Raw genomic sequence first — 115343 nt, 5'->3', positions numbered from 1 at the left:
CCACGTCCGCGCGCTTCTCGGCCCGCGCCGAATACACACTGGCGCCTTCAATGCCGATAAACACAAATACCGTGACCAGCATCATATTGCGCACCTGGTCCACCACACTGCCCAATTGCGGCTTTTCCAGGCCCCAGATGTCAGCCGTGAAGATATCGGCCTTGAACGCCACGGCGGCGATCACCACGAACATCAGCAGCGGCACCAGCTTGGCCACGGTGGTGATCTGGTTGATGAACGCGGCTTCCTTGATCCCGCGCATCACCAGGAAATGCACGGCCCACAGCAGCAACGATGCGCAGCCGATGGCCACCGGCGTATTGCCTTGGCCGAACACCGGGAAAAAATAGCCGAGGGTGCTGAACAGCAACACGAAATAACCGACATTGCCCATCCACGCGCTGATCCAGTAACCCCAGGCCGACGAAAAACCCATGTAGTCGCCGAAACCCGCCTTGGCGTAGGCGTACACCCCGGAATCCAGTTCCGGCTTGCGATTGGCCAAGGTCTGGAAGACAAACGCCAGGGTCAGCATGCCCACGGCGGTGATCGCCCAACCGATCAACACCGCGCCCACCTCCGCGCGCGCGGCCATGTTCTGCGGCAACGAGAAGATCCCCCCGCCAATCATCGAGCCCACCACCAAGGCAATCAGGGCGCCAAGCCGAAGTTTCTGGGCCGGTTGAGACATGCAGACTCCTGAATAAAATTTGAGCGGACAACCATGCACTCAACTAATTAACTCAGCGAGTGTAGCGTTTATTAAAGACAGCGATAAAACCGCCACGCTCATAACTCAGCGGCATGACAGTTTGCATAGTTTAGGCTTATTTAGATTTTAAATACGCCGAATACTTTGTCGCTTCCAAGCTCTTTATTGTCGCCATTGCGAAAAGTTTGCACATTCAGGAAAACGGGCTAGTTTCAAACGTCCATACGCAGCACTAAATGATTGACCAAACCGCAGAGATCGCTCTGGAAAGCGCCTTTGCGCGGAAAACTATTGCCCACGACTTTCCAGTCTAAGTCATTAATTCACAATGGAATGTGCCAATGAAGTGATCTGAGTCAGCTGTTTGATTAGCGCACGGAATTATTCTGTGGTCTCTCTTCTCCTGCATTGGAGTTATGCGATGTCTGAATCTCCCGGAAAACTTCGATTGGGTGCACTGGTTGCACTTGTCGTCGGCTCAATGATTGGCGGCGGGATCTTCTCTCTGCCGCAAAACATGGCCGCCAGTGCCGATGTTGGCGCGGTATTGATCGGTTGGGTAATTACCGCCGTGGGCATGCTGACCCTGGCCTTCGTCTTCCAGACCCTGGCCAATCGCAAACCTGATCTGGACGGCGGCGTCTACGCCTACGCCAAGGCCGGCTTCGGTGACTACATGGGCTTTTCGTCGGCCTGGGGTTACTGGATCAGCGCCTGGCTGGGCAACGTCGGTTACTTCGTCCTCCTGTTCAGCACCCTCGGTTACTTCTTCCCGATCTTTGGCGAAGGCAATACGCCTGCGGCGGTGATTGGCGCGTCGGTCTTGCTGTGGGCCGTGCACTTTCTGGTGCTGCGCGGGATAAAGGAAGCGGCGTTCATCAACCTGGTGACCACCGTCGCCAAGGTGGTGCCGCTGGTGCTGTTCGTGTTGATCGCCGTGTTCGCCTTCAAGCTGGACATTTTCACCGCTGACATCTGGGGCGTGAAGAACCCGGACCTGGGCAGCGTGATGAACCAGGTGCGCAACATGATGCTGGTCACCGTGTGGGTGTTCATCGGTATCGAAGGCGCGAGCATCTTCTCGGCACGCGCCGAAAAACGCAGCGACGTCGGCAAGGCCACCGTGATCGGTTTTATCACCGTGCTGCTGTTCCTGATGCTGGTGAACGTGCTGTCCCTGGGCATCATGACCCAACCGGAGCTGGCCAAGCTGCAGAACCCGTCGATGGCCGCCGTGCTGGAGCATGTGGTGGGCCACTGGGGTGCGGTGCTGATCAGCGTCGGCTTGATCATCTCGTTGCTGGGTGCGCTGCTGTCGTGGGTGCTGCTGTGTGCGGAGATCATGTTCGCCGCCGCCAAGGACCACACCATGCCGGAGTTCCTGCGCAAGGAAAACGCCAACCATGTGCCGGCCAACGCCCTGTGGTTGACCAACGCCATGGTCCAGATATTCCTGGTGATCACGCTGTTTTCCGCCAGTACCTACCTGTCGCTGATCTACCTCGCCACCTCGATGATCCTGGTGCCTTACCTGTGGTCGGCGGCCTACGCGCTGCTGCTGGCGGTACGCGGCGAAACCTACGAAAACGCCCTCAAGGAGCGCAGGAAGGACCTGTTTATCGGCGCGGTCGCACTGATCTACGCGGTCTGGCTGCTCTATGCCGGCGGCACCAAGTACCTGCTGTTGTCCGCCCTGCTCTATGCCCCCGGCGCGATCCTGTTCGCCAAGGCCAAGCATGAACTGGGCAAACCGATTTTCACCAACGTCGAGAAGCTGATTTTCGCCGCAGTCGTCATTGGCGCCCTGGTGGCTGCCTATGGCCTCTACGACGGCTTCCTGACTCTGTAACTGATGTTCACTGGAGGATCTGTAATGACCACGGAAAAAGTGAAGTACGGCGTACATTCCGAAGCCGGCAAACTGCGCAAAGTCATGGTGTGCTCCCCAGGCTTGGCCCACCAGCGGCTGACCCCTAACAACTGCGATGAACTGCTGTTCGATGACGTGCTCTGGGTAGCCCAGGCCAAGCGCGACCATTTCGACTTCGTGACCAAGATGCGCGAACGGGACATTGATGTGCTGGAAATGCACAACCTGCTGACCGATATCGTTGCCAACCCCGAAGCCCTGGACTGGATCCTGGAACGCAAGATCACTTCCAACACCGTGGGCCTGGGCCTGGTCGAGGAAGTCAGCTCCTGGCTGCGCAGCCTTGAGCCGCGCAAGATCGCCGAGTTCCTGATCGGTGGCGTGTCAGCCGATGACCTGCCGAGCAGCTTCGGTGGCAAGACCATCGAGATGTTCCGCGACTTCCTCGGCCACGCCAGTTTTATCCTGCCGCCGCTGCCCAACACCCAGTTCACCCGCGACACCACCTGCTGGATCTACGGCGGCGTGACGCTCAACCCGATGTACTGGCCGGCGCGACGCCAGGAAACCCTGCTGGCGAGCGCCATCTACAAATTCCACCCCGAGTTCACCAACGCGGACTTCCAGATCTGGTACGGCGACCCCGACCAGGAACACGGTGCCGCCACGCTGGAAGGCGGTGACGTCATGCCGATTGGCAATGGCGTGGTGTTGATCGGCATGGGCGAGCGTTCGTCCCACCAGGCCATCGGCCAACTGGCGCGCAACCTGTTCAAGAACAAAGCGGTGGAACGGGTGATCGTTGCCGGTCTGCCGAAGTCCCGCGCGGCGATGCACCTGGACACCGTGTTCAGCTTCTGCGACCGCGACCTGGTGACCATCTTCCCCGAAGTGGTCAACCAGATCGTGCCCTTCACCCTGCGCCCTGACGAAAGCAAACCCCACGGCATCGACATTCAGCGGGAGAAAACCAACTTCCTCGAGACCGTGGCCGCAGCGCTCAACCTCAAGGCCCTGCGCGTGGTCGAGACCGGCGGCAACAGCTTCGCCGCCGAACGCGAGCAGTGGGACGACGGCAACAACGTGGTGGCCGTGGAGCCTGGCGTAGTGATCGGCTACGACCGCAACACCTACACCAACACCCTGCTGCGCAAGGCCGGCGTGGAAGTCATCACCATCAGCGCCGGTGAACTCGGCCGTGGCCGTGGCGGCGGCCACTGCATGACCTGCCCGATCATCCGCGACCCTATCGACTATTAAGGAGATTCCATCATGGCTTTCAATATGCGCAACCGCAGCCTACTGTCGCTGATGCACCACACCACCCGCGAACTGAATTACCTGCTGGATCTGTCCCGCGACCTCAAGCGCGCCAAATACACCGGCACCGAGCGTCCGCACCTGCAAGGCAAGAACATCGCGCTGATCTTCGAAAAAACCTCGACCCGCACCCGGTGCGCCTTCGAAGTGGCGGCCCACGACCAGGGTGCCCACGTCACCTATATCGACCCGGTGTCGTCGCAGATCGGCCACAAAGAAAGCATGAAAGACACCGCCCGCGTACTCGGTCGCATGTTCGACGCCATTGAATACCGTGGCTTCGAGCAGGAAATCGTCGAAGAACTGGCCAAGTTCGCCGGCGTGCCGGTGTTCAACGGCCTCACTGCCGAATTCCACCCGACCCAAATGATCGCCGACACCCTGACCATGCGCGAGCACAGCGACAAGCCGCTGCATGACATCAGCTACGCCTACCTGGGCGACGCGCGCTACAACATGGGTAACTCGCTGCTGATGATCGGCGCCAAGCTCGGCATGGACGTGCGCATCGGCGCGCCGAAAGCCCTGTGGCCCCATGAAGACTTCATCAAACAGTGCCAGGCCTTCGCCGAGGAAAGCGGCGCGCGCATTACCATCACCGAAGACCCGAAAGAAGCCGTCAAGGGCGTGGACTTCATCCACACCGATATCTGGGTGTCCATGGGTGAGCCGGTGGAAGCGTGGGACGAACGCATCGAGCAACTGCTGCCGTACCAGGTCAACGCCAAGATGATGAAAGCCTCGGGCAACCCTCGGGTGAAATTCATGCACTGCCTGCCGGCGTTCCACAACAGCGAAACCAAGGTCGGCAAGGACATCGCCGCACGTTATCCGAACCTGGCCAATGGTGTGGAAGTGACCGAGGAAGTCTTCGAGTCACCGGCCAACATCGCCTTTGAGCAGGCGGAAAACCGCATGCACACCATCAAGGCGATCCTGGTGTCGGCACTCGCGGATATCTAAACCCTGCTGCGATCCCACTGTAGGAGCGAGCTTGCTCGCGAAAAATTCAAGGGCACCGCGTTCATTCAGGATGGGCGCGTTATCGTTGACCTCCTTCGCGAGCAAGCTCGCTCCTACAAAGGATTACGAGCTCTAGAAGGATTGCAATATGCGCATCGTCGTAGCCCTGGGCGGCAACGCCCTCCTGCGCCGTGGTGAACCCATGACCGCAGACAACCAACGCGCCAATATCCGCATCGCCACCGAACAGATCGCCAAGATCCATGCCGGCAACGAACTGGTCATCGCCCACGGCAATGGCCCGCAGGTCGGCCTGCTGTCGTTGCAGGCGGCGGCCTACACCAGCGTTTCGCCGTACCCGCTGGACGTGCTCGGTGCCGAGACCGAAGGCATGATCGGCTACATCATCGAACAGGAACTGGGCAACCTGCTGGACTTCGAAGTGCCGTTCGCCACCCTGCTCACCCAGGTGGAAGTGGACGCCAAGGACCCTGCCTTCCAGAACCCGACCAAGCCCATCGGCCCGGTGTACTCCAAGGCCGAAGCGGAAAAACTCGCCGCCGAGAAAGGCTGGGCCATCGCCCCGGATGGCGATAAATATCGCCGCGTCGTGGCCAGCCCACGGCCCAAACGTATTTTCGAGATTCGCCCGATCAAGTGGCTGCTGGAAAAAAGCGCCATCGTGATCTGCGCCGGTGGTGGCGGTATCCCGACCCTGTACGGTGAAGACGGCAAGCTCAAAGGCATCGAAGCCGTGATCGACAAAGACCTGTGCTCCTCGTTGCTGGCCACGCAACTGGACGCCGATTTGCTGGTGATCGCCACCGACGTCAACGCCGCTTTTATCGACTTTGGCAAGCCGACCCAGAAAGCCATCGGCCAGGCCCACCCCGACGACATGGAAAAACTCGGCTTCGCCGCCGGTTCCATGGGCCCCAAGGTGCAAGCCGCCTGCGAGTTCGCCCGCCAGACTGGCAAAACCGCGGTGATCGGTTCACTCTCCGACATCGAAGCCATCGTCCAGGGCAGCGCCGGCACACGCATCAGCACGGCGACACCTGGCATCACCTATCTGTGAAGTAGAGGAGATACGCCTATGGCCACCTTTGAACCCGGTCACCTGCACGTCGAACGTCACGCGCTGAACAAGGACGACTACAGCTACAACCTGTGTATCGACTACGAAGTCAGCCAGGACCCAAAGGAAGGCAAGGGCATGCTGTTCAAGCTGCACGGCTCGGTGCAGGGCAAGGACCTCAAGGAAGAGTTCTTCTTGCCCAAGGACCAGGCATTCGACTTTGCCCGGCATGCGATGAACATCGCGCAGAAGTATGGGATGCCGAAAATGGCAGTGCTCAATGGCTCGATGCACAAACAGTACGACCTGATGTTCGAGGATGTACGGCATCAACTGGATGTGAAATCCGGGGACCCGATCAAACCTGAACACTTGGAGTAACCCGGTAGGACTGACACAACACTGTGCAAAATGTGGGAGGGGGCTTGCTCCCGATAGCAGGGTGTCAGTCAGCTTATTTTCAGCTGACACACCGCCATCGGGAGCAAGCCCCCTCCCACATTTTGATCTCCATTATTTGTCAGATTTCACCTGTGCCCCGCTCCAAGGCATACTTGCCGCCTCTCGCTCCCCAGAATTGTTAGCGCCCCATGCGTATCCACGTCAGCTTCATCGACCGCGTCGGCATTACCCAGGAAGTCCTGGCCTTGCTCGGTGGGCGCAATCTCAACCTGGATGCGGTGGAAATGGTGCCGCCCAACGTCTATATCGATGCGCCGACCCTCAGCGCCGACGTGCTCGAAGAGCTGCGTGACGCGCTGTTCAGCGTGCACGGCGTACAAGCGGTGACGGTGGTGGACATCCTTCCCGGCCAACGCCGCCACCTGCAACTCGATGCCCTGCTGGCAGCCATGACCGACCCGGTGCTGGCCCTGGACAGCGCGGGCAAGATCCTGCTGGCCAACCCGGCGCTGATCGCGCTGTACGGTCGCGAACCGGCCGGGGAAAGTATCGCCGAGCTGTTCGATGACTCGGCCTTGCTGGACACCTTGCTGGAAAACGGCTTTCGCCTGCCCCTGCGTGAAATCAGCGTCAACGGCCAGACGCTTTTGCTCGACGCCACGCCGATCACCGATGCCGGCGCCCTGCTCACCCTGTACCAACCCAACCGCATCGGCGAACAACTGTCGGCGCTGCACCACGATCATGCCGAAGGCTTTGATGCGCTGCTGGGCGAATCCCCGGTGATCCGCACCCTCAAGGCACGCGCACAACGGGTGGCCGCGCTCGATGCGCCGCTGTTGATCCAGGGCGAAACCGGCACCGGCAAGGAGTTGGTGGCGCGGGCCTGCCATGCCATCAGCGCGCGCCACAGTGCGCCGTTTTTGGCGCTGAACTGCGCGGCGCTGCCGGAGAATCTCGCCGAAAGTGAATTGTTCGGCTACGCCCCCGGCGCCTTTACCGGCGCCCAACGCGGCGGCAAGCCGGGGCTGATGGAGCTGGCCAACCAGGGCACGGTGTTTCTCGATGAAATCGGCGAAATGTCGCCCTATTTGCAAGCCAAGCTGCTGCGTTTTCTCAACGACGGCAGCTTCCGCCGGGTCGGCGGCGACCGCGAAGTGAAGGTCAATGTGCGCATCCTCAGCGCCACCCACCGCGACCTGGAAAAAATGGTCAGCGAAGGTACCTTCCGCGAAGACCTGTTCTACCGCCTCAACGTGCTCAACGTCGAAGTGCCGCCCCTGCGTGAGCGCGGCCAGGACATCCTGCTGTTGGCCCGCTACTTCATGCAACAGGCCTGTGCGCAGATCCAGCGCCCGGTGTGCCGCCTGGCGCCCGGCACCTATCCGGCGCTGTTGGGCAACCGCTGGCCGGGCAATGTGCGCCAGTTGCAGAACGTGATCTTCCGCGCCGCCGCCATCTGCGAAAGCAGCCTGGTGGACATCGGTGACCTGGACATCGCCGGCACCTCCGTGGCCCGCCAGAACGACGGCGAAGTCGATAGCCTGGAACAGGCCGTCGAGGACTTCGAGCGCAGCCTGCTGGAGAAACTCTACGTCAGTTACCCCTCGACCCGGCAGTTGGCCAGCCGCCTGCAAACCTCACACACCGCCATCGCCCACCGCTTGCGCAAGTACGGCATTCCAAACAAGCCCTGACTCGCTGCATGGAATGCATTTCCAAGTTTTGGTCTGAGAACGACATCCGCTGTACTGAAAGCGCTACAGTGGAACGATTTCGCTACAGCCCTGCTTTTTGCGCGCCATGCAAGGCTTTGATCCACATAGGCTTTTTTTCCCCGGCCTGACTGTAGCGAAATCGCTACAGCTAAACCGCATAAGCCTATACCCATATTTATTAACTTATTGATTTATAACGGATTAATAAGGTTGGCCGCGATATTGCTAAGCAACTCCCCATTATTCCAATCCCGCCCACCAGACGATTCTGGCCCTGAGGAGTTTCCATGAGCGAGTTGCGTTTCACTGAAGATCACGAATGGCTGCGCGCCGAAGCTGACGGCAGCGTCACCGTGGGTATCACCGCTTTCGCGCAGAACGCGCTCGGTGATGTGGTTTTCGTGCAACTGCCGGAGTTGCAGGCCTATGACAAGGGCGCTGAAGCGTCCACGGTTGAATCGGTCAAGGCCGCCAGCGGCGTGTACATGCCGTTGGACGGTGAAGTGCTGGAAGTGAACGCCAAGCTCGATGGCAGCCCGGAACTGGTCAACGAAGACCCGCTGGGCGAAGGCTGGTTCTTCCGCTTTAAACCGGCCGATGCCGGTGCAGTCGCTAAACTGTTGGATCAGGACGCGTACGACCGCCTGATCAAAGCCAACGCCGAAGCCTGAGGAGCGCGCCATGACCATCAATCTCAGCACCGCCAATGAGTTCATCGCCCGCCACATCGGCCCGCGCCAGGAAGATGAGCAGCAGATGCTCGCCAGCCTGGGCTTCGATTCCCTGGAAGCCCTGAGCGCCAGCGTGATCCCGGAAAGCATCAAGGGCACCAGCGTGCTCGGCCTGGAAGACGGCCTGGGCGAAGCCGAGGCCCTGGCCAGGATCAAGGCCATTGCCAGCCAGAACCAACTGTTCAAGACCTACATCGGCCAGGGCTACTACAACTGCCATACGCCGTCGCCGATCCTGCGCAACCTCCTGGAAAACCCGGCCTGGTACACCGCCTACACCCCCTACCAGCCAGAAATTTCCCAAGGCCGCCTGGAAGCGCTGCTGAACTTCCAGACCCTGATCAGCGACCTCACCGGCCTGCCGATCGCCAACGCCTCGCTGCTCGATGAAGCCACCGCCGCCGCCGAAGCCATGACCTTCTGCAAGCGCCTGAGCAAGAACAAGGGCAGCAACGCCTTCTTCGCCTCGGTCCACAGCCACCCGCAAACCCTCGACGTACTGCGCACCCGTGCCGAGCCGCTGGGCATCGACGTGGTGGTCGGCGATGAGCGCGAACTGACCGATGTCAGCCGGTTCTTCGGCGCCCTGCTGCAATACCCGGCCAGCAACGGTGACGTGTTCGACTACCGCGCGCTGACCGAGCGTTTCCATACCGCCAACGCCCTGGTGGCCGTGGCTGCCGATCTGTTGGCCCTGACCCTGCTGGCCCCGCCGGGTGAGTTCGGCGCCGATGTGGCAATCGGCAGCGCGCAACGCTTCGGCGTGCCGCTGGGCTTCGGTGGCCCGCACGCGGCGTACTTCTCCACCAAGGATGCGTTCAAGCGCGACATGCCGGGGCGTCTGGTCGGTGTGTCGGTAGACCGCTTCGGCAAGCCGGCCCTGCGCCTGGCCATGCAGACCCGCGAGCAACATATCCGCCGCGAGAAAGCCACCAGCAACATCTGCACCGCGCAAGTGCTGCTCGCCAACATCGCCAGCATGTATGCCGTGTACCACGGGCCCAAGGGCCTGACCCAGATCGCCAAGCGCATTCACCAGCTGACCGCGATGCTCGCCAAGGGCTTGACCGCGCTGGGCCTCAAGGTCGAGCAGGCACACTTCTTCGACACCCTGACCCTGCACACCGGCGCCGACACCGCTGCGCTGCACGACAAGGCCCGCGCCCAGCGCATCAACCTGCGCGTGGTGGACGCCGAGCGGGTTGGCCTTTCGGTCGACGAAACCACCACCCAAGGCGATATCGAAACCCTGTGGACGATCTTTGCCAACGGCAAAGCCCTGCCGGACGTCAACGCCACGGTGGACAGCCGCCTGCCCGACGCATTGCTGCGCCAGTCACCGATCCTCAGCCATCCGGTGTTCAACCGTTATCACTCGGAAACCGAGCTGATGCGCTACCTGCGCAAGCTGGCGGACAAGGACCTGGCCCTGGACCGCACCATGATCCCGCTGGGCTCGTGCACCATGAAGCTCAACGCCGCCAGTGAAATGATCCCGGTGACCTGGGCCGAGTTCGGTGCCCTGCACCCGTTCGCCCCGGCCGAGCAAAGCGCCGGCTACCTGCAACTGACCTCCGACCTGGAGGCCATGCTCTGCGCGGCCACCGGGTATGACGCGATCTCCCTGCAGCCGAACGCCGGTTCCCAGGGCGAGTACGCCGGCCTGTTGGCCATCCGTGCCTATCACCAGAGCCGTGGCGAAGCACGTCGCGACATCTGCCTGATCCCATCGTCGGCCCACGGCACCAACCCGGCCACCGCCAACATGGCCGGCATGCGTGTGGTGGTTACCGCCTGCGACGCCCGTGGCAACGTCGACATCGAAGACCTGCGCGCCAAGGCCATCGAGCACCGTGAGCACCTCGCCGCGCTGATGATTACCTACCCGTCCACCCACGGCGTGTTCGAAGAAGGTATCCGCGAAATCTGCGGGATCATCCACGACAACGGCGGCCAGGTGTACATCGACGGCGCCAACATGAACGCGATGGTTGGCCTGTGCGCACCGGGTAAGTTCGGCGGCGACGTGTCCCACCTGAATTTGCACAAGACCTTCTGCATCCCCCACGGCGGTGGCGGCCCGGGCGTTGGCCCGATTGGCGTCAAGTCCCACCTCACGCCCTTCCTGCCCGGCCACGCGGCCATGGCGCGCAAGGAAGGCGCGGTGTGTGCGGCACCGTTCGGCAGTGCAAGCATCCTGCCGATCACCTGGATGTACATCAGCATGATGGGCGGCGCAGGCCTCAAGCGCGCGTCGCAGCTGGCGATCCTGAATGCCAACTACATTTCCCGTCGGCTCGAAGAGCACTACCCCGTGCTGTACACCGGCAGCAACGGCCTGGTGGCGCACGAATGCATCCTCGACCTGCGCCCGCTGAAGGACAGCAGCGGCATCAGCGTGGATGACGTGGCCAAGCGCCTGATCGACTTTGGCTTCCACGCCCCGACCATGTCGTTCCCGGTGGCGGGTACGCTGATGATCGAGCCGACCGAAAGCGAGTCCAAGGAAGAACTGGACCGCTTCTGCGACGCGATGATCGCCATCCGCGAGGAAATCCGCGCGGTGGAAAACGGCACCCTGGACAAGGACGACAACCCGCTGAAAAACGCACCACACACCGCGGCGGAACTGGTTGGCGAATGGAGCCACCCATACAGCCGTGAACAAGCGGTGTACCCGGTCGCTTCGTTGATCGAAGGCAAGTACTGGCCACCGGTTGGCCGGGTTGACAATGTGTTTGGTGATCGCAATCTCGTATGCGCATGCCCTTCAATCGAGAGCTACGCGTAACCTGAGGCTGAACTCAATCAAATGTGGGAGGGGGCTTGCTCCCGATGGCGGTTTTACATTCAACATCTCTGTTGACTGACACACTGCCATCGGGAGCAAGCCCCCTCCCACATTGACCGAGTACCACCCAATACATAACAAGAAACCGGAGAACAACTCATGTCTTTAAGCGTGTTCGACCTGTTCAAGATTGGCATCGGCCCCTCCAGTTCCCACACCGTCGGCCCCATGCGTGCGGCCGCTCGGTTCGTCGAGGGCCTCAAGCGTGACAACCTGCTGAGCGCCACCACCGGCATCAAGGTGGAACTCTATGGCTCCCTCGGCGCCACCGGCAAAGGCCACGGCAGCGACAAGGCCGTGCTGCTGGGCCTGGAAGGCGAACACCCGGACACCGTGAACACCGAAACCGTGGCCGCACGCCTGGCGCAGATGCGCGGCGACGGTCGCTTGAACCTGCTCGGCGAACACAGCATTGCGTTCAACGAGAAAGAACACCTGGCGATGATTCGCAAACCCCTGGCCTACCACCCCAACGGCATGATTTTTCGTGCCTTTGATGCGGCGGGTATCCAGATCCGCAGCCGCGAGTACTACTCGGTGGGCGGCGGTTTTGTGGTGGATGAAGACGCCGCCGGTGCGGACCGGATCGTCGAAGACGCCACCCCACTGACGTTCCCGTTCAAGCATGCCAAGGACTTGCTCGGCCATTGCACCACCTACGGTCTGTCCATCAGCCAGGTGATGCTGACCAATGAAAGTGCCTGGCGCCCGGAAGCGGAAACCCGTGCCGGCCTGTTGAAGATCTGGCAGGTGATGCAGGACTGCGTGGCAGCCGGCTGTCGCAACGAAGGCATCTTGCCCGGCGGCCTGAAGGTCAAGCGTCGTGCCGCCGCCTTGCATCGCCAGTTGTGCAAGAACCCGGAGTCGGCCCTGCGCGACCCGTTGTCGGTGCTGGACTGGGTCAACCTGTACGCCCTGGCCGTCAACGAAGAAAACGCCAACGGCGGGCGCGTGGTCACGGCGCCCACCAACGGCGCGGCCGGGATTGTGCCGGCGGTGCTGCATTACTACATGCGCTTTATCCCCGGCGCGAATGAAGACGGCGTGGTGCGCTTTCTGCTCACCGCCGCCGCCATCGGGATTCTGTACAAGGAAAACGCGTCGATCTCCGGGGCCGAAGTCGGTTGCCAGGGTGAAGTCGGCGTGGCCTGCTCCATGGCCGCTGGCGCGTTGTGCGAAGTATTGGGCGGTACGGTTTCCCAGGTGGAAAACGCCGCCGAGATCGGCATGGAACACAACCTCGGCCTGACCTGCGACCCGATTGGCGGGCTGGTGCAGGTGCCCTGCATCGAGCGCAATGCCATGGGCTCGGTGAAGGCCATCAATGCGGTGCGCATGGCCTTGCGTGGCGACGGGCAACACTTCGTCTCGCTGGACAAGGTCATCCGCACCATGCGCCAGACCGGCGCCGACATGAAAAGCAAATACAAGGAAACCGCCCGTGGCGGTTTAGCGGTCAACATTATCGAGTGCTGACGCCTAAAGGCGCGCCGGCACGTTTTTCAGGAGCTGAACATGTCCACCGAAACCCTGTTGAAAACCCCATTGCACGCCCTGCACCTCGAGCTGGGTGCACGCATGGTGCCCTTCGCCGGCTACGACATGCCGGTGCAATACCCACTGGGCGTGATGAAGGAGCACCTGCACACCCGTGAACAGGCCGGGCTGTTCGACGTGTCCCACATGGGCCAGATCCGCCTGACCGGCGCCAATGCCGCAAAGGCCCTGGAAACCCTGGTGCCGGTCGACATCATCGACCTGCCGGTCGGCATGCAGCGCTACGCCATGTTCACCAATGACCAGGGCGGCATCCTCGACGACCTGATGGTGGCGAACCTGGGTAACGACGAACTGTTCCTGGTAGTCAACGCGGCCTGCAAGGACCAGGACCTGGCGCACCTGCGCCAGCATATCGGCGAGCAGTGCCGCATCGAGCCGCTGTTCGAAGAACGCGCGCTGCTGGCCCTGCAAGGCCCGGCCGCAGTGAAGGTATTGGCGCGCCTGGCCCCGGAAGTCACCCGGATGACCTTCATGCAATTCGCCCCGGTGCGCCTGCTGGGCGTGGACTGCTACGTCAGCCGCTCGGGCTACACCGGTGAAGACGGTTTTGAAATCTCCGTGCCTGCCGCCAGCGCCGAAAGCCTGGCGCGCAGCCTGCTGGCCGAGGACGAAGTGCAGGCCATCGGCCTGGGCGCCCGTGACTCGCTGCGCCTGGAAGCCGGCCTGTGCCTGTACGGCCACGACATGAACACTGAGACCACCCCGATCGAAGCCAGCCTCTTGTGGGCAATCTCCAAGGCCCGACGCACCGACGGTGCGCGTGCCGGTGGCTTCCCGGGTGCCGACCGCATCTTCACCCAGCAGCAAACCGGTGTAAGCCGCAAGCGCGTAGGCCTGCTGCCCCAGGAACGCACACCCGTACGTGAAGGCGCAGAGATCGTCGACGAACACGGCAGCGTGATCGGCAGCGTGTGCAGCGGTGGCTTTGGCCCGAGCCTGGGTGGCCCACTGGCCATGGGTTACCTGGACAGCGCATTCACCGCACTGGACACCGAAGTCTCTGCGTTGGTGCGTGGGAAAAAAGTGCCACTTCGTGTAAGCAAAATGCCATTTGTGCCGCAACGTTACTATCGTGGCTGATTGACTGTTCCTATAAGTAACGCGGTTGCGTTAACGTGCACTAATCTGTAACGCAACCGCCATAAAACAGTGCAGCAACGATAGGCATTATTATAGGAATTAACCTATAACAAGTGACCCATTCTATCGAATAAGTCGGTTCCACATTATTCAACGAAGTGTCATGAGGCCGAGCAAAACCTGGGCTTTTGCCAGGGCTTGTTTTTTCTCCATTAGTTGGCGTAGAGTTTGCCCACTGTGTTTGCATGGGTCGCTTGGAACCTGGACCTGGGCAGTAGCTGAAGTAGTTGTGCTACAACCCGTTCGACGTCTCTTACTTTCCTGCAACCCAGCCCAGTACTCTTTCATGTGAAAGGGGCTGTCATTAATTTTTAGCGTCAAGGAAATAAGAAAATGGCTGATCGTCAGAGCGGTACCGTCAAGTGGTTTAACGACGAGAAAGGGTTTGGTTTTATCACTCCAGAAAGCGGTCCGGATCTGTTCGTGCATTTCCGCGCTATTCAAGGCAACGGCTTCAAAAGCCTGAAGGAAGGCCAGAAGGTCACCTTCGTTGCAGTTCAAGGCCAGAAAGGCATGCAGGCTGACGAAGTACAAGCAGAAGGCTGATCCTTCCTGCGACAAAAAGCCCCTGACATGACATCAGGGGCTTTTTTATGGGCGCTATTCCGTAAAATGATTTTTTCCCTCTGAGAGCCCTGCCATGTCCAAACCCTTGCTGAGTCCCCAAGGCGAGTTCCCCGCCGTTGGCCTGGGCCGTCGCCTGGCAGCGATGTTCTATGACTTCCTGTTGTGCACCGCGCTGCTGATCGTCACCGCGTTTATCTACAAGCTGGTATGGATCGCGTTCGTGGGCGAAGCCAGGATGCGCACCCTCACCGAATCCGGCGCACTGGACGGTGACCCGCTGCTGTCGACGATTCTGTTCTTTGTGCTGTTTGGTTTCTTTGCCAAGTTCTGGACCCATTCCGGGCAAACCCTGGGCATGCAGGTCTGGGGCGTGCGCGTGCAAAACGCCGACGGCTCGCGGATCAGCCTGTGGCAGGCGCTGTTGCGCTTTGTGGTGTCGATTGCGTCATGGTTGTGCGTGGGGCTGGGGTTTGTCTGGTCGTTGTTCGACAAGCACAAACGCAGCTGGCATGACATCTACTCGGATACGCAGTTGGTGCGCATCCCGAAGCAAAAGAAATAATACCCTTCTTATTGGAGATCAAAATGTGGGAAGGGGCTTGCCCCCTCCCACATTTTCAACCGAGCTCGCCTCGATTCAGGCGTTACCGGCCAGCCTCAGGCGCGCAGCCTGGGTGAAATCCAGCATGCGCTTGAGCGGTCGCACGGCGTGAGGAATCACCGACGGCTCGACGAAGATCTCGTTACTGCCCTCACGCAGGCACTGCAGCGTGCGCTCCAGCGTATTCATCGCCATCCACGGGCAGTGTGCGCAACTGCGGCACGCGGCGCCGTTACCGGCCGTGGGCGCTTCGACGAAGACCTTGTCCGGGCACAGCTGCTGCATCTTGTAGAAGATGCCGCGGTCGGTCGCCACGATGAAGGTCTTGTTCGGCAGCCGCTGTGCCGCCGCAATCAATTGGCTGGTGGAGCCCACCGCGTCGGCCAGTTCGATCACCGAGGTCGGCGATTCCGGGTGCACCAGGATCGCTGCGTCCGGGTACAGCGCCTTCATGTCTTCCAACTGCTTGGACTTGAACTCCTCGTGGACGATGCACGCACCGTCCCACAGCAGCATGTCGGCGCCGGTCTGGCGCTGGATGTAGGTACCCAGGTGCTTGTCCGGGCCCCAGATGATGGTCTCGCCGTTGTCCATCAGGCTTTCGACGATTTCCAGCGCACAGCTGGAGGTCACCACCCAATCGGCCCGGGCCTTGACCGCCGCCGAGGTGTTGGCATACACCACCACGGTGCGTTCGGGATGCTGGTCGCAGAACGCCGAAAACTCATCCACCGGACACCCCAGGTCCAGGGAGCAGGTGGCTTCCAGGGTCGGCATGAGGATGCGTTTTTCGGGGGTGAGGATTTTGGCGGTCTCGCCCATGAAACGTACACCGGCGACCAGTACGGTCTTGGCCGGGTGGGCTGCGCCGAAGCGGGCCATTTCCAGGGAGTCGGAGACACAGCCGCCGGTTTCTTCGGCCAGGGCCTGGATCACCGGATCGCAATAGAAGTGGGCAACCAGCACCGCGTCCTGAGCCTTGAGCTCGGCAGCAATGGCGGCACGCAGGCTCGCCTCTTCCTCGGCGCTGAGGGCCTTGGGCTGCTTGGCGTCGAGGTGGGCTTGAACCAGTAGGCGTTCGGAAATGTGCGTCATGTTCGCAAGACCTGCAGGCGCAGTAGCGCGAAAGTCGAGTGTACCACCGGCTCTGGAGCCCTTCGGGCGCCGCCGGACGAAGTGATTGTGTTCATCAAGCACGGGTAAAGGTGAAGCTGCGCAAGGCTACAGAATATCCAATGGTTTCAAAAGCCTAATCTGGCATTCGCGAGTGCGTCCGTCGGGCAAAAAAACGGGAAACCCCGACAGTGGGGTTTCCCGTTTTTTACGACGGCCGTCAGCGTATCAGTGCAGAGGGATCTTCTTGCAACATCACCGATTCATGCATGTTCGCCAGGGCGTCCTTCAAGGTCGACTCTTGCAGCGCGTCCTTGGACTTCTTGCTTTGCGTCGCCGCGTACTCCAGCAGCACCAAATAGTCGCGCTGGACCGAGGCTTGCTTGGGCACAAAGGTCTCGTCGACCAACTTGCCCAACACGTATTTCTGCGTGCGAGTGGACTGGCTGGCCTCTTGCGAAACAGAGGCGCTGGTCAGCAGGCCATCCTTATAGGCGAGGTTGGCCGAACTGCTCGCGTTGTCCTCAACCTGCACATAAAGGTAGTTTTGCGAGTTTTCATCGCGAGTCAGCCCCGGATTTTTACTGCCATCAAGGCCCTTGTGATAACTGGCCGAAAGGCTCGATTGCTGGTCCTGAGTCACGCTGCGGTCCAGTGCGCTGCTGCCGCTGACACGGGTCTTCTGCGACACGCTGTAGGCAAATCTGTCGATTTCAGAGGGGCGTATCGGGTTGGAGGATTCGCTGGCTTGCTTGAGAGAGGCCTTGAAGTCCGCCAGGCCGGTCAGCAGGCCTTGGTCAGTCGGGTTACGGGTCAGCGCGTCAGGAAGGCTTATACCTTGTGGGTAGTTGCTGTTCATGGCGCTGAACGCGTCCTTGAACATCGTCATCAGGTCCGCCTTGGCATTGCCACGCTCCTGCGCCCGGTCAAACTGGGCCAGGTAGCTTTTCAGGGCCTTGGCCTGCTGCTGGGCATTGCCCAGGATCGCAGCGTTTTTCAGGTCTACCGCCACGTTCACTTCGCCGTCCGGACCACTCATGCGCGTGGTGCGGCGCTGGGCGTCGGCGTGGAAGGCCAGGGTCTGGTTCTGACCGTCCAGCGTCTTCACTTTAGCGTTGAGATCAACCGAGGCCAGTACCTTGGGGTCAAACCTGGTCAGGTTACCCAGATCAATTTTAGGCGGCGTTGCGGTAAGGCCATCGATCGCTGATTGGAAGGCGCTGCCCAATTGGCCGACCGCCTTGAGTTCGTCGTCGGTCAGGCTGCCCCCTTCCACCGTTGCCTGCACGCCCAGGCCGTCGCTCTGGCTGGACAGGCTGAAGGTGACGGTCTTGCCGCTGGCGGTCTTGATACTGAGGCTGACCAAGTTGTCGGCGCTGCTGTGCAGCAGCGTCTGGTCGACTTTGATCTCACCAGCATTTTGCGCGCGGTCGGCGCTCGCGTAGAGCACAGACTGAGAAATGTTCGTACCGCTCTTGGCGAACAGCTCCACAAGGCCGGCGCCCAGGCCATTGAAGCGATTGGCTGTCGACAATGAATTGAAATTGGTATTGATCGCCTTGCTGAGGGCGTCCTGGCTGTCGCTCTCCCACGCTCGCACGACCTCCTGGCCAGGCAGTTGGCCGCGACGCGAGTAGGTGTCGGCAAGCGTATCAGACATCACATTGCCCAGGCTGACGACCGAAGAGGGTCGTACAACGGCGGTAGAGGTGGTCTGCGCAAGACCGACGGTGGAAGGTTCAGCAGGCCGGATAACCAATGTATTGGCGGAGCTGATAGGCGAAAGCGTAGTCATGACGATCCCTGTCTTGAGTTGAACTGCCTTGATTAAATCCAACCAGCCCGGCACAGGGCAAGCGATAAAAACAGTAATAGCACATTGACTCTCCCCCTGGCAGGAGGGTTTACGCTCCCCGCCGTCAAAAATCACCTCAAGCAAATCCCCGTCAGGGCCACTGCTCATACCCTTCATTTATGCGTTATAGGGAAATAACCTTTGAACAATCCACTGGACTTGGACAGCGTCATCACCACCACCCGCGAAATCCTCGCGCAGCTATTGGTGATGGACCTCGCAGAGGTCGATGAGCACAGCAGCATCGTGGAGGATCTGAATGCCGACTCCCTGGATATCGTCGACCTGAGTTTTCAGCTTGGCCGTAACTATGGCTGCACGCTGCCTAAAACCAGCGTGCTGGACCATGCGGTAGCCGTGTTTGGCGACGTCAGCGAACTGGTCGAAAAAGGCCGTATCACCCAATCTGGGGTAGCGCTCCTGGAGCAGAGCCTGAGCGCATTTGCACCCGGGCAACTGCGCGCCGGCATGCAGCCGGCGGACGTGTTCGCGGCCACGACGGTGCGTAACTGGGCCGTGCAATGCTACCGGATGTTCGACCACCTGCCCGCGACCTGCCCTGAATGCAATGCCGACCAGGCGCGTCTGAATGAGCGTCGCCAGGTGGTGTGCGGCGGTTGCAGCGCGCGCTTGACGCCGATGGAAGGCGACGACATTTCTCGCCATCTGGTTGAGCAGTTTGCCGCGTCCCGCTTGCCGGAAGCGGTCTAGGAGTTTCTTCATGGGGCCGCGAGAGGTTTTAGTCACGGGCTATGGGTTGGTAGCGCCCACGGCACTGGACGCTGCAACGCTGTTTGCGCAGATCGGCGCAAAGCGTTCGTGCATTCGCCAACACCCGGTGTTTGCCGAGTTGGGTTTTGCGGCGAGCGCCGCGGGTTACATTGACCCCGTTCAATGGCAAGCCATCAGCGCACAAGTGGCGACGGGTGACACAACCCTGCCGCGCCAGAGCCTGCTCGCCGAGTTCGTGGCCAGGCAGGCGCTGCAGCAGGCAGGCCTGGTTCGCGCCGACTTCGCCCGCGTGCCCAGCGGCGTGTTCCTCGGCGCCAACAAGCATTGTGTAAGCCGTGACCTGCAAGAGGCCAGCCGCTATATGGACGACGTCGGCAGCGTCGACCTGGATCGCTACCTGGACAACCACACCCTGGTGGGCGGCCCATTCGCTCGTCGGATCGACCAGCAGACGGTGCACATCGCCCGCCTGCTCGGCATTCGCGACCATATCAGCACCCACTCCGATGCCTGCGCGGCCGGCACCATGGCAATCGGCGCCGCGTTTCGCGCCATTGAGCGCGGTGACATCGACCTGGCCCTATGTGGCGCCGTCGAGTTGATGGCCCATGAACTGTCGTATTACAGCTTCGACGGCCTGGGCGCCATTTGCCAACGTGCCGACCTCGCGCCCGAACAACAGAGCCGCCCGTTCATGAACGACCGTTGCGGGTTCGTCCTCAGCGAGGGCGCGGCGATGATCGTGCTGGAGTCCAGGGAACATGCCGAGCGCCGCAAGGCCACGCCAATCGGCCGCGTCCTGGGTTACGCCAACTATTGCGAAGCGCAGAAGATCACCTCCAGCAGCCGCGATGGCAGCCATTACGCCCATTGCATGAAGGCAGCACTCGCCCATGCAGGCCTGGGCTGCGACGCGGTGGATCACGTCAATACCCATGGCACGTCGACCCAGGCCAATGATCGCAGTGAAGCCCTGGCGATTGCGCAGGTATTCGGCACCGGCGTAAGCACGATGACCTTCACAGCCAACAAATCGGCGATCGGCCACTCCCTTGCGGCCAGCGGCGCGATCGAGGCGGTGCTGTCACTGATGAGCCTGCAACAGGGCGTGCTGCTACCCACCCTTAACTATGACCCGGCAAACGCCGAGTTCCCTGAGTTGAATTTCCTGACCGAAACGCAGCGCCAGCCCATCGATGTGGTGCTGTCCAATTCGTTCGGTTTCGGTGGCGTCAACAGTTCGCTGGTTTTGGGAAAAGCATGAGATGAACAGCCTTCAAGCAAAACCCGTCTACCTGATCGCCGCTTCGGTGTTCAACCACGCCGGCACTGAGTGCACCGACTTGCACGGCCCGGTGCAGGCGGCACAACCGCTGGATTTTGCCCCGGACCAGCTGGCGTACCCCGTGAGCGTACCGCGCTTGCCGACCACGGTGTTCGACCGCAAGATTCAACGCAGTGTCGAACCTCAGGGCGCTCGGCTGCTGTACTGCGCCGGGCAGATTGCCGGCCCGTTGAAGGACTTGCAGCTGCCTGGCGAGCGGGTGGCGCTGATGGCTGCCATCCCGGAAGTGGACGGCCCCAGTTCCTGCTGGGAGGCCGTGCAGGCCATCGCCGAGCAACCGGATGCGCTGCTCACGCAACTGTTTGCCTATACCCCGCCGCTGCATGCATTGATGATGCTCAACAGCAGTGTCATGGCCTATGTCGCCGAAGCGTTGCACTGCCATGGTCCGATGGGCGGTTTCTGCTCACAGAGTAATGCCGGGGTCGACGCGCTGATCGAGGCCTTCGAACATATCGCCGAGGGGCGTGCCGATGCAGGGGTCGTGGTCAGCAGTAGCCCGAATCTCTCGCCGGCCCTGTACCTGCGCGACACCACCGAACGCCCTCCTCTCGCGACCCCGGACGTTTACGGCGAAGGCGCCGCAGCGCTGTTGCTGACCGCCTGCCCTCCTGCAAACGGTGCACGCGCCCTGCGCATCGCCGGCTTCGCCCGTGGCTACAGCGCCTCGCCCGAACGTTCCCACGCCGTGGCGAGCAAGGTCATCCAACAGACATTAAGCAGAGAAAAACTGGGTTTGCGCGACGTAGCCCATATTGTCGCCGCGCCTGACACCCCATCCCTGGCGCGTCTACTCACAGACACCCAGGCGATTCTCCACAGCTGCCAGCCCATGACCGGCAACCTGGGCGCCAGCGCCCTGCTGACTGAAATTGCCCTGGCCCTTCACGATCAACACGATGGCTACACGCTGCTGCTCAATCACAGCCGTACGGGCCATTGGGGCGCCGTATTACTGGTCAATGAAGCCATGGAGAAACAGGCATGAGTCCACCAAGGATTGTGATCACCGGCCTGGGTGCCGTGACCGGTTTCGGTTTCGAATGGCAAACCATGTGGGCGCAGATGCTGCTCGGTGAGCACTGCATCCGCCCCTGGCAGCCCGAAGGCGTGGCCGACGGCACCTTCCCGGTGCGCTACGCGGCGCCGGTGGACACCCGCCAACTACCGGACTACCTGCAAGGTCACCGCGCCTGGCAGACGCCCCTGGAAAAACGCAGCCAGTTGGGTTGGGTGGCGGCCAGCCAAGCCATCAGCGACAGCGGCCTGAGCCCCGCGCAGTTGCGGGATGCCGCCGTGCTGTGTGCTTCCGGCGCACCGGCGCACAAGATCCAGGACATGCTGCTGACCGTCGCCGATGAGCCGAATGCCCCTCCGGCCTGGCGCTACTTGATGGCCAAGGCTGAGCAGGTCGATGCCGCCCACTCGTTGTGCCAGAGCAACGACCGCCTGGCCCGGGTGATCGCCGACGACATCGGTTGCGAAGGCCCGGTGATCAACATCAGCAGCGCCTGTGCCGGGGCTTCCCAGGCCATCGGCAACGCATTCCAGATGATCCGCCGGGGAGAAGTCGACGTCGCTATCGCTGGCGGCGCCGATTCGGTGCTGAGCCTGGACACCATGACCGCGCTTTACCTATTGGGTGCGGCGAGCAGCGAGCAACGCTGGGGCACCGGGCTTTGCCGCCCGTTCGATCGCCATCGCAGCGGTCTGGTTGCCGGTGAGGGCGCAGGTTTTGTGGTGCTCGAAACCCTCGAGCGGGCACTTGCCCGTGGCGCCGTGCCCTATGCCGAAGTGCTGGGTTTCGGCAGCAGCCTGGACGGCTATAAGGTCACCGCGCCCGACCCGCAAGGGCGAGGCGCCGCCCTGGCGATGCAGACCGCCTTGCACGACGCCGGCATCCGCCCGCAACAGGTGGACCTGATCAACGCCCACGGCACCTCCACCCCGCTCAACGATGCCGCCGAAACCCTGGCGATCAAGTCGGTGTTCGCCCAGGACGAGCACTATCGACGGCTGGCGATCAGCGCCAATAAATCCCAATTCGGCCACTTGATCGCGGCCGCCGGCGCCCCCGAATTCATCGTCACCGCACTGGCCTGCCAACAGGACAGGATTACCCCGACCCTCAACCTGCACAGTGCCGCCGACGACTGTGACCTGGACTACTGCGCCCATCAGACCGTCAACCGCCGGGTCGATGTGGCACTCAGCAATTCATTCGGCTTCGGTGGGCTCAATACCTGCCTGGTGCTGGGCAAATACCAGGAGCACGCGCAATGAGCGGCGTACCGCCCCCCATCGCCATTGCCGGCAGCGGCTGTGTCCTGGCCAGCGGCTGGGGCGTGGACGCCTTCTGGTCGGCGGCCTGTGAGTCGCGCAGCGGGATCAAGCCCTTGCGCTCTTTGCAGTTTCACAGTAAACGGGTCACGGCTTTCGGGCAGATTCACTATGACGATCACCAGCGCAGTCGCCAGGACCTCGCCCAAAATCTGCAACGTTACTGCACGCCCGCCGTCATCTGGGGCGTCAGCGCCGTTCGACAGGCACTGGCCGAAGCCCAACTGACGCCGGGCGCCGACGGCCTGACCTACGGCCTCTATTGCTGCCAGGGTGGCTATACCCACCCGTCACTGGCGTCCTACGGCGAGTTGCTCCACGAATGCCGCCAGGGCGAAGGTGCCGACATGCAGCACCTGGCCCGGCGTATCTTGCACGAGCGGGCACAGGACCCGTTCCTGGTGCTCAAGGGCCTGAGCAATATCCTCCTGGGCGTGGTCAGCCTGGCGCTCAAGCTTGAGTGTGAATGCAACGCCTACATGCAAGGGGTCTCCGGCAACCTGGCGGCCTTGCGTGAAGCGTGCGCCGCGTTGCAGAGCGGACGAATTGACGTGGCGATCATCGTCGGTGCGGGCAGCGAACTCGATGCGCTGGCACTCAGCGCCCTGGTGCAGGCCGGCACGATCAGCGCCGACGGTTCGGACACCCTGCGCGCTTTCGATGCGCACGGCACCGGCGGTATCGCTGGCGAAGGCGCGGCGGCCCTGGTCCTGCGCCGTCGCGAGGATCTGGGCGATGAACCCCAGGTCTGCCTGCAGACAATGACCGCCGACGCCGCGATCGAGCACTTGAACCTGCCAGACCAGCAAGTCGACGTGCTGGTGTGCAGCGGCACCGGCACGCCCGACAAAGACCGACAGTTGAGCCACACACTGGCCCGAACCGGCGCTGCCCACATCACCAGTGGCGTACCGCTGACCGGTCTGCTGAGTGCGGCTCCCAGCCTGGCGGACCTGATCCTGGCCCGCTGCGCCCTGCTCGCCCAGCGTGTGCCACCGATTGCCGGATTAAGCCAACCCGTGGCCGCGCAGTTGCCGTTTGTGCTGGGGGCTCCCTGCTCGACGCGGCTCGACGATGGCCTGGTGCTCAACCGCGACGACAACGGTTTCAGCGCTTGCTACCAATTGAAGTACAGCGAACAGGCCAACAGCGCCTGACGTGTGTGTACCCCCCTCCCTCTTTTAAAGGACATGGCTGTGATGGATTACCGTGATTTTGTTCGCCCCAAGTTTGTCGATCTGCTTCAGGCCCTGGGGCTTGAGTGTGAGTTCAAACGGGCACTGGGCAGCAAATTGTTCTACCGCAACCGCCAGGGTGACGAAGTGACCGTCACCGATTTCCTCGGGGGCTACGGCGCGGCCTTGTTTGGCCATAACGACCCGCAGTTTGTCGAACAGCTCTGCACACTGCTGCGCAATGACGTGCCTTTTAACGCCCAGATGTCGGTCCGCGCCACGGCCGGTACGCTGGGACGCGCGTTGAGCGAAGCCTTCAATCGTGAATTGAAGAACAACGAACCGTACATCTCGACCTTTTCCAACAGCGGTGCCGAAGCAGTAGAAATTGCCGTCAAGCACGCCGAGTTTCGCCGCCAGAAAAACCTGCAGCGCCAGTTCGACGAACTGGACTTTACCCTGGCCCAACTGACCTCCAGCGACCGCGCCTACCGCGAAGTGGATGTGACTGACCTCGACTTGCCGGCAGGCCTGCTGCCTGCCCACCTGACCACGGCCACGGTGCGCCAGGTGGTTGAGGCGGTGCGTCAGCACAACCTCGCCGAGCTGCACGTCGAGCCGGTGTTCATCGCGTTGCGCGGCAGTTTTCACGGCAAGTTGGTCAACACGGTACAACTGACCTATGGCCGACAGTATCGCCAGCCGTTCGCGCGCTTCGGCCTGAACGTGGAGTTCATTGACCCCCAGCAACCCCATCAACTCCAGGAGCTGCCGGCGCGCCACACCCGCCATTGGCTGAACGTGCAATGGTGCGGCGATCAACTGCTGGTCAAGCGTGATGCGTTCAGCGCAATCACCGCCGTATTGATGGAGCCTATCCAGGGCGAAGGCGGCATCATCGAGTTCGCGGCCGATTTTTATAAAGCCCTGCGCCGCCTGTGCAATGAGCAGCAGTGCCCGCTGATCATCGACGAGGTGCAATCCGGTTTCGGTCGTACCGGCACCTTCCTGGCCAGCAGTCATTTCAATCTGCAAGGCGACTACTACTGCCTGTCCAAGGCTCTGGGTGGTGGCTTGATGAAGATTGCGGCCACCGTGATTCGCAGCAGCCACTATGAGAAAGACTTCAGCTATATCCACAGCTCGACCTTCGCCGAAGACGACGCCTCCTGCCATATCGCCCTGGCGGCGCTCAATCGTCTGTTCGCCGATGACCAGGCGATGCTCAAGGACGTGCACACCAAGGGCGAATACCTCAAGGCCTCGCTGCTTGAGTTGAAGGCGGCCTACCCCGGGGTGATCGCCGACGTGCGAGGTCGCGGGCTGTTGCTCGGCATTGAACTGCACGACCAGAGCACCAACAGCTCGCTGGTACAGGCGTCGGCCCAATACAACGATGCCTTGGGTTACCTGATTGCCGGCTACCTGCTGCAATTCGAAGCCCTGCGCGTGGCGCCGTCGGGCAGCAACTCCAATGTGATCCGCCTGGAACCGCCCGCCTGCATCAGCTTCGCCGAGATCGACGGGCTGATCAAAGCCTTGCAGAAGGTCTGTGACTTGTTGCAACGCGGGGATGCATTCCCGCTGGCCGCCACCATTTGTCATGACTTGATCCCCGCTGTGGCGCCCCGCGACACCGGCTTCCAGGTCACCGCCCATGCCAATGCCCCGCAGGACACCCCCATCGTCGCCCGCGTGGCCTTTATCAATCATTTGATCGATGCCGACATCCTCGGTGATGTCGACCCTTCCCTGGGCCAACTGAGCACCGAGCAAAAACGTGTGTTCATGCAACGCACTGCGCCGGAACGCCGGGCGGCCCCCGTGGGCCCGGTGGTGATCCGCTCGCAATTGGGCATGGCCGTGGAGTTCACGTTGTACCCGCTGTGCATGGACTCCAACGCCATGGCGGACTACATCATCAGCGGCGACCTCGACGTGATTCGCAAAGAAGTCGGCAATCGCATCCTGGATGCCCGCGCCGATGGCTACCGCGTCGCGGGCCTGGGTATGTATACCTCCATCGTGACCAACAACTGCCAGGCCCTGAAAATCCCGGACATGGCGCTGACCTCCGGCAACGCCTTGACCATCGGCATGGGCCTGGAAGCCATCGAGCAAGGCTGCAAGCAACAGGGGCTGGAGCTGCAGGCGCAGACGGCGGCCGTGGTCGGCGCGGCCGGCAACGTGGCGTCGACCTATGCGTCGCTGCTGTCAGCCACGGTCGACCACTTGATCCTGATCGGCAGCGGCCGCGATGGCTCGGTACGCCGCCTGGAAAAAACCGCTCAACTGATCTACGCCGACGCTGCCCGCTCGATTATCAAGGGCACGGCCACCGAGGATCTGCTGGCGCAGCGCCTGCTCAAAATCGACGGTATCCGTGCACTGCTGAGCGAATACGGCAACAGCACACAGCTGGGGTTGCAGGTCTCGCGCCTGGTGCAGGAGCGACTTGGTGCCAACGCGTTCATTACCGTCACCGATGACCTGCATGCCCTCAAGCAGGCGCGCATCGTCCTGTGTGCGGCAAACGCGGCGCAGCCGTTTCTCGACGCCGGGCATTTTGCCGAACACAGCGTGATCTGTGACATCGCCGTGCCGTTGAACGTTGATCAGGCGATCAATAGCCAGCGCAGCGACGTGCTGTACATGCACGGCGGCATCGTGCAGACGCCATTCGACGATGGGTTGGCGCCGAATGTGCGGGCCTACCTGAAACAGGGCCAGTTGTATGCCTGCATGGCCGAGTCTGTGCTCATGGGCCTGGCGGGGATCACCCAGCATTACTCCTACGGCGACATCAGCCGCGAGCAAGTGCAGCAGATTCGTGCCTTGGCGGCGATCCATGGCTTTGGCCTGGCGCAGTTCAAGACCCACAACTCACTCTAAGGAACGGCCATGTCTTCTAAAACAGCGGTAGTCACCGGAGGCAGTCGCGGCATCGGCAAAGCGGTCGTCCTGGCACTGGTCGAGGCCGGCTACCAGGTCGCGTTCAACTACGTGCGTGACGAAGCGGCGGCCCTGGCGGTACGTGATGAAGTCGAAAAGCTCGGTGGCGAATGCTTCACGGCGCAGTGCGACATCAGTGACGCCCACAGCATCAAGGTGTTTTTCGAACAGGTTGAACAGCACTTCGAGCGCATCGACCTGCTGGTCAATAACGCCGGCATCACGCGCGATGGATTGTTGGCGACACTCTCCACCGAGGCCATCTGCGCGGTGATCCAGACCAACCTGATCGGCACTCTGCTCTGCTGCCAGCAGGTGGTGCCCGGCATGATGCGCCAGCGTCAAGGCTGCATCATCAACCTCAGTTCAGTGGCTGCGCAAAAGCCTGGCAAAGGGCAAAGCAGCTACGCCGCCGCCAAGGGCGGTGTGGAGGCACTGACACGCGCCCTGGCGGTTGAGTTGGCACCGCGCAATATCCGCGTCAACGCGGTCGCACCGGGAATCGTCAGCACCGACATGACCGCCGCCTTGCTCGAAACCCACGAGCAGGAAGTGCAGTCGCGACTGTTGATCAAGCGTTTTGCCGTGCCGGGGGACATTGCCGAAGCCGTGCTGTACCTCGCCGAGCGCGCAACCTATGTGACCGGCGAAGTACTGTCGGTCAACGGCGGGCTGAAAATGCCATGAATACACCCAGAACGTTTTTGATTACCGGCGCCGCCAACGGTATCGGCCGGGCAGTGGCGGAACATTTCGCCAACGACCCGGCCCACCGCTTGATCCTGGTGGACCGTGACGTGGCATCGCTGCAGGACTGGGTCGGCGCCGCAACCTTTGCCGCGAGCGTCGAGACCCATGGCGTCGATATCGCTGACCTTGCCAGCGTGCAGGGGTTATTCAACGACCTGTCGGCGCGCCTCGGTTTTATCGATGTACTGGTCAACAGCGCCGGGGTCTGCAACGAGAATGAACCAGAGGACCTGGACAACTGGCACAAGGTGATTTCCGTCAATCTGAACGGCACCTTTTATGTCACCTCGCTGTGCCTGCCACTGCTGGCGGATCGCGGCCGCATCATCAACTTGTCGTCGATCCTTGGTCGCATCGGCAAGGTCCGCAACACCGCGTACTGTGCCTCCAAGCACGGCATTATCGGCATGACCAAGGCTCTGGCACTGGACCTGGCGCCGCGCCGAATTACCGTGAACGCGATTCTGCCAGCCTGGATCGATACGCCGATGCTGCAGGGCGAGCTGGCAACGCAAGCCAGTATTGCCGGGATCAGCCAGGAGCAGATCCTGCGCAATGCCAAGAAAAAGCTGCCCTTGCGCCGTTTTATCCAGGCCGACGAAGTTGCCGCCATGGTGCGTTACCTGGTCAGCCCTGAGGCCTCCGGGGTCACGGCCCAGAGCCTGATGATCGATGGCGGCGCCGGGTTGGGGATGTAGTCATGAGCACAGCATTGTTCACGCGCAGCCTGTTGCTCGGCCTGGTATCGCTGGCGCCGCGACTGGCCGGTGCAGACCTGTTGCCCGCCCATGCCGATGCGGAAGTAGGACTGGCCAGTGCCTTGCGCCTGCACGGCGACGATCCTGTCACCCAGAAGGCGGCGTATTTCAAGGCCAACCTGGAAGACAACTGGGACAGCGGCTACTACAAGGCCAAGGGCCGGGTGCGCTACGACGCGCGCTATGACGGGCATAACCCTTACAGCCAGGAGGCACGGGATGACTACCGCTTCAGTGCCGACTGGCGACACCTCTACTGGGGCCAGTACCTGGGCGACGGTGAAGTCACCGTAGGTTGGCAGCAAGTGGTCTGGGGCCGCGCCGACGAGCTGCGGGTGCTGGACCAGGTCAACCCCATCGACTATCGCGAAGGGGTCACGGCCTTGCTTGAAGACAGCCGCATCGCCGTGCCGATGGTGCGCCTGACCCAGCCCGTGGGCGAGTGGGAAGTGGAAGCCCTGTGGATCACCGACTTCCTGAAAAACCAGGCACCGGCCCAGGGCAGCGAGTTCGACGCACCGCTGTTCGCAGTCCCGGACCCGGACCTGTTCGTGATCGATTCGAAGCCGGACTACAGCGGGCAGAAAGGTTTTTCCTATGGCATGAGCGCCAACGGCAGGATCGGCTCGGTGGACGCCAGTTTTGTCGCCCTCAACGCCCGCCAGCAGGACCCGGTGTATGCGGTCGAAGGCATCGCCGACGATCAGCGCGTGCTCCTGGAGCGCCAGTTCCCACGTTACAGCATGGGCGGCGCAGGCCTGGCGATCGATGCCGGCCACAGCTTCGTGGTGCGCAGCGAGGTGGCCTACTTCGATCGCTGGCACGTCACCAACCCCTACCGCCCCCACGGCAGCAGCCAGAGCCCGATGGTCAAGTCATTGCTGGGGGTCGACTACCTGCTGCGCAACTGGCTGATTTCCGTGCAATGGCAGGAGCAGCAGTTACTGGACTGGCAAATGGGCATGGTGCAGGACAAACGCCAGCCGTTGTTCACCCTGTCCGCCGAGGGCAATCACCTGCGTGACCGCCTCAAGTCCCGCCTGGTCCTGGCCATGTCACCGCCTGCCAAAGACGACGCTTTGCTGCAAGGCATCTTCACCTACACCCCAGTGGACTGGCTGAAGCTGGGCCTGGAGGTGGATGTGTTTTTTGGCAAGGAAGACCGCACTTTTGGCCAGTACCGCCAACGCGATCAACTGCGCGTGTCCGCCGGCTACCTGTTCTGAGTCCTGAACTGATCTCAATAAAACCCTCTTCAAGAAAAGGAAATTCTATGTTGCCGCCCCTCAAGGTCTTGACCGCCAGCCTCCTGATGCTGACCAGCATGGGGGCATTGGCCGCCCCGAACGCCGACGACATCATTCGTCAGGCCCGTGACCGCAATGACGGCAAGAGTTTCATGTCGCAGGTGTCGTTGATCCTGCTCGACAAGCAAGGCAATAGCCGGGTGCGGGAGTTCAGCTACCTGCAAAAGGATTACCCGGACAGTGACAAGTTCACCATGTACTTCTCGGCGCCCAACGATGTGCGCAACGTCGCCTTCCACATCGAAAACCCCCACGAAGCACTGAATGCCGAGGACAGCCAGTGGATGTACCTGCCGGTCAGCCGACAGACCCGTCGGATCTCGACCACCGATAAGCGTGGCGCGTTTATGGGCAGCGATTACTCCTACGCGGACTTGGACAAGATCCGCGCCGAAGACTACCGCCAGACACTGGTGGGCGAGGAGACCATGGGCGGGCGCGAGTGCTACGTCATCGAGCGCACGCCGGTGTCTGCGCAGATTCTCGCCAAGACTGGCTACAACCAGCTCAAGGTGTGGATCGACAAGCAAAACAACCTGGTCATGCGCCAGGATTTCTTCGACGTCAAAGGCGTGATGTTCAAGCAGATGCGTACGCTGAAAGTCGAGACGGTCGATCAAATCGACAGCATCACCCTCAGCGAAACCGAAGACTTCATCGCCGGCACGCGCTCCCAACTGCGGTTCAACCAGTTGCAGTACAACGTCGAACTGGACGATTGGCTGTTCAACCAGACCGCAATCAAGCGCGGCCTGAAAACCGGCGACCTGCCTGAATTTGCCGTATCCGCCCGCTGAATACTGCGCCTGCCTTTCGTGGAACCGATTGAACTATGGAACGATACCTGAACTTCGTTGAGCGCTATGCGCGCACGATTGTATTTGTGCTGGTGGCGATCACGGCCTACTTCACCTATACCCTCGGCTCGCTGATGTCGGACACCAACCCCTACTTGCTCAAGGAAAGCCACCCGGCGCGCAAAACCATTATCGACCTGCAGCACGAGTTCACCGGCACCTATGACTCGGTCATGGTGGCCCAGAGCAATGCGCACAGTGTATTTAACACGCAGTCGCTCAACGCGCAGTTCGAAATCTCCCAGGCCCTTCGCCGGCTGATGCTGGCCAATGCCGACGATGAAGTCGAGTTGCGTCGTGTTGTCGGCCAGCACGAAAACGACAGCCGCGCCCAACTGTTGGCCAGCGATATCCTCGGCGGCGGGTTTAACCAAAACGACTATGCCCAAGCCAAAGCCCTGCGCGATCACGCCCGCAACCAGGGCTGGGCAGAACGAGACCAGCAGTTTCTGACGTTCCTGGCGGAGCGGATTAACCCCATCCAGGAAATGGCCTCGATGGCCGACCTGGAAAACATCAGCCTGAGCGCCGATGGCGAACTGTGGATTCACAAGACCCTGCACGGCCTGGACATGGACCCGCAGGTCGTCGAAGCGCAGATCATGGGCAACGAGCAAATGGTCGGCGGGGTGGTCTCCCCTGACAAGAAAGTCGCGGTGGTGGTGGCCGAGCTGGGCACCAAGCAGGACGACGCCCAGGCGCAACTGCGGGCGTACCAGCAGGTACGCCAGATCGTCGCGGACTATCAGAGCAAACATCCGCAATTCACCGATGAAGTGTTTATTGCCGGGACGCCGATCTTCATCGCAGCCCAACAAGAGATCATCGATCACGACCTGGCGCTGCTGTTTCCTATCGTGTTCCTGCTTGTGACTTCCATGCTGGTGTTTTTCTTTCGCAAGCCGCTGGGTGTGTTCCTGCCGCTGTTCAATATCCTCTTCTGCACGATCTGGACGCTGGGGCTGATGGCCTTGTTAAAAGTGCCCATCGACCTGCTCACCAGTGTGCTGCCGGTATTTTTGTTCACCATCTGCTGCGCCGACGCGATACATGTGATGGCTGAGTACTATGAGCAACTCAATGCCGGCAAGACGTACCGCGAGGCCAACCGCGAGACCATGCGCCGCATGGTCGTACCGGTGGTGCTGACCACCGTGACCACCATCGCCACCTTTATGATCTCCACCACCAACAACATCGTCAGCATCCGAAACTTCGGGGTGTTCATGTCCATCGGGCTGACGGCCGCCCTGATCATCTCGCTGCTGTTGATTCCGGCGTGGATTTCCATCTGGGGCAAAGATCAGCCGCCGCGTAAAACCGTGCACAAAGAGTCGATCATCTCGCGCTACCTGGTAGCTTTCTGTGCCCGCCTGATCCGCTGGCGCAAACCGGTGCTGCTGGTCAGCTTGCCGTTGTTGGCACTGATGACGGTGTTTACCTTCATGGTCGATATCGAAGACTCGGGCATCGCCTACTTCAAGAAAGACAGCCCGGTGCGCGTGTCCGATGAGTTCATCAACCGCTCCCGGATCGCGGGCACGTCCCCCGGCTGGATCGCGTTCGACACCAAGACCCCGCGTGGGGCGTTGACCACGGAGACCGTGCAGTTCCTCGACAAGCTCGATCATTTTCTCAAGTCTCAGCCAAACGTCAGTTACACCTATTCGGTGGCGGCTTACGTCAAGCGCATGAACCTGGTGCTCAATGATATGAACCCCGAGTACCTGCGGGTCCCACAGGCCCTGGAGCAGGTGACATCGGTCAACGATGAGGGGCAGGCGGAAACCTTTGAGGTCGACGGTAACTCGCTTATCGAGCAACACATCATGATGTTCGAGAACGGCGGTGGTTCAGACTTGCAGAACGTACTGAATGCCGACTACTCCAAGGCCTTGACGCTCTACACCATGACCTCTTCGGTGGCCAGCGACTACAAGGCCATGCTCGATCGCCTGGACGCCTGGCTGCTGGTAAACAAGCCGGCCAATCTGCAGGTTACCCATGCCGGTACGCCAAAAATATGGACCGGCATATTGGCCGAGATCACCCAGGGCCAGGTCCTGAGCTTCTCGCTCGCGTTGCTGGTGGTCACGCTGATGATGATGTTCTGGCTGAAGTCCGTCCGGCTGGGCATTCTGGGCATGCTGACGCTGCTGACCACGTCGGTGACGGTGTATGGCTTTATGTACCTGTTGGGCATCGAGCTGAATATCGGCACGACGCTGGTGACGTTCCTGGTCGTGGGTGTGGTGGATTACGCGGTGCACCTGCTGTCGCGCATCAAGCTGCTGGTTCAGCAAGGTATCCACGTGGACGAGGCGATCCTGACGGCGATGCACAGTGTCGGGCGTTCGACAGTGGTCAACGTGGTGATTTTCTCGGTGGGCTTCCTTGCCCTGCTGTTTTCCGCCTACAAGCCGGTCATTGACTTGGGAACACTGGTAGCGCTGGCCCTCTTCTCCAGCGGCGTCATGACCATCCTGTTAGTGACCTTGATATCTCCGTGGTTCTTTGCAGCCATTGTGCCCGAGCAGCGCACTGATGAACGCGAGCACCCAGGACGCGAGGGCGCCTTGAGCTAGAGGCTGGAACGGACGACGCCGGCCATAGCCATTGAGTAACCAGGGGTTGCCGGCGTTTCCGAACAGCACACAACGCTTCATGAGGTCATGCAGCACGTTCGTTCAGGCCGTTTTGGAAAGATGTTCAAACTGGCATTGATACTGGGCGTCCTTGAGGCTGCTCTCGAACTGTTCAAGGCCGTCGTAGATACTTTGCAAGCCTTCGATCTGGTTTTTCAGTTCCAGCTTTTTATCCGCAATCGCCTGGTTGGCCAAATCCCACGGCAGCTCCTGGCCCCGGTGATCCTGAAGGATCGCCTGCATTTCCTTGAGCTTGAAGCCCAACTGCTGAGCGCATTTGATAAACGTCAGCAGCTCAACGCTTTGCTGGCTATAGACCCGATACTTCCCTTCGCGCACCGGCGGCGGCAGCAAACCAATGTCTTCATAGTGGCGGATCGTCTTGACTGTCGTGCCCGACAACTGGGCAGCTTTGCCGATATACATGTAAAAGTCCTTTTTTTATGGCGCAGAAGAGGCGCGTACTTTGGCGCGCCGCATCTTCACACATGTCTACGGGGTCGGAAACCCGAAGGTGGCAAAAGGCAGTGTAATTGGCAGGGATAAAGCCGGCATCGCCTGCTGCAAGGCGATGCTGTGCAACGGCTATGTCAGCGGCAAGCAATAGCCTGGGCTTGCTTGAGCCAGGCTTCGCGCTGGGAGTCGCCGGAACCGAGGATCGGCCCGAACGTGAGGGTCTTCAATGGTTTGATGCCGCAGAACTCCAGGGTAGTCTTGCGCATCTGGTGCAGGCCCGGCATGCAGTAGACCCACTTGTAGTACCACGGCGGGGTATCCATCGTGACCAGCAGGTGGGCCGTGCGCCCCTTCAAAAGCTTGTCGGGAAAGGCTTTGCCTTCGCGATACTTGAAGGCAAATCCGGGAAGGAATATTCGATCGAAGAAGCCTTTCATCAGGGCCGGAATTCCGCCCCACCAGATGGGATAGACAAACGCCAGGTGCTCAGCCCACGTGATATCGGCCTGGGCCTTGAGCAGATCGGGCTCCAGCAACTGAACCTGTTTGTAGCCATCGTGCAGCACTGGATCAAACCGCAGTGCATCCAGGCGTAACAGACGCACATCGTGCCCGGCCTCTGTGGCCGCCTTCACATAGGTGTCGGTCAATGCCCCACAGAAACTGTCGGTTGAGGGGTGCCCCAGAATCACCAGTACTCGCTTGCTCATCATCACTTCATCCTGAAAAGTCGAGCGGGCAGGATAGGGTGTGCCCGTAACAGGAGAGTCAACAGGGAGGTTTGCCAAATGCTGGTATAGCTTGGGTGCATTGCGCACCGGCAGGTAAGCACCAAATCGCAGGCAAAAAAAAACCCGGAAATCCTCACTTGCGTGGGCCTTCCGGATTTTCTAAACCGCCAAAAATGGTGGGTCGTGTGGGATTCGAACCTACGACCAATTGGTTAAAAGCCAACTGCTCTACCAACTGAGCTAACGACCCGCTGTGTGGTGGCGCGTATAATACTGATTTCTAAGGATTATTCAACACCTTATTTGAAATAAATCAGAAATAACGCGTCGGGTCCGTAATTCCGGCCATTTGGAAGCCCTCTGCACGCAGCCGGCAGCTGTCGCATTTCCCACAGGCACGGCCGTCATCGTCTGCCTGATAGCAGGAAACTGTCAGCGAGTAATCGACACCGAGTCCTACGCCAGCCTTCACGATAGCGGCCTTGCTCAGGTTTTGCAGCGGTGCCTGGATCCGGAAACCCTGCCCTTCTACCCCGGCTTTTGTCGCCAAATTGGCCATACGCTCGAACGACTCGACGTATTCGGGGCGGCAGTCCGGGTAGCCGTTGTAATCAAGCGCGTTAACCCCAATGAAGATGTCACGGGCACTCAGAACCTCCGCCCAGCCCAGGGCCAGGGACAGGAACACGGTGTTGCGTGCCGGTACGTAGGTAACCGGGATGCCTTGGGTGGGGGCCTCTGGGACGTCGATAGTGCTGTCGGTCAAGGCCGAGCCACCCATGCCGTCGAGGTTCAGGCCAATCACCTTATGTTCGACCACGCCCAAGTCTCGGGCCACACGGGCGGCTGCATCCAGCTCGGCGCGGTGGCGCTGACCGTAGTCGAAGCTCATGGTGTAACAGCTGTAACCTTCGGCGCGAACCATGGCCACTAGCGTTGCGGAATCGAGGCCACCTGACAGCAGGATGACCGCGCGCTTTTGATCAGTCATCTCAGCGCCCCGGTTCGTCGTTCCAAAGGTATTTATGCAGCTGCAATTGCAGGCGTACGGGCAGGTTATCGGCAACCACCCAGTCGGCCAGATCGCGCGCGTTCAGGTCGTGGTGGCTGGGAGAGAACAATACCTCACCGGCACGGCGGTCAAGGCCGTACTGGATCAGCTTGGAATTGGCCCAGTCGTAGTCTTCACGGGAACAAATCACGAACTTGACCTGATCGTTGGGCGTCAGCAGTTCGATGTTCTCGTAGCGGTTGCGGTGCACTTCCTTGGAGCCCGGCGTCTTGAGGTCAACCACTCGGCTGACACGCGGGTCTACAGCGGAAATATCCAGGGCCCCACTGGTTTCCAGGGAGACCTCGTAACCGGCATCACACAGCTGTTTGAGCAAGGGGATGGCGTTGGGCTGGGCCAGGGGCTCGCCACCCGTTACACAGACGTAGCGGGGCCGGTAGCCGGCAACCTGCTCCAGGATGTCTTCGAGGGTGCGCACAGTGCCGCCACTGAAGGCGTAGGCGCTGTCACAGTATTGGCAACGCAAGGGGCAACCGGTCAGGCGCACAAAAACCGTGGGCAGGCCAGCGGTTCGCGTTTCACCCTGTAACGAGTAAAAAACTTCGGTGATGCGTAATGTGTCTTGCATAGTCGCCACGGGCGTAACAGCTAAACAGGCTGTCCGCCTCCGTCAGGCACTTCAAGGAACCCCGCCAACGCGTAGGCCCCAGGAAGCGTGTGTCATAAAAGGGCGTGGATTCTAACGAAAAAACCCGCGCCAGGCGCGGGTTTCTTCTAAACGGCTGCATCGCTTACAAGCGTTGCAGATCCCGCTGGGCCAACTGTGCAGCGGAGGTACCCGGATATTGGGCTACGACCTGCTGCAGAATGCCTTTGACCTTGTCGGTATGACCCAGGCGGCGTTCTACGTCAGCGAGTTTATACAGCGAGTCGGGCACCTTGGCGTGCTTGGGGTACAGCTGGCTGACCTTGGCAAATGCCTGGCCCGCCCCCTGCAGATCACCCTTTGCCAGATTCACCTCGCCCAACCAGTATTGGGCGTTGCCCGCGTACTGGCTGTTTGGGTAGCGGCCCAGGAAGGCGGTAAAGGCTTTGCTGGCCTTATCGAAATCCTTGGCCTTGATCAGGTCGAAGGCTGCATCGTAATACAGCTTTTCCTTCGCCGGATCACCCGGTTCACTGCTGGCGGCAGGGGCTTGGCTCGCAGCGGCGGCCCCTGCTGCTGCACCACCGATAGCCGCGCTGGGCGCGCCACCGGCAGAAGAATTATCAGGAGTAGCGGCAGGTGTAACACCGGCTCCTATACGTCGATCAAGATCCTGGTAACGCTCCAGGCCTTCCTGCTTCAGCTGACGCACCTCATTTTGCAGAACTTCAATGGTGCCTTGTTGCTGCGCCAATTGATCCTGCATGCGTTGCAGCTGGTTGAACAGTTCGCCCTGTGCCGAGGGAGCGGACGTAGCCGCCCCCCCAGCATAGGCGCCATTCGTGCCATAACCCGCTGGCGGATAACTGCTCCCGCTATTGTTATAGCCAGAGTTGCTATCTTCCACAGGAACCGCAGCCCACACCGCAAGCGGGGCGAGGCTGAGAGCCAATACAGTTAGAGCACGACGGCACGTTCGCATGACGAATTACTTACGCAGTTCGACGCGACGGTTTTGAGCCCAGGACTGCTCGTCATGGCCAGTAGCAACTGGACGCTCTTTACCGTAGGAAACCAGTTCCAGTTGGCCTGGAGCAACACCTTGCAGTACCAGGTAGCGCTGAACGGCTTTCGCACGACGCTCGCCCAGTGCCATGTTGTACTCACGAGTACCACGTTCGTCAGTGTTACCTTCCAGAACAACGCGAGCGCCGTTAGCTTTCAGGTCCTTCGCGTGAACGTCCAGAGCGCGCATGGCTTCTGGTTTCAGGTCCGAACTGTCGTATTCGAAGTAGAAAGTGGTGATAGCGCGCAGAGCAGCTTCTTCGCTCAGGGATCCGTCAACTGCACCAGTGTTAGCGCCGTAACCAGCGTTTGGATCAACAGCTGCGCCTTCACCGGCATTGTCGCCGCCTTTAGACGAGCAACCAACGGCTACGGACAGAGCCAGAGCCAGAGCAGCAAACTTACCAAACTTCAGCATTTCCATCGTGAAACTCCTAATGAACCCCAGTGTGTTAAGTACTTCTTTTTGTAGCGCCGCGTCAGTTCAGGTAAGGGGACCAGGACGGTTCTCTGACTTCGCCTTGTGCGGTAGGAAGCGGGAGCCTTACGCGTCCATTAATGGACACGAGCATCAAGACTCCCCGGCCCTGCTGGCGGGTGGCGTAGATTACCATGGTGCCGTTGGGCGCAACAGTAGCTGACTCATCAAGGTTGGTATCTGTGAGGATTTTTACCGTTCCACGCTGCAAATCCTGGGCCGCAACCCGGAAATTAGTGAAACCATCCTGACGGTGAATCATCACCAACGTCTTTTCATCAGCCGAAAGCTTAGGATTGGCGTTGTAGTTACCGATAAAGGTCACGCGTTCCGCGCCCCCACCGCCAACGCTGGTCTTGTAGATCTGTGGCTTGCCGCCGCGGTCCGAGGTGAAGTAGATGGTCGAACCATCCTTGCCCCAGAACGGTTCGGTGTTGATACCAGGACCGCTGGTCACGCGGCTGATCTGGCGCGAAGCCATGTTCATCACGTAGATGTCCGGGTTGCCGTCCTTGGACAGTACGAATGCCAGGCGCGAACCATCCGGCGACCAGGCCGGTGCACCGTTGAGGCCTTCAAAGTTGGTGATCTGCTCACGACGGCCAGTATCGATGTGCTGGACGAAGATACGCGGACGCTTCTGTTCGAAAGACACGTAGGCAATACGCTTGCCGTCCGGCGCGAAGCGCGGCGACAGGATTGGCTCACGGGATTGCAGCAAGGTCACTGCCCGCGCACCGTCGTAGTCCGAACGCTGCAGGGTGTAGCGAGTGTTGTCTACGGAGAAACGCTCGGCCGTTACATAAAGCAGGCGTGTCGAGAACGCCCCCTTGATACCGGTGAGTTTTTCAAACGACTGGTCCGAGATGTAGTGGGCCATGTCGCGCAGTTGTTCGGCGGTACCCGATACGCTGCCGGTCAGGACCTGCTGCTCAGTGGCCACGTTGAACAAGGTGTACTGGATCTGCAGGCGACCGCCGGCCGGCGTGATGCTGCCGACCATCAGGTACTGCGCGCCCACCGCTTTCCAATCACGGAAGATGACTTCGCTGGCCTGGGTCGGCTGGCTGATCATGTTGCCTTTCGGAATCGGTGCGTAGTAACCGGAATTGCGCAGGTCGTCGCTGACGATCTGGGCCATGTCGTCCGGCAGCACGCTACCGCCCTGCCAGCCAAACGGCACTACCGCGATCGGGGTGGCCCGATCGCTGCCGCTGGTGACCAGGATGTTCTTTTCATCCGCCGCCGCTATCCCTGCCATACAGCAAATAACGACAAGCATTCCTCGAAGAAGGTTTCTCACAAGGCTAGATCCTCAGGTGTGAATGTCATCTTGAATGAACGATAGGGAGCGAAGTCGCTTGGTTTCATTCCCTGCATCTCGGTCAACCGGCCAATATTCTTGACCGCGGCAACCGCCGAACTGTCGAACGAACCGTCACCACTGGACTTGGCCACACTGACCGAAGTCACCGTACCGTCCGGCAACATGCCGATCTGCAGCACTACTGTCATGCCTTTGCGTGCCGAAGGTGGACGTGTCCAGCCTTCTGCTGCCCGCGCCCGAATCAGGTCGTCGAAACTGCCCGCGACTTCATCACCACGTTCATCGGCCAAGGCTTGCTGACGCTGCGGCGTGTCGGAGAGCAAATCTGCCAAGGCCTGGGCCTTTTTCTCTTCGGCGGATTTACGCGCTGCTTCCTGGGCCTTTTTCTTGCTGGCATCGGCGGCAGCTTTCTTCTTCGCGTCGTCGGCGATTTTCTTCTTCGCCTCGTCTGCTTCAGCTTTTTTCTTGGCGTCTTCGGCGGCTTTCTTCTTCGCGTCTTCGACTATTTTCTTCTTGGCGTCTTCAGCGGCCTTTTTCTTGGCCTCTTCTTCGGCAGCCTTCTTGGCTTCTTCTTCAGATTTCTTCTTGGCTATATCAGCCAATTGTTTCTCTTCAGCTTTTTTAGCTTCGGCAGCTTTCTCGGCTTTCTTGGCTTCATCAGCCTTTTTCGCCTCGTCGGCCTTCTTGGCTTCGTCAGCCTTTTTCGATTCCTCGGCCTTTTGAGCCGCCTCTTCTTTCTTTTGTTCCGCAGCAGCCTTCACCGCTTCCTGCTCGACCTTCTTCTGTTCCATCTGTTCGACTTCAGTCTGGCGCGCAGCCGACTTCTGGGCCTCACCCGCAATCTTCTGATTGGTCTGGGTGGTGGCCTGGCTTTTCGATTTCAGCTGATACAGGGTCGCCTGCACGATCGGCTTGGCTGGCGGCAGGTCCGGAGTCATGGCAAAGCTGACGAACAGCATGCCAAAGACCAGGACGTGCAGGGCAATTGCCCAGACGCTAGGCCAGAAGAAGCTTTCCGAGGCGGACGGCTCTCGCTGTTGGTGCATCAGGGCGCCTCGGTAATCAAGCCAACGTTACCGACGCCGGCCTTCTGCAGCCCGCCCATGGCGCCCATGACGGAACCGTAGTCGACCGACTTGTCGCCGCGGATGAACACCTGGGTGTGCTTGCCGCCTTCGTTGCCGGAGCGAATGATCTTGGTCACCGCATCGGTCATCGCCGGCAGGGTCAAGGCCTTGTCCTGTTGCTTCTGGGTGTCGACTTCGCTGCCAAGGTTCCAGTAATAGGTCTTGTCAGCCTTGATCGAAATGGTCAGGACCTGAGTGTTGTTGTCCTGCGGCAAGGCTTCACTGGAAACCTTGGGCAGATCAACCTTCACGCCCTGGTTGAGCATCGGCGCGGTCACCATGAAGATCACCAGCAGCACCAGCATCACGTCGATGTAGGGCACTACGTTCATCTCGGCGACCGGCTTGCGCTTTTTGCGAGCTCGAGCGATTAAAGCCATTAGGAATTACCTGCTTATTCTTCGCTGGTGTGCACTTTACGGTGCAGGATCGCCTGGAACTCATCGGCGAAGGTGTAGTAACGGCTGATCAACGTTTCGCTGGTTGCAGCAAAGCGGTTGTAGGCAATTACTGCGGGGATAGCGGCGAACAGGCCGATCGCGGTGGCGATCAGGGCTTCGGCAATACCCGGGGCCACGGTGGCCAGGGTCGCTTGCTGGGCCTGGGCCAGGCCGCGGAACGAGTTCATGATCCCCCACACCGTACCGAACAGGCCGATGTACGGGCTGACGGAACCGACGGTAGCGAGGAACGGCAGGCTCTGCTCCAGTTTCTCTTCTTCACGGGAAATGGCGACGCGCATGGCACGGGCCACGCCTTCCATGACCGCTTCCGGATCAACACCCGGCTGCTGGCGCAGGCGCGAGAATTCCTTGAAGCCCGCGCGGAAGATCTGCTCGACGCCCGAGTCCGGGTCCGGGTTGCTGCCGGCCTGGCGGTACAGCTTGGACAGGTCGATACCCGACCAGAAGCGCTCTTCAAAGCTCTCCAGGGCACGTCGACCGGCGCGCAGCAGGTTGCTGCGCTGAAAAATCATGACCCAAGAGGTAACCGATGCGGCTACCAGGGTCAGCATCACCAGTTGAACCACGACACTGGCATTGCTGACCAGGCTCCACATGGAGGAATGGTCGACGACGGTAGGTTCCACGCTAAATCTCCTGCTTTGATTGTTTACCCGCGCCGCTCACGGCGGCAAAGGCCGCACGTAGAGTTTCGGGAATGGCCCGAGGTTTCAAACTATTGGTGCGCACACACGCCACCAGGAACTGCCCCTCACAGAGCAGCGTTGCATCCGTTGCCCGCCTGACCTGCTGCTTGAAACGCAGGCTGGCACGGTTCAATTCGATTACTTCAGCGCTGACCAGCAGCTCGTCGTCCAGTCGCGCCGGTGCGTGGTAACGCGCCTCGCTGGAATGCACGACGAATAACAGGTCCTCCCCTGCCAGCTGGGATTGGGCAAAGCCCAGCTCCCGTAGCCGCTCGGTACGAGCCCGCTCCATGAACTTGAGATAATTGACGTAATACACGATGCCGCCGGCATCGGTGTCCTCGTAATAAACGCGACAGCGATGTGCGAACGACTGATCCCCGTTTTGCGCGCGCATACTCTAGTGCTTACTCCTCAGGTTGCCAATCCGGTGGGGCAACTGTTTTTTCATTCTCGAAAAACATATCCAGTGACTGAATGACGACGCCAGCCACTAGGACAGCACAAACATCGAATAAATCGACTGGCGTGAAGCTTTTAATCGTCCACTGCATCAAGGAATTCGTCTACCACGGGCATCTCCCCCAATCGTGACGGAATGTTTAACCCGAAGTGCAGATAGGCATGGCGCGTCACCACCCGCCCCCTTGGCGTACGCATGATATAGCCCTGCTGGATCAGGTACGGCTCCAGCACATCTTCGATGGTATGGCGCTCTTCACTGATGGCCGCCGCCAGGCTGTCGACACCCACCGGGCCGCCGTCGAACTTCTCGATCATGGTCAAGAGCAGGCGTCGATCCTGATGATCGAAGCCGTGCTCGTCCACATCCAGCAGGTTCAAGGCCAGGTCCGCTACGGCCTTGGTGATATGCCCCTTGGCCCGTACTTCGGCAAAGTCACGCACACGACGCAACAAGCGGTTGGCAATCCGTGGCGTGCCCCGGGCCCGACGAGCGATTTCAAACGCGCCCTCCGGGTCCAGGGGCAGGCCGAGAATACTGGCCGAACGGCTGACAATGGTCGCCAGATCGGTAGTGCTATAGAACTCCAGACGTTGAACGATGCCGAAACGGTCTCGCAGCGGGTTGGTCAGCATGCCCGCACGGGTCGTCGCGCCCACCAGCGTGAACGGTGGCAAGTCGAGCTTGATCGAGCGGGCCGCCGGGCCTTCGCCGATCATGATGTCGAGCTGGAAATCTTCCATCGCCGGGTACAGCACTTCCTCGACGATAGGCGAGAGCCGGTGGATCTCGTCGATGAACAGCACGTCATGGGGCTCGAGGTTGGTGAGCAACGCCGCCAAATCACCTGGCCGCTCCAGCACCGGGCCGGAGGTGGACTTGATCGACACGCCCATTTCCTGGGCAATGATGTTGGCCAGGGTGGTTTTACCCAGCCCCGGCGGGCCGAAGATCAAGGTATGGTCCAAGGACTCACTGCGCCCGCGCGCGGCCTGGATAAACAACTCCATCTGCTCGCGCACGGTGGGCTGGCCGATGTAGTCGGCAAGGCTCAAGGGCCGGATGGCGCGGTCCTGGACTTCTTCACGGTCACGAGGCCCGGTGGCCGCGATCAGACGATCAGCTTCAATCACTTAAATCATTCCCTTCAGGGCTCGGCGGATCATGTCTTCGCTGCTCAGGTTCTTGTCCTTGATGGCCGAGACGGCCTTGCTGGCCTCCTGGGGTTTGTAGCCCAGGGAGATCAGCGCACTGACGGCGTCGCTTTCAGCACTCGCGACCTGGCCCGCCGGCATATCCGGCTGGTTCGGCACCAGGGCGAACATGCTCGGCACCACTTCCCAGGCCTTGAAGCGGTCCTTGAGTTCTACCAACAGGCGCTCGGCGGTTTTCTTGCCCACGCCCGGTACCTTGGTCAGCGCTGAGGTGTCCTGGGCCGAAACGGCTCGTACCAGCTCATCCACTTCCAGGCTCGACATCAACGCCAGGGCCAATTTAGGCCCCACGCCATTAAGGCGAATCAGTTCGCGGAAGAAGTCGCGGTCGCGCTTGCCAATGAAACCATAGAGTAGTTGCGCGTCTTCGCGCACCACCAGATGGGTATGCAGCGTTATAGGTTCACCGACCGACGGCAGGCGGTACAGGGTGGTCATGGGCACTTCCAGCTCATACCCCAGCCCGTTTACATCCAGAATCAGGTGCGGCGGCTGTTTCTCAGCCAGGGTGCCGCGCAAGCGTCCAATCACGGTTCAGATCCTTAAAGCTTGGGGTCAGAGCGAGGCCTGACCGGAAATAACGATTGCGCTGATGCTATCAGAGACGCAGGCGCCCGCCACGACTGCGTGCCATGCCCAGGCCGTGAGGCAGCAGGCTGGAGCGCGTGTGTGCATGGCAAATGGCAATGGCCAGGGCGTCGGAGGCATCGATCTGCGGCTTTGAGGTGAGCTTGAGCATGTGCATGACCATCATCTGCACCTGCTCTTTATTGGCCGCACCGGTGCCGACCACGGCCTGCTTGACCTGGGTCGCGGTGTATTCGGCGATTTCCATGCCCTCTTCGGCCCCTGCCACGATGGCGGCGCCACGGGCTTGTCCGAGTTTAAGGGCTGAGTCGGCGTTTTTTGCCATGAACACTTTTTCGATGCCCATGGTGACCGGTCCGTAGGTCTGGATCACTTCACGCACGCCGCGATAGACGATCTGCAGGCGCTCAGCCAACTCGCCTGCGCCGGTACGGATACAGCCCGAAGCGACGTAGACGCAGCCGCGCGGGGTGTGTTGCACCACACCAAAACCGGTGATGCGCGAACCGGGGTCGATACCTAGGATTAAAGTCATAACGCCTGCAGGTCGGATAAACACATTTTTTGATACATCGTAGTTCTAATGTGGGAGGGGGCTTGCTCCCGATGGCGATCGTCCAGTTAGACATAGGCTGACTGATACACCGCCATCGGGAGCAAGCCCCCTCCCACATTTGGATCTACGTCATTCTTCAGCCTAGCTGTTCGGCCACGGATTCCGGGATGTCGGCGTTGGAATACACGTTCTGTACATCATCCAGGTCTTCGAGCATATCGAGCATCTTCAGCACTTTCTGCGCACCGTCCAGGTCCAGCTCGGCACTGGTGGTCGGCAGCATCACGATCTCGGCGTCGGAGCCTTTGAAACCGGCCGCTTCCAGGGCATTACGCACGGCGTAGAAGCCGGCGAACGAGGTAAACACGTCGATGGAGCCATCTTCATTGGTCACCACGTCGTCGGCATCCGCCTCCATCGCCGCTTCCATCAGCGCATCTTCATCCACACCCGGCGCGAAGGAGATCTGCCCCTTGCGTTCGAACAGGTAGGCCACCGAACCGTCAGTCCCCAGGTTGCCGCCACACTTGCTGAACGCATGACGCACGGCGGCGGCAGTACGGTTGCGGTTATCGGTCATGCATTCGACCATCACCGCCACGCCACCCGGGCCGTAGCCTTCGTAGGTCAACTCGACCATGTCGTCGGTGTCGGCAGCGCCGGCCCCACGGGCCACGGCACGGTCGATAATGTCACGACTCATATTGGCGCCGAGGGCCTTGTCCAGGGCCAGGCGCAGACGCGGGTTGGAGCCCGGGTCACCCCCGCCCTGGCGGGCAGCGACCGTCAGCTCACGGATCCACTTGGTAAAAATCTTGCCTTTCTTGGCATCCTGACGCTCTTTGCGGTGCTTGATGTTCGCCCACTTGGAATGGCCAGCCATAACACAACTCCGAAATTCTCTAGAAACCTTATCAACCCCACCCCGGGTGGGATACACCCCTTGTAACGCAAAGGCGCATCCGAAGATGCGCCTTTTTAGACTGCGTAAACCTCAGTGCGCTTTCACGCAGCAGCCTTACTCAGCCTTCGGCGTCTCGCGCAGGCGGATATGCAGCTCGCGCAATGCCTTGGCATCCACCACGCCCGGAGCCTGGGTCATGACGTCCGCAGCACTCTGGGTTTTCGGGAACGCGATCACTTCACGGATCGACTGGGCACCGGTCATCAGCATCACCAGGCGGTCGAGGCCGAAAGCCAGGCCACCGTGGGGCGGCGCACCGTATTTCAGGGCGTCGAGCAGGAAGCCGAACTTCTCTTCCTGTTCCGCTTCGTTGATGCCCAGCAGGCGGAAGACCGCTTGTTGCATCTCTTTGCGGTGGATACGGATCGAACCGCCACCCAGCTCAGTACCGTTCAACACCATGTCATACGCGCGGGACAGCGCGCCTGCCGGGTTGGCTTCCAGCTCTTCGGGCGAGCACTTCGGCGCGGTGAACGGGTGGTGCAAGGCGCTGAAGCTGCCGTCATCGTTCTCTTCGAACATCGGGAAGTCGACGACCCACATCGGTGCCCACTTGCAGGTCAGCAGGTCCAGGTCGTGGCCCAGCTTGATCCGCAGCGCGCCCAGGGCTTCGCTGACGATCTTGGCTTTGTCGGCGCCGAAGAACACGATGTCGCCGTCGACCGCGCCCACGCGATCCAGGATCACATTGAGGTTGGCTTCCGGGATGTTCTTCACGATTGGCGACTGCAGGCCTTCAACACCCTTGGCGCGCTCGTTGACCTTGATATACGCCAGGCCCTTGGCACCGTAGATGCCGACGAACTTGGTGTAGTCGTCGATCTGCTTGCGCGGCATGCTCGCGCCGCCAGGCACGCGCAGGGCGGCGATGCGGCATTTCGGGTCGTTGGCGGGGCCGCTGAACACCTTGAAATCAACTTCGGTGAGCTGGTCGGCCACGTCCACCAGTTCCAGCGGGTTACGCAGGTCTGGCTTGTCCGAACCGTAGCGGCGCATGGCTTCTTCGAAGGTCATGTGCGGGAATTCGCCGAACTCCAGGTCCAGCACTTCCTTGAACAGGTTGCGGATCATCTGCTCGGTGATGCCCATGATCTCTTTTTCATCGAGGAAGCTGGTCTCGATGTCGATCTGGGTGAATTCCGGCTGGCGGTCGGCGCGCAGGTCTTCGTCGCGGAAGCACTTGGCGATCTGGTAGTAACGGTCGAAACCGGCCACCATCAGCAGCTGCTTGAACAGCTGCGGCGACTGCGGCAAGGCGAAGAAACTGCCGGCGTGGGTACGGCTAGGCACGAGGTAGTCACGCGCGCCTTCCGGGGTGGCCCGGGTCAGGATAGGCGTTTCGACGTCAAGGAAACCGTTCTCGTCGAGGAAGCGGCGGATGCTGGTGGTCATGCGCGAACGCAGGCGCAGCTTCTCGGCCATTTCCGGACGACGCAGATCCAGGAAGCGGTAGCGCAGGCGGGTTTCTTCGCCGACGTCGGAGTATTCGTTCAACGGGAACGGCGGGGTTTCCGATTCGTTCAGTACTTCCAGCTCGTAGCCCAGCACTTCGATCGCACCGGACGCCATGTTCGCGTTCACGGCACCGGCCGGACGCAGGCGAACCTTGCCGGTGATCTTCACGACGTACTCGCTGCGCACACGGTCAGCGGCGGCGAAGCTTTCGGCGCGATCCGGATCGAATACCACCTGGGCCAGGCCATCACGATCACGGATATCGAGGAAGATCACCCCGCCGTGGTCGCGGCGACGGTGAACCCATCCGCAAAGGGTGATTTCCTGACCATCCAGGGTCTCGTTCAGTTGGCCGCAATAGTGGCTGCGCATCATGGTAGTGGTTTCACTTCTCGTAATTCGAAATTCGGTGGAGGCCTGCCTCGTCACCGTACATTAAAGCAGGGGACGGATAATGCAGGAGCCTGCGCATGGAGTTCAACTCAGTCTGCTTTGTCGCCGCCCGCCAGGTTCTTCTTCGAACCGGTCTTGAAATCGGTCTCGTACCAGCCGCTGCCGCTCAGGCGGAAGCCCGGCATGGACAACATCTTCTTGAGCTCGGGTGCCTGGCAGGCCGGGCAATCGACCAGCGGCGCTGCGCTGATCTTCTGGATGGCTTCCAACTGATGTCCACAGGAAGCACATTGATAGTCATACATGGGCATGGCGATGTCTCGGCGGTCGATCGTTACTGTGCCGCGCCCGCTCCTGATAAAGAGCAGAGGGAGAAAGCCCCGGCAGCAGCAAAGCGCGGGATTATATCTGGTAAATCAAGGCAGCGCAGCCGGCTTTCTGCCCGGGGCAGGCCCACCTCGACAGCGGACCGGCCCCGAGGCCTGCCGATTACTCAGGGCTTGGCGAGGCAGCACGGCCCTTTAACAGATGAACCACACACACTACCCTGACCAACCCACTGAAGTTCTTCACTCCTCCATACCGCAAGTGCACTTCCCGATCGACATAGGACAGCAATGCACTGACAGAGCAGGCATTGATCCTGGCTATTTCCGTGAGGATATTCCAATAGATCTGCTCAAGCCGAAGACAAGTGGAAAATCCGTTGAGCCTTACCGATCGGGACAATGGCTTGGCCAGCCCCATATCGAACCCCTTGGCGAAGGGGTCGACGCTTATCTTGTGGAAACCACCGGTTTCCATCACTCCCACATCCACTCCACGTGACATACACCTGACACTCCATTGCCAAACAACAGCCCATGGGTTCTCCCATTGGACAGTGGCCCTATAAGACAGCAGGACGAGGCAGGCAGCCAGAAGACGGGGCGTTGATAGGCGTAGGACAACGCCAGGAAATGCGTGGAAACAAGCAAGTGGCGCCACAACGGCGCCACTGTGGCTGTCGTTTACTGGCTTTCGAGCAGGGAACGCAGCATCCACGCGGTTTTCTCGTGAACCTGCATGCGCTGGGTCAGCAGGTCCGCGGTCGGCTCATCGCTGACCTTGTCGAGCAACGGGAAAATACCACGTGCGGTACGCGTGACCGCCTCCTGGCCCGCCACCAGTTGCTTGATCATCTCTTCTGCGCTGGGAACACCCTCTTCTTCCTTGATGGAGGAAAGGCGGGCGTAGATCGAATAGGCGCCCGGTGCCGGGAAACCCAGGGCACGGATACGCTCGGCTATGGCGTCCACCGCCAGCGCCAGTTCGTTGTACTGCTCTTCGAACATCAGGTGCAGCGTACGGAACATGGGGCCCGTGACGTTCCAATGGAAGTTGTGGGTCTTCAGGTACAGTACATAGGTATCGGAAAGCAGCCGTGAAAGCCCATCGACGATGGATTTACGATCTTCTTCACTGATACCGATATCGATTGCCATGTTTATCCCCTTCAATTGACAAGCATTCATTGATCAGGTGCACGACTACTCTAGCAAGAGCGCCGCAGAGACGCAGCCCGACACCCTCGGGCGACATGCGGCAAATCGCCCCTGCACGACCTGTCAGCCCGTGCAGTACAAGCCTTTGGGCATGTCGGAAATTTTCTTTAAGGCCGCCAGAAACCCCTGCACATGTCTAGGACAAGCGTTTCACGCAGAAATGCCACGCCCCTTTCAACCACGGAAAATGCTCGATTTGAGTAGGCACGGCCTTTGCTGTTAAATAGGCAGCGTGTCGCCGTCGTTAATTTCCACGGCAAGCGGCATAGGCTGATACCCGCGCACGTGCCCAACGCCTCCCATTGTTCAGAAGCGAACCGTGCCAGTCAGCTCTTCCTTGTGATCCGTCTTAACGTGAGTTAATCAAAATGTTGAAAATCGTCCACCTGCTAACGGGCGTTGCAGCGTTGCTGCTGTCCTTTATCCCGAGCCTGCAGCCTGAAAGCCTGCCCTACCTGCAACAACACGACGCTCTGTACCTGGCCTTGTTCGGCCTTCTTAACCTGACGCTCGCTCCCGTAATCCCTTACTGGAACAAAGGCACACGTCATCAACTGCAAAACCTGGTCAGCGCGCTGCTGGTACTGACCGTTGTCGTACAAACCCTCACCCTCCTGGCACCTATGCCTGAAGTGGGCGGCCATCCGGCCATCCTGCTCAGCCTGGTGATTGCTGTGGTCGCTATCGTTCTTCACCTGGCCATCAGCTTCTACCGTTCGTCCCCGGCGGCCGCGTCGCAAAACTACGACATGACCAATCGGGATACCGGTACCGTCAAGTGGTTCAACACCTCCAAAGGCTTCGGCTTTATTTCCCGCGATTCGGGCGACGACATCTTCGTCCACTTCCGGGCTATCCGTGGCGAAGGTCATCGCGTCCTGGTGGAAGGCCAGCGCGTGGAGTTCTCCGTGATGAATCGCGACAAAGGCCTGCAAGCCGAAGACGTGATCGCAGCCCTGCCGCGTCGCTGATTCCAGCCGTCGCAGCAAAAAAACCGCGATCCAGCCTTGGCTGGGTCGCGGTTTTTTATTGCACTCGGATTAATAGTGCGGTGGCGGCGCCTCTTCTTCGGACGTCTCGAACTGGCCGCCCATTTCTTCCTGACGCTTGAGCAGCGCGGTCATCTGCAGCTGCAGGCGTTCAACCGCGCGCTGCTGGACGACCAGGATGTCATTGAGGGTCTCGATGGTGTCGTCCTGAAAGGCCAGGCGGCTCTCCAGATCGGTAACGCGGTCTTGCAAGTCCATGGTTCAACCCTGGGTAAAGATAAAGTCGGCAGGCAGCAACGCGTGCAGGCGCACACGAATGGCCGCCACTTGTTCTTCAGTGTACGGCTGGGCCGGATGCTTGCCCCAAACCGGCGCAGGCCACGCGGCGTCATCACGCTTACGTACGATCACATGCACGTGCAATTGGCTGACGACATTGCCCAGCGCACCGATATTCATCTTGTCGGCGCCCAGGCCTTCGTTGAGTAACTGCGCCAGCAACGTAGTTTCCTTCCAGAGGATCTGTTGATCTGCGACATCCAGCTGAAACACTTCGCTGATACCGTTGATGCGTGGCACCAGGATGAACCAGGGGTAATTCGAGTCATTGGACAGCAGCAGGCGGCACAACGGGAAGTCCCCGATCACCAGTGTGTCTTGTTGCAGGCGTTGGTCTAAGGCGAACACCACGGGCACTCCGTTTGGCAGGTCAAGTTCCGGCGCCCAGCATACCTTTGAATGCAGGCGGCTTCACGGCGAATACGGGAGAGCCCCGGCGCATCCGGAGAAAAAAACCGCACCCTTTCGATGCAGGCGAATAATTGAGCTACGCTAACTCGGGCCTCACCGGGATGCACCAAAATGACCCACTTGTGCCTCAAAGAGATCCGCCAACTACCCACTCATGGGGGTGGACCGGTAACGTTTTCCTCGGGCAACGTTTTTTTTGCCCCCCCAACAGCGGTAACACACGGGCGTCAAGCCCAAACCAAACGGCGTAAAAAGCCCGTACTTATGCGGTTTTTACACCGTCGTAACGTTTTTCACGAAAAAATGACATTCAGTTACCAGTTTGGGCGCGCTTGTTGCATTCACCCCCCTATCGTCGACAACGGCACCTGCAGGGAAGTGAGTGTTTCGCGATAAAAAACAGTGGCGTTTCAATGCATACCAAGGAAGACGACAAACTCTGAAAGACGTTTGAAAACAGCATTGAAGTTGTCAGTCCCGTTACATTCGGACTGTGAATTTGCGACATGGAACTAGCAATTTACGACAGCCTCGTAAAGAAGCTGAAAGGAAAGATGGGTAAGTATCGTCAATAGAGTCTGCGTGATATAACTTTGCGCCGACACAAAAAAGAAAGAGCCGCCCAGATAAAAATACAGGTGGGACGGCAGTACTCTTCCTAAAACCAAAGGAGCAAATCACGATGCGCGTGATGAAGTGGAGCATGATCGCCCTGGCTGTTTCAGCAGGCACCTCGCAGTTCGCAATGGCGTCCGCCCAGGACGATTCCAAGGGCTTTATCGAGGACAGTACAGCCAGCATTCTGACGCGGGCCCTGTATTTCAGCCGTGACCGCCGTAACCACGGTGCAGAACAAAGCCGTATCGAAGAAACAGGCCTTGGCTTCCACGGCCTCTTCAGCTCGGGTTACACCCAAGGCACCATCGGTGTCGGTGTCGACGTGATCGGCCTGCTGGGCGTCAAGCTGGACAGCGGCAAAGGCCGTGCCGGCACCGGTCTGTTCCCAGAGGGTTCCGACGGCCGTTCGCAGGATGACTACTCCAAAGGCGGCGCAGCCATCAAGTTCCGTATGTCCAATACGGTCCTGAAGATCGGTGATCAGTACACCACCGCTCCAGTGTTCGCTTCCGATGACAGCCGTTTGCTGCCGGAACTGCCGCAAGGCATCTCCATCACCAGCAACGAAATCAAAGATCTGAAACTGGAAGCCGGTCACTTCACCTCGATCGTTGCCCAGGATCAAACCTACCGCGACAGTATCGCCAGCTCCGAACCAGGCTCGAGCCGTGGCCTGCGAGACGCCAACTTCGTGGGCGGCGTGTACTCCTGGACCCCAGAGTTCACCACCAGCCTCTACTACTCGAAAGTGGAAGACTACTGGAAGAAGATCTACGCCAACGTCAACTGGACCCACGCGCTCAGCGATGACCAGTCCGTGGCTGTCGACTTCAACATCTACGACACCAAGAGCGACGGCGCCGGCCTGGTCCGTGCTGACAAAGACAGCACCACCAAGCTCGACAACCGTGCGTTCAGCCTGCAAGGCGCGTACACCATTGGCGCTCACACCTTCACCCTGGCAGCACAGAAGGTCAGCGGCGACGGCCAGTACGGCTACGGCGTAGACGGCGGCGGCACGATTTTCCTGGCCAACTCCATCGCCCGCTCCGACTTCAACGCTGAAGACGAGAAGTCCTACCAGGCTCGCTATGACCTGAACATGGCGACCTTTGGCATCCCAGGCCTGAGCTTCATGACTCGTTATGTGAAAGGTACCGGCGCCAACACCTCGACCACTAACAATGGTAAAGAGTGGGAACGCGACATCGAAGCCAAATACGTGATCCAGAGCGGTCCAGCCAAAGACCTGAGCCTGCGCGTACGTCAGGCGACCTATCGCTCATCTGATCAGGTTTACTCGGGTTCCCTCGACGAACTGCGTCTGATCGCGCAATACCCGCTGAACATCTTGTAATTGCCGGTTCAATTACAACGATGACTTAAGGCTCCGGCCTTAAACAAAAAAGCCGCTCCCCTGTTTACAAGGGAGCGGCTTTTTCATTGCAGTTTTATTTCAGTAAATAACTAGCAAGCTAACTAACGAGATTCAAGTGACACGTTTAACCTGACCTTTCGGCCAAGTTAAACGCGCTTCTTTCACTTACTTCGGAGCTGCTTCCTGCATCACTCGAATAACGCGCTGCGGAAATGGAATATCAATCCCCGCAGCCTTTAAACGATCACGCGCCAGTTCATTCAACATGAACACTACATCCCAATAATCCGGGGTATTGGTCCAGCAGCGCAGGGAAACAGTGATCGAGCTATCGCCCAAGGTCGACACCACGGCCACCGCAGCAGGATCCGTCAGTACACGCGGATCTTTTGACAGCTCCAGCAGCACTTCACGAGCCTTTTGCAGATCCGCCTCGTAGTCCACACCCACATCAAAGACCACCTTGCGGGTCGGCTGACGGTTGGTGTTGGTGATGATGCCGTTGGACAGGATGCCGTTGGGCACGATGACGGTCTTGTTGTCACCGGTACGCAGCACGGTGTGGAAGATTTGGATGCTATCGACGGTCCCGGAGGTGCCCTGGGCCTCGATCCAGTCACCAATGCGGAACGGGCGGAACAACAGAATCAGCACACCACCGGCAAAGTTCGCCAGGCTGCCTTGCAACGCCAGGCCGATGGCCAGGGTAGCGGCACCGATGGCGGCGACGAACGACGTGGTCGCCACGCCGATCATCGAGGCCACACTGACAATCAGCATGACTTTCAGCGCGATGTTCGCCAGGCTGGTGATGAAGTGCTGCAGCGCCAGGTCCGCGTTACGCATGGCCAGCAGGCGGCCCACGCGGTGGGTCAATACGTTGATCAGCCACCAGCCAATGGCCAGGGTGATCACCGCCAGCAACACCCGGCTGCCGTATTCCATGATCATCGGGATCCATGACTGTGAGGTCTTGATCAAGTGATCCATTTCAGCGTTTAAATCCATGTAGCTTCTCCTGTATGGCGAATGTGCGGCTTATTGACTGCCTGAAAACGCAAATGAGCCCCGTAGGGCTCAAGAGCAGGCGCTGGCTCTGGGGCGTGGGACGCCGAAAACGCCCGCAGGTTCCCCAATGTGCCATCAGTCGCGGAAGTTATTGAACTGCAGCGGCATGTCGAAGGTCTTGGCGCGCAGGGCGGCAATGGCATCCTGCAGGTCATCACGCTTCTTGCCGGTGACACGAACCTGCTCACCCTGGATGGCCGCCTGGACTTTCAGCTTGGCATCCTTGATATGGGCAACGATCTTCTTTGCCAGCTCCTTGTCGATACCTTCCTTGAGTACGGCTTCCTGCTTCATCAGCTTGCCGGAGGCGTAGGCGTCCTTGATTTCAAGGCACTGCGCGTCGATCTTGCGCTTGACCAACGACAGCTTGAGGATCTCGATCATCGCTTCCAGCTGGAAATCGGCTTCAGCGGTCAGGTTGACGGTCAGTTCCTTTTCCTTGAATTCGAAGCTGCCCTTGCCTTTCAAGTCATAGCGGCGGTCCAGCTCCTTGACGGCGTTCTCGACGGCGTTGGTGACTTCATGTTTGTCCAGTTCAGATACCACGTCGAACGAAGGCATGTGATTTCTCCAATATAAGGGGCGGGCTCAGTAGAGATGGAGCGCGCCCGAGCTAAAATGCCGGGGCATTATAGCGGTTCTTTCGTCCCGTTCACTGTGAGCGACCCTACGGAGCAGAAACTGATGTCGACCACCTGGCATATTCTTGGCGCGGGCAGCCTGGGCACACTGTGGGCCACCCGCCTGGCTCGTGCCGGCTTACCCGTCAGGTTGATCCTGCGCGATGCCACGCGCCTGGCCAGCTACCGGGCTTCACCCGGCTTGACCCTGGTGGAACACGGCGTCGCCCATACCTACCCGGTGTTCGCTGAAACGCCCTACAGCCCCGAGCCGATTCATCGCCTGCTGGTAGCGTGCAAGGCCTACGACGCCCAGGGCGCTGTCGCACAACTGCAACACCGCCTCGCACCGGACGCCGAGCTGATCCTGCTGCAGAACGGCCTCGGCAGCCAAGACGCGGTGGCCGCGCAACTGCCCCAGGCGCGCTGCATTTTTGCCTCCAGCACCGAAGGCGCGTTTCGCGACGGTGACTGGCGGGTGGTGTTCGCCGGCCATGGCTACACCTGGCTGGGGGACGCGAGCCACCCTACTCCGCCGCTGTGGCTGGATGACCTGCACGCTGCGGGCATCCCCCACGAATGGAGTACCGACATCCTGACGCGCCTGTGGCGCAAACTGGCGCTCAATTGCGCGATCAACCCGCTGACGGTGCTTTACCAGTGCCGCAATGGCGAACTGCAGAGCCATCAATGTGAAGTCGCGACCCTGTGTGCCGAGCTTGGCGAACTGTTGGAATGCTGCGGCCAACCCGCCGCCGCGCGGGGTCTGCACCAGGAAGTGGAACGGGTTATCCAGGCCACGGCCGCCAATTATTCCTCCATGTACCAGGACGTGGCCAACGCCCGCCGCACCGAAATCAGCTACTTGTTGGGCTATGCTTGCCAGGCGGCCGCCCGTCACCAATTGAGCCTGCCCCATGTGCAACAACTGCAAGTGCGCCTGGTCGAGCAGTTACTTGCACGCGGATTGCCCCGCGACTGAGGCACGCGCTACCCTGCCCGCCTGTCTATCACCTGGGAAAACCCTGATGCCGCTGCGCCAGCGTCTAGAAAACCTACCGGTCGGGCAGAAACTGCTGGCCGCCCTGCTGGTGCTGCTGACCACCGTCCTGCTGGTGGCCAACCTGACCTTTATCAGCGCCGCCTACTGGATCTCCCAGGAAAGCATGGCGCCCCAGGCCTTGCAGGCCATCGGCCGGCTGGTATCCAACCCGGCTCTAGCCGCCGAAGCCCTTGAATCCCCGGCCAAGGCCGATGCGCTGCTCAATGAACTGACCAGCTATTCGCCCCTGCGCGCCGCCGCCCTGTACGACGGCGAAGGCAATCGCCTGGCGCAGATGCAACACGGCGATCGCCTGCACCTGCCGGACAACTACCGGCATATCGAAGCCTGGCGCGTGACCGAATTTCGCAGTAACCAGGTCATCACCCTGCCCCGTCCCGGCCAACCGTCCGGCCACCTGCTGCTGGTGGCCAGCAGTGAGCTGCCGGTGGCCTTCTATACCGGCACATTGACGGCGAGCCTGGGCATCCTGATTTTCAGTGTGCTGCTGTGGTTGATCATCGCCCGGCAGATCAAACGCCTGATCACCCGGCCGATCCATGAACTCGAAGAGCTGTCACGCCAGGTCACCCGCGAAGAGAACTACGCCCTGCGTGCTGGCCGGGGCAACCGCGATGAAATCGGCAGCCTCGCCGAAGCCTTCAACACCATGCTGTCGCGCATCGAAGCCCGGGAGCAGCAGCTCAAGCGCGCGCGGGACGACTCCCAGGCGGCCTACGACCAGGCACAAGGCCTGGCCGAAGAGACACGCCACACCAACCGCAAGCTGGAGCTGGAAGTCCAGGTGCGCAGCAAGATCGAGAAAAAGCTCACCGGTTTCCAGAACTACCTGAACAGCATCATCGACTCGATGCCTTCGGCACTGATCGCCCTGGACGAACAGCTCTACGTCACCCAATGGAATCAGGAAGCCACGGCCCTGTCCGGCACGCGCCTGGATGAAGCGCTGAATCAACCGATCTACCTCGCCTTCCAGCCGCTCAAGCCGTACCTGCCGCAGATCAAGGCCACGGTGGAACAACACACGGTGGAACGCATCGAGCGCGTCACCTGGATCAAGGACGACGAACCCAAGCATTACGCCCTGACCTTCTACCCGCTGATGGGCGGTGCCGGGCGCGGTGTAGTGATCCGTATCGACGACATCACCCAGCGCCTGTCACTGGAAGAGATGATGGTGCAGTCGGAAAAAATGCTCTCCGTCGGCGGACTTGCCGCCGGCATGGCCCACGAGATCAACAACCCGCTGGGGGCGATCCTGCATAACGTGCAGAACATTCGCCGGCGCCTGTCCCCCGACTTGCCCAAGAACCTGGAACACGCCGAACAGGTGGGGGTTGAGCTGGACACCGTTAACCGCTACCTGCAAAGCCGCGAAGTGCCGCAACTGCTCGACGGTATCCAGCAGGCGGGGGCACGGGCGGCGAAAATCGTCACCCACATGCTCAGCTTCAGCCGCCGCAGCAACCGGCAGATGGCGCCTTGCGACCTGCCGGCGCTGATCGACCAGGCGGTAGAAATCGCCGGTAACGACTTTGACCTGGCCATTGGCTTCGATTTCAAGGGCCAGGCAATCATCCGTCAGTTCGACCCGCAACTGGGCCCCGTGCCCGGCACGGCCAACGAACTGGAACAGGTGCTGCTCAACCTGCTGAAAAACGCCGCCCAGGCCATTCACCTGCGCGAGGACGACAGCGAACCGGGGCGCATCATCCTGCGCACGCGCCTTAACCCGCCGTGGGCGGAAATCCAGGTGGAAGACAATGGCATCGGCATGAGCGAAAACGTGCGTAAACGCACCTTCGAGCCGTTCTTTACCACCAAGGAAATCGGCCAGGGCACCGGGCTTGGGCTGTCGGTGTCGTACTTCATCATCACCAACAACCACAAGGGCCAGATGGAGGTGCATTCCACCCTCGGCCAAGGCACCTGCTTCACCTTGCGCCTGCCCCTGGCGGGCCAACTGCCACCTTACGAACTCACCCAACTGGAGCACTGACCATGGGCTTTCGCCTGTCGAAGATTTACACCCGCACCGGCGATAAAGGCGAAACCGGCCTCGGCGACGGCCGCCGCGTGCCCAAGGACCATCCCCGGGTGGAAGCCATCGGAGAGGTCGATACGCTGAATAGCCAGTTGGGGTTACTGCTGGCGTATCTCGAAGCCCTCGGCGGGCAGCATCCAGGCTTACAGAACGTGATCGAGGTGCTTACGCCTTGCCAGCATCGATTGTTCGATCTGGGTGGGGAGTTGGCAATGCCGGAGTACAAGGCATTGAACGCGGCGGAAGTGGATCGGCTGGAAGCGGCGATCGATCGCTGGAACGAAGAACTCGGGCCCCTGGAGAATTTCATCTTGCCCGGTGGTTCAGCGCTGATTGCCCAGGCCCATGTGTGCCGCAGCCTGGCGCGCAGTGCCGAGCGGCGCTGTCAGCATTTGAATGCGGTCGAGCCGTTGGAAGGGGTGGGGTTGGCGTATATCAATCGGCTGTCGGATTTGCTGTTTGTGGCGGCGCGGGTGATTGCCAAGCGCCAGGGTGTTGCAGAAGTGTTGTGGCAGGCGGCGGCGAAGCCACACTGATGATGATTCGGTGACTGATAGGGCCTCATCGGGGTGTAGCCCCCTCCCACACTTTGATCACATTCCAAAGTTGGAACCCGGTCGAATGTGGGAGGGGGCTTGCTCCCGATAGGGCCCTTCAGAACAGCATCAAACCTCAGGCCAGAACGCCCGAATTCCTGCGACACCTTGAGCGCCGGCTTCCCACGCCTGCTCCCGCTGCGCAGGCTCAACCCCACCCAACAGAAACACCGGTTTGCTGAACCCACGGATCAACTCTGCCGCCTGCTCCCAGCCCAACGACTGCGCATCGGGATGGGTCTGGGTCGGCTGCACCGGCGACAGCGTGACAAAATCCACGTCCATCAACTCCGCCAACGCCAGTTCTTCCGCGTTATGGCATGACGCCGCCAACCAGCGATCCTTCGGCAACGGCCGGCCCTTGCTCGCATATTTGCGCAGTTGGGCCGAGGTCATATGCCAGCCGGCCGCCGGGAAGTCCCCGAGCCATTCAAACGGTCCCTTGAGCATCAACTGCGCCTTACCGGCGCACAGGCCCACCGCATCTACCGCAAGGTCGCGGTACTTGGGGTCGTAACCGTTGGGCGCCCGCAGCTGGATCAGCTTGATGCCACCGGCAATAGCCTTCTGGATCCCGCGCAAGAGCGTGGGCGTTTCCAGCTCGCCCGGCGTGATCAGGTAGTCGGCCGGCAAGCGCGCAGCCGCCACGATCGGCGCATTGGCCGCCGGGAACTCATAGTGGGGCAGATCGCGCGGGGCCACCCATTCCAGCGGTTGTCCCTCGGCACCGTGGGGCTCGCCGGTAAAGGCCGAGACTTCCCAGACATCCAGCAACACCTGCTTGTCCGGGTAGTCATGTTGCACCTTGATCAGCGGTCGCGCCGTGGTGACCTGGATACCCAGCTCTTCCTGCAACTCACGGGACAGGGCCGTGGCGACCGACTCATCGGCCTCCACCTTGCCACCGGGAAACTCCCACAGGCCGCCCTGATGCTGGGTATCGGCACGGCGCGCCAGCAGGATCCTGCCGTCGACACCGCGGATCACCGCTGCTGCTACATGCACTCGTTTCACCGCGCTTATCCTCTTCTATCAGGTGCGGTATTCCGCATTGATCTTCACGTACTCGTGGGACAGGTCGGTGGTCCAGATGGTTTCGCTGCACTCACCGCGACCGAGCTCGATGCGGATGGTGATTTCTTCCTGCTGCATCACCGCCGAACCCTGGGCTTCGGTGTAGGTCTCGGCACGGGCGCCACGGCTGGCGATGCATACGTCGCCAAGGAACACGTCGATCTTGCTCACGTCCAGGTCCGGCACGCCGGCACGGCCGACGGCAGCCAGAATACGGCCCCAGTTCGGGTCGGAGGCGAACAGCGCGGTCTTGATCAGCGGCGAGTGGGCCACGGTGTAGCCGACATCCAGGCATTCCTGGTGGTTGGCGCCGCCGTTGACTTCAACGGTCACGAACTTGGTCGCGCCTTCACCGTCACGCACGATGGCCTGGGCCACGTCCATGCACACCTCGAACACCGCCTGCTTCAGCGCCGCGAACAGCGGGCCGCTGGCCTCGGTGATTTCCGGCAGGTTGGCCTGGCCGGTGGCGATCAGCATGCAGCAGTCATTGGTGGACGTATCGCCATCAATGGTGATGCGGTTGAACGACTTGTTGGCGCCGTCCAGGATCAGGCTGTGCAGCACATCGCGGGAAACCTTGGCGTCGGTGGCGATATAGCCAAGCATGGTGGCCATGTTCGGGCGAATCATGCCTGCGCCCTTGCTGATACCGGTCACGGTAACCGTCACACCGTCGTGCACGAACTGGCGGCTCGCGCCTTTTGGCAGGGTGTCGGTGGTCATGATGCCGGTGGCGGCTGCCGCCCAGTTATCCACGGACAGGTCGTCCAGCGCGGCTTGCAGGGCGCCTTCGATTTTTTCGACCGGCAACGGCTCACCGATGACGCCGGTGGAGTATGGCAGCACTTGGCTGGCGTCCACGCCGGCCAGTTGGGCCAGCTTGGCACAGGTGCGCGCAGCGGCGACCAGCCCCGGCTCGCCGGTACCGGCGTTGGCATTGCCGGTGTTGGTCAGCAGGTAACGAATCGAGCCGGCAACACGCTGCTTGGCCAGGATCACCGGCGCGGCGCAGAAGGCGTTGAGGGTGAACACGCCCGCAACGGTCGAGCCTTCGGCACAGCGCATCACCACCACATCCTTGCGCCCTGGGCGCTTGATGCCGGCCGAAGCGATACCGAGCTCAAAACCGGCAACCGGGTGCAATGTGGGCAAAGGACCAAGACCAACAGCCATGAATGCGCTCCTTAAAATTAGGTGATGTCTGTGCCGTCGTGATCGACGGTGAAATTAATGGCAAAACGCCGCGACGGCAGAGGCCGGTCGCGGCGCGGGGTGTTGCAGCGTCAGGCGAAAATCTTATTCGATCTGGCCGTGGCAGTGTTTGAATTTCTTGCCCGAACCGCAATAGCACAGTTCGTTGCGGCCCAGCTTCTGCTCGTTGCGCACCGGGGACTGGGCCAAGGCCACATCGACCTCTTCGCCCAACACCTCAGGCGCTTCCAGACCCGGGGCTTCGTCGTGCTGGAACTGCATGCGCGCAGCCAGTGCCTCGGCTTCCTGGCGCAGGCGAGCTTCTTCCTCGATCGGGTCTTCGCGACGCACCTGAACGTGGGACAGCACGCGAATCGAATCGCGCTTGATCGAATCCAGCAACTCGGAGAACAGCGTGAACGACTCGCGCTTGTACTCCTGCTTCGGGTTCTTCTGGGCATAGCCACGCAGGTGGATGCCGTGACGCAGGTGATCCATGGTCGACAGGTGGTCTTTCCACAGGTCGTCCAGCACGCGCAGTACGATTTGCTTCTCGAAGGTGCGCAGTGCTTCGGCACTCGCCTGCTCTTCTTTCTCGTTGTACGCGGCCAGCAGCTCGGTCATGAGCTTCTCGCGCAGGGTTTCCTCGTACAGGTGGTCGTCTTCGTCAAGCCATTGCTGGACCGGCAAGTCGACACCGAAGTCGCTCTTCAACGCAGCTTCCAGACCGGCGACATCCCACTGTTCAGGCAGCGATTGTGGCGGGATATGTGCGCTGACAGTGGCGTTGAGCACGTCCTGACGGAAATCGGCGATGGTTTCGCCAATATTGTCGGCGGCCAGCAACGTGTTACGCATGTGATAGATCACTTTACGCTGTTCGTTGTTGACGTCATCGAACTCGAGCAGTTGCTTACGAATGTCGAAGTTACGGCCTTCTACCTTGCGCTGGGCCTTCTCGATGGCGTTGGTCACCATGCGGTGCTCGATCGCTTCACCGGACTGCATGCCCAGGGCCTTCATGAAGTTCTTCACCCGATCCGAGGCGAAGATGCGCATCAGGCTGTCTTCCAGGGACAGGTAGAAACGGCTGGAACCGGCGTCACCCTGGCGGCCGGCACGACCGCGCAGCTGGTTGTCGATACGACGGGATTCGTGGCGCTCGGATGCGATCACCTGCAAGCCACCGGATTCCAGCACGGCCTGGTGGCGTTTCTGCCAGTCAGCCTTGATCTGGGCGATCTGCTCAGGGGTCGGATCGTCCAGCGAAGCCACTTCCACTTCCCAGTTGCCGCCCAGCAGGATGTCGGTACCACGACCGGCCATGTTGGTGGCGATGGTCAGCGCACCCGGGCGACCGGCCTGGGCGATGATCTCGGCTTCTTTTTCGTGGAACTTGGCGTTGAGGACCTTGTGCTCGATACCTTCCTTGTTGAGCAGGTTGGACACGTGCTCGGAAGTCTCGATGGTGGCGGTACCTACCAGGATCGGACGACCCTGGGCCATGCCGTCCTTGATATCGTTGATGATCGCCGCGTATTTCTCTTCGGCGGTCAGGAACACCAGGTCGTTGAAATCTTTACGGGCCAGCGGCTTGTTCGGCGGGATGACCACCACCGACAGGCCGTAGATCTGGTGGAATTCGAACGCTTCGGTGTCGGCGGTACCGGTCATGCCGGACAGCTTGTTGTACAGGCGGAAGTAGTTCTGGAAGGTGGTGGACGCCAACGTCTGGCTTTCGGCCTGGATGTTGAGCATTTCCTTGGCTTCGATGGCCTGGTGCAGGCCTTCGGACAGACGACGGCCCGGCATGGTACGGCCGGTGTGTTCGTCGACCAGTACGACCTGGCCATCCTGCACGATGTATTCGACGTTGCGATGGAACAGCTTGTGGGCACGCAGGCCGGCATACACGTGGGTCAGCAGGCCCAGGTTATGGGCCGAGTACAGGCTCTCGCCTTCGGCCAGCAGGCCGATCTGGGTCAGCATGTCTTCGACGAACTGGTGACCGGCTTCGTTGAGTTCGACCTGGCGGGTCTTCTCGTCGATGGTGAAGTGACCTTCTTTGGTCACCACGCCTTCCACTTCCTCGATGTGCTGCTCAAGGCGCGGGATCAACTTGTTGATCTCGGTGTAAAGGCGCGAGCTGTCTTCGGCCTGGCCGGAGATGATCAGCGGGGTACGGGCTTCGTCGATGAGGATGGAGTCGACTTCGTCGATCACGGCAAAGTTGAGTTCGCGCTGGAATTTTTCTTCCATGCTGAACGCCATGTTGTCGCGCAGGTAGTCGAAACCGAATTCGTTGTTGGTACCGTAGGTGATGTCGGCGGCGTAGGCGGCGCGCTTCTCTTCCGGCGGCTGGAACGGCGTTACCACGCCTACGGTCAGGCCGAGGAACTCATACAGCGGGCGCATCCAGTTGGCGTCCCGGCGAGCCAGGTAGTCGTTCACCGTCACAACGTGCACGCCCTTGCCGGACAGTGCGTTGAGGTAAACACCCAGGGTTGCTACCAGGGTCTTGCCTTCACCGGTACGCATTTCGGCAATCATGCCTTCATGCAAGGTCATGCCGCCGATCAACTGGACGTCGAAGTGGCGCATGCCCATGACACGCTTACCGGCTTCACGGGCAACCGCAAAGGCTTCGGGAAGCAGCTTGTCGAGGGTTTCACCTTTGGCTATGCGGGCCTTGAACTCTTCGGTCTTGGCGCGCAATTGCTCGTCCGAAAGGGCAACCATCTGCTCTTCGAAGGCATTGACCAGCTGCACCGTCTTGAGCATGCGTTTGACTTCGCGCTCATTCTTGCTTCCAAAAAGTTTCTTTAACAAAGGCGCAAACATATCGGCAGGTTCTTCCACACATAGGGATGGAGGGCGCACCGTGAGTGGCCCGAGCAGCCCTCACGGCCGCATGCGAACGCGCATTCTACCCGGAATCGTGGGTGAGGAAAGTGGCGTTGTTCCCCGAGGCGGGCAAGGGGCTGTGAGAGGGCTTGTTTAAAATAAGGGCTTTTGCGCGAACTTCAACCCGTGGAGCTCATTGATTTTGTGGATAAAGCCCCGGCAATGCATTGCCCGGGGCCGCGTAGACGCTTTCTGCTAAGATGGCCGCTCTGTTACTTAAGGTGTCCAATCATGGCATTTCGCCCTCTTACAGCCCGCGCGCCCAGCGTGTTGCTTCGCGAAGCCAAGCCGTTGAAAGCCATCTTTGGCCATGCGCAACGCTTGGGCCATTTGCAACGCCTGCTCGAAAGCCAACTTCAACCGGCCGCCCGTGAGCATTGCCACGTGGCGTCCTGGCGTGAAGGCACCCTGCTGCTGATTGTCACAGATGGTCACTGGGCGACCCGCCTGCGCTATCAGCAAAAACGCCTGCAGCGTCAATTGATGGCATTCGATGAGTTCGCCAGCTTGACGCGCATCCAGTTCAAGGTGCAGCCGCCGACCGTGCAGCAAGGCGCGGCGGGCCACACGATGGACTTGTCGGAGACGGCGGCCGAGACGATTCAGGCCACGGCCGACGGCATCAGCGATCCAGGCTTGCGCGCGGCACTTGAGCGGCTGGCCGCCCATGGCAAGCCCAAACCTTGAACCGCTACTTGCGCTTACTGCCGCCCAGCAAAGACCCCAGCAAACCACGCACCAGTTGGCGCCCCATCTGATTGGCGGCCTGCTGCATCGCGGATTTCAGCGCCTTGCCTGCGGTGGTTCCCAGAAACGCCCCGGCCTTGTCAGTGAAACTGGGCTCCTCGTCGGCCTGCCTGGCCTCTTCGGTCGGTCCAAGCGCCTTGCGCGCCATCAACACTTCATAGGCCGACTCGCGATCAATCGGCTTGTCATAGCGCCCCTGCAAGGGCGAACTGGCCACCAATGCAGCGCGTTCAGCCGAACTGAGCGGCCCGATTCGCGATTGCGGCGGCGCGACCAGTACGCGTTGGACGACTTCCGGCGTACCTTTTTCCTGCAAGGTGCCCACCAATGCCTCACCCGTGCCCAACTCGGTCAACACCGATAACGCATCAAACGCCGGGTTCGGCCGGAACCCGTCTGCAACCGCTCGCAAGGATTTCTGTTCTTTCGTGGTGAACGCCCGCAGGCCATGCTGGATGCGCAAACCCAGTTGCGCCAGCACGGAGTCCGGCAGGTCGCCCGGCGATTGGGTGACGAAATACACCCCCACGCCCTTGGAACGGATCAGCCGCACCACTTGTTCCAAGCGCTCTTGCAAAGCCTTGGGCGTGTCGGCAAACAACAAATGCGCCTCGTCGAAAAACAGCGCGAGCAACGGTTTGTCGGCGTCGCCGCGCTCGGGCAGTTGCTCGAACAATTCCGCCAACAACCACAATAGGAAGGTCGCGTACACCTTCGGCGCTTCATGCACCAGGCGGCTGGCGTCCAGCAGATGGATACGCCCGCGTCCCTCGCGGGTGGGCTGCAAGATGTCTTCAAGCTGCAGGGCCGGCTCGCCAAACAACGCCTCGGCGCCCTGCTGCTCCAATACTGCCAGACGCCGCAACAGCGCCTGGCTGGAGCCGGTGGTCATCAGCGCCGCATCCTCGCCGAGCAACTCCGGGTGATAACGCAGGTGGTTGAGCAGGGCCTTGAGGTCCTTGAGATCCAGCAGCAACAGGCCTTCGCGATCCGCCACCTTGAACGCCGCGTAAAGGGCCGACTGCTGGCTGTCCGTGAGCTCCAGCAAACTGCCGAGCAACAACGGCCCCATTTCGCTGATGGTGGTGCGCAATGGATGACCGGACTGCCCGTGGATATCCCACAGCGTGACGGGATACGCCTTGGCCGTGTAATTAAGGAACGGCATGCCGGCGATGCGCTCTGCGACTTTGCCCTGAGGGTTGGCGGCGGCACCCAGGCCACAGAGGTCACCTTTGATATCTGCGGCAAATACCGCGACGCCCGCATCACTGAACGCTTCGGCCAGACGTTGCAACGTGACCGTCTTGCCTGTGCCCGTGGCGCCGGCGATCAAACCGTGACGGTTGGCCAGGCGCATTGCCTGGGCAATGGGCTGGCCGTCAAGACCGGCACCGATAAGGAGTTGCGTGGAGTCAGGCATTTCGTCACCCATGGTTAATCTTTAATGTCGCCAGGTCGATAAGACAGATGTGAGACCTACAAAGTCTAAAAAACGCTCAGATAGTTCCTACAGGGACCAACGGAAATATCAACCTTTTTTGACGCTACCCTCCCGCGTGTTCCACAAGGACGCGCTTCGGATATTAAGACCTTAGCGGACCCTTCAAGCTATGAATAAAAATCTGCGTTTCAGCCATAAAATCCTGCTTGCAGCCTCCCTTATCGTCATCGCGGCCTTCGCACTGTTCACCCTCTACAACGACTACCTGCAACGCAATGCCATTCGCGACGACCTTAACAATTACCTGCATGAAATGGGCGATGTCACCGCCAGCAACATTCAGACCTGGCTCACCGGGCGCATTGCGCTGGTGGAAAACGCGGCGCAAAACATCGCCATCAACCCTGAGCCTTCGACCGTTGCCAGCCTGCTGGAACAGAAAGCCCTGACGTCGTCCTTCATGGCTACCTACGTGGGCGATAGCAAAGGGGCCTTCACCATCCGCCCCGACACGAAGATGCCAGATGGCTTCGACCCACGCGTTCGGCCTTGGTACAAGGGCGCCCAAAGCAGCAACGGCTCGACGCTGACCGAACCGTATATCGATGCCGCTACGGGGCAGTTGATCATCTCCATCGCCACCCCCAGCGCTAAAGGCGGCCAGAGCATTGGCGTGGTGGGCGGCGACCTGAGCCTGCAAACCCTGGTGTATAACATCGGCGCGCTGAACTTCGGCGGCATGGGCTACGCGTTCCTGGTCAGCGCCGACGGCAAGGTGCTGGTACACCCGGACAAAAGCCTGGTGATGAAAACCCTGGCCGACATGTATCCAAAAAACACGCCGAAGATCAGCGGCGACTTCAGTGAAGTCCAAGCCAATGGCAAGGACAACATCGTGACCTTCACACCAATCAAGGGCCTGCCGTCGGTGAACTGGTACCTGGGCATTTCGGTGGATAAAGACAAATCCTTCGCCATGCTCAGCGAATTTCGCACCTCGGCGGTGATCGCCACGCTCATTGCGGTGGTGATCATCATTGCCTTGTTGGGCATGCTGATTCGCGTGCTGTTGCAACCGCTGCACCTCATGACCCGTGCCATGCAAGACATCGCCGACGGCGAAGGTGACCTGACTCGCCGCCTGACCATCCAGAATCACGATGAGTTCGGCACCCTGGGCACTGCATTCAACCGCTTCGTGGAGCGGATTCATACGTCCATCCGCGAAGTGTCCTCGGCCACCCAACAGGTGAATGAAGTCGCACTGCGGGTTGTCAGTGCGTCCAACTCGTCGATGGTCAATTCCGACGAACAGGCCAACCGCACCAACAGCGTTGCCGCCGCGATCAACGAACTGGGCGCCGCCGCACAGGAAATCGCGCGTAACGCCGCACAAGCCTCCAACCAGGCCAGTGACGCACGGCAATTGGCCGAAGACGGTCAACAGGTAGTTGAACGCAATATCAAGGCGATGACTCAGCTGTCTGCAATGATCAGTGCCTCAAGCAGCAATATCGAAGCACTTAACAGCAAGACGGTGAATATCGGCCAGATTCTTGAGGTAATCACCAGTATTTCCCAGCAAACCAACCTGCTGGCACTGAATGCCGCCATCGAAGCCGCACGCGCCGGGGAAGCCGGGCGCGGGTTTGCGGTGGTCGCCGATGAAGTGCGCAACCTGGCCCATCGCACCCAGGAGTCGGCACAGCAGGTACAAAAGATGATCGAGGAACTGCAAATCGGTGCCCGTGACTCGGTCAGCACCATGAGCGACAGCCAGCGCCACAGTCATGACAGCGTGGAAATCGCCAACCTGGCCGGCGAACGCTTGAACAGCGTGACCCAGCGCATTGGCGAGATCGACGGCATGAACCAGTCGGTGGCCACCGCCACTGAAGAGCAGACCTCGGTCGTGGAGTCGATCAACATGGACATCACCGAGATCAACACCCTCAATCAGGAAGGCGTGGAAAACCTGCAATCGACGCTGCGCGCCTGCGCCGACCTGGAACAGCAGGCGGCACGGTTGAAACAGCTGGTGGGCAGCTTCCGGATCTGAACTACCGCAGGAGCCGGTCAGGCTCCTGCACTGTTTTCACGATGAACGCCAACCGAACATCTATCCTTAGCTCAGGTCCACGTTAGGAGAGCAATGGATCGGAGGGATGTTCATCGTGCATATCGCTGACATAACCATGTTCTACGCCCCGACAAGCGGCGGCGTGCGCACTTACCTGGACGCCAAGCACCGACGCCTGGGGCTCAAGCCCGGCATTCGCCATAGCCTGTTGATTCCCGGCGCGCAATGGAGCAATCAGGATGGCATCTTCAAGGTACCGGCTCCCGCGCTGCCCTTCGGCAAAGGCTACCGCTTCCCCCTTCGCCTCTCCCCCTGGCGAAATGTCCTGCACGATTTACAGCCCGATCTGATCGAGGTAGGTGATCCCTATCTCACCGCCTGGGCCGCGCTGGATGCCCGGCGCCAGCTGGATGTGCCGGTGATCGGCTTTTACCACTCCGACTTACCGTTACTGGTGAGCAACCGCATGGGGTCTTGGTTTGCCCCGAACGTTGAAGCCTATGTCAGCAAACTCTATGGAAGTTTCGACCGGGTACTGGCGCCCAGCCAGGTAATGGCCGACAAGCTCATGGGGCTCGGCGTGAAGAATGTGTTCGTCCAACCACTGGGCGTCGACCTGCAAACCTTTACCCCTGACGCCCGCGACCCAGGCCTGCGCGCCGAGCTGGGGATCGGCGCAGACACCCGCCTGCTGATCTTTGCGGGGCGCGGTTCCAAGGAAAAAAACCTGCCGATCCTGCTTCGCTGCATGAAACGGCTGGGGGACGGCTATCACTTGGTGCTGGTGGGCTCCGGCATGCCGACCAGCGTGCCGGCCAATGTCACCGTCATCGAGGGGTTTCGCCCGGCACAGCATGTCGCCCGGCTGATGGCCAGTGCCGATGCCTTGCTGCATGGCGGCGACCAGGAAACCTTTGGCCTGGTCATCCTCGAAGCCATGGCTTGCGGCATACCGGTAATCGCGGTGGCGGCTGGCGCGTTCACGGAGATAGTCGACGAACGCTGCGGCCTGCTGTGCGCGCCAAACAATCCAAGGGCGATGGCCGATACGGTGCGCGAGCTGTTCAACCTCGGCAGCAGGCGCCTGGGCGCTCAGGCTCGGCGTCATGTAGAACAACATTACGCCTGGTATACGGTGGTCGACAGCCTGCTCGGCCACTACCACGCGGTACTGGGCAGTCACAAGCCGATGCCTTCCCATGCATGAGCGCTCGGTATTACTGGTGCTGCACGATGTGGCGCCGCACAACTGGGCCGACTATCGGCCCTTTGTCGAAGCCGTCGATGCCCTGGGTGCCGTACCAATCACATGGTTGGTGGTGCCGGACTTCCATCATCGCGACGCCTTGACTGCCCACGGCGATTTTCAACGCCTGCTGGATCGCCGCGTGATCAAGGGCGATGAACTTGCCTTGCACGGTTACTACCATTGCGATGATCAACCGGCACCGCGCACCCCCAAAGACTGGTTCATGCGCCGCCTCTACACCCATGAGGCTGAGTTCTATAAACTGTCTCAAGCCCAGGCTCTTGATCGTCTTCAGGATGGCATTGAAGTATTCCGGCGTCATGACTGGCCGTTGCACGGCTTCGTCGCACCCGCCTGGTTAATGAGCCAGGGCACTCGCGAGGCCCTGCGCCAACTACCGCTGAGCTACACCAGCAGCCCGCAGCATCTGTATCGACTGCCCGATTTCACGCCGATCGACGCCCCGGGCCTGACCTGGAGTGCGCGCAGTGCATGGCGCCGAGGGGTGTCCAGAGTCATCAGCGATCGTCGCGAACAGCGCTGGCACGCCGCCCCGGTGATTCGCCTGGGCGTGCACCCGGTGGACATGCGCCACGCATTCTCTCGCTGCTATTGGCTTGAAACCGTACAACGCCTACTCAACGCAGGGCGAACACCGCTGACCAAGGCTGCCTGGCTGGCTGAACAGGTGGTCGCTCAAGCACCTCGGCCAGGGGAAACGGGCAATTCATCGGCCTCGTGCAATTGCTCCCACAGCTCGGCTGCTCCCGGAAAGTCCGTACCGTCTTCCGGCTCCAGCGCCTCCGGGTCGTAACGACTCAGGCAGCCCTCACCCAACGTAGCAGGCGCCTTGGACGTGGCTTTATCAAGTGGGTCGGTCATGGCCTGGTCCTGAAAAGTGCGGGGAATGAAAAAGGGCCTGCAGCGATTTAACGCCCAGGCCCTTCTTTGTTCAACCAAGACGCTTGAATCAGAATACGACCGTCTTGTTGCCGTGCACCAGCACGCGGTCTTCCAAGTGATAGCGCAGGCCACGGGCCAGCACCATCTTCTCGACATCACGGCCAAACCGCACCATGTCCTCAATGCTGTCACTGTGGCTGACACGCACCACGTCCTGCTCGATGATCGGACCGGCATCCAGCTCTTCAGTGACGTAATGGCAGGTTGCGCCAATCAACTTCACGCCACGCAGGGAAGCCTGGTGGTAAGGCTTGGCCCCCACGAACGAAGGCAGGAAGCTGTGGTGAATGTTGATCACCTTGCCTGCGTATTCGCGGCACAGCTCAGGCGGCAGGATTTGCATGTAGCGCGCCAGCACAACCACGTCGGCCTCATGCTGCTTGACCAGGCGAGAGACCTCGGCGAATGCCGGCTCCTTGTCCTGCGGGTTGACCGGCACATGGTAATAGGGAATGCCATGCCACTCGACCATGCTGCGCAGGTCGTCATGGTTGGAGATCACGCACGCGATCTCGCAGTCCAGCTCGTCGCTGTGCCAGCGGTGCAGCAAGTCGGCCAGGCAGTGGGATTCGCGGCTGGCCATCAACACCACGCGCTTTTTCTGCTCGGTGTCGGTGATGTGCCAGGTCATCGAAAACTCTTCTGCGATGGGCGCAAATGCCTCGCGGAACGCTTCAAGACCAAAGGGCAGCGTGTCGGCACGGATTTCGTGACGCATGAAGAACCAACCGCTGAGGTTGTCCGAGTGATGGCTCGCCTCGGTGATCCAGCCGTTGTGGGAGGCCAGAAAGTTACTGACTTTGGCAACGATGCCGACCCGGTCCGGGCAAGCAATCACCAGCCGAAAAGTGCGCATTAGGGGGGAACTCCAGAACTTCGCAAAGGCCGCCATTCTAGCGATTGTGCAGAAAAACTGCAGTATTCGATGAGCCTTATTCTGATCCGTTGCCCTGGCCACGTCCCTTAATAGCGCATGGTTTTACCATCGCTATATGAATGAACAGCGCACGCTGCAGCAATTATGCAAATTTCAAGGAGATTATTTTCGGGATAGCCCCCTACTAATTAACTCGATTGCATAGCGTCTTCACAAACATTCAAAGTAATTCACCTGAATACGCGCTTAAATGTTTACTTGGGGAAACCGCCTGACTATTATTGGGCCACTATCCCTGTCAATCAGCGTTCTACATAAGGTAGTCCACATGTCTCTGATCAACGAATACCGTGCCACCGAAGAAGCTATCAAAGAGCTGCAAGCTCGTTTGAAGAACCTGTCCCAAGATGACAAACTGAAAACCGAGCTGGAATTCGAAGGCAAACTGCGCACCCTCATGGGTGAATACTCCAAATCCCTGCGTGACATCATCGCGCTGCTGGATCCAGAGTCGAAAGTTAAAGCACCCCGTGGCGCCGTGAAAACTACCGGTACCAAGCGTGCTCGCAAGGTCAAGCAATACAAGAACCCGCACAACGGCGAAGTGATTGAAACCAAAGGCGGTAACCACAAAACCCTGAAAGAGTGGAAAGCCAAGTGGGGCGGTGACGTGGTTGAAGGCTGGGCTACCCTGCTGGGCTAAGCCTCACCCGGTCTGCGCTTGATACGCGACCCATTAAAAACGCCAGCTTGCTGGCGTTTTTTATTGACCGTCTTTTCTACAAACCGCTACTACCGATTCACACGAGCGGCTAAAGAGTCAGCATATCTCTGCCATTGCTCCAGCACCTGCTGCTGAAACGGCGTCGCACTAACGGCCAACTCCTGCCGAGCGTGATTAAATGCCTCCAAGGTATTCGGCGCACCGAATTCAGGATTTGCCAAACGTTGCTGACAGAAAAGTTTCCAGCGTTGTAGCTCCTCGCTGTTCAGCGTATCGGGGAAGTTACGCGCCCGGTAGCGAAACAATAATTCAGGCAAACGGTGATCATCAAAAGGCCACTGCTGGCTGGCTAATTGCGCAGGCTCAGCCGCCCGGACTTGCTCGCATAAGCGTCGATCACGATCCCCGATAAAACCCTCGTAAAGCTGCTGTTCCGGGTCTGAACTCGATGCAAAATCTTCCTCGGCGTAAATGACTGCCAACTTATCGCGCCAAAGTGCCTGTGCGTCAGTTAGCCGCAGCGCCCGCGCCTGGCAAATATCCATATCCAATTGCAGGCGTTCACGATCCTCGGCCCGCAGTACGTTCAAGGGCGCGACCACGGGGCAACGGTTGATATGCACCAACTTGAGCGGCACCGGCAGCTCGCCCTCGGCAAGGTCCTCACGACGGGTGTACAGGCGTTGGCGCAAGGCAGCGGCATCCAGGTCCAGCAGCCCCTGGGGATCGAGCCCAAGGTCGCAGACAATCAGCGCATTGCGGTTGCGCGGGTGCCAGGCCAGGGGCAGCACGACCCCCAGGTAATGACGCTCGGCAGAAAAACGTCCGGAGATATGCACCATGGGTTGCAGCAAGCGCACCTGGTCCATCACCCGTTGCTTGCTGCGCAGTTGAAACAGCCAGTCGTACAGCTTGGGCTGCTTCTCGCGCACCAAGCGAGCCAGGGCGATGGTGGCACGCACGTCGGATAACGCATCGTGGGCCTGGCCGTGGTCAATCCCGTTGGCGGCGGTCAGGCGCTCGAGCTTGAGGGTCACGCGCCCGTCCTGCTGGGGCCACTCGATGCCTTCCGGGCGCAGGGCGTAGGCAGTGCGAACCACGTCGATCAGGTCCCAGCGGCTGTTACCGCCCTGCCACTCCCGCGCGTAGGGGTCGAAAAAATTGCGATACAGGCTGTAGCGCGTCATTTCATCGTCAAACCGCAAGGTGTTGTAGCCTGCGCCGCACGTCCCCGGGGCCGCCAGTTCGGCATGTACACGGGTCATGAAATCGGCCTCGGCCAGGCCTTTTTCCGCCAGTGTTACAGGGGTGATGCCGGTAATGGCACAGGCGGCGGGATGGGGCAGGATGTCGTCGCTGGGCTTGCAGTAAAGATTGACCGGCGGGCCGACCTCGTTGAGATCGAGGTCCGTACGAATGCCGGCAACCTGCAGTGGGCGATCGCTGCGCGGGTTGATGCCGGTGGTTTCATAGTCGTACCAGAAAATGGAGGTCACGGGCTATTCCTGTGCTGAAGATCGACGAAGTCTAGGCGTTCAGCCGTGTTCGGGGCCAGCACCAATTCTACTGTACAAACATCCAGCAAAACCTTGAGTAGTTGCTTCCATCACCGACACTGTTAGCATCCGTGTCTCCAGCCGCTCTGCACTGCCAAGGATCGCGATGCCATCAGCCCCATTGGACACCCTCTACCAGATCGAGACCCCGGAGGGCATCGACCTGCCGCTGCGCCCAGCCGGCCTGGTGCCACGGGCGCTGGCATTTGCCTTCGACCTCGGCGCACGTGCAGTGATCATGGGCGTGCTGCTGGTGCCATTGGCGTTGCTCGGCAATATAGGTGTTGGCCTGGGGTCGCTTCTGCTGTTCCTGGTCAGTTGGTGGTACATGGTGCTGTTCGAGGTACTCAACCAGGGCTGCTCACCGGGCAAACAGGTCATGGGCTTGCGGGTCGTGCAGGACGACGGTACCCCCATAGGCTGGTCGGCGTCGCTGATCCGCAACCTCCTGCGGTTTGTCGACATGCTGCCTTTCGGCTACTTTCTCGGCGCAATCAGTTGCCTGCAACATCCTCATTTCAAACGCCTTGGCGACCTGGCCGCTGGCACCTTGGTGGTCTACCGCGAACAGCCTCTGGCACGTCCCCAGGTGCCCCAAGCTGCAGCCCTGCGCTTGCCGTTTGCCCTGGACCTGAGTGAACAGCGAGCGATTCTTGGCTTCGCCGAACGCCAGGGCGAACTGTCCCCTGAACGGGTACACGAACTCGCCTCGATCCTCGCGACGCCGCTGCAGGTGTCCCCGGCCCGCGCCGTGGAGCAACTCAACGGTGTGGCCCGCGGCCTGCTGGGGCCGACATGAAGCAGAGTCTTTTCGAAAGCCGTTACCAACACCAATGGCAAGCTTTTGCCGAACAACTGAAGCAGTTGGAACACGGCAAGGCCAAGGCCAGTGATATGGCCGATTTCCCTCATCAATACCGGCGTCTATGTCAGCTCCTGGCCCTCGCCCAGGAGCGCGGCTACAGCAGTTACCTGGTGGATCCCCTGCAACAACTGGCATTGCGCGGCCATCAACAACTGTATCGCCACCGCAGCCAATTGGCCGCGAACGTGCTGAGTTTCGTCCTGGCCGATTTTCCGCGTCTGGTGCGAGAACAGTGGCGTTTCGTGTTGATTGCCAGCCTGCTGTTCTTTGGCAGCCTGCTGGGCATTGCCCTGCTGGTCTACCTGTTCCCCGACCTGATCTACAGCATTGTCAGCCCCCAGCAGGTGGCAGAGATGCAGGGCATGTATGACCCCGAGGCCAGCCGGCTGGGGCGCGCCGCCGAACGTGCGTCGAGCGAAGACTGGATGATGTTTGGCTACTACGTCATGCACAACATCGGTATCGCCTTTCAGACATTTGCCGCCGGCTTGCTGTTCGGCCTGGGCAGTGTGTTTTTCCTGATATTCAACGGGCTGATCATCGGCGCGGTTTCCGGGCACCTGACCGAAATCGGCTATGGGCAGACCTTCTGGTCATTTGTCATCGGCCATGGGGCCTTTGAGTTGACGGCCATAGCACTCGCCGGTGCCGCAGGCTTGCAACTGGGCTGGGCGTTGATCGCCCCGGGGCAACTGACCCGTGGCGAATCCCTGCGGCTCGCAGCGCGCAAGAGTGTGCAATTGCTGTGCGGTGTCATGGTGTTCCTGCTGATCGCAGCATTTATCGAGGCCTACTGGTCTTCCACCACCCAGATCGCCCCTTGGATCAAATACCTGGTGGGTGCTGCACTCTGGCTGCTGGTGGCGGCTTACCTGACCCTTGCCGGACGGACTCGCCATGCGCCTGAGTAATGCCAGCGTGGCGATTCGCCCGCGTACCGCATGGGAGGCCATGGACCTTGGGGTATTAATGGCCCGGGAACATCGCCTGCTATTGATGAGCAGTTGGGCGCTGGTGACCCTGCCGGTTTTTGCCCTGCTTACCGCGTTGCTATGGAAATACCCGTCCACAGCCATGTTCCTGTTCTGGTGGCTCAAACCGGCGTTCGACCGCTTGCCTTTATATATCCTCTCCAAAGCCCTGTTCGGCGAAACACCCAGCCTTAAGCAGGCCGTGCGCGAATGGCCAAGACTGCTTAACCACCAACTGCTGGCCAGCCTGACCTGGCGCCGACTTAGCCTCAGCCGCAGTTTTGTAATGCCGGTCAGCCAGCTCGAAGGCCTGGACGGCCAGGCGCGCCAGAAACGCCTGGGCGTGCTGCTGCAGCGCAATGCAGGAGCCGCGCGCTGGTTGACCACCGTTGGGGTGCACCTGGAAATCGGCCTGTGGTTCGGCTGCATGGCGCTGTTCTATCTATTCATTCCGCAACAGCTTGAACTGGATTGGGATTGGCAACGGCTGGCGCTGGCGACGGGCTCCGAGGGGGTCTGGCTGGAACACTTGAGCAACGCCTTCTACGCCTTGATCCTGGTGTTTTGGGAGCCCATCTATGTTGCCTGTGGTTTCAGCCTTTATCTCAATCGCCGCACCCTGCTGGAGGCGTGGGACCTGGAGCTGGTATTCCGCCGCCTGCGCCAGCGTCTGAGCAGTGTGGCGCCACTGTTAGTGCTGGTGATCGGGCTGACCTTGCTGCCATTCAACCTGCCCGCCATGGCGGATGACGCCAAGCCACTACCTCCCCAAAGCGCAAGCCAGTCCATCAAGTCGCTGCTGGACAAGCCGCCCTTCAAAAATCCGGAAACCGTCACCCGCTATCGCTTTGGCGAAGAAAAGCCCGTCGTTAAAAACAAGGCACACAGTGACGGCAAACTTCCGGCGTGGCTGCAGGCGCTGCTGGACAACCTCAACAGCAACACGTTCAAGCCTGTCGCCCAAGGCCTGGAAGTGCTGTTATGGAGCCTGCTGATCGGTGGCGTGGCCCTGCTGGCCTGGCGTTATCGGGACTGGTTGCACACCTTTGTCAGCCTGCGCGGGGCACGTACACCCAAAGCAGCGAAACCACCACCCGCGCAATTGTTCGGCCTGGAACTGGGCGCCGAGACCCTGCCCGAGGATATCGCCAGCGCCGCCGAGCAACTCTGGTCTACCCAGCCACGGGAGGCCCTCGGCCTTTTGTATCGTGGCCTGCTGAGCAGGTTGCTGCATGACTTCAACCTGCCCCTTAAAAGTGCTGACACCGAAGGCCAGATCCTGCAACGGGTTCACCAATTGCAGCAGCCGCAGTTGCTGGCCTTCAGTGATGAATTGACGCGGCACTGGCAAAACCTCGCCTATGGCCATCACCTGCCCCCGGTCTCAGTCCAGCAGACATTGTGCAACGATTGGCGTGCCCTGTTCAGTGCGGGAGGCGTCCGATGAACCGGCCATTACTGTGGGTGGGGCTGCTGTTGGCGTGCCTGCTTGGAGCGGGCGGTTTTTACGCATGGAGCAAAGCGATCCCCTATGAAGAAGTGGTGGACCGCGGCCCCTCCCCGGAAGCCCAGGCCAATCCTTACCTGGCAGCCGAATACTTTCTGCGCCTGCAAGGCTTGGCCGTGGAGCGCGCCAATGGCCTGGAACGCCTGGCGAGCCTGCCCGCCAAGGGCAACAGCCTGTTGTTGCTGGGCGAACGCGGCAACATGTCGCCACGCCAGGCAGGGCAACTCCTGGACTGGGCCAGGTCCGGCGGCCATCTACTGGTAGTCGCCGAGGCCCTGTGGGACGACGAAACCGGCAAGAGCGGCGACCTGCTGCTCGATCGCCTGCCTATCCACCAAGTCCTCAGCGATGAACCCGACGCCCCCGCCCCGGCCCCGACCCGCAAAAATAAAGCACCGGACCTGACCAAACTGTATGTCGACAACGACACAGCCCCGGTCTATTTCAGTTTCGACACCGACTTCAATCTCATCGACCCCAAGCACCTGGCACAATTTTCAGCCAATAGCGCGCGGTCGAGCCACTTGATGCAACTCGACCTCGGGCAAGGCCGCGTAACGGTGATCACCGACAGCGAGCTGTGGAAAACGCCGGACATTGGCAAACACGACAATGCCTGGCTGCTGTGGCATCTGACCCAGGGCACTGCCGTAACCTTGTTGTTCAACGGCGACGTAGATGACCTGTTCACCCTGCTGCTGCGTTATTTCCCCCAGGCGTTGGTGGCGCTCATTGCCCTGATTGCCCTGGCACTCTGGCAGGCAGGTATGCGCCACGGCCCAATCCAGGCGCCCGCCCCCAAGGCACGCCGGCAATTGCAGGAGCATCTGAAAGCCAGCGCCGACTTCCTGCTGCGTCGCAGCGGCCAAGGCACACTGTTGCAGGCCTTGCAGCGCGACATCCTGCGCGCCGCACGGCGGCGTCATCCTGGCTTTGAACATCTCGACAATACGGAACAGGGGCGAGTACTTGCCCACCTGACGCGCCAACCCTCCCACGTCATCAGCCAGGCCCTCGGCCCACTCCCGACGAAACGGCTTTCCAGTGCCGATTTCAGCCGGCAGGTAGCGTGCCTGCAAACCCTCAGGAATGCCCTATGAGCGAATTTCCCAGCGCTAACACCCTGCCCGGCGACCCTCTGCAACGCGCCAGCCAGCAGGCCCAGGCCCTGCGCATTGAACTGCGCAAGGCGGTGATCGGGCAGGATCAGGTAATCGATGATGTACTCACCGCGCTGATCGCCGGCGGCCACGTATTGCTCGAGGGTGTCCCCGGGCTGGGCAAGACCTTGCTGGTACGTGCCCTGGCCCGTTGCTTTGACGGCGAATTCGCGCGGATCCAGTTCACCCCGGACCTGATGCCCAGCGATGTCACCGGCCACGCGGTGTACGACCTGCACACCGAACAGTTCAAGCTGCGCAAGGGGCCCGTATTCACCCACTTGTTGCTGGCCGACGAAATCAACCGCGCTCCGGCCAAGACCCAGGCAGCCCTGCTCGAAGCCATGCAGGAACGGCAAGTCACCCTCGAAGGCGAGGCGCTGCCCATTGGCCAGCCGTTCATGGTACTTGCCACGCAAAATCCCATCGAACAGGAAGGCACCTACCCCCTGCCGGAAGCCGAACTGGACCGTTTCATGCTCAAGGTACGCATGGACTACCCCGATGCGCAGCAGGAACTGGATATGGTGCGCGAAGTGACACGCTCATCACGGGCCGACATGCTGGACGTGCAACCGTTGCGCACCGTGCTGGAGGCCGAGGACGTGCTGCAGCTGCAACGGATCGCCAGTGAACTGCCCCTGGATGAACACGTGCTCGACTATGCCGTGCGCCTGGCGCGAGCAACCCGCAGTTGGCCGGGACTGGCCATAGGCGCCGGCCCGCGAGCCTCCATCGCCCTGGTACGCGGCGCCCGCGCACGGGCCTTGTTACGCGCAGGCGAGTTCGTCACACCGGATGACATCAAGGACTGTGCCCTGGCGGTACTGCGTCATCGGGTACGCCTTGCGCCAGAACTGGATATAGACGGGCTGGAGGTCGACCAGGTGCTCAAGCAGCTGCTGGACCAGATTCCGGCCCCCCGGCAATGACCCGTCCATGAAACCGACCCGTCTGTTATTAGCCTGGCTCAGCGTACTGCTGGGCTTGAGTATCCTGCTGGGCGCTGCGGCCGCCTTGCAGTTCAAGGTACCCGAGACCTTGCACTCAATAACATGGGGCTTGCTCCTGGCGCTGTTGCTGCTGGCCATGCTCGACGCACTGCGACTGCGCCGCCGACCCTCACCACGCGTGCACCGGCAGATGCCCGGCAGCCTGGCGCTGGGGCGCTGGGGCGAAGTCCGCCTGTCCCTGGAACATGACTACCCACAGGCGCTGACAGTCCAGGTGTTCGATCACGTCCCCGACGGGCTGGGCGTGGAAAACCTGCCCCAGTCCATCGAACTGCACCCTGGTGAACGCAGTGAGCTGGGTTATCGTCTGCGCCCCTTGCGGCGTGGGCATTTCGCGTTCAGTCGCTGCGAAATCCACCTGCCCAGTCCCTTGGGGCTCTGGTCTGCACGGCGCTTTATCGAAACCGAGGATGCCACCCGCGTCTATCCGGACTTCGCCCGCCTGTACGGGGCACAACTGCTGGGTGTGGATAACTGGCTGAGCCAACTGGGGGTACGTCAACGGCAACGACGAGGATTGGGACTGGAGTTTCATCAGCTGCGCGAGTTTCGTGAGGGCGACAGCCTGCGACAAATCGATTGGAAAGCGACCGCTCGGCAACGTACCCCCATCGCCCGGGAGTATCAGGACGAGCGCGACCAGCAGATCGTGTTCATGCTCGATTGCGGCCGACGCATGCGCAGCCAGGATGACGAGCTGTCCCATTTCGACCACGCCCTCAATGCCTGCCTGCTGCTCAGTTATGTGGCCCTGCGCCAGGGCGATGCGGTGGGGTTGTGCACCTTTGCCACTGACCAGCCACGCTACCTGGCACCGGTCAAGGGCTGCAGCCAATTGAATCTGTTGCTCAATACGGTCTATGACCTGGACACCAGCCGCCGAACCGCCGACTACCAGGCAGCGGCCAGCCAACTGCTGGCCCGGCAGAAACGTCGGGCATTGGTCATTATTGTCAGCAACCTGCGGGATGAGGACGACGAAGCCCTACTCTCCGCCGTCAAGCGCATCAGTCGTCAACATCGGGTGCTGGTGGCGAGTATGCGTGAGGAAGTACTCGATCGACTGCGCCAATCCCCCGTACAAACCTTGCCCGAAGCCCTGGCCTACAGCGGCACTGTCGACTACCTCAATACTCGGGATGAATTGCATGACCGCATGAACGCCCACGGCCTGTCGGCGTTGGATACGTTGCCATCAGAAATGGGCGCGGCCCTGGTGACACGCTACCTGGGTTGGAAGAAAGCCGGAGTATTCTAAAAAAGCGCACGACTGCGGCAGGGACAGCAGCACCCCGGCCGCGTCGACAGCGCGCCGCTTCTAGGCCGAAGCCTCCAAGGAATCAAAACTGAAGTACTGCAACAGCACGTTGATCAGTTGCCCATATTCCTCGGGGGCTTCAAGCACGCTGAACCCGGAATCATAGTGCTGCGGGTTGATATCTTCATGGCTCCACAGGCAGGTCGCGGTGATGTCAATGACATGGAACGTGTCGTCAGCCCCGGGTATCTTCAAGCGCAACTCGAAGTCCACATCGACCATCATGGGTAACTGGCTGACCAACATCAGCCCGTCGTCAGAGACGTTACCCAAAAAACCTATGGGTTTGTCGGTGACACGGTTAAACACTTGCAGGAAATACGGTAGTTGATGCCGCTCGATCCGTCGGTCGGTAAACATGGTGAGATCGCCATCCAGTGGCCATGACTCTGGCCGTGCCAGTGATTCGGAACGAGCGCAATTGCTCGCTCTCCCTGGATCTCGGTGTGACAACGGACAACATTTTGTCACTCGACAGCTGCCGAATCCGGGCCCTGCATCCGTTCGAATAGAAACTTGTACAAACGAACGTTGAAAGAATAGCCCAAGACTGGCAACGGGCCAGTTATTAAATGACGAATGCCATTACAAAGAGGCGGGCCGCGGCTGTGCCACGCTCGCACCGGGGTAATGGCCCAGTTGCTGCAAGGTATCCAGCCTCGCGCGGGCACGGTAGGCGTACTCGCTCGACGGGTACTGGTTAATGATGAATTGATAGGTTTGCACGGCGTCGACGAACAATTTCTGGCGTTCCAGGCATTGCCCGCGCAACATCGAAACTTCCGGTTGTACATAACGCCGTGTACGGCTCTCGCGGTCGACCTGGGATAGCTCCAAGGTGACGCGCTCGCAATCCCCGACCTTGTATGCACGGTAGGCATTGTTCAAATGGTGGTCCATCGACCAACGGGTGCAGCCGACAACACTGACGGCAAGGGCAGCAATGAGCAAAATTCGCATGAAGGTTCTCCTGTCTTGTGCAGTGTATCGACCCCTCGTCAAAAATCTTCAAGGATGTTCATCTATTCAACCGGCGCGAAAACAAGCGAATCGTCGATAAGTAGTGCAAACGAACAATGACTACAACCAAAGAGCATAGTAGCCTTCCTCAGCGCTTGAACTCAGGAGTCTGTGCATGTCCGTCCGTCGTACCAAAATCGTCGCCACCCTTGGCCCGGCAAGCAACTCGCCGGAAGTCCTCGAACAGCTGATTCTGGCTGGTTTGGACGTTGCCCGTCTGAACTTCTCCCACGGCACCCCGGACGAGCACAAGGCTCGCGCCAAGCTGGTGCGTGACCTGGCCGCCAAACATGGCCGCTTCGTCGCACTGCTGGGTGACCTGCAAGGCCCGAAAATCCGTATCGCCAAATTCGCCAACAAGCGTATCGAGCTGAAGATCGGTGACAAATTCACCTTCTCCACCAGCCACCCGCTGACCGAAGGCACCCAGGACGTCGTGGGTATCGACTACCCGGACCTGGTCAAGGATTGCGGCGTCGGTGACGAGCTGCTGCTGGACGACGGTCGCGTGGTGATGCGCGTCGACACCGCGACCCCGACCGAACTGAATTGCACCGTGATCATCGGCGGTCCGCTGTCCGATCACAAAGGCATCAACCGTCGCGGCGGTGGCTTGACCGCCCCAGCCCTGACTGAAAAAGACAAGGCCGACATCAAGCTCGCCGCTGAAATGGAAGTGGACTACCTCGCCGTATCCTTCCCGCGCGACGCTGCCGACATGGAATACGCCCGTAAACTGCGCGACGAAGCCGGCGGTACCGCCTGGCTGGTGGCGAAGATCGAGCGCGCCGAAGCCGTGGCCGATGATGAAACCCTTGACGGCCTGATCAAGGCGTCCGACGCGGTGATGGTTGCCCGTGGCGACCTGGGTGTGGAAATCGGTGACGCCGAACTGATCGGTATCCAGAAGAAGATCATCCTGCACGCACGCCGCCACAACAAAGCGGTGATCGTCGCGACCCAGATGATGGAGTCGATGATCCAGAACCCGATGCCGACCCGCGCCGAAGTGTCCGACGTGGCCAACGCCGTGCTCGACTACACCGACGCCGTGATGCTCTCGGCCGAAAGTGCCGCCGGCCCGTACCCACTGGAAGCCGTGCAGGCCATGGCGCGTATCTGCGTCGGTGCCGAAAAGCACCCGACCAGCAAGACCTCCAGCCACCGCATCGGCAAAGTGTTCGAAAGCTGCGACCAGAGCATTGCCCTGGCCGCCATGTACACCGCCAACCACTTCCCGGGCGTGAAAGCGATCATTGCCCTGACCGAAAGTGGCTATACGCCGTTGATCATGTCGCGTATCCGTTCTTCGGTACCGATCTACGCGTTCTCCCCGCACCGCGAAACCCAGGCCCGTGCGGCCATGTTCCGTGGCGTATACACCGTGCCGTTCGACCCGGCGTCGTTGCCGCCCCATGAAGTCAGCCAGGCGGCCATCGACGAGTTGATCAAGCGCGGCGTAGTGGAGAAAGGCGACTGGGTCATCCTGACCAAAGGCGACAGCTACCACACCATCGGCGGCACCAACGGCATGAAGATCCTGCACGTTGGCGACCCAATGGTCTGAGTGACAGGCTGAAAAACAAAAGCCCTGCCATGTGAATGGCGGGGCTTTTTGCTTTCCGTGTGGCAGGGAGCATGTCGAATCGTCGCACCCACATGGGGTTAGCGCCTGTCCATAAACCCCGACAACGCCGCAATCGCTTCCGGCGACTTCAAGCGTTGCACAAACAACGCCCCCTCTTCCTCGATCACTTGCCGCAACTGCTCACGGTCCACGCTCTTCATCAACTGCTTGCAGACCTGCACCGCTCCCGGCGCCAGGGTTTCAAAGCGCTCGGCCATTTCCCGCGCCTTGGCCAATGCCGCTTCGCCACTGCCCAACGCTTCGGTGGCAATCCCCCACGCGGCCGCTTGTTCGCCGCTGAAGCCCTCACCCAGCAACAGCAGTTCAGCCGCCTTCGCGTGCCCCAGTAAACGCGGGAGGATCAGGCTCGACCCAAACTCCGGACACAACCCCAAATTGACGAACGGCATGCGCAACCGGGCATCGCGGCTGATGTACACCAGGTCGCAATGCAGCAGCAGGGTCGTGCCGATCCCCACCGCCGCACCCGCTACGGCTGCGATCACCGGCTTGCGGCAGTTGAGCAGGCTTTTCATAAAGTGAAACGGTGGGCTGTCGAGGTCACCGGGCGGTTGCTCGAGAAAATCGCCTATATCGTTACCGGCCGTAAAACACTCGCTGCTGCCCTGGATCAGCACGGCATTGACCTGCGGGTCCGCATCGGCCTGCTCCAACGCCTCGGCCAATTGGCTGTACATGGCTCGGGTCAGGGCGTTTTTCTTGTCCGGGCGATTGAGCTGCAGAGTCAGCAGCCCGCGCTCGCGTTGCAGCAGGATGGCGTCGGTCATGGCGAGTCTCACGGCAGTGGAATTCAGCACTCAACCACGGGGCAGGAACACATCGGCCAGCAGTTGATTGCGCGGCAGTCCCGCCAGGAACAGGCGCTTGGAGAAGGCCTCGACGCTGACAGGATGCCCGCAGAGTAAGGCCAGGGTTTGCCGGGAAACAAGCCGCAGTTGCGCCAATGCCTGGGCCGACTCGGCCGCAGTCCACAGCTCCAACGTCAGGTTCGGATGATGCGCAGCCAGTTCGGCCAGGGGTCCGGCCAGGTAATGACCGTCGGCATCATGGGCCAGGTGAATCATACGGATGGCGCCCTGGTGATCCTGGCGCAACGCCTCGCGCAGCACACCCCACAGCGGCCCCAGGCCGGTACCGGAAGCCAGCAGCCACAGCGGCCGGGATTGCCAGTCGGGATCGTATTGCAGCGCGCCGCCACGCAATTCTCCCAGGCGCAGGCGATCACCCACCGACAAGGCTCGCGCGGCATCGCTGAATGCGCCGGGCTGGCGGCAATCGATATGAAACTCCAGGAATGCATCCTCCTGAGGCAGGCTGGCCAGGGAATAAGGCCGTGCCACCTGCCCGGCCCACAACACCAGGTGCTGCCCGGCGCGATACCGCAGTCCACGCTCCGGTTGCAGCCGCAGGCGCAGCACCGAGGCATTCAACCAATCGGCCCCCACCACCTGGGCCGGCAGGCCGTCCCGCAGCGGGTCGAACGCCTCGACCTGCAGATCGCCGATCACCTGGCACTGGCACGCCAGGCGCCAGCCCTCCTGGCGTTGTGCCGGGCTCAAGGCAGCGGGCTGACGGTCCTCGACCTCGCCCTGGCACCGCACCAGGCACGCATGGCAACTGCCGGCACGGCAACTGTAGGGCACAGCCACACCCGCCTGGTTCAAGGCATCCAGCAGGTTGCTGCCGGTGGCTACCGACCAATGGCGTTCGCCGACGTACAGTTCAGGCATGGAAGGACTCAATCACAAGGGGTGCGCACAGGGAATCATGCCTGCGACAGTTTGACCATAGTCGGGTGTATCGGCCACCGTGCCGGGTTATACTGCCGCGCCTTTTTAGCGTCGCGCCTGCACCACTTGGCGTGCCTTGGAAAGGTGGACTCAGCCGACCGATGCACCCCACTGAGCCCACCTTTATTGAATGTTCCCTTATAGAGGAGCGCGACTCATGACCGTGATCAAGCAAGACGACCTGATTCAGAGCGTTGCCGACGCCCTGCAATTCATTTCCTACTACCACCCCGTTGATTTCATCCAGGCGATGCACGAGGCCTACCTGCGCGAAGAATCGCCGGCAGCCCGTGACTCCATCGCGCAGATCCTGATCAACTCGCGCATGTGCGCCACCGGCCATCGCCCGATCTGCCAGGACACCGGTATCGTCACCGTGTTCGTGCGCGTGGGCATGGACGTACGTTGGGATGGCGCCACCATGGGCCTGGACGACATGATCAACGAAGGCGTGCGTCGCGCCTACAACCTGCCGGAAAACGTCCTGCGCGCATCGATCCTGGCCGACCCGGCCGGCGCACGCAAGAACACCAAGGACAACACCCCGGCCGTGATCCACTACTCCATCGTCCCGGGTAACACCGTGGAAGTGGATGTGGCGGCCAAGGGCGGCGGTTCCGAGAACAAGTCGAAAATGGCCATGCTCAACCCGTCCGACTCGATCGTCGACTGGGTGCTCAAGACCGTTCCGACCATGGGCGCCGGCTGGTGCCCACCGGGCATGCTCGGCATCGGCATCGGCGGCACCGCCGAAAAAGCCGCGGTGATGGCCAAGGAAGTGTTGATGGAATCCATCGACATCCACGAGCTGAAAAAGCGCGGCCCGCAAAACCGTATCGAAGAGATGCGCCTGGAGCTGTTCGAGAAGGTCAACCAACTGGGCATCGGCGCCCAGGGCCTGGGTGGCCTGACCACCGTGCTCGACGTAAAGATCATGGACTACCCGACCCACGCCGCTTCGCTGCCGGTGTGCATGATCCCCAACTGCGCCGCCACGCGTCACGCGCACTTCGTGCTCGACGGTTCGGGCCCAGCGTCGCTGGAAGCGCCACCGCTGGACGCCTACCCGGAAATCGTCTGGGAAGCCGGTCCATCGGCCCGTCGCGTCAACCTCGACACCCTGACCCCGGAAGAAGTGCAGAGCTGGAAGCCGGGCGAAACCGTGCTGCTCAACGGCAAGATGCTCACCGGTCGCGACGCCGCGCACAAGCGCATGGTCGAGATGCTGAACAAGGGCGAAAACCTGCCGGTGGACCTCAAGGGTCGCTTTATCTACTACGTCGGCCCGGTTGATCCGGTGCGCGAAGAAGTGGTTGGCCCGGCTGGCCCGACCACCGCGACGCGGATGGACAAGTTCACCCGTCAGATCCTCGAGCAAACCGGCCTGCTGGGCATGATCGGCAAATCCGAGCGTGGCCCTACCGCGATCGAAGCGATCAAGGACCACAAGGCCGTGTACCTGATGGCCGTGGGCGGCGCTGCTTATCTGGTGGCGCAGGCCATCAAGAAGTCGCGTGTGGTGGCCTTCGCCGAACTGGGTATGGAAGCGATCTACGAGTTCGACGTGAAAGACATGCCGGTCACCGTTGCGGTGGACAGCAAGGGCGAATCCGTCCACATCACCGGTCCGGCCATCTGGCAGAAAAAGATCAGTGAAAGCCTGGCGGTAGAAGTGCAGTAAGCACTTTCCCGCAAGGATAAAGGCGACTGCGGCCCATGGCCCGGTCGCTTTTTTATTGCCTGCTGATTCACCTATGGCAAGCGGGTTTATTGTGGTGAGCGGGCTTGCCCCGCGTTGGGCTGCGAAGCGGCCCCATAAAGATCACCGCATTCCTTCAGGTCAAACCGCATTACCTGGTTTTGGGGCCGCTACGCAGCCCAACGCGGGGCAAGCCCGCTCACCACAGCAAGCACGCTCACCACAATAAGCTTGCGCAGGCTCACCCGATAACCCATTCGAGATTGCACCTCCACGCCCCACGTGATCTGAGGACTACTCCTAACCTGTGGCGAGCGGGCTTGCCCCGCGTTGGGCTGCGCAGCAGACCCAAAACCAGGCGCTGTGGTTTACCTGACAGAACACAGGCATCCTGATTGGGGCTGCTTCGCAGCCCAACGCGGGGCAAGCCCGCTCACCACAGCAAGCCCGCTCACCACAAGAAGCCCACTCTCCCCTTCAGCCACGACAGCCCCTCACCACAAGACCCAAGCCGCTCATGCTATGGTGCACTCCCCTTACCGTGCCTGCCCATCACCGTATGATCGTGATCCCTCGTCCCCTGCGCCTGACCTGCTATTCCCTGCTGATCATCGCCGGTGCGTTGCTGGCCGCTGCCTTGGCCACACGCCATGCCGAACGCCAGGCGTTGGTGGACGATGCGGCACGCGCCAACCAGCAACTGGCGCTGTACGCCAATTCCCTGCACACCCTGATCGAACGCTACCGCGCCCTGCCCGCCGTGCTGGCGCTGGACTCGGAGATGATCAACGCGCTCAAAGGCCCGTTGGACGCCGGCACCCAGGACCTGCTCAACCGCAAGCTCGAACGCATCAACGGTGCGGCGCAGTCCTCCACCCTGGAACTGATGGACCGCACAGGCCTGGCCGTGGCCGCCAGCAACTGGAACTTGCCGAGCAGTTATGTCGGGCACAACTACGGGTTTCGGCCGTATTTCAGCCAGACCAAGAGCCAGGGCACCGGGCGCTTTTACGCAGTCGGCGTGACCACCGGGATCCCGGGGTATTTCCTCTCCAGCGCCGTGCTGGATGAACACGAGCAGTTCCTTGGCGCCATGGTGGTGAAACTGGAATTCCCTGAGCTGGAGCGCGAATGGGCCCAGGGTGATGACCTGTTGCTGGTCAGCGACGCGCGCGGCATCGTGTTTATCGCCAACCAACCGGGCTGGCGTTATCGCAACCTGCACCCGTTGTCGGCCAGCGACCTGGTCGAACTCAAGGCCACCCGCCAATACGACAAGAAACAACTGCAGCCGCTGGACACCCAGACGTTGCAACGCTTCGACGAAAACAGCCACCTGATGCGCGTCAACGGCCCCGAAGGCAACGCCAATTACATCTGGGAGTCCCTGCCGCTGAAAGCCGAGGGCTGGACCCTGCACCTGTTGCGCAAACCCCAGTTCGCCTTTGAGGACCAGCGCAACGCCGGCCTTGCCGCCGCCGGCTCCTGGCTGGCGCTGGTGTTCCTGGTGCTGTTCCTCAGCCAACGCTGGCGCCTGGCCCGTTTGCGCCAGCGCAGCCGCGAAGAACTCGAACAGCTTGTGGAAGAGCGCACCCAGGCCCTGCGCACTGCCCAGGATGGCCTGGTGCAATCGGCGAAGTTAGCGGCGCTGGGGCAGATGTCCGCCGCCCTCGCCCATGAGATCAATCAGCCGCTGACCGCCCAGCGCATGCAGTTGGCGACCCTGCGGTTGCTGCTGGACCACGGTCGGGTGGACGACGCCTACAAGGCCCTGACCCCGCTGGACGATATGCTCACACGCATGGCCGCCCTCACAGGCCATCTCAAGACCTTTGCGCGCAAAAGCCCCAGCGGCCTGCGCGAACGCCTCGACCTGGCCACCGTGGTCGACCAGTCCCTGCACCTGCTCGACGCGCGCCTGCGTGATGAAGCCATCGGCACCGTGCTCGACCTGACCCGCCCCGCCTGGGTACGCGGCGATGCGATCCGCCTCGAACAGGTGCTGATCAACCTGCTGCGCAACGCCCTCGACGCCATGGCCGACAAACCCCGCAAGCGCCTGGAAATCCGCCTGCACGCCGATCAGCAACTGTGGCAACTCACGGTCAGCGACAGCGGCGGCGGGATTGCCGAAGAGCACCTCAACAGCGTGTTCGACCCGTTCTTCACCACCAAGCCGGTGGGCGACGGGCTCGGCTTGGGCCTGGCGGTTTCCTACGCTATCGTGCACGAATTGGGCGGACGCCTGAGCGCCAGTAACCGTGGCGACGGCGCGGTATTTACCCTGACCTTGCCTATCGCGCTGGAGACACCCGACTTATGTTGAACGCGGTGATTGTGGTCGATGACGAAGCCAGCATTCGTACGGCCGTCGAGCAATGGCTGAGCTTGTCGGGGTTCGAGGTGCAGTTGTTCAGCCGCGCCGAAGCCTGCCTGGCGCAACTGCCCAAGGACTTTCCCGGGGTGATCCTGAGCGACGTGCGCATGCCCGGGCTCAGCGGCCTGGAGCTGCTGGCCGAAGTGCAACGCCGTGACGCCGACCTGCCCGTCATCCTGCTGACCGGGCATGGCGATGTACCGATGGCCGTCGAAGCCATGCGCGACGGCGCCTACGACTTCCTGGAAAAACCCTTCAGCCCCGATGCCTTGCTCAACAGCCTGCGCCGCGCGTTGGACAAGCGCGGGCTGATCCTGGAAAACCGCCGCCTGCACCAACAGGCCGATCATCGGGCACAGTTGGAGTCGAGCCTGCTCGGCGTGTCCCGGGGCTTGCAGAACCTGCGTCGGCAGGTACTCGACCTGGCGACCTTGCCGGTCAACGTGCTGATCCGTGGCGAGACCGGCAGCGGCAAGGAGCTGGTCGCCCGCTGCCTGCATGACTTCGGCCCACGCGCGAAAAAACCGTTTGTGGCGCTCAATTGCGCGGCGATTCCCGAGCAACTGTTCGAGGCCGAACTGTTCGGCCACGAAAGCGGCGCCTTCACCGGTGCCCAGGGCAAGCGCATCGGCAAACTGGAGTACGCCCATGGCGGTACGCTGTTCCTCGATGAAATCGAAAGCATGCCCCTGGCCCAGCAAGTGAAGCTGTTACGGGTATTGCAGGATCAGAAGCTGGAACGCCTGGGCTCCAATCAAAGCATTCATGTGGATTTACGCATCATTGCCGCCACCAAGCCGGACCTGCTGGAAGAAGCCCGCGCCGGGCGCTTTCGCGAAGACCTGGCCTATCGGCTGAACGTTGCACAACTGCGCCTGCCGCCTCTGCGCGAGCGCCGCGAAGACATCCCGCTGCTGTTCGATCACTTTGCCCAAAGCGCCGCCGAGCGCCTGGGTCGCAGCGTGGAACCGCTGAGCGGCGCGCAACTGGGGCGCCTGCTCAGCCATGACTGGCCGGGCAATGTGCGCGAACTGGCCAACGTCGCCGAACGCCAGGTGCTGGGCCTTGGCGAACCGGAACCGGAAGGCATCGAAGCCGGGCAATCGCTGGCCGCGCAGCAGGAGGCGTTCGAGGCCCATTGCCTGAAGGCCGCATTGACCCGGCATAAAGGTGATATCAAGGCGGTGCTGGCGGAGTTGCAGCTGCCACGGCGCACCTTCAACGAAAAGATGCAGCGCCATGGGTTGGCCAGGGACATGTTCCTGAAAGATGAATGAGCGAATTTCCGCTCATCCCCCTAAAAAGCATCAGCGACTTTCCGCTCAAAATAAACCCGAGCCCCTTCTAGACCGGGCCTTCATCTACCTGGCACAGCTCCTGCTATAGCCCCAGCCAGGCTGCGCTCGCGCCGCTCCATAAAAACAACTAGATGAAGGATCCTTCAATGGATAACTCCAACACATTGCCCCTGGGGTCGGCGGCCGCGCCGGCCAAAGAACGCACCACCACCAGCCGCATCAAATCGATCTTCAGCGGATCGGTCGGCAACATGGTCGAGTGGTACGACTGGTACGTCTACGCCGCGTTCTCGCTGTACTTCGCCAAAGCCTTCTTCCCGAAAGGCGATACCACCGCCCAATTGCTCAACACCGCCGCGATCTTCGCCGTGGGCTTCCTGATGCGTCCGATCGGTGGCTGGCTGATGGGCCTGTACGCCGACCGTGCGGGTCGCAAAGCAGCACTGATGGCGTCGGTCCTGCTGATGTGCTTCGGCTCTTTGATCATCGCCCTGAGCCCCGGTTACGAAACCATCGGCGTCGGCGCACCGATCCTGCTGGTGTTCGCCCGCCTGCTGCAAGGCTTGTCGGTCGGTGGCGAATACGGCACCTCGGCCACCTACCTGAGTGAAATGGCCACCAAGGAACGTCGCGGTTTCTTCTCCAGCTTCCAGTACGTGACCCTGATCTCCGGCCAGCTTATCGCCCTGGCAGTACTGATCGTGTTGCAACAAGTGCTCACCACCGAGCAACTGTACGACTGGGGCTGGCGTATCCCGTTCGCCATCGGCGCCCTGTGCGCAGTGGTCGCGCTGTACCTGCGTCGCGGCATGGAAGAAACCGAGTCGTTCACCAAGAAGGAAAAAGCCAAGGAAAGCGCCATGCGCACCTTGATGCGCCACCCCAAGGAACTGATGACCGTGGTCGGCCTGACCATGGGCGGCACCCTGGCCTTCTACACCTACACCACCTACATGCAGAAGTACCTGGTGAACACCGTCGGCATGAGCATTTCCGATTCCACCACGATCTCGGCGGCAACGCTGTTCCTGTTCATGTGCCTGCAACCGATCGTCGGTGGGCTGTCGGACAAAGTCGGGCGTCGGCCGATCCTGATCGCCTTCGGCATCCTCGGCACACTGTTCACCGTACCGATCCTCACCACCCTGCATACTATCCAGACCTGGTGGGGCGCGTTCTTCCTGATCATGGCCGCGCTGATCATCGTCAGCGGCTACACCTCGATCAACGCCGTGGTCAAGGCTGAACTGTTCCCGACCGAAATCCGCGCCCTGGGCGTAGGCCTGCCCTATGCACTGACCGTGTCGATCTTCGGCGGTACCGCTGAATACATCGCGCTGTGGTTCAAGAGCATCGGGATGGAAACCGGCTACTACTGGTATGTGACTGCGTGTATTGCGGTGTCGCTGGCGGTCTATGTGACCATGAAGGACACACGCAAGCATTCGCGCATCACCACGGACTGACGGTTGGATGCAGTAACAAATGTGGGAGCGGGCAAGCCCCCTCCCACATGTTGAATCAGGACACCTCTGCTACCGGGCTCCGGCTATACCGCCGCTGCGCATACGACGCCCCGGCAATCATCACCACCAGCACCGCCGCCAATACCGCCGATGATCCAATGGTGCCGAAATCCAACCCGCCCTTTTCATGGGGCTTGGTCAGGAAGTCGCCCAGGGTTGCACCAAACGGCCGGGTCAGTACAAACGCCACCCAGAACAACAGCACCGACGAGATTTGGGTGAAGTACTTGAGCGCCAGCACCGCGGCGATGGTCGAACCAATCAACAAGGCGCCACCGGCAAAGCCGAGCCCCGAATCGTCCGCCAGGAAGTCGCCCAACGCAGTGCCCAGGGTGTTGGAGAACAGGATCGCCATCCAGTAGAACAGCTCGCCTCGGAAAGTCTGCACCTTGTTCACGTTCAGCGAGTCACCACTGAGATGCCACATCGCAAAGATGATCATCAGGATCACGATCAGGATCATCGACCCGGTGGCATAGCCCAGGCCCAGGGTGCGGTCCATGAAATCCGACATGGTGGTGCCGGCGGTGCTGGTGGACAGGATCACGATCCAGTACAGCACCGGGTTGTAGGTTTTCGACCAGAGTTGTGTCACCAGAGTGACCAGGAACACGCTGATGAGGATCATCGAGCTGATGGCGTAACCGACGTTCAGGGTCATCGACAACAAGTCCCCGGCGGTTTCGCCCAGGGTGGTTGCGCAGATTTTCATGACCCAGAACGCCAGGGTGATCTGAGGAAGTTTATTCATGCGGTAGAAGGCTCCGAGGCTCAGTCTTATAGGGGGTATCGACCTTGGGCGCAGACTGAACGGGCCGCTGTGAAAAATAGGTGGCCGCTGAATGAAAATTCCATAGGGCCGATGGAAATTCGTCGCCATGGATTGCACTATGGCTGCCTCCCAGAACCCCGCAGCAGGAACCCGGCCATGTCTGACGCTATCCACTTCTACGAACCGGCCAACGGCCATGGCCTGCCACATGACCCGTTCAATGCCATTGTCGGGCCACGGCCGATTGGCTGGATTTCATCTCACGACAGCAACGGCCGCCTGAACCTGGCGCCCTACAGTTTCTTCAATGCGTTCAACTACATTCCGCCGATCATTGGGTTTTCCAGCGTCGGGCGCAAAGACAGCCTGAACAACATCGAACAGACCGGCGAGTTTGTGTGGAACCTGGCCACCCGCCCGCTGGCCGAGCAGATGAACCAGAGCTGCGCGGCCGTCTCGCCGGAGGTGAATGAGTTCGAGTTGTCCGGCCTGACACCGGTGGCGTCGAAAATCGTCGGCGTGCCGCGAGTGGGCGAGAGCCCGGTGTCGTTCGAGTGCAAGGTGACGCAGATCATCCAGCTGCAGCGCGCCGACCAGCAGTTGGTGCCCAGCTGGCTGGTGCTGGGCGAGGTGGTCGCGGTGCACATTGCCAAGTGGCTGCTCAAGGATGGGGTGTACGACACTGCCGCCGCCGAACCGATCCTGCGCGGCGGCGGCCCGGCGGACTACTTCCAGTTGGGCCCGGAGGCGCTGTTCAAGATGTATCGCCCAGGCGCCAGCAAACCCTGACTGAAATACACCAAAAAAGTGGGAGGGGGCTTGCCCCCGATGGCCATGGGTATCGACACAACTTTGGCTCAACGCTGAACGCCCGGCAGATAGGGCACTGTGGTGAGCGGGCTTGTCCCGCGTTGGGCTGCGTAGCAGCCCCAGTAAAGAAGAATGCGGTGTATCAGACACTCTGTAGAGGCTGGTTTTGGGGCTGCTACGCAGCCCAACGCGGGACAAGCCCGCTCACCACAGGGAGATTTGTCAGGGTCTGAAAAGTTGTGTAGATACCTATGCTCATCGGGAGCAAGCCCCCTCCCACATTAGATGGTCGGCGTTGTTCAGCTGGCGGCGCTCGCCCAGGTCAGTTGACCCTCTTCATCCACATCGATCAGCCGTTCAAGCTGCACAGTGGCGGCATCATCGGCGTCGGAGGCGGTCTTGAACGTCTGTCCATCCAGGATCTTGTGAAACTGCGGGGCGCCCATGCCATCCAGTGCCTTGACGGCGACGGCGGCGCTGTAGCCCCCTTCACTTGGTACTACGGCGGATACGGCTTCGTGGTGGGCAAATTGTTTACGTGCCATGTTGCAGGTCCTGGCCAATGGAAAAGTTGGCCATTCTAACCATTAACCGGCCAGTTGCAGGTACTCGCCGTAGGCATTGGCGGCAGAGGCGTCGGTGAAGGTCTGGAAGTCCATGCTGCGCACGACCATGTCGTTCAACAGCTCGGTGAAGATCATCAGGGCCGGCGAGTTGAAGTAGGCGCTCATCGCCTGCTCGCTGCTCCAGAAACCCGAGATCAACCAGACATCGGGATCGACCTGGGAATGCTGCAACGAAAATTGCAGGCAACCCTGAGCCTGACGGCCCGGTTCGATCAAACTGCTCAAGCGTGCACCCAGTTCGGTGCTGCACCCGGTGCGGGCGCGGATAAAGGCCATATGGCTCGCGGGAATGGGGGTGGACATGTTCGACTCTCCCGTTGAGAAGTGATGCTCGGCAAGCACTGTGAGGGCGTGTTGCCACAGGATCAAAGATAACGGCGCGGGTGCGGGCGCGGTTAGTCAATTCCTGCTGGCTTATTGCACAATCCTGCGAGAAGCGTAGAGAGGACGTAGGGACCGCCGGTTCGATTCCACAGGCAAACGCCTTGTTTCAGGGACATGACAGCCCGAGAACTTGCCTGATTCACGACACGTCGCAGGATCAGGCAAGGATTGTGCAGAATCGACCTAACACTGTTTGAAAAGCCGCCGCTAAGCTGAGCCCATCAAAAAAGCATGCAGAGGACGCCTTATGCCGTCGCCCGAACATCAGTCCATGCCCCTCGACGCCGAGACGGAAAAACAGCGCGCCGAGCTGGCGAGCATCGTGCATCGTCATACCTGGGAAGACGGCTCCTATGGCACGGCGATTACGTCACTGTTCCTGAACCGCCACAACACGCCGCGTGACTTCATGCCGGTACTGGTGGAGCCGGCGTTGTGCATCCTCGCCAACGGCAGCAAGGAAGTGCGCCTGGCCGACGAAATCTTTGCCTACGACCCGCTCAATTACCTGGTGTTCTCGGTGGCGATGCCGGTGGCCGGGCGAATCATCGATGCCACGCCGGAAGATCCGAACCTGTCAGTGCGCATCAATATCGACCCGGCGCAGCTCACCGCCTTGATCGCCGAGGCCGGCCCCATGGGCGTGCCCACGCGCCCGACATCGCGCGGGATGTATGTGGACCGCATCGACCCCCAGTTGCTCGACGCCGTGCTGCGCCTGGCGCGCCTGCTGGATACGCCCAAAGACATTGCCATGCTGGCGCCGCTGATCAACCGTGAAATCCTCTACCGCCTGCTGCGAGGTCCCCAGGGTTATCGCCTGTATGAAATTGCCGTGGCCAACAGCCAGAGCCATCGCGTCAGCCAGGCGATCAAGTGGCTCAATGGCAACTACGAACAACCGCTGCGCATCGATGACCTGGCCAAGGAAGTGAACCTCAGCGTCTCGACCCTGCATCACCGTTTCAAGGCGATTACGGCCATGAGCCCGCTGCAGTACCAGAAGCAGCTGCGTTTGCAGGAAGCACGTCGACTGATGATTGCCGAAGGGCTGGAAGCGTCGGCGGCGGGGTATCGGGTGGGGTATGAAAGCCCGTCGCAGTTCAGCCGGGAGTACAGCCGGTTGTTTGGGGCACCGCCGCTGAGGGATTTGGCACGACTGCGCCAAAGCGTCTGACCCCCTTTCCGTCGATACCGTCTTATCCCGCACCGCGCAAAGCCCCGTAGCAGCTGTCGAGCCCCGGCGAGGCTGCGTCGGCCGCGACTCGGTCCTGAATCGGCAGCGCGCCCGACGCAGCCTCGCTTGCGCTCGGCAGCTACGGAGAAGTCAGTCCAGGGTCCGGGGCAGTTGCAGGGTGACCCGCAAGCCCCCCTCACGCAAATTCTGCAAACTCACTTCACCGCCATGGCTATGGGCAATATTGCGCGCAATACCCAAGCCCAAACCGTAACCCTGCTGCTGGCCGGCCAGGCGAAAATGCGGTTCGAAGACCTGTTCCAAACGCTGTTCCGGCACGCCAGGGCCTTCGTCGTCGACGTGCAGGATGAACTCCGCGCCATCGTCCTCAATACGCAAATGGGCGTTCTGCCCGTACTTCAAGGCATTGTCGATCAGGTTGCCGATGCAGCGCTTGAGCGCCAGCGGCTTGCCCGGGTACGCCGCCACTGCTGCGCCGTCCAGGGTGACCCGGCCGTTGCCGTTGGGCGCCACATAAGGCTCCACCAGGCATTCGAGCACATGGTTGAGGTCGACCGGCTGGATGTTCTCGTGGATATCGGTGTCTTTTACACATTGCAGCGCGCCCTTGACCAGCAACTCCAACTCATCCAGGTCACGGCCGAACTTGGTTTGCAGGTTCTCGTCTTCGAGCAATTCCACGCGCAGGCGCAGGCGGGTAATCGGTGTGCGCAGGTCGTGGGAAATCGCGCTGAACAATTGGCTGCGCTCCGTGAGGTAACGGCTGATGCGTTCGCGCATCGCATTGAACGCGCGGCCCACTTCCACCACTTCACTGCCGCCGCCTTCGGCTACCGGTTCCACATCGGCGCCCAGGGACATGTCACGCGCCGCCCGCGCCAGGCGCTTGAGCGGCCGGCTTTGCCAGTGCACCAGCAGGCCGATGAACAGCAGCAAAAAGCCGCTGGTCAGCACGATAAACCACACCTGCTGGGACGGCAGGCCCTGTTCTTCCAGGCTGGTGTAGGGCTCGGGCAACAGCGAAGCGATGTACAGCCATTCGCCGGGGGCGAGTTCGATCTGGGTGACCAATACCGGCGGGTTGACGGGTTCCAGGGTCAGCGCGTAATGGGCCCAGGAGCGCGGCAACTCATCCAGTTTCAACCCGGCGTTGAAGATGCGCAGGTCTTCGGCGCTGACGAACTCCACCGAGATAGGCACGTCGGCGCCCAGGGTCTGGCGCAGGACTTCATCCACGGCCACCAGCACCGCCTGCTTGCGCGGGGTTTGCGGCAACACTTGCATGTCGAGTGGCCGATCATTGAGGGTCACGACAAAACGGGTACCACCCATGCTGCGCAACTGGTCAAGGACCAACGGCCGATAGGCCACCGGCAACGAACGGAAATAACTCACGCTGGCGGTCATCGAGTGCGCGAGGCTACGGGCGCTGGTGACCAGGCCTTCGAGCTGGGTGGCGCGCAACTGCGAGACCCAGATCACGCTGGACAGCGCCTGGGCGAACAGCACCGCGAGCAAGGTCAGCAGCAACATGCGCCCCAGCAGGGAGCGCGGTACCGGGAAGCGCCGGCGGCGTTCGCTCAGCGGCTCAGTGGGCATTGCCGGCAACCACGCTGGCTGCCAGTTGATAACCGCTGCCGCGCACGGTGCGGATCAGCCTCGGGGGTTTTTCGGTGTCGCGCAGGCGTTGACGCAGGCGGCTGACAGCCATGTCGACGATCCGGTCCAGCGGCATCAGGTCGCGGCCACGGGTGGCGTTGCCGATGGTGTCGCGGTCGAGAATCTGCTGCGGGTGATCGAGAAACAGCTTGAGCAGGGCAAAGTCGGCACCGGAGAGGATCACCTCTTCGCCATCCACGTGGAACAGCCGATGACTGATCATGTCCAGGCGCCATTCGTCGAACACCAGCACATCGCCATTGCCGCTGCGCTCCTGGCCGAACTGGCAGCGGCGCAGCAAGGCCTTGATCCGCGCCTGCAACTCGCGGGGGCTGAACGGCTTGCCGATATAGTCGTCGGCCCCCAGTTCCAGGCCGATCACGCGGTCGGCTTCGTCGGAACTGGCGGTGAGCATGATGATCGGCACCTGCGCCTGGCGCGGGTGCTGGCGAATCCAGCGGCAGAGGCTGAAACCGTCTTCGTCCGGCAGCATCACATCGAGGATGACCAAGTCGCATGGCGCCTCGTTCATCGCCTGGCGGAACCCCGCGCCATCCGGCACGCCACGCACCTGGAAACCGGCGCGACTGAGGTAGGTCTGCAGCAATTCGCGGATTTCCTGGTCGTCGTCGACGAGGAGAATCGATTTACTGATTACGCTCACGGGGTCCTCCTTGTTGTTATAGGTGGTGCGGGTCAGGCAAACGCCTGTTCCAATGCGACGCCAGCCCCGGTCAACCCGGAATACGGCGCAGTCACCAGCCACACCGGGATGCCCTTGAAGTAGTCGCTCATGCAGCCTTTGTCACTGAAGCTCCTGGCAAAACCGCTGTCGATGAAGAAGTCGGCAAACCGCGGAATCACCCCACCCACGATATACACACCACCGCGCCCACCAGTGGTCAGCACATTGTTGCCGGCTACCCGGCCCAGCCAGATGCTGAATTGATCCAACACTTCCATGGCCACCGGATCGCCCGCCAGGCCCGCCGCCGTGATGGCTTCAGGGGTGTCGAGCACCGGTGTGTGGCCATCGACCGCACAAATCGCCCGGTACAGCCGCGGCAGGCCGCCACCGCTCAAGGCGGTTTCGGCGCTGACGTGGCCGATCTCGGTGTAGATATGCTGCCACAGCTGGGTTTCCCGCGGGCTGCTCAGGGGCAGGTCGACGTGGCCGCCCTCCCCCGGTAACGCCGCGTAACGACCTGCACCGAGGTCCAGCAGGGTACCGACACCCAGGCCGGTGCCCGGACCGATCACCACCGCCGGGCGCAACGGTTCCGGCGTGCCAGGGCAGACCACGCGGAATTCGTCGGGTTTAAGACGCGTCATGCCCAGGGCCATGGCCGAGAAGTCATTGACCAGCAGCAGCTCATCCACCTGCAAGGCCTGGCAAAACGCAGTCTTGCTCAAGCGCCAGTGATTGTTGGTGAATTTAAATTCATCCCCGCTCACCGGCCCGGCGACCGACAGGCACACCGCACCGATGTCGCCGATTTGCAGGCCTTCTTCCTTGAGGTAGACCTTGATCGCGTCCTCAGGGCTTTGGTGATCAGCCGTGGCATGCACCCGGATCGAATGCAGTGCCTGATCTCGCCACAACGCAAAACGGGCGTTGGTACCCCCGATGTCACCGACCAGCGCTAGCTTCACTTAAGCGTCTCCAAGGCACAGGTAAAGGCGCTGGCGCCCTGCTCTGCGGAGCTTGCGGCCAAGCGCATAAATGCAAACAGCTCGCGACCGGCCCCCACGTTATTGCCCAACAGGCCCGTGGCAGGCGTGCGCGCTGCAAATTCTTCGGCGTCCACCTTAAGCTCCAAGGTGCCCTTCACGCCATCCACGCGAATGATATCGCCATCTTTGACCCGTGCCAGTGGCCCGCCGCTCTGGGCTTCGGGGTTGACGTGAATCGCGGCGGGGATCTTACCCGACGCGCCGGACATACGCCCGTCTGTCACCAGTGCGACCTTGAAACCACGGTCCTGCAGCACGCCGAGGAACGGCGTCATCTTGTGCAGTTCCGGCATGCCGTTGGAGCGCGGGCCCTGGAAGCGCATCACGGCGACAAAATCCTTTTCCAGCTGGCCGGCCTTGAACGCATCAGCCAGGTCCTGCTGGTCCTGGAACACCACCGCCGGCGCTTCGACGATCTGATGCTCAGGCGCTACGGCAGAGACTTTCATGACTCCGCGGCCGAGATTGCCTTCCATCACACGCAGGCCGCCTTCCGGCGAGAACGCGCGCGCCACCGGGCGCAGGATGGTTTCGTCGAGGCTTTCGATCGGGCCATCGCGCCATACCAGCTCGCCGTCGACCAGGAATGGTTCCTGGACATAACGGCTCAGGCCCTTGCCGGCCACGGTGTTGACGTCGTCGTGAAGCAGGCCGGCTTCAAGCAGCTCGCGGATCAGGAACGACATGCCGCCCGCTGCCTGGAAGTGGTTGATGTCGGCCTTGCCGTTTGGATACACGTGGGACAGGGTCGGCACCACCTCGGAGAGGTCGGCCATGTCGTCCCAGGTGAGGATGATGCCCGCCGACATGGCGATGGCCGGCATGTGCAGGGTGTGGTTGGTGGAACCGCCCGTCGCGTTGAGCGCAACGATGGCGTTGACGATGGATTTCTCATCGACGATCTCGCCGATCGGCGTGAAGTTGCCGTTGGCCTTGGTCAAGCGCGTGACCTGGTGCGCGGCTTCGCGGGTCAGGGCGTCACGCAGCGGCGTGTACGGGTTGACGAACGAGGCACCCGGCAAATGCAGGCCCATCACTTCCATCAGCAGTTGATTGGTGTTGGCGGTGCCGTAGAAGGTGCAGGTGCCGGGGCTGTGGTAGGACTTCATCTCCGATTCCAGCAGCTCTTCGCGAGTGGCCTTGCCTTCGGCGTAGCGCTGGCGCACATCGGCCTTCTGCTTGTTGGAGATGCCCGACGGCATCGGCCCGCCCGGTACGAAAATCATCGGCAGATGGCCGTAGCGCAGCGCGCCCATCATCAGGCCGGGCACGATCTTGTCGCAGATGCCCAGCATCAGCGCCGCGTCGAACATGTTGTGGGACAGCGCTACCGCCGTGGACATGGCGATGACTTCACGGCTGAGCAGGCTCAGTTCCATGCCGGGCTCGCCCTGGGTCACGCCGTCGCACATGGCCGGGGTGCCGCCGGCGAACTGGCCGACCGAGCCGACTTCGCGTAGGGCTTTCTTTATTTGTTCCGGGAAATGTTCGTACGGCTGGTGCGCCGAGAGCATGTCGTTATATGACGAAACAATTGCCACGTTGGCGGCGTTCATCATGCGCAGGCTGTTTTTATCTTCGGTGCCGCAACCGGCCACGCCATGGGCGAAGTTGGCGCATTGCAGCTTGCCGCGCATCGGACCGTCGCTGGCTGCGCCGCGAATGAGCGCAAGGTAAGCCTCACGAGTGGCGCGGCTGCGGGCGATAAGCCGTTCGGTGACCTCAAGGACGCGGGGATGCATGTGTAGAACTCCAGGCTAACGGATGTGGCGACCTGAGTGTCTATGCTGATCAAACGCCCGCAGCTCATGGGATGGCAGAGAGTCGTTTGGATCATCGGACCAGTTGATTCAGGTCACTCGTTGTAGATTGAACAAAATATTGCCACTAAAAAGGCTTGTTTTCTATTTTTATGCGAATAATCTTGTAATTCTTACAACAAATCGACGACAGGCACTTTCCAATGACTCTTCGTATCGCAATCAATGGTTTTGGCCGTATCGGCCGTAATGTCCTGCGCGCACTGTATACCCAAGGCTATCGCCAGGATTTGCAGATCGTCGCCATCAATGATTTGGGCGACAGCTCGATCAATGCCCACCTGCTCAAATACGACACCGTGCACGGCACTTTCGATGCAGAGGTCGCCCACGATCAGGAAAGCCTGACCGTCAATGGTGACCGGATTGCCGTCAGTGCCATTCGCAACCCGGCCGACCTGCCGTGGGCGGCGCACAAGGTCGACGTGGTGTTCGAATGCACCGGTCTGTTCACCGACCGTGACAAGGCTGCCGCCCATATTACCGCTGGTGCACGCAAGGTGATCATCTCCGCCCCGGCCAAAGGCGCGGACGCGACCGTGGTCTACGGCGTGAACCACGACATCCTGCGTCAATCCCACCAGATCATCTCCAACGCGTCATGCACCACCAACTGCCTGGCGCCGGTCGCCCAGGTGCTGCACCGCGAATTGGGTATCGAAAGCGGCTTGATGACCACGATTCATGCCTATACCAACGACCAGAACCTGACCGACGTCTACCACACCGACCCGTACCGCGCGCGCTCGGCCACCCAGAACATGATCCCAAGCAAGACCGGCGCCGCCGAAGCGGTGGGCCTGGTGCTGCCGGAGCTGGCAGGCAAGCTGACCGGCATGGCCGTGCGTGTACCGGTGATCAACGTGTCGCTGGTGGACCTCACCGTGCAGTTGAAGAAAGACGCCACTGCCGACGAAGTCAACGCACTGCTCAAGGAAGCCAGCCAACACTCGAAGATCCTCGGCTATAACACCCTGCCGCTGGTCTCCAGTGACTTCAACCATAACCCGCTGTCGTCGATCTTCGATGCCAACCACACCAAGGTCAGCGGCAAGTTGCTGAAAGTGCTGGCCTGGTATGACAACGAGTGGGGCTTCTCGAACCGCATGCTGGATAACTGCCTGGCTTTGTGTAACGCCGAATAACACCCTTTGTGGAATGGCTTTTGTGGGAGGGGGCTTGCTCCCGATGACGGGGTATCAGTGATGAATGCATCGACTGACACACTGCATCGGGAGCAAGCCCCCTCCCACACTGGCCCCATGTAGGCTCACAGAAATAGCCACTTGCCATTTGAGTTGATGATAAGCATTATCATTAACTGCAAATCGGTCTGGTATCACTGTGAGCCAATCTCGCTTCAACCAAGTCTTTCTCACCCAACGGGTGATTCTGCTACGCACCTTGCAGCGGATGGTGAATAACCACAGCACCGCCGAGGACCTGTTGCAGGAAACCTACCTGCGCGTCACCCGGGCCCTCAGCGAGCGGCCGATCGATCACCTCGAACCCTTCGTCTACCAGACCGCGCGCAACCTGGCGCTGGATCATTTGCGTTCGCGCAGGGTTCAGGCGCGCACCCTGCAGGAAGATGTGCCACTGGACATCCTGCAAAGCGTCGCCGCCCCCATCAGCACCCCCGAAGACGCCACCCAGGCCGAGCAATTGCTTGAGCACCTGAGCATCAGCCTCGGCCAGTTGAGCGCGCGCCAGCAGCAGATTTTCATCCTCAGCCGCCTGCACGGTTGCAGCTACCAGGAGATCGCCGATCAGTTGGACGTGTCCTTGAGCACCGTGCAAAAGGAACTGAAATTGATCATGGCCATTTGTGTAGGTGTGGCCGAAAGACTGGATCGGCCTTAAGCTTCAGCCTACGAAATTGTCGACCCAAGCTGTAGGAAAGATGAATAAAACGTGGCGAAGACCCGAGGAACACCGTGACGGACCCGAATAAACTGCGCCCCCATGAGCTGGCTCATGAGGTGTTGCAAGACACGGCTATGGACCAGGCCCTCGACTGGCTGATCGTCTTGCAGTGCCCAGCGCCCGGGCAGCGGGCCGAGTTCGAAGCCTGGCTGGCCCAAGACCCCGCCCACGTCCACGCCTTCGGCAAGGCCCAGGCCGCCTGGGGTGGCGCGCCGGTACACAGCGCCGCCGTCGCCCTGGCCGCGCCGCGCAAACCCAGGGGCTGGCGCCGGATCAAGCCGCACTGGAAACCGCTGGCCACCGCCGCCGTGCTGTTGATCGGCCTGTTCAGCTTCAGCAACCTGCCGGTACGCCTGCAAGCCGACCATCTCACGGTGGTGGGCGAACGCCAGCGCCTGCAATTGGACGATGGCTCGAAAGTGTTGCTGAACACCAATTCGGCGTTTTCCAGCAGCATCAAGGACCACCAGCGCCTCGTCCGCCTGTACCAGGGCGAAGCCTTTTTCGAAATCATGCCCGGCCATGGCCTGCCCCTGGAAATCGACGCCGGCCCCGTGCGCGCCAGCGTGCGTGATACCGCCTTCGCCGTGCGCTACCTCAACGGCGAAGCCCAGGTGCAGGTGCAGCGCGGCGATGTCGACCTGAGCAACACCTTCGACGATGCCCGCGTGCGCCTGAGTGCCGGCGAAAGCATCCGCATCGGGCCCAAGGGCTTTGGCCAACCGGCCCGGCTGGATGCCAGCAAGGACCTGGCCTGGGTGCAAGGCCGGCTGATTTTCGAAAACTGCCCGATGAGCGAAGTGCTCGCCGAGCTGCGTCGCTACTACCCCGGCTGGATCGTCAACACCAACGACAAGCTCGCCAGCGTTGCCGTCACCGGCAACTACCGCCTCGACCAACCCCTGGATGTGGTGCGCTCCCTGGCCCACATCACCTCAGCCACATTGTCGGAATACCCCGCGCTGGTGATTTTGAACTAAATGAGAATTATTTTTACTCGATAGCCTTCGGCGGTACGTCTCGTCTTAGCCAATGCAACTGATTCCTATTTGGTTCGGTTCGCAACTATAAGATTCGTACCTTCCGGAGCGCTCTCGATGTCCTCTCGTTTCAACCGCCGGTCCTCCTCCCCCGTGCTGTCCTTGCTGACCGCCGCCATCCTGCTGGCCGGTTCGCCAGTGATGGCCGCCACTGCCGCCGAACCTGCCGCCCGCAACCACGGCAACTACAGCTTCAGCATCGAGCAACAGCCACTGGTTTCGGCGCTGAACGCCTTTACCAGCGTGACCGGCTGGCAAGTCGGCCTGCCCGCCGAGCTGGGCCAGGGTGTGTCGTCCCCTGGGGTGCGCGGCGCCCTGTCGCCGGAGAAAGCCCTGGACCGGCTGTTGGTGGGGACCAACCTGAGCTACCGCAAGCTGGGCAACAACAACATCGTCCTGGAAAAGCGCACGGCGGGCAGCACCCTCAACCTGCAACAGGTGACCATCAGCGCCACCCGTAACGCGCAGGATGTGAACAGCGTACCCAGCACCGTCAGCGTGCATGATCGCGAAGAACTGGACCGCCAGAACGTCAACACCATCCGTGATCTGGTGCGCTACGAGCCGGGCGTCTCGGTCGGCGGCGCTGGCACCCGTGCCGGCAATGCCGGGTTCAACATCCGCGGGATCGACGGCGACCGCATCCTCACCCAGGTGGACGGTGTGGAAGTGCCCGACAACTTCTTCAACGGCCCCTACGCCAAGACCCGCCGCAACTACGTCGACCCGGAGATCGTCAAGCGCGTCGAGATCCTGCGCGGCCCAGCCTCGGCCCTCTACGGCAGCAGCGCCATCGGCGGTGCCGTGAGTTACTTCACCCTCGACCCGGACGACATCATCAAGCCCGGCCAGGACGTCGGCGCACGCCTGAAGACCGGCTACAGTTCCGCCGACGAAAGCTGGCTGACCTCCGGCACCGTCGCCGGCCGCGTGCAGGACTTCGATGGCTTGCTGCACCTGAGCCAGCGCAATGGCCATGAGACCGAATCCTACGACGGCAACAACGCCACCGGCCTGGCCCGTACCGGCGCCAACCCCGAGGACGCGCGCACCACCAACATCCTGGCCAAGCTCGGCTGGAACTATGGCGATGACAACCGCCTGGGCCTGACCTATGAGAAGTACAAGGATGATCGCGACGTCAACCTGAAGAACGCGGTGGGCGGCCCGTTCATCGGCGGCCGAGGCTTCAACCTGTACCGTGATCGCCGTGGTAACGACACCATTACCCGCGAACGTTTCGGCCTGGAAAACAGCTTCGCCCTTGAGTCGCCGATTGCCGACCGGATCAAGACCAGCCTCAACTACCAGATCGCCAAGACCGACCAGACCACTGCCGAGATCTATCAGTCAGGTCGTCGTGTCCTGCGTACCCGCGACACGCTGTACCAGGAAAAACAGTGGATTTTCGATGCTCAGTTGGACAAAGCGTTCAGCCTCGGTGAAACCGATCACCAAGTGACCTACGGCACCACCCTCAAGCAGCAGAAAGTCACCGGCTCGCGCGAGGGCGGCGCGACCTGTGTGGCCGTCGGCAGTGGCTGCACCGCCATCGGCGCGCCCAGCCCGATTGCCACTGACAGCGTGAAAAAGTCCAGCGACTTCCCCGACCCGACCATCAACACGTATTCGCTGTTCGCACAGGACCAGATCAGCTGGGACAAATGGACCTTCCTGCCCGCCGTGCGCTACGACTACACCCAGCTCAAACCCAAGCTGACCCAGGCGTTCCTCAACACCGTCAACCCGACAGGCGCGGACCCGGTGAGCGACAAGGAAAAAACCTGGCACCGTGTGACGCCCAAGTTCGGCCTGACTTACGCCCTGACGGATCAATACACCTGGTTCGGCCAATATGCCGAAGGTTTCCGTACGCCATCCGCCAAGGCGTTGTACGGCCGCTTTGAAAACCTCAACCTGGGCTACACCGTCGAGCCCAACCCCGACCTCAAGCCAGAAACCAGCAAGGGCATCGAAACCGGGATTCGCGGCAAATTTGACGAGGGATCCTTTGAAATCGCCGTGTTTTACAACAAGTACCGCGACTTTATCGATGAGGACAACGCCGTCGTCGGCGGCACGGTCGAACAGTTCCAGGCCATCAATATCAAGCGCGCCACCATCAAAGGGGCCGAAGCCAAAGGGCGCCTGAACCTGGATGCATTCGGCGCCCCGCAGGGCCTCTACACCCAGGGTTCGGTGTCCTATGCCTACGGTCGTAACGACGATAACGGCGAGCCGCTGAACAGCGTCAACCCGCTCAAGGGCGTGTTTGGCCTGGGCTACGACCAGGACAACTACGGTGGTCTGTTGAGCTGGACCCTGGTGAAAAAGCAGGATCGCGTCGACAGCAGTACCTTCCACGCGCCGGACGGCGACACCAGCGGGCCCTTCAAGACTCCGGGCTTCGGTGTTGTCGACCTGACCGCCTTCTACAAAGTCACCCAGGACGTGACCATCAACGGCGGCCTCTACAACCTCACCGACAAGAAGTACTGGAACTGGGATGACGTACGCAGCTACGACAGTGTCGGCGAAGCCGCGGTGACCGGACCGGCCAACCTCGACCGCCTGACCCAGCCGGGCCGCAACGTTGCGATCAACCTGATCTGGGACATCTGACGACACCCGACTCACCTCGTCGAAATTTCAGCGGCGAGGTGAGGATTTTTTACTGTGCCGCGTCTTCTTGTTCGTCTAGTTGATAACAGCTCTCTTTAAGGGCCATAAGGCGCTCCCCCTTCTCAAGGACTTTTTCATGACCGCTTCTTCTACCGCAGAACGCCCAAGCCTGCGCTCCCAGCGCCTGAACCAGATTACCCACGAGCCACACACCAAGCTGGACGCGTTGGTGAAGGCCCACGCGCCGTTTGAAACCCAGGCCAACTTCGCGCGTTTCGTGGTCGCGCAGTACCTGTTCCAGTCGGAGCTGGTGGCCCTGTACAACGATGCCGAACTGATCAAGATCGTGCCTGACCTGGCCGAACGCTGCCGCGCCGAGGCCGCCAGGCTGGATCTGGCAGACCTGGATACAGAAGTGCCAGCACCGGTCCCCGGCGCGCTGAAGAACCCAAGCAAGGCCGAGGCACTGGGCTGGTTGTTCGTGTCCGAAGGTTCCAAGCTGGGCGCTGCGTTCCTGATCAAGCGCGCCGTAGGCCTGGGCCTGAGCGAAACCTTCGGTGCCCGCCACCTGGGTGAGCCGGCCGGTGGTCGCGCCGAAGGCTGGAAAAGCTTCACTCGCACCCTGGATGCGTTGCAATTGAGCGCCGAGGAAGAAGCCGCAGCGGAAAAAGGCGCGGTGGATGCGTTTGTACGCTTCACCGTGTTGCTGGAACAGGCGTACGCTAGCGCCCCTGAACTGGCCTGATCGCCCACATTGAAATGCAACCGACTGTGGGAGGGGGCTTGCCCCCGATGGCGGAGGGCCAGGTACCTATTTGTTGGCTGATGCACCGCTATCGGGAGCAAGCCCCCTCCCACATTTAAACCGCATTTCAATGCCGACTCTTTTGTTATCCCCTACTTTGCACACACCATGACCCGCAAACCCCAATCCACCTCGAAAATCGCACAGCTCCTCTTCGGCCTGCTGGCCTACGTCAGCCTGGGCATCGGGCTGGTGGCGATTGTGGTGCCGGGTTTGCCCACCACCGAGTTCATCCTCCTGGCCGCCTGGGCCGCGACCAAAAGCTCACCGCGCCTCAGTGCCTGGCTGGAAAACCACCGCCTGTTCGGACCGATCCTGTTCAACTGGCGCAACGGCAGGATCATCGCGCGCCGGGCCAAAGTCAGTGCCACCGTGAGCATGCTGCTGTGCGCCATCCTGATGCTGGTGATGCTCGACCACGGCTGGCCGATCTACCTGGCGATTGCCGGGATGAGCCTGGGCAACCTGTGGATCTGGTCACGCCCGGAACGGCTCGCACAGCCCGTGTGACGCCGGCTGTAGCCGCTTTCCTACCGCCCATCGCCTATCTCTCATGAATTGATCTGTTACGCCGATGTTTCAGACATAGCGCTGAATGGACTTGGCCCTGGATTGCATGCATTTCCACACGCCCATTCGCGAGTGAACCTATGTTCGACACCCTCTCCATACGTTTGAAAATCGTGCTGCTGTCCGGGCTATGTCTGCTGGGCGTAATAGCGTTGATCATCAGCATCAACCTTTACGAAACCAACCAGAACGACCATCTGATCAGCGATTCAAGCTCGCGAATGCTCACCAGCAGCGTGCAGAACCTGCTGCAAGCCAAGGCAGCGGAGCAAGCCGTGCTGCTGCGGAAAACCTTTGGTGAAAATCTTACCGTGATCACCGCCATCGCCGATCAGGTCAAAGACCTGCGCAACCTGGCCACCAAGCGCTCGCTGGACCCCGGCGCCTTGCGTGAAGAACTCAACCAGAGCCTGAAAACCACCTTCGAACGCAACAGCAAAGTGCTCGGAATCTGGCTGGCGTTCGAGCCCAATGGCCTGGACGGCAAGGACAGCGAGTTCGCCAATGACAAGACCCGCGCGTCCAATGAAAAAGGCCGCTTCTCCAGCTACTGGAACCGCGTCGGTGGTGAACCCTTGAACACCATCATGCTCGAGGAAGACCTGACCAAGACCACCCTCAACCTCAGCGGAACGCCCTATAACATTTGGTACACCTGCCCCCGGGACACCCGAAGCACCTGCCTGCTGGACCCATATGAAGACACGGTGACCGGCACACCGGTACTGATGACCACCATCTCCTTGCCGATGATCGTGGACGGGAAAGTCATTGGCGTGGTCGGTGTCGATATCGCCCTCAACACCCTGCAAGCCAGCACGGACGCCGCGCAAAAAGAGCTGTTCGACGGTGCGGCACACCTTGAGATCATTTCCAGCAACGGCCTGATTGCGGCCTACAGTGGCGAACCCGCCAAGGTTGGAAAAAACCTGGTCGACACCCTCGGTGTAGAAGGCAAGGAGATCGTGCAACTGCTCGCCAGTGGCAGCTATGTCAACCGCGAACAAGGCGACACCATCCGCGCGGTTTACCCGGTCAAGCCCATTGCCGATGCCAAAGCCTGGGGCGTAGTGATCAAACTGCCCAAACACGTGATGCTTGCCGACAGCACGAAACTTCAAGGCGTGCTCGACGCAGCCCAGGCCAGCGGCACCCTCAAGGCCCTGCTGGTCGGTGCCGCCGCCGGCCTGCTCGGCTTGCTGCTGATCTGGCTCACCGCCACCGGCGTCACCCGTCCGATCAACAGCGTGGCAGCCATGCTCAAGGACATCGCCAGCGGCGACGGCGACCTCACCCAGCGCCTGGCCTACGCCAAGAAGGATGAGCTGGGCGAACTGGTGAACTGGTTCAACCGCTTCCTCGACAAGCTGCAACCGACCATCGCGCAGATCAAGCAAAGCATCACCGAAGCACGCGGCACGGCTGACCAGTCCTCGGCCATCGCGCGCCAGACCAGCGAAGGCATGCAGGTGCAGTTCCGCGAAATCGACCAAGTGGCCACGGCGTCCAACGAGATGAGCGCCACCGCCCACGACGTCGCCAACAGCGCCTCCAATGCTGCCAACGCAGCGCGCGGCGCTGACCAGTCAGCGCGTGAAGGCATGTCGATCATCGAGCAGAGCACCCGCGACATCACCACCCTCGCCGAAGAAGTCAGCAAGGCCGTGGGCGAAGTCGAAGCCCTGGCCGTCAACAGCGAACAGATCGGTTCAGTCCTGGAAGTGATCCGCAGCATTGCCGAGCAAACCAACCTGCTGGCGCTCAACGCGGCGATCGAAGCCGCACGCGCCGGGGAAAGCGGCCGGGGGTTTGCGGTGGTGGCAGACGAAGTGCGCAACCTGGCCAAGCGCACCCAGGATTCCGTGGAGGAAATCCGCCTGGTGATCGAACGCATCCAGAGCGGCACCCGAGGGGTGGTGGCGACCATGCACTCCAGCCAAAGCCAAGCCCAGAGCAATGCCGGGCAGATCCATCAAGCCGTGCAGGCCTTGGGCAAGATCAGTGATGCAGTGACGGTGATCAGTGACATGAACCTGCAAATCGCCAGCGCCGCCGAGCAGCAAAGCGCCGTGGCCGAAGAGGTCAACCGCAACGTCTCGGCGATCCGCACCGTGACCGAAACCCTCACCGGCCAGGCCACCGAATCGGCGGCCATCAGCAGCCAGCTCAATGCGTTGGCCAGCCAGCAGATGAAACTCATGGATCAATTCAAGGTGTAAGACACACCAATGGTCAAATGTGGGAGGGGGCAAGCCCCCTCCCACATTTTGATCGCCTACTGCTTAGAGACCCGTCCAGGCCTTCACAAACGCCGCCACATCTTCCTTCGGCGCCGTACGCGGCGGGTTCTGCGGTGTACCCAAATAAAGGAAGCCAATCACCTCCTCATCCGCCGTCAGCCCCAGGCCTTTGGCCACGTGGGCCGAATAGGACAACTCACCCGTGCGCCACACCGCACCAATCCCCTGGGCATAGGCCGCCAGCAGAATGCCGTGGGCCGCGCAGGCGGCTGCCAACAGTTGTTCAGACTTGGGCACCTTGAAGTGCTCCTGCAGGCGGGCAATCACCACCACCACCAGCGGTGCACGCAGCGGGCCGTTCTGGGCCTTTTCGATGACAGCCTGGGGAGCATCGGCGTCCTGCAAACGGGCGGCTTCGGCCAACAGCGTGCCCATCTGCTCACGGGCGGCACCTTCCACGGTGAGGAAACGCCAAGGACGCAGTTGGCCGTGGTCGGGCGCACGCATGGCCGCGGCGAACAGCACATCGCGCTGCTCCTGGGTCGGTGCCGGTTCCAGCAAACGCGGCACGGAAACACGGTTGAGCAAAGCGTCGAGAGCCTGCATTGGCCACCTCCAGAGAAAAATGTGCGGTCATTCTAGCGGGAATGAATCGGGATGCCACCAAACGATAATTGCTCTTATTCAATCCGCCCTGCCCTGTTAGACTTTGCGACCTTATTTTCAGCCTTCGTCCGGGAAACTCGATGTTTCGTTCGCTTATTCGCCTGTGCGCAGCGTTGATGGCCTTGAGCCTGGCCGCCTGCGATGACGCCCCACGCTTCACCAAGGCCGAGCCGGGTGAATCGCGAGCGGGCGGCGCGACGACGGTGAACAAGCGCGACCAGAATGCGTTTTCCCTGCCCTCGGCCAACCTGTCGCCCACGCGCCGCCTGGATTTCAGCGTGGGCAACAGCTTCTTTCGCAGCCCGTGGGTGATCGCGCCGTCCACCACCACCGCCCGTGATGGCCTGGGCCCGCTGTTCAATACCAACGCCTGCCAGAACTGCCATATCAAGGACGGCCGTGGCCACCCGCCGCTGCCCGACGCGGCCAATGCGGTGTCGATGCTGGTGCGCCTGTCGATTCCCCTGTCTACCCAGGACCAGGCGCCCTACGCCAAGCTCATCGAGCAAGCCGGGGTGGTGCCCGAGCCCGTCTACGGCGGGCAATTGCAGGACATGGCCGTGCCCGGCGTCGAACCAGAAGGCAAGGTGCGCGTCGACTACACGCCGGTCAACGTCACCTTTAAGGACGGCACCGTCGTCGAGCTGCGCAAGCCCGACCTGCAAATCACCCAGCTCGGCTATGGCCCGATGCATCCGGACACGCGCTTCTCCGCACGCATCGCCCCGCCGATGATCGGCCTGGGCCTGCTCGAAGCCATCAGCGACGCGGACATCCTGCGCAATACCGACCCGAAGACCGCCGACAAGGAAGCCCTCGTCGGCAGGGCGAATCGGGTCTGGGATGACGCCGAGCAAAAAACCGTACTCGGGCGTTTTGGCTGGAAAGCCGGGCAACCCAATCTCAATCAACAAAATGTTCACGCGTTCTCTGGTGATATGGGCCTCACCACCTCCCTGAGACCCTTCGATGACTGCACCGACGCCCAAGTCGCCTGCAAACAGGCACCCAACGGCAATGGCCCCGATGGCGAGCCGGAAGTCAGCGACAACATCCTGCGCCTGGTGCTGTTCTACACCCGTAACCTGGCCGTGCCCGTGCGCCGCGACGTCAACACGCCGCAGGTGCTGGCCGGGAAAAACCTGTTCTACCAGGCCGGTTGCCAGGGTTGCCATAAACCGACGTTCACCACCGCTGCGAATGCCGCCGAACCCGAGTTGGCCAACCAGGTGATTCGCCCCTACAGCGACCTGCTGTTGCACGACATGGGCCCAGGCCTGGCCGACAACCGCACGGAATTCAAGGCCGGTGGCCGCGACTGGCGCACGCCGCCGTTGTGGGGCATCGGCCTGACGCAGACCGTCAGTGGTCATACCCAGTTCCTGCATGACGGCCGCGCCCGCAACCTGCTCGAAGCCGTGTTGTGGCACGGCGGCGAAGCACAAGCGGCGCAGCAGCATGTGTTGTCCTTCAATGCCGAGCAGCGCGCTGCGTTGCTGGCGTTCCTGAATTCTTTATAAGCTTCGCCCCAATTACAGAAGGGAGCTCGACATGTTCCGTCCCAAGTTGTTGTTCACCAGCCTGGCCGCCCTCGCCCTGGGTGCCTGCTCGCCACAAGACCCGCAAGCCGTGACCTCGGCGGCGATCGCCAAGCAAGTGATCCTGCCGACCTACAGCCGTTGGGTCGAAGCCGACCGCCAGTTGGCCGTCAGCGCCCTGGCCTACTGCCAGGGCAAAGAAAGCCTGGACACCGCCCGCGCCGACTTCCTCCACGCGCAAAAAGCCTGGGCCGAGTTGCAACCGCTGCTGATCGGCCCGCTGGCCGAGGGCAACCGCTCGTGGCAGGTGCAGTTCTGGCCGGACAAGAAGAACCTGGTGGGCCGCCAGGTCGAGCAACTGGTCGCCGCCCAGCCGCAGATCGACGGTGCCGCACTGGCCAAGTCCAGCGTGGTGGTGCAGGGCCTGTCGGCCTACGAATACATCCTCTACGACGCCAGGACCGACATCGCCGACGATGCGCAGAAAGCCCGTTACTGTCCGCTGCTGGTGGCCATTGGTGAGCGCCAGAAAGCCCTGGCCGAAGAGATCCTGGCCAGCTGGAACAGCACCGACGGCATGCTCGCGCAGATGAGCAAGTTTCCGAACCAGCGCTACGCTGATTCCCACGAAGCCATCGCCGATCTGCTGCGCGTACAAGTGACCGCACTGGACACCCTGAAGAAAAAACTCGGCACGCCCATGGGCCGCCAGACCAAGGGTATCCCGCAGCCGTTCCAGGCCGATGCATGGCGCAGCCAGTCGTCCCTGCAAAGCCTGGAAGCCAGCCTCGCCGCCGCCCAGACCGTGTGGGTGGGCGTGGACAACAAGGGCCTGCGTGGTTTGCTGCCGGCGGATCAGAAGCCATTGGCCGACAAGATCGACGCGGCCTATGCCGCCGCGCTGAAACTGTTCGCCAGCAACCAGCGCACCCTCAACGAACTGTTGAACGATGACGCCGGACGCCAGCAGCTCAACGACATCTACGACAGCCTCAACGTCGTCCACCGCCTGCACGAAGGCGAGCTGGCCAAGGCGCTGGGGATCCAACTGGGCTTCAATGCCAACGACGGTGACTGATGATGCTCAGGCGACAGGCTTTGGCGATCGGCAGCGTGCTGCTCAGCGCACTCACGTTGGGTGGCTGGACGCTGTTCAAAGGGAAAGACAGGGGCCCGCTGCTGCTGTCGGCGCGCGATGATGCAGACGGCAAGCACTATGCCGTGGGCTTTCAGCTGGACGGCAAGCAGGTGTTCGCCACCCAGGTCGGCCAGCGCTGCCACGACATCATCAACCACCCGACGCTGCCGATTGCACTGTTTGTTGCCCGCCGCCCAGGCACCGAGAGTTACCTGATCGACCTGCGTAATGGCGCGCTGTTGCAAACCCTCACCTCGAACGCCAACCGCCACTTCTACGGCCATGCGGTTATCCACAAGAGCGGCAATTGGCTGTACGCCACCGAGAACGACACGTCAGACCCCGGCCGTGGCCTGCTCGGTGTGTACAAGTTCGAAGGCGAGCGCCTGGTGCACAGCGGCGAGATCTCCACCCATGGCATCGGCCCGCACCAGGTGTCGTGGATGCCCGACGGCGAAACCCTGGTGGTAGCCAACGGCGGCATTCGCACCGAAGCCGAAAGCCGCGTGGAGATGAACCTCAACGCCATGGAACCGAGCCTGGTGCTGATGCACCGTGACGGCACGCTGATCAGCAAGGAAACCCTCGGCCAGCAGATGAACAGCGTGCGCCATATGGGCATCGCCAGCGATGGCACCCTTCTCACCGGCCAGCAGTTCATGGGACCGTCCCAGGAGCGCTCCGAGTTGCTGGCGATCAAGCGCCCGGGCCAGCCGTTCGTGGCGTTCCCGGTGGCCGATGAGCAGTTGCAGGCCATGGGGCATTACACCGCCAGCGTCGCCGTGCACAGCGAGTTGCGCCTGGTGGCGTTGACCGCACCCCGTGGTAACCGCTTCTTTATCTGGGACATGGACACCGCCGAGCTGCGCCTGGATGGACCGTTGCCCGATTGCGCAGGCGTCGGCGCAGTGGCGGACGGGTTTGTCGTCACCTCGGGCCAGGGCCGTTGCCGCTACTACGATTGCCGCCAGAAACAGCTGGTCGCCAAACCGTTGGAATTACCGGCGGGGCTCTGGGATAACCACCTGCATCTGATCTGACCTGCGTAGATACCGTCTATCCAACACCGCCCCCCCCGTAGCAGCTGTCGAGCCTTGGCGAGGCTGCGTCGGCCGCGACTCGAGCCTGAATCGGCAGCGCGCCTGACGCAGCCTCGCTTGCGCTCGGCAGCTGCTACGGATTTGCGCGGTGTTGGACAAGACGGTATCTACGGATTTGCGATAAGACGGTATCTACGGGGGTGAGGCTCTTGTAGCAGCCGCGTTGCGAGTAAGGTTGGAAGGTAAAAAAAAAGGGCCTCGCATCGCAAGGCCCTTCTTCGGGGGTTTGAATCGTTTCAACTCTGCGGCCTCATCCCTTGGGACATCCCAAACATGAACAACAGCAACTCATGATCAGGCTTGACCGCCGCACTCGCCTTGGCGACGCGGGGCAACAGGCATTGCCCGCCACCTTGCACCGCACTGAGCACCTGTGTGCGAGGTTGCTCCCATGCGGCCAGGGCCAGGGCCGCAATGCCCATCGCCCCGACCAGGAACAAACCTCGTGCTATTTCTAGCTTCATTTGGTTAAACCCTTGATAGCGCTGCCAAACGCCGTCTGGTAAAAGTAGCTGAGTTTTTCCCAGTCGGTGCTGTTCCACGACGAATGGCGACGCAACTGCAACATGTCATGGGAGGCTGCCCGATAAGCGGTCAAGCGCTGGCGGCATTTCTCGAAGTCCAGCAGCGCCACTTCCACCTGGGCCGAGTCGCCCTCGCCCGTCACCCGCACGAAAATATGCTTGATGTACAGGCAACCGTGCTGCCAGCGGCCCTTGTGCATGCGGGCCAGGGTGGCAGCCAACTCCTTGAGCAAGCGCTCGTGCACCTGCTCGCCATACTCTTCGCGACCACCGGCGGCGTACCAGTTTTCAATTTCGTCGAAGCCGTCTAGGGCGGCGGTTACCAGCAGCGCCTTCCAGTGGTGCTCGGGGTCACGACGCGCCTCACAAAAGACCATTTCGGGCACGCGAACATCCAGCAGTCGCAGGCCCCTGAGGGCATCACGCTCGCGCAGCACCGTGGGGCGTCCGAACGGGTGCAGCCAACTGCGGTAGATATGGCCCGTCTGGCGCTTGCTGTAGAGCAAACGGCCATTGGCAGTCATTACACGCTGTACACCACTTTCACCGCCACGCCGGCGATTGGGCTCTTCGACCCATTCGCCTTGCTGACGCCAGAAATAATCGAAGCGTTCTTCGGGAGCTACGTGACTGCCTGCTACGCACTCAACTGCCATCCTGTTACCTCTTGCGCAATACATACACCCGCCACATGGCGTACAGCGGTATGAAGTCCAGGGATTCCTGAACACGGAATCCGGCTTGCTCGAACTCTGCTTCAACAGTAGCAGCCGGTAACACAAATCTGTTCTGGTAACCTTCCTGCTCACCTGTCTTGCGACGCTTTCCTTCCAGACGCTTGCGTTTCCAGGCTTTGAAATTGCCATCGACCCACAGCGAAATGATCACGCTGTCACGGGTAACCCGCTGAAACTCCCGCAGAATTGCCTGACGGTGCGCCGGATCACCAATGTGGTGGAGCAGGCGCATACAGAAAATGCTGTCGACTGAGTTATCCGGCAAATCGATATCGAAGGCAGATGTCTGCAAGGGTCGTACCCTTTTCACCACTTCTGCGGGCTGGGCGGCCATCGCGACCTTCAACATGGAGGCCGAATTGTCGGCGCCGATGATCACACGGTTGGGTTTTTCCGCCAGCAGCGGCCAGAAACGCCCGGCGCCACACGGCAGGTCCAGCACCAGGCCAGGCTCGCCGGCCATCGCCAACGCGCCACGGGCCAGTTGCTCGTCGCGTTTGTGGGACAACCGGCGAGCCAGATTGTCCTGATGCTTGAGCAAATATTCGTGGGCGTGCTGATCGTCGTACTTTTCGGAAAATTCGAGCTTGATCGGGGTAGGCATCAACGGATCTCCAGTTGCTGATGCCTACAACCTTAAGCAGCGTCCTGTGATCAACAGGTCAACCCCTTGTGAAAAACTTGTCCTGTCCAATCTCATATATTTCAAGACTTTACAGATACAAGCAATATCATGGGGCCATCTTCGCCGAATTACGGGGATCTCTGGCAGGATAACGGCAGCGGGAACGTT

General features: G+C 60.8%; 104 protein-coding genes, 1 tRNA gene and 2 pseudogenes (2 of these 107 running past the window's edge). 57 read left to right on the top strand and 50 right to left on the bottom strand.

Features of this window, described 5'->3' with window-relative positions; all coding sequences use genetic code 11:
• On the bottom strand, positions 1 to 691 hold the start of the coding sequence (arcD, locus tag Q8X51_RS12440; RefSeq protein WP_065925911.1) for an arginine-ornithine antiporter. The gene continues 737 nt to the left of window position 1, outside the view; only the first 691 of its 1428 coding nucleotides appear in the window; its start codon is at positions 689 to 691; the stop codon falls past the left edge of the window.
• Between the two features lie 442 nt (positions 692 to 1133).
• Here arcD (Q8X51_RS12440) and arcD (Q8X51_RS12435) point away from each other — a divergent pair, with 442 nt between their 5' ends.
• From arcD (Q8X51_RS12435) to Q8X51_RS12380, 12 genes are all read left to right on the top strand, one after another.
• Complete coding sequence (gene arcD, locus Q8X51_RS12435) at positions 1134 to 2561, top strand: arginine-ornithine antiporter (protein WP_065925910.1); 1428 nt, start codon at positions 1134 to 1136, stop codon at positions 2559 to 2561.
• Positions 2562 to 2585: 24 nt separating this feature from the next.
• Positions 2586 to 3842 carry an arginine deiminase gene (gene arcA / locus Q8X51_RS12430; RefSeq protein WP_027605560.1) on the top strand — a complete coding sequence of 419 codons (1257 nt, stop codon included), beginning with the start codon at positions 2586 to 2588 and terminating at the stop codon, positions 3840 to 3842.
• Between the two features lie 12 nt (positions 3843 to 3854).
• Positions 3855 to 4865, top strand: coding sequence for an ornithine carbamoyltransferase (locus tag Q8X51_RS12425; RefSeq protein ID WP_015885593.1), 1011 nt, complete (start codon positions 3855 to 3857; stop codon positions 4863 to 4865).
• Positions 4866 to 5013: 148 nt separating this feature from the next.
• Positions 5014 to 5943 (top strand): carbamate kinase, encoded by a 930-nt coding sequence (gene arcC, locus Q8X51_RS12420; protein ID WP_065925908.1) that lies wholly within the window; start codon positions 5014 to 5016, stop codon positions 5941 to 5943.
• Positions 5944 to 5961: 18 nt separating this feature from the next.
• A complete protein-coding gene (locus Q8X51_RS12415) occupies positions 5962 to 6324 on the top strand; it encodes a DUF5064 family protein (RefSeq protein ID WP_065925907.1) in 363 nt (120 codons plus the stop codon).
• 209 nt (positions 6325 to 6533) lie between these two features.
• On the top strand, positions 6534 to 8042 hold the full coding sequence (locus tag Q8X51_RS12410; protein WP_407693904.1) for a sigma-54-dependent transcriptional regulator: 1509 nt from the start codon (positions 6534 to 6536) through the stop codon (positions 8040 to 8042).
• Positions 8043 to 8350: 308 nt separating this feature from the next.
• A complete protein-coding gene (gcvH, locus tag Q8X51_RS12405; RefSeq protein WP_027605554.1) occupies positions 8351 to 8734 on the top strand; it encodes a glycine cleavage system protein GcvH in 384 nt (127 codons plus the stop codon).
• A 10-nt stretch (positions 8735 to 8744) separates the two neighbouring features.
• Positions 8745 to 11585, top strand: coding sequence for an aminomethyl-transferring glycine dehydrogenase (gcvP, locus tag Q8X51_RS12400; RefSeq protein WP_323147090.1), 2841 nt, complete (start codon positions 8745 to 8747; stop codon positions 11583 to 11585).
• A gap of 159 nt (positions 11586 to 11744) precedes the next feature.
• Positions 11745 to 13121 (top strand): L-serine ammonia-lyase, encoded by a 1377-nt coding sequence (locus tag Q8X51_RS12395; protein ID WP_065947880.1) that lies wholly within the window; start codon positions 11745 to 11747, stop codon positions 13119 to 13121.
• 39 nt (positions 13122 to 13160) lie between these two features.
• Entirely contained in the window at positions 13161 to 14285 is a 1125-nt protein-coding gene (gene gcvT / locus Q8X51_RS12390) for a glycine cleavage system aminomethyltransferase GcvT (protein ID WP_065925903.1), read from the top strand.
• A 393-nt stretch (positions 14286 to 14678) separates the two neighbouring features.
• Positions 14679 to 14891 (top strand): cold-shock protein, encoded by a 213-nt coding sequence (locus Q8X51_RS12385; RefSeq protein WP_014339904.1) that lies wholly within the window; start codon positions 14679 to 14681, stop codon positions 14889 to 14891.
• A gap of 94 nt (positions 14892 to 14985) precedes the next feature.
• Positions 14986 to 15474, top strand: a complete 489-nt coding sequence (locus Q8X51_RS12380; protein WP_065925902.1) for an RDD family protein — start codon at positions 14986 to 14988, stop codon at positions 15472 to 15474.
• A 75-nt stretch (positions 15475 to 15549) separates the two neighbouring features.
• On the opposite strand, the gene nadA is transcribed toward Q8X51_RS12380, so the two are convergent.
• Positions 15550 to 16608, bottom strand: a complete 1059-nt coding sequence (gene nadA, locus Q8X51_RS12375; protein ID WP_065925901.1) for a quinolinate synthase NadA — start codon at positions 16606 to 16608, stop codon at positions 15550 to 15552.
• Positions 16609 to 16846: 238 nt separating this feature from the next.
• Positions 16847 to 18421 carry a lactate dehydrogenase gene (locus Q8X51_RS12370; protein WP_407693903.1) on the bottom strand — a complete coding sequence of 525 codons (1575 nt, stop codon included), beginning with the start codon at positions 18419 to 18421 and terminating at the stop codon, positions 16847 to 16849.
• A 201-nt stretch (positions 18422 to 18622) separates the two neighbouring features.
• Between Q8X51_RS12370 and Q8X51_RS12365 the strand changes: the two genes are divergently transcribed.
• Genes Q8X51_RS12365 through Q8X51_RS12315 form a run of 11 tightly spaced genes read left to right on the top strand, consistent with a single transcriptional unit; the run spans position 18623 to position 33282 of the window.
• Positions 18623 to 19192: an acyl carrier protein gene (locus Q8X51_RS12365; protein ID WP_407693902.1), complete on the top strand. Its 570-nt coding sequence runs from the start codon at positions 18623 to 18625 to the stop codon at positions 19190 to 19192.
• Positions 19193 to 19202: 10 nt separating this feature from the next.
• On the top strand, positions 19203 to 20477 hold the full coding sequence (locus tag Q8X51_RS12360) for a beta-ketoacyl-[acyl-carrier-protein] synthase family protein (protein ID WP_074847531.1): 1275 nt from the start codon (positions 19203 to 19205) through the stop codon (positions 20475 to 20477).
• A gap of 1 nt (position 20478) precedes the next feature.
• Entirely contained in the window at positions 20479 to 21546 is a 1068-nt protein-coding gene (locus Q8X51_RS12355) for a beta-ketoacyl synthase (RefSeq protein WP_315872401.1), read from the top strand.
• Positions 21543 to 22841 carry a beta-ketoacyl-[acyl-carrier-protein] synthase family protein gene (locus Q8X51_RS12350; protein WP_099585490.1) on the top strand — a complete coding sequence of 433 codons (1299 nt, stop codon included), beginning with the start codon at positions 21543 to 21545 and terminating at the stop codon, positions 22839 to 22841. The genes Q8X51_RS12355 and Q8X51_RS12350 overlap by 4 nt, the downstream gene beginning before the upstream one ends.
• Positions 22838 to 24055 (top strand): beta-ketoacyl synthase N-terminal-like domain-containing protein, encoded by a 1218-nt coding sequence (locus Q8X51_RS12345; protein WP_407693901.1) that lies wholly within the window; start codon positions 22838 to 22840, stop codon positions 24053 to 24055. The genes Q8X51_RS12350 and Q8X51_RS12345 overlap by 4 nt, the downstream gene beginning before the upstream one ends.
• Positions 24056 to 24097: 42 nt before the next feature.
• Positions 24098 to 26965 (top strand): aminotransferase class III-fold pyridoxal phosphate-dependent enzyme, encoded by a 2868-nt coding sequence (locus tag Q8X51_RS12340; RefSeq protein ID WP_407693900.1) that lies wholly within the window; start codon positions 24098 to 24100, stop codon positions 26963 to 26965.
• 9 nt (positions 26966 to 26974) lie between these two features.
• Positions 26975 to 27712, top strand: a complete 738-nt coding sequence (locus Q8X51_RS12335; RefSeq protein ID WP_407693899.1) for a 3-oxoacyl-ACP reductase family protein — start codon at positions 26975 to 26977, stop codon at positions 27710 to 27712.
• Entirely contained in the window at positions 27709 to 28473 is a 765-nt protein-coding gene (locus Q8X51_RS12330) for an SDR family NAD(P)-dependent oxidoreductase (RefSeq protein WP_074847537.1), read from the top strand. Before Q8X51_RS12335 ends, Q8X51_RS12330 begins: the two co-directional genes overlap by 4 nt.
• Before the next feature lie 2 nt (positions 28474 to 28475).
• Complete coding sequence (locus Q8X51_RS12325) at positions 28476 to 29759, top strand: DUF1302 family protein (RefSeq protein WP_407693898.1); 1284 nt, start codon at positions 28476 to 28478, stop codon at positions 29757 to 29759.
• 47 nt (positions 29760 to 29806) lie between these two features.
• Positions 29807 to 30637 carry an outer membrane lipoprotein-sorting protein gene (locus Q8X51_RS12320; RefSeq protein ID WP_158877826.1) on the top strand — a complete coding sequence of 277 codons (831 nt, stop codon included), beginning with the start codon at positions 29807 to 29809 and terminating at the stop codon, positions 30635 to 30637.
• A 35-nt stretch (positions 30638 to 30672) separates the two neighbouring features.
• The gene (locus Q8X51_RS12315; RefSeq protein WP_315872404.1) at positions 30673 to 33282 is read left to right on the top strand and encodes an efflux RND transporter permease subunit; all 2610 of its coding nucleotides are present in this window, start codon (positions 30673 to 30675) and stop codon (positions 33280 to 33282) included.
• Positions 33283 to 33384: 102 nt separating this feature from the next.
• On the opposite strand, the gene Q8X51_RS12310 is transcribed toward Q8X51_RS12315, so the two are convergent.
• From Q8X51_RS12310 to Q8X51_RS12215, 20 genes are all read right to left on the bottom strand, one after another.
• On the bottom strand, positions 33385 to 33768 hold the full coding sequence (locus Q8X51_RS12310; RefSeq protein ID WP_074847541.1) for a MerR family transcriptional regulator: 384 nt from the start codon (positions 33766 to 33768) through the stop codon (positions 33385 to 33387).
• 164 nt (positions 33769 to 33932) lie between these two features.
• Complete coding sequence (locus Q8X51_RS12305) at positions 33933 to 34511, bottom strand: NAD(P)H-dependent oxidoreductase (RefSeq protein WP_065925899.1); 579 nt, start codon at positions 34509 to 34511, stop codon at positions 33933 to 33935.
• A 192-nt stretch (positions 34512 to 34703) separates the two neighbouring features.
• Positions 34704 to 34779 (bottom strand) — tRNA-Lys (locus tag Q8X51_RS12300).
• A gap of 63 nt (positions 34780 to 34842) precedes the next feature.
• On the bottom strand, positions 34843 to 35520 hold the full coding sequence (gene queC, locus Q8X51_RS12295) for a 7-cyano-7-deazaguanine synthase QueC (protein WP_065925898.1): 678 nt from the start codon (positions 35518 to 35520) through the stop codon (positions 34843 to 34845).
• Position 35521: 1 nt separating this feature from the next.
• Complete coding sequence (gene queE, locus Q8X51_RS12290; RefSeq protein ID WP_027605545.1) at positions 35522 to 36169, bottom strand: 7-carboxy-7-deazaguanine synthase QueE; 648 nt, start codon at positions 36167 to 36169, stop codon at positions 35522 to 35524.
• 163 nt (positions 36170 to 36332) lie between these two features.
• Positions 36333 to 37169, bottom strand: coding sequence for a tol-pal system protein YbgF (gene ybgF / locus Q8X51_RS12285; protein WP_027605544.1), 837 nt, complete (start codon positions 37167 to 37169; stop codon positions 36333 to 36335).
• A gap of 6 nt (positions 37170 to 37175) precedes the next feature.
• Positions 37176 to 37676 (bottom strand): peptidoglycan-associated lipoprotein Pal, encoded by a 501-nt coding sequence (pal, locus tag Q8X51_RS12280; protein ID WP_003209827.1) that lies wholly within the window; start codon positions 37674 to 37676, stop codon positions 37176 to 37178.
• A 55-nt stretch (positions 37677 to 37731) separates the two neighbouring features.
• Entirely contained in the window at positions 37732 to 39012 is a 1281-nt protein-coding gene (gene tolB, locus Q8X51_RS12275; RefSeq protein WP_043293513.1) for a Tol-Pal system beta propeller repeat protein TolB, read from the bottom strand.
• 17 nt (positions 39013 to 39029) lie between these two features.
• Positions 39030 to 40103: a cell envelope integrity protein TolA gene (gene tolA / locus Q8X51_RS12270; RefSeq protein WP_027605542.1), complete on the bottom strand. Its 1074-nt coding sequence runs from the start codon at positions 40101 to 40103 to the stop codon at positions 39030 to 39032.
• Positions 40103 to 40555: a protein TolR gene (gene tolR, locus Q8X51_RS12265; protein WP_161793227.1), complete on the bottom strand. Its 453-nt coding sequence runs from the start codon at positions 40553 to 40555 to the stop codon at positions 40103 to 40105. Before tolR ends, tolA begins: the two co-directional genes overlap by 1 nt.
• Before the next feature lie 23 nt (positions 40556 to 40578).
• Positions 40579 to 41274 carry a protein TolQ gene (tolQ, locus tag Q8X51_RS12260; RefSeq protein ID WP_053135845.1) on the bottom strand — a complete coding sequence of 232 codons (696 nt, stop codon included), beginning with the start codon at positions 41272 to 41274 and terminating at the stop codon, positions 40579 to 40581.
• A gap of 1 nt (position 41275) precedes the next feature.
• On the bottom strand, positions 41276 to 41731 hold the full coding sequence (ybgC, locus tag Q8X51_RS12255; protein ID WP_032890914.1) for a tol-pal system-associated acyl-CoA thioesterase: 456 nt from the start codon (positions 41729 to 41731) through the stop codon (positions 41276 to 41278).
• A gap of 140 nt (positions 41732 to 41871) precedes the next feature.
• A complete protein-coding gene (gene ruvB, locus Q8X51_RS12250; protein WP_065925895.1) occupies positions 41872 to 42930 on the bottom strand; it encodes a Holliday junction branch migration DNA helicase RuvB in 1059 nt (352 codons plus the stop codon).
• Positions 42931 to 43542: a Holliday junction branch migration protein RuvA gene (gene ruvA, locus Q8X51_RS12245; protein WP_003175802.1), complete on the bottom strand. Its 612-nt coding sequence runs from the start codon at positions 43540 to 43542 to the stop codon at positions 42931 to 42933.
• A 67-nt stretch (positions 43543 to 43609) separates the two neighbouring features.
• On the bottom strand, positions 43610 to 44134 hold the full coding sequence (ruvC, locus tag Q8X51_RS12240; RefSeq protein WP_065925894.1) for a crossover junction endodeoxyribonuclease RuvC: 525 nt from the start codon (positions 44132 to 44134) through the stop codon (positions 43610 to 43612).
• 157 nt (positions 44135 to 44291) lie between these two features.
• Positions 44292 to 45038, bottom strand: a complete 747-nt coding sequence (locus Q8X51_RS12235) for a YebC/PmpR family DNA-binding transcriptional regulator (RefSeq protein WP_027605539.1) — start codon at positions 45036 to 45038, stop codon at positions 44292 to 44294.
• Between the two features lie 135 nt (positions 45039 to 45173).
• Positions 45174 to 46949 carry an aspartate--tRNA ligase gene (gene aspS / locus Q8X51_RS12230; RefSeq protein ID WP_027605538.1) on the bottom strand — a complete coding sequence of 592 codons (1776 nt, stop codon included), beginning with the start codon at positions 46947 to 46949 and terminating at the stop codon, positions 45174 to 45176.
• 107 nt (positions 46950 to 47056) lie between these two features.
• Positions 47057 to 47278, bottom strand: a complete 222-nt coding sequence (locus Q8X51_RS12225; protein WP_010208103.1) for an FmdB family zinc ribbon protein — start codon at positions 47276 to 47278, stop codon at positions 47057 to 47059.
• A gap of 178 nt (positions 47279 to 47456) precedes the next feature.
• A complete protein-coding gene (locus Q8X51_RS12220) occupies positions 47457 to 47798 on the bottom strand; it encodes a ribbon-helix-helix domain-containing protein (protein ID WP_065925893.1) in 342 nt (113 codons plus the stop codon).
• Between the two features lie 179 nt (positions 47799 to 47977).
• The gene (locus Q8X51_RS12215) at positions 47978 to 48451 is read right to left on the bottom strand and encodes a Dps family protein (RefSeq protein WP_065925892.1); all 474 of its coding nucleotides are present in this window, start codon (positions 48449 to 48451) and stop codon (positions 47978 to 47980) included.
• A 428-nt stretch (positions 48452 to 48879) separates the two neighbouring features.
• On the opposite strand from Q8X51_RS12215, the gene Q8X51_RS12210 reads away from it, so the two are divergent.
• Positions 48880 to 49482 carry a cold-shock protein gene (locus Q8X51_RS12210; RefSeq protein ID WP_005790922.1) on the top strand — a complete coding sequence of 201 codons (603 nt, stop codon included), beginning with the start codon at positions 48880 to 48882 and terminating at the stop codon, positions 49480 to 49482.
• A 69-nt stretch (positions 49483 to 49551) separates the two neighbouring features.
• Here Q8X51_RS12210 and Q8X51_RS12205 read toward each other — a convergent pair whose 3' ends face one another.
• Both Q8X51_RS12205 and Q8X51_RS12200 read right to left on the bottom strand, forming a co-directional pair.
• Complete coding sequence (locus Q8X51_RS12205; RefSeq protein ID WP_065925891.1) at positions 49552 to 49758, bottom strand: SlyX family protein; 207 nt, start codon at positions 49756 to 49758, stop codon at positions 49552 to 49554.
• A gap of 3 nt (positions 49759 to 49761) precedes the next feature.
• Entirely contained in the window at positions 49762 to 50187 is a 426-nt protein-coding gene (locus tag Q8X51_RS12200) for an HIT domain-containing protein (RefSeq protein ID WP_065925937.1), read from the bottom strand.
• A 745-nt stretch (positions 50188 to 50932) separates the two neighbouring features.
• On the opposite strand from Q8X51_RS12200, the gene Q8X51_RS12195 reads away from it, so the two are divergent.
• The gene (locus Q8X51_RS12195; RefSeq protein WP_027605533.1) at positions 50933 to 52225 is read left to right on the top strand and encodes an OprD family porin; all 1293 of its coding nucleotides are present in this window, start codon (positions 50933 to 50935) and stop codon (positions 52223 to 52225) included.
• A gap of 186 nt (positions 52226 to 52411) precedes the next feature.
• Here Q8X51_RS12195 and Q8X51_RS12190 read toward each other — a convergent pair whose 3' ends face one another.
• Entirely contained in the window at positions 52412 to 53254 is an 843-nt protein-coding gene (locus Q8X51_RS12190; RefSeq protein WP_065925890.1) for a mechanosensitive ion channel family protein, read from the bottom strand.
• Between the two features lie 135 nt (positions 53255 to 53389).
• A complete protein-coding gene (locus Q8X51_RS12185; protein ID WP_053135814.1) occupies positions 53390 to 53875 on the bottom strand; it encodes a YajQ family cyclic di-GMP-binding protein in 486 nt (161 codons plus the stop codon).
• Between the two features lie 123 nt (positions 53876 to 53998).
• On the opposite strand from Q8X51_RS12185, the gene Q8X51_RS12180 reads away from it, so the two are divergent.
• From Q8X51_RS12180 to Q8X51_RS12170, 3 genes are read left to right on the top strand one after another with little or no spacing between them, the layout of a single operon-like run.
• Positions 53999 to 54916: a putative 2-dehydropantoate 2-reductase gene (locus Q8X51_RS12180; RefSeq protein ID WP_315872407.1), complete on the top strand. Its 918-nt coding sequence runs from the start codon at positions 53999 to 54001 to the stop codon at positions 54914 to 54916.
• Positions 54917 to 54962: 46 nt separating this feature from the next.
• Positions 54963 to 56996 carry a sensor histidine kinase gene (locus tag Q8X51_RS12175; RefSeq protein ID WP_065925888.1) on the top strand — a complete coding sequence of 678 codons (2034 nt, stop codon included), beginning with the start codon at positions 54963 to 54965 and terminating at the stop codon, positions 56994 to 56996.
• Between the two features lie 2 nt (positions 56997 to 56998).
• Positions 56999 to 57577 (top strand): cob(I)yrinic acid a,c-diamide adenosyltransferase, encoded by a 579-nt coding sequence (locus Q8X51_RS12170; protein ID WP_065925887.1) that lies wholly within the window; start codon positions 56999 to 57001, stop codon positions 57575 to 57577.
• A 129-nt stretch (positions 57578 to 57706) separates the two neighbouring features.
• On the opposite strand, the gene Q8X51_RS12165 is transcribed toward Q8X51_RS12170, so the two are convergent.
• The 3 genes from Q8X51_RS12165 to secA all read right to left on the bottom strand — a co-directional run bounded on the left by Q8X51_RS12165 (position 57707) and on the right by secA (position 62746).
• On the bottom strand, positions 57707 to 58651 hold the full coding sequence (locus tag Q8X51_RS12165) for a Nudix family hydrolase (RefSeq protein WP_407693897.1): 945 nt from the start codon (positions 58649 to 58651) through the stop codon (positions 57707 to 57709).
• Positions 58652 to 58669: 18 nt separating this feature from the next.
• A complete protein-coding gene (gene argJ, locus Q8X51_RS12160; RefSeq protein WP_065925885.1) occupies positions 58670 to 59887 on the bottom strand; it encodes a bifunctional glutamate N-acetyltransferase/amino-acid acetyltransferase ArgJ in 1218 nt (405 codons plus the stop codon).
• Positions 59888 to 60010: 123 nt separating this feature from the next.
• On the bottom strand, positions 60011 to 62746 hold the full coding sequence (gene secA, locus Q8X51_RS12155; RefSeq protein ID WP_407693896.1) for a preprotein translocase subunit SecA: 2736 nt from the start codon (positions 62744 to 62746) through the stop codon (positions 60011 to 60013).
• Positions 62747 to 63040: 294 nt separating this feature from the next.
• Here secA and Q8X51_RS12150 point away from each other — a divergent pair, with 294 nt between their 5' ends.
• Positions 63041 to 63496: a DUF721 domain-containing protein gene (locus tag Q8X51_RS12150; RefSeq protein ID WP_407693895.1), complete on the top strand. Its 456-nt coding sequence runs from the start codon at positions 63041 to 63043 to the stop codon at positions 63494 to 63496.
• Positions 63497 to 63500: 4 nt separating this feature from the next.
• Here the strand turns inward: Q8X51_RS12150 and Q8X51_RS12145 are convergent, their stop codons facing one another.
• Complete coding sequence (locus Q8X51_RS12145) at positions 63501 to 64979, bottom strand: helicase HerA-like domain-containing protein (protein WP_065925936.1); 1479 nt, start codon at positions 64977 to 64979, stop codon at positions 63501 to 63503.
• A gap of 190 nt (positions 64980 to 65169) precedes the next feature.
• On the opposite strand from Q8X51_RS12145, the pseudogene Q8X51_RS12140 reads away from it, so the two are divergent.
• From Q8X51_RS12140 to Q8X51_RS12125, 4 genes and pseudogenes are all read left to right on the top strand, one after another.
• Positions 65170 to 66201 (top strand): annotated as a pseudogene (locus Q8X51_RS12140) (HAMP domain-containing protein); the annotation flags it as partial.
• 93 nt (positions 66202 to 66294) lie between these two features.
• On the top strand, positions 66295 to 67059 hold the full coding sequence (locus Q8X51_RS12135) for a methyl-accepting chemotaxis protein (protein WP_370671262.1): 765 nt from the start codon (positions 66295 to 66297) through the stop codon (positions 67057 to 67059).
• A 106-nt stretch (positions 67060 to 67165) separates the two neighbouring features.
• Positions 67166 to 68287 carry a glycosyltransferase family 4 protein gene (locus Q8X51_RS12130; protein ID WP_065925883.1) on the top strand — a complete coding sequence of 374 codons (1122 nt, stop codon included), beginning with the start codon at positions 67166 to 67168 and terminating at the stop codon, positions 68285 to 68287.
• Positions 68280 to 69017, top strand: a pseudogene (locus tag Q8X51_RS12125) (DUF2334 domain-containing protein); the annotation flags it as partial. The gene Q8X51_RS12130 and the pseudogene Q8X51_RS12125, both read left to right, overlap by 8 nt.
• Positions 69018 to 69025: 8 nt before the next feature.
• Here the strand turns inward: Q8X51_RS12125 and Q8X51_RS12120 are convergent.
• Positions 69026 to 69211, bottom strand: coding sequence for a hypothetical protein (locus Q8X51_RS12120; protein ID WP_074847545.1), 186 nt, complete (start codon positions 69209 to 69211; stop codon positions 69026 to 69028).
• A gap of 88 nt (positions 69212 to 69299) precedes the next feature.
• Positions 69300 to 70148, bottom strand: a complete 849-nt coding sequence (purU, locus tag Q8X51_RS12115) for a formyltetrahydrofolate deformylase (RefSeq protein ID WP_015885632.1) — start codon at positions 70146 to 70148, stop codon at positions 69300 to 69302.
• 349 nt (positions 70149 to 70497) lie between these two features.
• On the opposite strand from purU, the gene mvaT reads away from it, so the two are divergent.
• Entirely contained in the window at positions 70498 to 70872 is a 375-nt protein-coding gene (gene mvaT / locus Q8X51_RS12110) for a histone-like nucleoid-structuring protein MvaT (protein ID WP_003175830.1), read from the top strand.
• Positions 70873 to 70961: 89 nt separating this feature from the next.
• On the opposite strand, the gene sbcB is transcribed toward mvaT, so the two are convergent.
• On the bottom strand, positions 70962 to 72389 hold the full coding sequence (gene sbcB, locus Q8X51_RS12105; protein WP_407693894.1) for an exodeoxyribonuclease I: 1428 nt from the start codon (positions 72387 to 72389) through the stop codon (positions 70962 to 70964).
• Between the two features lie 166 nt (positions 72390 to 72555).
• Here sbcB and Q8X51_RS12100 point away from each other — a divergent pair, with 166 nt between their 5' ends.
• Genes Q8X51_RS12100 through Q8X51_RS12075 form a run of 6 tightly spaced genes read left to right on the top strand, consistent with a single transcriptional unit; the run spans position 72556 to position 79223 of the window.
• On the top strand, positions 72556 to 73248 hold the full coding sequence (locus tag Q8X51_RS12100) for an RDD family protein (RefSeq protein WP_065925881.1): 693 nt from the start codon (positions 72556 to 72558) through the stop codon (positions 73246 to 73248).
• Positions 73245 to 74225, top strand: coding sequence for a stage II sporulation protein M (locus tag Q8X51_RS12095; protein WP_065925880.1), 981 nt, complete (start codon positions 73245 to 73247; stop codon positions 74223 to 74225). The genes Q8X51_RS12100 and Q8X51_RS12095 overlap by 4 nt, the downstream gene beginning before the upstream one ends.
• Positions 74212 to 75732 (top strand): DUF4129 domain-containing protein, encoded by a 1521-nt coding sequence (locus tag Q8X51_RS12090; RefSeq protein ID WP_315872409.1) that lies wholly within the window; start codon positions 74212 to 74214, stop codon positions 75730 to 75732. Before Q8X51_RS12095 ends, Q8X51_RS12090 begins: the two co-directional genes overlap by 14 nt.
• Positions 75729 to 76892: a DUF4350 domain-containing protein gene (locus Q8X51_RS12085; RefSeq protein ID WP_407693893.1), complete on the top strand. Its 1164-nt coding sequence runs from the start codon at positions 75729 to 75731 to the stop codon at positions 76890 to 76892. Before Q8X51_RS12090 ends, Q8X51_RS12085 begins: the two co-directional genes overlap by 4 nt.
• Complete coding sequence (locus tag Q8X51_RS12080) at positions 76889 to 77884, top strand: AAA family ATPase (protein WP_323147099.1); 996 nt, start codon at positions 76889 to 76891, stop codon at positions 77882 to 77884. The genes Q8X51_RS12085 and Q8X51_RS12080 overlap by 4 nt, the downstream gene beginning before the upstream one ends.
• A 7-nt stretch (positions 77885 to 77891) precedes the next feature.
• On the top strand, positions 77892 to 79223 hold the full coding sequence (locus Q8X51_RS12075; protein ID WP_407693892.1) for a DUF58 domain-containing protein: 1332 nt from the start codon (positions 77892 to 77894) through the stop codon (positions 79221 to 79223).
• Between the two features lie 60 nt (positions 79224 to 79283).
• Here the strand turns inward: Q8X51_RS12075 and Q8X51_RS12070 are convergent, their stop codons facing one another.
• Entirely contained in the window at positions 79284 to 79643 is a 360-nt protein-coding gene (locus tag Q8X51_RS12070) for a PilZ domain-containing protein (protein ID WP_065925875.1), read from the bottom strand.
• Between the two features lie 225 nt (positions 79644 to 79868).
• Positions 79869 to 80243, bottom strand: coding sequence for a hypothetical protein (locus Q8X51_RS12065; protein WP_025854787.1), 375 nt, complete (start codon positions 80241 to 80243; stop codon positions 79869 to 79871).
• Positions 80244 to 80418: 175 nt separating this feature from the next.
• On the opposite strand from Q8X51_RS12065, the gene pyk reads away from it, so the two are divergent.
• Complete coding sequence (gene pyk, locus Q8X51_RS12060; RefSeq protein ID WP_027605512.1) at positions 80419 to 81870, top strand: pyruvate kinase; 1452 nt, start codon at positions 80419 to 80421, stop codon at positions 81868 to 81870.
• Positions 81871 to 81968: 98 nt separating this feature from the next.
• Here the strand turns inward: pyk and Q8X51_RS12055 are convergent, their stop codons facing one another.
• Entirely contained in the window at positions 81969 to 82718 is a 750-nt protein-coding gene (locus Q8X51_RS12055; RefSeq protein WP_065925874.1) for an enoyl-CoA hydratase-related protein, read from the bottom strand.
• A gap of 30 nt (positions 82719 to 82748) precedes the next feature.
• Entirely contained in the window at positions 82749 to 83681 is a 933-nt protein-coding gene (locus Q8X51_RS12050; RefSeq protein ID WP_065925873.1) for an iron-sulfur-binding ferredoxin reductase, read from the bottom strand.
• A 217-nt stretch (positions 83682 to 83898) separates the two neighbouring features.
• Here Q8X51_RS12050 and Q8X51_RS12045 point away from each other — a divergent pair, with 217 nt between their 5' ends.
• From Q8X51_RS12045 to Q8X51_RS12030, 4 genes are all read left to right on the top strand, one after another.
• Positions 83899 to 85422, top strand: a complete 1524-nt coding sequence (locus tag Q8X51_RS12045) for a fumarate hydratase (RefSeq protein ID WP_065925872.1) — start codon at positions 83899 to 83901, stop codon at positions 85420 to 85422.
• 577 nt (positions 85423 to 85999) lie between these two features.
• The gene (locus Q8X51_RS12040; protein ID WP_074847551.1) at positions 86000 to 87766 is read left to right on the top strand and encodes an ATP-binding protein; all 1767 of its coding nucleotides are present in this window, start codon (positions 86000 to 86002) and stop codon (positions 87764 to 87766) included.
• The gene (locus tag Q8X51_RS12035; protein WP_065925870.1) at positions 87760 to 89094 is read left to right on the top strand and encodes a sigma-54-dependent transcriptional regulator; all 1335 of its coding nucleotides are present in this window, start codon (positions 87760 to 87762) and stop codon (positions 89092 to 89094) included. Before Q8X51_RS12040 ends, Q8X51_RS12035 begins: the two co-directional genes overlap by 7 nt.
• Positions 89095 to 89261: 167 nt before the next feature.
• Complete coding sequence (locus Q8X51_RS12030) at positions 89262 to 90581, top strand: MFS transporter (protein WP_027605506.1); 1320 nt, start codon at positions 89262 to 89264, stop codon at positions 90579 to 90581.
• Positions 90582 to 90636: 55 nt separating this feature from the next.
• On the opposite strand, the gene Q8X51_RS12025 is transcribed toward Q8X51_RS12030, so the two are convergent.
• Positions 90637 to 91392 carry a COG4705 family protein gene (locus Q8X51_RS12025; RefSeq protein WP_407693891.1) on the bottom strand — a complete coding sequence of 252 codons (756 nt, stop codon included), beginning with the start codon at positions 91390 to 91392 and terminating at the stop codon, positions 90637 to 90639.
• Positions 91393 to 91569: 177 nt separating this feature from the next.
• Between Q8X51_RS12025 and Q8X51_RS12020 the strand changes: the two genes are divergently transcribed.
• Positions 91570 to 92202, top strand: coding sequence for a flavin reductase family protein (locus tag Q8X51_RS12020; protein ID WP_065925867.1), 633 nt, complete (start codon positions 91570 to 91572; stop codon positions 92200 to 92202).
• A gap of 320 nt (positions 92203 to 92522) precedes the next feature.
• On the opposite strand, the gene Q8X51_RS12015 is transcribed toward Q8X51_RS12020, so the two are convergent.
• The gene (locus Q8X51_RS12015; protein ID WP_407693890.1) at positions 92523 to 92768 is read right to left on the bottom strand and encodes a hypothetical protein; all 246 of its coding nucleotides are present in this window, start codon (positions 92766 to 92768) and stop codon (positions 92523 to 92525) included.
• 42 nt (positions 92769 to 92810) lie between these two features.
• Positions 92811 to 93152 (bottom strand): antibiotic biosynthesis monooxygenase family protein, encoded by a 342-nt coding sequence (locus Q8X51_RS12010; RefSeq protein ID WP_065925866.1) that lies wholly within the window; start codon positions 93150 to 93152, stop codon positions 92811 to 92813.
• A gap of 328 nt (positions 93153 to 93480) precedes the next feature.
• Between Q8X51_RS12010 and Q8X51_RS12005 the strand changes: the two genes are divergently transcribed.
• Complete coding sequence (locus Q8X51_RS12005) at positions 93481 to 94410, top strand: AraC family transcriptional regulator (RefSeq protein WP_027605501.1); 930 nt, start codon at positions 93481 to 93483, stop codon at positions 94408 to 94410.
• A 150-nt stretch (positions 94411 to 94560) separates the two neighbouring features.
• On the opposite strand, the gene Q8X51_RS12000 is transcribed toward Q8X51_RS12005, so the two are convergent.
• From Q8X51_RS12000 to edd, 4 genes are read right to left on the bottom strand one after another with little or no spacing between them, the layout of a single operon-like run.
• Positions 94561 to 96030 carry an ATP-binding protein gene (locus Q8X51_RS12000; protein WP_027605500.1) on the bottom strand — a complete coding sequence of 490 codons (1470 nt, stop codon included), beginning with the start codon at positions 96028 to 96030 and terminating at the stop codon, positions 94561 to 94563.
• The gene (locus Q8X51_RS11995; RefSeq protein ID WP_024077192.1) at positions 96020 to 96754 is read right to left on the bottom strand and encodes a response regulator; all 735 of its coding nucleotides are present in this window, start codon (positions 96752 to 96754) and stop codon (positions 96020 to 96022) included. The genes Q8X51_RS12000 and Q8X51_RS11995 overlap by 11 nt, the downstream gene beginning before the upstream one ends.
• Before the next feature lie 32 nt (positions 96755 to 96786).
• The gene (locus tag Q8X51_RS11990) at positions 96787 to 97743 is read right to left on the bottom strand and encodes a glucokinase (protein WP_407693889.1); all 957 of its coding nucleotides are present in this window, start codon (positions 97741 to 97743) and stop codon (positions 96787 to 96789) included.
• Positions 97740 to 99566, bottom strand: coding sequence for a phosphogluconate dehydratase (gene edd / locus Q8X51_RS11985; protein WP_027605498.1), 1827 nt, complete (start codon positions 99564 to 99566; stop codon positions 97740 to 97742). Before edd ends, Q8X51_RS11990 begins: the two co-directional genes overlap by 4 nt.
• Before the next feature lie 221 nt (positions 99567 to 99787).
• Here edd and gap point away from each other — a divergent pair, with 221 nt between their 5' ends.
• The 7 genes from gap (at position 99788) to Q8X51_RS11950 (ending at position 108826) form a co-directional block, all read left to right on the top strand.
• Entirely contained in the window at positions 99788 to 100789 is a 1002-nt protein-coding gene (gap, locus tag Q8X51_RS11980; RefSeq protein WP_065925864.1) for a type I glyceraldehyde-3-phosphate dehydrogenase, read from the top strand.
• A gap of 199 nt (positions 100790 to 100988) precedes the next feature.
• Entirely contained in the window at positions 100989 to 101507 is a 519-nt protein-coding gene (locus Q8X51_RS11975) for an RNA polymerase sigma factor (RefSeq protein ID WP_065925863.1), read from the top strand.
• Between the two features lie 74 nt (positions 101508 to 101581).
• Positions 101582 to 102550: a FecR family protein gene (locus Q8X51_RS11970; RefSeq protein WP_407693888.1), complete on the top strand. Its 969-nt coding sequence runs from the start codon at positions 101582 to 101584 to the stop codon at positions 102548 to 102550.
• A gap of 117 nt (positions 102551 to 102667) precedes the next feature.
• Positions 102668 to 105232, top strand: coding sequence for a TonB-dependent receptor (locus tag Q8X51_RS11965; RefSeq protein ID WP_074847554.1), 2565 nt, complete (start codon positions 102668 to 102670; stop codon positions 105230 to 105232).
• A gap of 136 nt (positions 105233 to 105368) precedes the next feature.
• On the top strand, positions 105369 to 105977 hold the full coding sequence (locus Q8X51_RS11960) for a biliverdin-producing heme oxygenase (protein ID WP_137212824.1): 609 nt from the start codon (positions 105369 to 105371) through the stop codon (positions 105975 to 105977).
• 168 nt (positions 105978 to 106145) lie between these two features.
• Positions 106146 to 106547, top strand: coding sequence for a YbaN family protein (locus tag Q8X51_RS11955; RefSeq protein ID WP_407693887.1), 402 nt, complete (start codon positions 106146 to 106148; stop codon positions 106545 to 106547).
• Between the two features lie 140 nt (positions 106548 to 106687).
• Positions 106688 to 108826, top strand: a complete 2139-nt coding sequence (locus tag Q8X51_RS11950; RefSeq protein ID WP_442115840.1) for a methyl-accepting chemotaxis protein — start codon at positions 106688 to 106690, stop codon at positions 108824 to 108826.
• A gap of 63 nt (positions 108827 to 108889) precedes the next feature.
• On the opposite strand, the gene Q8X51_RS11945 is transcribed toward Q8X51_RS11950, so the two are convergent.
• Positions 108890 to 109453: an NAD(P)H nitroreductase gene (locus Q8X51_RS11945; RefSeq protein ID WP_065925023.1), complete on the bottom strand. Its 564-nt coding sequence runs from the start codon at positions 109451 to 109453 to the stop codon at positions 108890 to 108892.
• 140 nt (positions 109454 to 109593) lie between these two features.
• On the opposite strand from Q8X51_RS11945, the gene Q8X51_RS11940 reads away from it, so the two are divergent.
• Genes Q8X51_RS11940 through Q8X51_RS11930 form a run of 3 tightly spaced genes read left to right on the top strand, consistent with a single transcriptional unit; the run spans position 109594 to position 113229 of the window.
• A complete protein-coding gene (locus tag Q8X51_RS11940) occupies positions 109594 to 111033 on the top strand; it encodes a di-heme oxidoreductase family protein (protein WP_407693886.1) in 1440 nt (479 codons plus the stop codon).
• Positions 111034 to 111064: 31 nt separating this feature from the next.
• Positions 111065 to 112129, top strand: a complete 1065-nt coding sequence (locus tag Q8X51_RS11935; RefSeq protein ID WP_065947898.1) for an imelysin family protein — start codon at positions 111065 to 111067, stop codon at positions 112127 to 112129.
• 2 nt (positions 112130 to 112131) lie between these two features.
• The gene (locus tag Q8X51_RS11930; RefSeq protein WP_065925029.1) at positions 112132 to 113229 is read left to right on the top strand and encodes a DUF1513 domain-containing protein; all 1098 of its coding nucleotides are present in this window, start codon (positions 112132 to 112134) and stop codon (positions 113227 to 113229) included.
• 296 nt (positions 113230 to 113525) lie between these two features.
• Here Q8X51_RS11930 and Q8X51_RS11925 read toward each other — a convergent pair whose 3' ends face one another.
• The 4 genes from Q8X51_RS11925 to Q8X51_RS11910 form a co-directional block, all read right to left on the bottom strand.
• Entirely contained in the window at positions 113526 to 113753 is a 228-nt protein-coding gene (locus tag Q8X51_RS11925; RefSeq protein ID WP_027605486.1) for a hypothetical protein, read from the bottom strand.
• Positions 113750 to 114469: a lipopolysaccharide kinase InaA family protein gene (locus tag Q8X51_RS11920; protein WP_065925020.1), complete on the bottom strand. Its 720-nt coding sequence runs from the start codon at positions 114467 to 114469 to the stop codon at positions 113750 to 113752. Before Q8X51_RS11920 ends, Q8X51_RS11925 begins: the two co-directional genes overlap by 4 nt.
• Before the next feature lie 4 nt (positions 114470 to 114473).
• Positions 114474 to 115154 carry a class I SAM-dependent methyltransferase gene (locus tag Q8X51_RS11915; protein WP_065925019.1) on the bottom strand — a complete coding sequence of 227 codons (681 nt, stop codon included), beginning with the start codon at positions 115152 to 115154 and terminating at the stop codon, positions 114474 to 114476.
• A gap of 188 nt (positions 115155 to 115342) precedes the next feature.
• On the bottom strand, position 115343 holds a 1-nt sliver of the coding sequence (locus Q8X51_RS11910; RefSeq protein ID WP_065925018.1) for a sensor histidine kinase. The gene runs 1280 nt beyond the window's last position; just 1 of its 1281 coding nucleotides falls inside the window; its start codon lies off the right edge, out of view; only part of the stop codon is in view: it crosses the right edge, with 1 base visible at position 115343.

The sequence above is a fragment of the Pseudomonas sp. Yb2C2 genome (genome assembly GCF_052112325.1).
Taxonomy (GTDB): domain Bacteria; phylum Pseudomonadota; class Gammaproteobacteria; order Pseudomonadales; family Pseudomonadaceae; genus Aquipseudomonas; species Aquipseudomonas marginalis.
Note: the sequence above shows the minus strand (reverse complement) of the source record. Positions and strands in the feature narration are given on the sequence as shown.

Excerpts from the sequence above, each read along its gene's own strand:
- arcD (WP_065925910.1), top strand. The coding sequence starts at position 1,134 with ATGTCTGAATCTCCCGGAAAACTTCGATTGGGTGCACTGGTTGCACTT.
- arcA (WP_027605560.1), top strand. The coding sequence starts at position 2,586 with ATGACCACGGAAAAAGTGAAGTACGGCGTACATTCCGAAGCCGGCAAA.
- Q8X51_RS12425 (WP_015885593.1), top strand. The coding sequence starts at position 3,855 with ATGGCTTTCAATATGCGCAACCGCAGCCTACTGTCGCTGATGCACCAC.
- arcC (WP_065925908.1), top strand. The coding sequence starts at position 5,014 with ATGCGCATCGTCGTAGCCCTGGGCGGCAACGCCCTCCTGCGCCGTGGT.
- Q8X51_RS12415 (WP_065925907.1), top strand. The coding sequence starts at position 5,962 with ATGGCCACCTTTGAACCCGGTCACCTGCACGTCGAACGTCACGCGCTG.
- Q8X51_RS12410 (WP_407693904.1), top strand. The coding sequence starts at position 6,534 with ATGCGTATCCACGTCAGCTTCATCGACCGCGTCGGCATTACCCAGGAA.
- gcvH (WP_027605554.1), top strand. The coding sequence starts at position 8,351 with ATGAGCGAGTTGCGTTTCACTGAAGATCACGAATGGCTGCGCGCCGAA.
- gcvP (WP_323147090.1), top strand. The coding sequence starts at position 8,745 with ATGACCATCAATCTCAGCACCGCCAATGAGTTCATCGCCCGCCACATC.
- Q8X51_RS12395 (WP_065947880.1), top strand. The coding sequence starts at position 11,745 with ATGTCTTTAAGCGTGTTCGACCTGTTCAAGATTGGCATCGGCCCCTCC.
- gcvT (WP_065925903.1), top strand. The coding sequence starts at position 13,161 with ATGTCCACCGAAACCCTGTTGAAAACCCCATTGCACGCCCTGCACCTC.
- Q8X51_RS12385 (WP_014339904.1), top strand. The coding sequence starts at position 14,679 with ATGGCTGATCGTCAGAGCGGTACCGTCAAGTGGTTTAACGACGAGAAA.
- Q8X51_RS12380 (WP_065925902.1), top strand. The coding sequence starts at position 14,986 with ATGTCCAAACCCTTGCTGAGTCCCCAAGGCGAGTTCCCCGCCGTTGGC.
- nadA (WP_065925901.1), bottom strand. The coding sequence starts at position 16,608 with ATGACGCACATTTCCGAACGCCTACTGGTTCAAGCCCACCTCGACGCC.
- Q8X51_RS12370 (WP_407693903.1), bottom strand. The coding sequence starts at position 18,421 with ATGACTACGCTTTCGCCTATCAGCTCCGCCAATACATTGGTTATCCGG.
- Q8X51_RS12360 (WP_074847531.1), top strand. The coding sequence starts at position 19,203 with ATGGGGCCGCGAGAGGTTTTAGTCACGGGCTATGGGTTGGTAGCGCCC.
- Q8X51_RS12355 (WP_315872401.1), top strand. The coding sequence starts at position 20,479 with ATGAACAGCCTTCAAGCAAAACCCGTCTACCTGATCGCCGCTTCGGTG.
- Q8X51_RS12350 (WP_099585490.1), top strand. The coding sequence starts at position 21,543 with ATGAGTCCACCAAGGATTGTGATCACCGGCCTGGGTGCCGTGACCGGT.
- Q8X51_RS12345 (WP_407693901.1), top strand. The coding sequence starts at position 22,838 with ATGAGCGGCGTACCGCCCCCCATCGCCATTGCCGGCAGCGGCTGTGTC.
- Q8X51_RS12340 (WP_407693900.1), top strand. The coding sequence starts at position 24,098 with ATGGATTACCGTGATTTTGTTCGCCCCAAGTTTGTCGATCTGCTTCAG.
- Q8X51_RS12335 (WP_407693899.1), top strand. The coding sequence starts at position 26,975 with ATGTCTTCTAAAACAGCGGTAGTCACCGGAGGCAGTCGCGGCATCGGC.
- Q8X51_RS12330 (WP_074847537.1), top strand. The coding sequence starts at position 27,709 with ATGAATACACCCAGAACGTTTTTGATTACCGGCGCCGCCAACGGTATC.
- Q8X51_RS12325 (WP_407693898.1), top strand. The coding sequence starts at position 28,476 with ATGAGCACAGCATTGTTCACGCGCAGCCTGTTGCTCGGCCTGGTATCG.
- Q8X51_RS12320 (WP_158877826.1), top strand. The coding sequence starts at position 29,807 with ATGTTGCCGCCCCTCAAGGTCTTGACCGCCAGCCTCCTGATGCTGACC.
- Q8X51_RS12315 (WP_315872404.1), top strand. The coding sequence starts at position 30,673 with ATGGAACGATACCTGAACTTCGTTGAGCGCTATGCGCGCACGATTGTA.
- Q8X51_RS12310 (WP_074847541.1), bottom strand. The coding sequence starts at position 33,768 with ATGTATATCGGCAAAGCTGCCCAGTTGTCGGGCACGACAGTCAAGACG.
- Q8X51_RS12305 (WP_065925899.1), bottom strand. The coding sequence starts at position 34,511 with ATGATGAGCAAGCGAGTACTGGTGATTCTGGGGCACCCCTCAACCGAC.
- queC (WP_065925898.1), bottom strand. The coding sequence starts at position 35,520 with ATGACTGATCAAAAGCGCGCGGTCATCCTGCTGTCAGGTGGCCTCGAT.
- queE (WP_027605545.1), bottom strand. The coding sequence starts at position 36,169 with ATGCAAGACACATTACGCATCACCGAAGTTTTTTACTCGTTACAGGGT.
- ybgF (WP_027605544.1), bottom strand. The coding sequence starts at position 37,169 with ATGCGAACGTGCCGTCGTGCTCTAACTGTATTGGCTCTCAGCCTCGCC.
- pal (WP_003209827.1), bottom strand. The coding sequence starts at position 37,676 with ATGGAAATGCTGAAGTTTGGTAAGTTTGCTGCTCTGGCTCTGGCTCTG.
- tolB (WP_043293513.1), bottom strand. The coding sequence starts at position 39,012 with ATGCTTGTCGTTATTTGCTGTATGGCAGGGATAGCGGCGGCGGATGAA.
- tolA (WP_027605542.1), bottom strand. The coding sequence starts at position 40,103 with ATGCACCAACAGCGAGAGCCGTCCGCCTCGGAAAGCTTCTTCTGGCCT.
- ybgC (WP_032890914.1), bottom strand. The coding sequence starts at position 41,731 with ATGCGCGCGCAAAACGGGGATCAGTCGTTCGCACATCGCTGTCGCGTT.
- ruvC (WP_065925894.1), bottom strand. The coding sequence starts at position 44,134 with ATGACTTTAATCCTAGGTATCGACCCCGGTTCGCGCATCACCGGTTTT.
- Q8X51_RS12235 (WP_027605539.1), bottom strand. The coding sequence starts at position 45,038 with ATGGCTGGCCATTCCAAGTGGGCGAACATCAAGCACCGCAAAGAGCGT.
- aspS (WP_027605538.1), bottom strand. The coding sequence starts at position 46,949 with ATGATGCGCAGCCACTATTGCGGCCAACTGAACGAGACCCTGGATGGT.
- Q8X51_RS12225 (WP_010208103.1), bottom strand. The coding sequence starts at position 47,278 with ATGCCCATGTATGACTATCAATGTGCTTCCTGTGGACATCAGTTGGAA.
- Q8X51_RS12220 (WP_065925893.1), bottom strand. The coding sequence starts at position 47,798 with ATGTCACGTGGAGTGGATGTGGGAGTGATGGAAACCGGTGGTTTCCAC.
- Q8X51_RS12215 (WP_065925892.1), bottom strand. The coding sequence starts at position 48,451 with ATGGCAATCGATATCGGTATCAGTGAAGAAGATCGTAAATCCATCGTC.
- Q8X51_RS12210 (WP_005790922.1), top strand. The coding sequence starts at position 48,880 with ATGTTGAAAATCGTCCACCTGCTAACGGGCGTTGCAGCGTTGCTGCTG.
- Q8X51_RS12205 (WP_065925891.1), bottom strand. The coding sequence starts at position 49,758 with ATGGACTTGCAAGACCGCGTTACCGATCTGGAGAGCCGCCTGGCCTTT.
- Q8X51_RS12195 (WP_027605533.1), top strand. The coding sequence starts at position 50,933 with ATGCGCGTGATGAAGTGGAGCATGATCGCCCTGGCTGTTTCAGCAGGC.
- Q8X51_RS12190 (WP_065925890.1), bottom strand. The coding sequence starts at position 53,254 with ATGGATTTAAACGCTGAAATGGATCACTTGATCAAGACCTCACAGTCA.
- Q8X51_RS12185 (WP_053135814.1), bottom strand. The coding sequence starts at position 53,875 with ATGCCTTCGTTCGACGTGGTATCTGAACTGGACAAACATGAAGTCACC.
- Q8X51_RS12180 (WP_315872407.1), top strand. The coding sequence starts at position 53,999 with ATGTCGACCACCTGGCATATTCTTGGCGCGGGCAGCCTGGGCACACTG.
- Q8X51_RS12175 (WP_065925888.1), top strand. The coding sequence starts at position 54,963 with ATGCCGCTGCGCCAGCGTCTAGAAAACCTACCGGTCGGGCAGAAACTG.
- Q8X51_RS12170 (WP_065925887.1), top strand. The coding sequence starts at position 56,999 with ATGGGCTTTCGCCTGTCGAAGATTTACACCCGCACCGGCGATAAAGGC.
- argJ (WP_065925885.1), bottom strand. The coding sequence starts at position 59,887 with ATGGCTGTTGGTCTTGGTCCTTTGCCCACATTGCACCCGGTTGCCGGT.
- secA (WP_407693896.1), bottom strand. The coding sequence starts at position 62,746 with ATGTTTGCGCCTTTGTTAAAGAAACTTTTTGGAAGCAAGAATGAGCGC.
- Q8X51_RS12150 (WP_407693895.1), top strand. The coding sequence starts at position 63,041 with ATGGCATTTCGCCCTCTTACAGCCCGCGCGCCCAGCGTGTTGCTTCGC.
- Q8X51_RS12145 (WP_065925936.1), bottom strand. The coding sequence starts at position 64,979 with ATGCCTGACTCCACGCAACTCCTTATCGGTGCCGGTCTTGACGGCCAG.
- Q8X51_RS12135 (WP_370671262.1), top strand. The coding sequence starts at position 66,295 with ATGGTCAATTCCGACGAACAGGCCAACCGCACCAACAGCGTTGCCGCC.
- Q8X51_RS12130 (WP_065925883.1), top strand. The coding sequence starts at position 67,166 with ATGTTCATCGTGCATATCGCTGACATAACCATGTTCTACGCCCCGACA.
- Q8X51_RS12120 (WP_074847545.1), bottom strand. The coding sequence starts at position 69,211 with ATGACCGACCCACTTGATAAAGCCACGTCCAAGGCGCCTGCTACGTTG.
- purU (WP_015885632.1), bottom strand. The coding sequence starts at position 70,148 with ATGCGCACTTTTCGGCTGGTGATTGCTTGCCCGGACCGGGTCGGCATC.
- mvaT (WP_003175830.1), top strand. The coding sequence starts at position 70,498 with ATGTCTCTGATCAACGAATACCGTGCCACCGAAGAAGCTATCAAAGAG.
- Q8X51_RS12100 (WP_065925881.1), top strand. The coding sequence starts at position 72,556 with ATGCCATCAGCCCCATTGGACACCCTCTACCAGATCGAGACCCCGGAG.
- Q8X51_RS12095 (WP_065925880.1), top strand. The coding sequence starts at position 73,245 with ATGAAGCAGAGTCTTTTCGAAAGCCGTTACCAACACCAATGGCAAGCT.
- Q8X51_RS12090 (WP_315872409.1), top strand. The coding sequence starts at position 74,212 with ATGCGCCTGAGTAATGCCAGCGTGGCGATTCGCCCGCGTACCGCATGG.
- Q8X51_RS12085 (WP_407693893.1), top strand. The coding sequence starts at position 75,729 with ATGAACCGGCCATTACTGTGGGTGGGGCTGCTGTTGGCGTGCCTGCTT.
- Q8X51_RS12080 (WP_323147099.1), top strand. The coding sequence starts at position 76,889 with ATGAGCGAATTTCCCAGCGCTAACACCCTGCCCGGCGACCCTCTGCAA.
- Q8X51_RS12075 (WP_407693892.1), top strand. The coding sequence starts at position 77,892 with ATGAAACCGACCCGTCTGTTATTAGCCTGGCTCAGCGTACTGCTGGGC.
- Q8X51_RS12070 (WP_065925875.1), bottom strand. The coding sequence starts at position 79,643 with ATGTTTACCGACCGACGGATCGAGCGGCATCAACTACCGTATTTCCTG.
- Q8X51_RS12065 (WP_025854787.1), bottom strand. The coding sequence starts at position 80,243 with ATGCGAATTTTGCTCATTGCTGCCCTTGCCGTCAGTGTTGTCGGCTGC.
- pyk (WP_027605512.1), top strand. The coding sequence starts at position 80,419 with ATGTCCGTCCGTCGTACCAAAATCGTCGCCACCCTTGGCCCGGCAAGC.
- Q8X51_RS12055 (WP_065925874.1), bottom strand. The coding sequence starts at position 82,718 with ATGACCGACGCCATCCTGCTGCAACGCGAGCGCGGGCTGCTGACTCTG.
- Q8X51_RS12050 (WP_065925873.1), bottom strand. The coding sequence starts at position 83,681 with ATGCCTGAACTGTACGTCGGCGAACGCCATTGGTCGGTAGCCACCGGC.
- Q8X51_RS12045 (WP_065925872.1), top strand. The coding sequence starts at position 83,899 with ATGACCGTGATCAAGCAAGACGACCTGATTCAGAGCGTTGCCGACGCC.
- Q8X51_RS12040 (WP_074847551.1), top strand. The coding sequence starts at position 86,000 with ATGATCGTGATCCCTCGTCCCCTGCGCCTGACCTGCTATTCCCTGCTG.
- Q8X51_RS12035 (WP_065925870.1), top strand. The coding sequence starts at position 87,760 with ATGTTGAACGCGGTGATTGTGGTCGATGACGAAGCCAGCATTCGTACG.
- Q8X51_RS12030 (WP_027605506.1), top strand. The coding sequence starts at position 89,262 with ATGGATAACTCCAACACATTGCCCCTGGGGTCGGCGGCCGCGCCGGCC.
- Q8X51_RS12025 (WP_407693891.1), bottom strand. The coding sequence starts at position 91,392 with ATGAATAAACTTCCTCAGATCACCCTGGCGTTCTGGGTCATGAAAATC.
- Q8X51_RS12020 (WP_065925867.1), top strand. The coding sequence starts at position 91,570 with ATGTCTGACGCTATCCACTTCTACGAACCGGCCAACGGCCATGGCCTG.
- Q8X51_RS12015 (WP_407693890.1), bottom strand. The coding sequence starts at position 92,768 with ATGGCACGTAAACAATTTGCCCACCACGAAGCCGTATCCGCCGTAGTA.
- Q8X51_RS12010 (WP_065925866.1), bottom strand. The coding sequence starts at position 93,152 with ATGTCCACCCCCATTCCCGCGAGCCATATGGCCTTTATCCGCGCCCGC.
- Q8X51_RS12005 (WP_027605501.1), top strand. The coding sequence starts at position 93,481 with ATGCCGTCGCCCGAACATCAGTCCATGCCCCTCGACGCCGAGACGGAA.
- Q8X51_RS12000 (WP_027605500.1), bottom strand. The coding sequence starts at position 96,030 with ATGCCCACTGAGCCGCTGAGCGAACGCCGCCGGCGCTTCCCGGTACCG.
- edd (WP_027605498.1), bottom strand. The coding sequence starts at position 99,566 with ATGCATCCCCGCGTCCTTGAGGTCACCGAACGGCTTATCGCCCGCAGC.
- gap (WP_065925864.1), top strand. The coding sequence starts at position 99,788 with ATGACTCTTCGTATCGCAATCAATGGTTTTGGCCGTATCGGCCGTAAT.
- Q8X51_RS11965 (WP_074847554.1), top strand. The coding sequence starts at position 102,668 with ATGTCCTCTCGTTTCAACCGCCGGTCCTCCTCCCCCGTGCTGTCCTTG.
- Q8X51_RS11960 (WP_137212824.1), top strand. The coding sequence starts at position 105,369 with ATGACCGCTTCTTCTACCGCAGAACGCCCAAGCCTGCGCTCCCAGCGC.
- Q8X51_RS11955 (WP_407693887.1), top strand. The coding sequence starts at position 106,146 with ATGACCCGCAAACCCCAATCCACCTCGAAAATCGCACAGCTCCTCTTC.
- Q8X51_RS11950 (WP_442115840.1), top strand. The coding sequence starts at position 106,688 with ATGTTCGACACCCTCTCCATACGTTTGAAAATCGTGCTGCTGTCCGGG.
- Q8X51_RS11945 (WP_065925023.1), bottom strand. The coding sequence starts at position 109,453 with ATGCAGGCTCTCGACGCTTTGCTCAACCGTGTTTCCGTGCCGCGTTTG.
- Q8X51_RS11940 (WP_407693886.1), top strand. The coding sequence starts at position 109,594 with ATGTTTCGTTCGCTTATTCGCCTGTGCGCAGCGTTGATGGCCTTGAGC.
- Q8X51_RS11935 (WP_065947898.1), top strand. The coding sequence starts at position 111,065 with ATGTTCCGTCCCAAGTTGTTGTTCACCAGCCTGGCCGCCCTCGCCCTG.
- Q8X51_RS11930 (WP_065925029.1), top strand. The coding sequence starts at position 112,132 with ATGCTCAGGCGACAGGCTTTGGCGATCGGCAGCGTGCTGCTCAGCGCA.
- Q8X51_RS11925 (WP_027605486.1), bottom strand. The coding sequence starts at position 113,753 with ATGAAGCTAGAAATAGCACGAGGTTTGTTCCTGGTCGGGGCGATGGGC.
- Q8X51_RS11920 (WP_065925020.1), bottom strand. The coding sequence starts at position 114,469 with ATGGCAGTTGAGTGCGTAGCAGGCAGTCACGTAGCTCCCGAAGAACGC.
- Q8X51_RS11915 (WP_065925019.1), bottom strand. The coding sequence starts at position 115,154 with ATGCCTACCCCGATCAAGCTCGAATTTTCCGAAAAGTACGACGATCAG.